Source organism: Sphingomonas sp. GW821-FHT12D09, from assembly GCF_058807215.1.
Genome location: NZ_JBXAQL010000004.1, coordinates 54,320 through 165,755 on the forward strand (window position 1 = coordinate 54,320; position 111,436 = coordinate 165,755).

The following is a 111,436-nucleotide window of genomic DNA, read 5'->3' on the forward strand; positions in this document are numbered from 1 at the left end:
CAACCTCGCAGATTTCGACCCCAAGACCGGCGTCGATGTCTCGCTCAATCGCGACCATCGCGGCCTGCTCTTCATCGCTTTCCGAAAGCCCAAGGCATGAAAATCCTTCGACGCGCCCTCGCCGTCGCGCTGTTCCTCGCCGTCTGGTCGGCCTTCTGGATCGCGACAGGCTTGCTCACCGGCTTCGGCTATCAGCTTGGATTCGGCCGATGACAGTCGTCACCATCGGCACGGCGACGCTCCACCTGGGCAACGCCTACGAGCTGCGCCCGCTGCTTGGCTATCACGACGCCGATTGCATGGACCCGCCCTATCGGTTCCGGGCAAGCGGCGGCGGGCACTATCGCAAGGCGCGCGGCCAGATGCAGCGCATCGAGCGGGAAGGCCTCCACCGCGGCTTCGACGCCTCGATCATCAACCCGCTGCTCTGCGGAGCGGCCGTTGTGTTCGCGCACAACGACCAGCTCGCCGAGCTGCTCGCCTATGCGAAGGGGAATTTCCACCGGCACGCTCTTTGCGTCTGGCAGAAGACGAACCCGCAGCCGATCGCAAACAAGCACTATCGCGCCGACTGCGAATTCTACCTGCACGCATGGCATCGCGGCTTCCATCCCGAAGGCGACCTGGTCGAGAAGCACCGTGTCCGCCGGATCTCGACCCCTCGAGGCGCCGCGCGGTTCGATCATCCGACGACAAAGCCGGACGCGCTGATGTCGAGCATCATGGCGAACCTCGCCGGCGATTCGGTGTGCGATCCTTTCATGGGCACCGGCTCGACCGGCGTCGCGGCGGTCCGCGCCGGCAAGCGCTTCACCGGGATCGAGCTAGACCCGCGGTACTTCGAAACCGCCGTCGCTCGCATTCGCGCCGCAGTGGCGGAAACAGACAGGGAGGCCGCATGAAGGACCGGCCACACCCTCCCGATCTGATCGCTTTTGTCGAGGCACTTGCACGCGCCGCGGCGAATCGAGACTATGACGCCCAGCTCGGCCGCCAAGCCGCGGCCAATGACGGTCCCCATGAAGACGGTAATTTACGCTCGCTACAGCTCGGACAGGCAGAATGCGCGGTCGATCGACGCGCAGATCGCCGACTGCCGCGCGCGCGCCGAGCGTGAAGGCTGGCCGATCGTCGAAGTCTTCACCGACTACGAGACCAGCGGCGCCGCCGGCATCAGCGAAGAGCAGCGCCCCGGCATGGCGGCGCTGCTCTCTCGCGTTTCCGCCGGAGGCATCGACCAGGTGCTTTCCGATTCCACGAGCCGCATTGCACGCGACGAAGTGGACGGGCTCAATATTCGGCGCCTGCTCAACCATCACGGCGCCCGACTATTCACTCTGTCGATCGGCGAGATCGACGATATCCGCGGGCTGATCACCAGCTTCGTCGACCAGCAGCAGCGCAAGGATCTCGCGCACAATGTCCGCCGAGGGCAGCGCGAGATCGTTCGCGAACAGCGCGCGCCGGCGGGCATCGCCTACGGCTATCGACAGGACAATCGGCTCGACGAGCGCGGGCAGGCGGTGCGTGGCCTGCGCAGGATCGATGACGATCAGGCCGCCATCGTCCGCCGCATTTTCGAGGAAAGCGCAGCCGGCAAGAGCGCCCTCGCTATCGCCAGCGCCCTGAATGCTGAGAAGATTCCCGGGCCTCGAGGCGGCACTTGGCGCGCCGGCGTGATCCACGGCGACCCCAAGCGTCATAACGGTGTCCTCCGCAATCGCCTCTACAACGGCGAGCTGGTGGTCGGCCGCACCACGAAGATCGTCCATCCGACGACGCGAAAGCACATCATCCGACCGAACGCTCCCGACACATGGACGGTTGAGCCGGTCGAGCATCTGCGCATTGTCGATGCCGAACTATTCGCCAGCGTCCAGGCAATGCTTTCGACCAAGGCCGAAGAGACGGCACGCACCCGGCCCGAAACCTATCGCCGGTCGAAATACCTTCTTTCCGGCCTAGGCGTCTGCTCGGTCTGCGGCGGTGGCTGGGTGAAGTCGCGGCCGAACGCATGGGGCTGCGGGCAGGAGCGTCAAGGCGTCTGCAGCAACGGCGCCACGATCTCGCATCGTCAGTACGAGAAGCGGGTGCTGGCACAGCTCAAGCACAAGCTCCTCAATCCGGACCTGATCGCGGCCTATCTGCGCGCCTATCAGGAGGAGCGCGCGCGCCGCGTGGCCAATGCCGGTCGCGATCGCGCCGAACTCGAACGGAAGCTCGCCCAGCTGAACCGCAAGATCGACCGCTTCGTCGAGGCTATAGCCGAGGAGGGTTCCTTCCCCGAGATCCGCACCGCGTTGTCGGCCGCGCGCGCCGATCGCGACGATGCGCAGCGGCGATTGAGCGAGATAGAGGGACCGCCCGTCGTGGCGCTCTTGCCGAACCTGGCCGAGCAATATCGCGCCGAGATCGAAGGACTCGAGCAGCTGCTCGCGGATCCGCACGCCCAGGCCGACGCCGTGCCCCGGTTCCGCAGTTTGATCGGCAAGATTATCGTTTCGCCTGCGCGCCGCGGCGTGACCATCACCGTCGAGGGACGTATCGACCAGCTGCTTGGGCTGGCCTCTCCCGTTGCCGCGCCAACTGGCGCCCGCCCGAGTCGAAAAAAGGCGGGCTAACCCCCCACACCTCTGCTACGGGCACCGCCGCGAATACATGTGATAACGCCTGATTCGTGTTACCCGCTCCACCTTTCAAATGAATCGGGGGAAGCCCATCGGCCGGCGTAGGCAAGTCGGCGCCCGCAGCTCGAGCTGGCCATTTGAGTTAGTCGTCGATCCCGAACATCGACAGGCAATCCTCGAACATCGGCATCTCCAGCCGGCTCGAGCCAATATATCTGAAAGAAAAGTCGATCACGAACGGGATACCAAAGCCTTCGGATACGAGCGCCATTCGCGCATCACCAAAATACTTAAGTCGCACGACCTCGAAGCGCTTTGCGCCACATTCAGCGACATACCGCTGCACCAAATTGGTGCGCGGATCATCAATTCCATAGGCGATATGGAACAGGGACCAGGCGAACTCTCGCTCCAAGCCATCCAGGCGTCCAAAATCATCGTAAACGGGCACAAATTGAAACTGCCCGCCGATGATCGCATCGGCGTCCTTCTGTTGCAAAGCTCCCCGCTCCCCTTTGTCGAGGGTACAGTGCGTAACACTTCGGGCTTCGTCTCGATAAGCTTCGATTGCACCATTTCGAGGCATTAGCACAACGGGTGAATTCCTGGGCACCGGGCGGTCCGACAGCGGTGTCTTCACGGCGCCTGACAAGAGGCTCGCCTCGGCGACATCCTGAGAGCCTGTGACCCAATCGCACAGAAACCCGCCAATATCGGCGCCCCCGTGCATCTCACACCGATCACACATACAGCGCCCTCTCTTCGAAGCCGAACTGACAGACAGTGAATCTCGTACCAACCCTAGCTGTTAACGGTACATACACCAGCGATAGCGCATAGGCAACACCAGATTGGTGTATTTGATGTTGCACTCTGGTGTATTAATGATATGTTAACCGTCGAACGCTCGCACCCTAAGAGGGAGATTACCGATGTTTGAAAAAGCTGGTGTGTACCGGAGATTTAAAATCTCGCTGATCGGGCCTCGCTGTGAAATCTCGCGCGCCTCGCTCTCCAATCCCGCACTCGATGCGGCTGCGACGAAATCTGGACAGTGCCATCGCGAGCTTATCGCCCACGCGGCAACAATAAAGGAAATGGCGGTGATGTCGAAGGACGCATCAGTCATCAAGATCCTACCTCTCATGGGCTCCGGGCCGGCAAGTGGTGGTGTCGGGATACCGGGACCGGACATGACGACGCACATCGCCAACTAGACGGGAAAATCCATCATGTCGGATATTGCGGATCCCGTAGAGGCCAAGCCCGAGGCCGCCGAAGCGAGTACGCTTCAGCGCTTTTCTCTAACGCTGCCGCCAATGCAGAATGACGCACTGAATGCGATGTCAAAGACAACGGGTCTTTCGAAGACCGAACTCATTCGACACGCCGTCGCTCTGCTCAACGTGGCCATCAGTGCCAGGAAAAAGGGGCTAAGCTTAGCCCTGACCAACGAAGATGAAGAAGTGGTTGGACACATCGTTTCTACTATTTGAGGAAAAGCCATGGACGACGACGCTAGCGAAGATCGGATTGCCCGTTCCGAACCTGCCGTCGTCGTCTCAAGGTGGCGAAAGGGCAAGCGCTCGCCTGGCATCGAAGAGATTAATTACTTGGATCAGAACTTCGAGGTTAAGCTGGAGCGCGCTCGCAGAGCTCGCAATGTAAACCGCAATGAGCGCTGGGAAGACGTACGTCAGACCTTGACCATCCTCATGTTTGCCGTGGGATTTCTGCTTATACTTTTCGCGCTGGGAATGAGCATATTCATCCTCTTCACGCGATCGACAGAGCCTGTTGAGCTAGCAAGATGGACTCTTGAAACGTTACTCGGCGCCTTCATCGCGGGCCTAATCGGCTTCTTTGCGGTGAAGTCCTTCGAAAAATAGTGCCTGCCTAGAATAATCGGCTTTGATCATCGTCCATAGCCGCGCAATTACCAGCCGGGCTATTCTGCTTGCGCGCAGCCATGACCATATGTGTTGCAGATGATCCGTGTTACCCGCTCCACCTGCACCAGGCATATGACAACCGACACCGCCCCCTTGGCACTCTATGTGCACTGGCCGTTCTGCGTGTCGAAATGCCCCTATTGCGACTTCAACAGCCATGTCCGCGAGAGCGTGGACCAGGTCGCATGGCGCACCGCGATGCTTGCCGATCTGGCACATGAGGCCGAGGCGCTGCCCGGGCGCCGGCTCGGCTCGATCTTCTTCGGCGGCGGCACGCCTTCGCTGATGCCGCCCGAGACGGTCGCCGCGGTGATCGAGGCGGCGGAACGGCATTGGGGCTTCGAGCCCGGCATCGAGATCACGCTGGAGGCCAATCCTTCCTCGGTCGAGGCCGCGCGCTTCGCCGATATCGCCGCGGCGGGCGTCAACCGGGTGTCGCTGGGCCTGCAGGCACTCGACGACGACGCGCTGCGCTTCCTGGGCCGGGCGCACGGCGTGGACGAGGGGCTGGCGGCGCTCGACACTGCCCAGCGGGCATTCCAGCGCGTCAGCTTCGACCTGATCTATGCCCGGCCGGAGCAGAGCCTGGCCGATTGGGAAGCCGAGCTGCGCCGCGCGCTCTCCTTCGGCACCGAGCACCTCTCGCTCTACCAGCTCACCATCGAGCCCGGCACGCGCTTCGCCACCTTGTTCGAGAAGGGTGAACTCGCCGCCTTCGATCCCGACGCGGCGGCCGACCTGTTCGAGGCGACCCGCGCGATCACCGCCGCAGCCGGGCTGCCGGCCTATGAGATATCCAACCATGCCCGCCCCGGCGCCGAGAGCCGGCACAACCTGACCTATTGGCGCTATGGCGACTATGCCGGCGTCGGGCCCGGTGCGCATGGGCGGCGGGGTGGCGTGGCCACCCTGCGTCGCAAAAAGCCCGAGAACTGGCTCACGGCGATCGAGCGCAACGGGCACGGCATCGAGCGCGAGGACCCGCTCCTGGCCCATGACCGCGGCGTCGAGGCGCTGCTGATGGGCCTGCGCCTGGCCGAGGGCGTCGACCTGGCGCGCATCCCCGACGCTCCCCTCAACGCCCAGACGCTGGCGGTGATGGAGGCCCAGGGACTGGTGAAGCGGGAGGGAACCCGCCTCACCGTCACCGATGTCGGCATGCCCGTGCTGGAGGCGATCCTGCGCGAGCTGGTGATCGCCTAACTCAATTCCCGAAGCCGTTGGGCGCCGGCGACACCGTCACCGTCGTCCCCCCCTTCACTTCCTGCACCTCCAGCGCACGCTCGGCGATGCCGTCGCGGCGGAACCGGAACGAGCCGTCGAGGCCGCCAAAGCCGTCCGGCGCGGTCAGCCGGCTCTCGGGGAAGGCGTCGCCCGGGCGCCAGTCGCGGGCGATGCGCACGGTGAGCAGCACCGCGTCATAGCCGAGCGTCGACATCCGGTACGGCGCCGCGCCGAAGCGGGTGCGGTACTTGGTGGCATAGGTGCGGTAGTAATTGTCGGGCACGCTGGCGAACCAGGCGCCGCTGAGCACCGCGTTCGAGCCGATCGCCGAATCGGTGTTCCACAGCTCGGTGCCGAGGATGCGCGCGGTCTTGCCGCCCGCCGACTTGCGGATGATCGGCGCCGCGATCACGCCGCTCGAGCCCGAGCCGGCGATGAGGATCGCCTGATAGGGCGTGCGCGACAGCTTGGTGACCGCATTGGTCATCGAGCCGGGGCGGCCGTCATAGGTCTCCATCGCCAGCACCTTGCCGCCCTGATCCTCGACGGCGCGCAGGAAAGTGGTGGAGGCACGCTCGCCATAGACGCCCGAGACCATCAGCCCGACGAAGTTGGTGACGCCCTGGGTGCGGGCATAATCGACGACGCGCTCGATCGACTGGGCCGGCGAATAGCCGAGCAGATAGGTGCCGTTGCCGGCCACGCTGGTGTCGTTCGAGAAGCTCAGCACCGGCACGCGCGCGGAGCGGGCGATCGGCGCGACTTCGCGGGCTTCTTCCGAAAGCAGCGGGCCGAGGATCAGCTTGTTGCCCTCGGCGATCGCCTGGCGCGCGGCTGCGGCCGCGCCGCCGGCACCGCCGGTATCATAGGTGGTGATGCGCAGCACGTCCGACCTCGTGTCGAGGATCGCCAGCTGAGTCGCGTTGGACAGCGATTTGCCGACGCCGGCGTTCGGGCCCGTCAGCGGCACGAGCAGGGCGACGCGGTGGCGCTCCAGATCCTGGGGCAGGCCCGGCGCGATCGGACGAGTCGACGGGCGCTCGCGCGGCGCCTCCACGGTGGGGGCGGGGCGCGTTTCGGGGATCACCCGGGGCCCGCTGGCGCAGGCGGCGAGGAGTGCGGCGAGGCCCAAAGCGGCCCAGCGCAGTATGCCCCGTTGCGGATTCACGGTCGCGTCTGCCATTTACTCTCCCCGATGGAACCTGTTCTTACGCCCGGCCTCTATATCGTCGCCACCCCGATCGGCAATCTCGGTGACCTGTCGCCGCGCGCCAGCGAAATACTCCTGGGCGCCGATCTGGTTGCGGTTGAAGACAGCCGTGTGACAGCGAACCTGTTTCGCCACCTCGGCGCCAAGGGCAGGATGATGCCCTATCACGACCATAATGCCGATGCGGTGCGCCCCGGTCTGGTGGCACGGATGGGCACCGAGGCGATTGCGCTGGTCTCAGATGCGGGCACGCCGCTGATCTCCGATCCCGGCTTCAAGCTGGTGCGCGACGCGCGTGCGGCGGGGCATACGGTGACGACGATCCCCGGCCCCTGCGCGGCGATCGCGGCGCTGACGCTGGCCGGGCTGCCGACCGACCGCTTCCTGTTCCTGGGCTTCCTGCCCTCCAAGCTCCACGCCCGCGCCGAATCGATCGCCGAGATCGCCGGCGTGCGCGCGACTTTGGTGCTCTACGAATCGGGGCCGCGGCTTTCGGCCTGCCTCAGCGCGCTGGCCGAGGGACTGGGCGACCGCGATGCCGCGGTGGCGCGCGAGATCAGCAAGAAGTTCGAGGAATGCGTGACCGGGTCGCTGACCCAGCTCGCCGAACGCTATGCCGAGGCGCCGCCGCGGGGCGAGATCGTGGTGGTGGTTGCCCCGCCCGGCGCGCCGGAGCCGGCCAGCGCCGACGACGCCGATGCCGCACTGGCCGAAGCGCTGACCCGGCTGCCGGCGAGCAAGGCAGCGGGCGAAGTCGCCAAGAAGCTCGGGCTCGACCGCAAGGCGCTCTATGCGCGGGCGATGGAGATGAAGAGCTGATCCTACAGGGCTGTCCGAGTCGCGGCGTGGAAGTTCACTGAAGTCACACCAATGGCGAGAATCGCGGCGCGCTATTTTCCCTGTTTTCCCGGAAATGCGCCGCATCGCGCAACATGGTTGCGCGCGCGGGATCCTATTTTTCCTGAAGGGGGAAGCGCTGTGCATGGCCCGAAGAGGCCAGCAGGCGAAATCCTATTTTGCTAGAATGAAAGGAGTGATGCCTCTTCCCGTCATCCCCGCGCAGGCGGGGATCCAGGGTAACTTCACGCATCGCTCTGGACTCTGGATCCCCGCCTGCGCGGGGATGACGAAATAGAGCGGAGGGCGGAGCCCTCAGGCGTATCGCTGCTCGAGCAGGCGCATTTCGTCGGCGCCGGTCAGCTCCGCAAGCCGCCGGAGATAGGACTCGGCCAGCTGGCGGCGGCGCAGGGCGGCGGCCTCGGTCAACGCGTGCCTTGCGGCTGCGAGTTCCTGTGCGGCGCGACGCCGATAATAGCGTTCGTTCGATTCCATTGGCGCAGACCCCCCGGAAGCACCGATTAAACCCGGTCCGGTGCGACTCGGTCTGGCCATGGTAACCAAAGTTATCCACAGGTGCGAGTCGTGAGAGCCCAAAGACCAACGGATCGCCGCGCTGCGGAAACGCGTGGCCGCGAAGGCGAGCGCCGGGCGGCCTGGTGGCTATGGCTCAAGGGCTGGAAAATCCTCGATTCCCGCGTCCGCACCCCCGCCGGCGAAGTCGATCTGGTTGTGCGGCGCGGCAACCTCGTCGCCTTCGTCGAGGTCAAGACCCGCGCCACTGCGGCCGCGCTCGACTTCGCCATCGACGAACCCCGGCTCGCCCGCGTCGCCGCCGCGGCGGAATATCTGATGCCGCGCTATGCCGGGCCAGGCGACGATATCCGCGTCGACGTAATCCTCATTGCTCCGCGCACCCTCCCTCGCCATATCGAAAACGCCTGGATGGGGTGACTTAGTAGAATAAGTCACCTAAAGCGTTTTCCGAAGGAGTTTTCATGCCGCTCACCGTCGCCGTGCAGATGGACCCGTTGGACGCGATCAACATCGCCGGCGATTCGACCTTTGCACTGATGCTCTCGGCCCAGGCGCGCGGGCACAGGCTGTTCCACTATGCCGCCGAGGACCTGAACTACCGCGACGGGCGGGTGTGGACCAAGGCGCATCCGGTGACGGTGCAGCGCGTGGTCGGCGATCATTTCAAGTTCGGCGATCCGGTGGCGCTCGACCTGGGCGAAGAGGCCGATGTCGTGCTGATGCGCCAGGATCCGCCGTTCGACCTGGGCTATATCACCGCAACGCACCTGCTCGAGCGCATCGCCGACAGGACCCTGGTGGTCAACGACCCGGCCAGCGTGCGCAACGCGCCGGAGAAGGTGTTCGTCCTCGATTATCCGCAGTTCATGCCGCCGACCCTGGTGACGCGCAGCCTGGACGAGGCGCGTGCCTTCCTGGCCGAGCATGGCGAAGTCGTGATCAAGCCGCTCCACGGAAACGGCGGCAAGGCGATCTTCAAGGTGGGCAGCGACGGCGCCAACCTGTCGGCGCTGATCGAAGTGTTCAACACCGCCTGGCGCGAGCCGCACATGGTGCAGGCCTTCCTCCCCTCGGTCGCGGCGGGCGACAAGCGCATCGTGCTGGTCGACGGCGAGGTGGCCGGCGCGATCAACCGCATCCCCGGCGAAGGCGAGATAAGATCGAACCTGGCGGTGGGCGGAAGTGCTGCCAAGACCGAGCTGACTGCACGCGAGCAGGAGATCTGCGAATTGCTCGGACCGGAGCTGAAGAAGCGCGGGCTGCTGTTCGTCGGCATCGACGTGATCGGCGGCGAATGGCTGACCGAGATCAACGTCACCTCCCCCACCGGCATCGTCGCGATCGACCGGTTCAACGGCACCGATACCGGCGCCCTCATCTGGCAGGCGATCGAACGCCGCGTCGCCGAGCGGGGTTGATGGATCCAGGCTATGTGGGACGCCGTTACCTGGGGATATTGGGGCATCTTCTGGCTGATGGTGCTGGAGAATGTGGTCCCGCCGATCCCGTCCGAAGCGATCATGAGCGTGGCCGGCATCTCCGTGGCGCGCGGGCACATGGATTTCACCCTGCTCGTGCTCGTCGGCACCGCGGGCACGGTGGTGGGCAATCTCTTCTGGTGGGAGATCGGCCGGCGGCTGGGCTATCAGCGGCTAAAGCCGATGGTCGATCGCTGGGGCCGCTGGCTGACGGTCGACTGGCACGAGATCGAGCGGCTCAAGGCCTATTTCGACAAATGGGGCGGGCCGACAGTGCTGATCTTCCGCTTCATGCCCGTCGGCCGCACGATCATCTCGGTGCCGGCCGGGCTGATGCACATGCCGTTCTGGCGCTTCGTCGGCTATACCGCGGCGGGCAGCGCGGTGTGGAACACCTTGCTCGTCGGCCTGGGCTATGCGGCCGGCACGACGATCGCCGATATCGAGCATTGGGTGGCGCCGATGGTGATCGCGCTCTTCGCATCGATCGTGGTGGTGTGGCTGTGGCGGGTGTTTACCTGGAAGCCGCGAGGCTGAGCCGTTCCAGCTCGGTGGCGATCAGCTGGGCATATTCCTCGATCTGCGGGACGAGGCTCGCCAGCTGCACCTGGCGCGGCGACGGATCGATCGCGCAGAGCGTGCCGAAAAAGCCGTCGGCGCGCTGGATCGGCCAGGAGATATAGCTTTCGAACCCGTAGAGCACCGGCGTGTGATGCGTGCGCCAGGCCGGATCGGCGGTGACGTGATCGATATAGACGCCCTGCCCGCTCGCGCGGATCTCGTCGCAGATCGTCGTCTTGATCTCGAGCTCGTCGCCGGGCGTGAGGCCGAACTCGATCTTGTCGAGCACCTGGCAGGCGATCCAGCGATCGGCGGTCACGCGCGCCACCGCGGAAAAGCCCATGCCGGTCAGGTGGCAGACATCGGCGAGGATCGCCTCGACCTCGGGGATGCGCTGGACGGCGGCGATATCGGCGGCGAAGTCGTAGGGCATGGCGCGATCCTAGCGGATAGTTGCGCCGCTGTAACTGATGGAGATCAGGCGCGGGGGTGGGCGTTCCGGTACACGTCGAGCAGATGCGCGGCATCGACGGCGGTGTAGATCTGGGTGGAGCTGAGGCTGGCATGGCCGAGCAGCTCCTGCAGCGCGCGCAGGTCCGCGCCGCGGCCGAGCAGATGCGTGGCGAAGCTGTGGCGCAGCGCATGCGGGGTAGTGCGATCCGACAGGCCGAGCGCGGTGCGGGCGCGCTGGACGGACTTGCGGATCACGCCGGGCGGCATGGGGCCGCCCTTGGCGCCGCGGAACAGCGGCAAGTCGCGGGCGGTGCCAAAGGGGCATAGCCTCGCATAGGCCTCGATCGCGTCGCGGACCTGGGGGAGCAGGGGCACGATGCGCGTCTTGGCGCGCTTGCCGGTGACGCGCATCGTCTCGCCGAGGGGCAGGACGTCCCCGGTGAGCGCGACCGCTTCGCCGATGCGGAGACCCGCGCCGTAGAGCAGCAGCAGCACCGCCCAGTCGCGCGCGGCGAGCCAGGGTTCGCTGGCCTCTTCGGACACGGTTTCGGCGAGTGCGACGGCTTCGTGCGGGGCGATCGGGCGGGGCACGCCCTTCTTGACGCGCGGGCCCTTGAGGCGGGGCAATTCGGCTTCGTCGCCGACGGCGAACTTGAGGAAGCCGCGGACGGCGGAGAGCTCGCGCGCAGCGGAGGCGTTGGACAGGCCGTCCTCGCGGCGATGGGCGAGATAGGCGCGCAGGTCGGCGGCGATGATACTGGCGAGGGTCTCGCTTGTCACCGGGCCGCCCCAATGGCCCTGGAGGAAGGCGACCAGCCGCTCGGCGGTGGCGCCGTACGCCCGCACCGTGTGCGCCGAGCGCCGCCGGTCGCGGGCGAGATGCTGCGCGTAGAGGAGCGGGAGCGCGGGTTCGTTCACGCTCCCACCTTACCTCTCTTCGTCCTCCCGGCGAAAGCCGGGATCCAGAGTCGCAACCGACGTCGCCCGTGAGCCTGGGCCCCGGCTTCCGCCGGGGTGACGGTAATTACCCGATCTTCTGGCCGGTCTTGGCCCAGTCGGCCATGAACGAGGCGATGCCCGCGTCGGTCAGCGGGTGCTTGACTAGCTGGCGGATAACACTCGGCGGGGCGGTCATCACATCGGCGCCGATCTTGGCCGCCTCGAGCACGTGGATCGGGTTGCGCACCGATGCGACCAGGATCTCGGTGTCGAAGTCGTAATTGTCGTAGATCGTGCGGATGTCGGCGATCAGGTCCATGCCCGGATAGCCGATATCGTCGTGGCGGCCGACGAACGGCGAGATGAAGGTCGCGCCGGCCTTGGCGGCGAGCAGCGCCTGGTTGGCCGAGAAGCACAGGGTGACGTTGACCATCGTGCCGTCGCTGGCGAGCGCCTTGCACGCCTTGAGGCCGTCGATCGTCAGCGGCACCTTGACCGCGACATTGTCGGCGACCTTCCGGACGATCTCAGCCTCACGCATCATGCCCTCGAAATCGAGCGCGACGACTTCGGCCGAGACCGGCATGCCCGGCACGATCTCGCAGATCTCCTTGACCACTTCGAGGAAGTCGCGGCCGGCCTTGTGGATCAGTGAAGGGTTGGTGGTGACGCCGTCGAGCAGGCCGGTGTCGGCCAGGTCGCGGATATCGGCGGTGTCGGCGGTGTCGGCGAAGAACTTCATGGAATCGAAGACCTGTATTAGAAGGAGCTGGGGCCGCACCTAGCGCAGCGGGGATCGGGGAGGAAGCGCCGAGTCCGCCGCGCATCGACATCTCATTGCGAAAAGGCGTGCGGCATGGACACGATGGTTCCTCCGAATTCCGGGAAGATCGACCTGACCGCAGGGGTCCGGACGCTGTTCGCCGAACATGCGCATGACCGTGCGCCGGGGTTGAGCCAGGCGATCACCGAGGCGCGCTTCTTCCTCACCATAGATCCCAAGGCGCGTGAACTGGTGCTCGACAAGCATGCGATGCTGCTGGCGATCACCTCGGCCGGGGATGCCCGCAAGCCGAGCGGCAGCGGCTCGGCGCTGTGGCTGACGCGGTGGCTCGACCGGCAGAACCGGATTTCCGCCCCGCGCCTCCATGCCGGGAGTACCGGGAGCGAGGCATTGCGGGCCGCGGAGCAGGGCTATGCGCTGCTCTTCTCGCTTTCGATGCGCGAGCGGATCCTCCCGCGCGCGCACGAACTGGCGCTCGGTTCGGTGCGACGGAAGAAGTTCGACCTGCGCCACCTGCTGTTCGCGCTGATCGAGCTGGGCGAGGAGGCATGGACCGCGGTGCTGCCCGACGGCCTGTCGGCGGCGCAGGCGGACGAGCTCAAGGCGCTGCTGATCACCAATATCTGCCAGTCGCCCGAGCCGAAGGAGGACACCGATTTCTGGCGCTCGCTGTTGCCGCCCGGCGCCCCGGAGATACCCCCCGAATCGCTGCGCACGCTTTCCGACCAGCCGGCCGCGGTCGATCGGCTCGGCCGCGCGACCTTTGCCGAGGCGCTGAGCCACCGGCTGCGCGACGCCTATGCAGAGAGTGTCGGCTCGCGCGATCGCGGCGCGTTCATGGCGCACATCCATGGCCCCTGGGGCTATGGCAAATCCTCGGTGCTGAATTTCCTGCGCACCGAACTCGAGGCGCCGCTTGCACGCGCGCCGGACGAGAAGCCCGCCGCCGGCGACGAGCCCTGGCTGGTGGTCGATTTCAACGCGTGGAAGCACCAGCGCATCCGGCCGCCCTGGTGGTCGCTGATCAGCGCGGTGTACGACGCGGCGCGAAAGGCGCCCGAGGTGCGCGCCAACAGCAAATTGTGGCGAATCTGGTGGGGATGGCGGCTGCGCGCGGACTGGGGGCCGGTGGCGCTGGTCGTGCTGCTGGTCGCGATCGGTGCGGTGAGCGCGATCGGCAGCGACGATTCGTCCGTGAAGCTGGTCAGCGGCCTGATCACCGCAGGCGCCGCAGTCTTCGCCGCCACCCGAGTGCTCTCCTTCGGATCGGCCAAGGCGGCGCAGGCCTATGCCGAGCTCAAGACCGATCCCTATGCCCCGGTCGCCCGCCTCTATTGCCGGCTGGTCGAGGCGATCGGCCGCCCGGTCGCGATCTTCGTCGACGATCTCGATCGGTGCGACGGCGCCTATGTCGTCGAGTTGATCGAAGGCATACAGACGCTGCTGCGCAACGAGCCCGTCACCTATGTCATCGCCGCCGAGCGCAAATGGATCTGCGCGGCCTTCGCCCGGAAATATGCCGATTTCGCCGGCGAGATCGGCGAGCCGGCGCGCCCGCTCGGCTATCTGTTCCTCGACAAGCTGTTCCAGATCTCCGCCGCGCTCCCGGCGCTTTCGGGCGAGGTCCGCAAAAATTATTGGGCCAATCTGCTCGACGGCAGCAACGCCATGCCCGAATCGGGGCTGACCCCCGAGGCGGCCGCACGGCGCGTCGCAGGAACCGGCAGCGTCGAGGGGCTCAACCAGATCATTGCCGATGCCCCCGAAGCCGAGCGCCCGCAGTTGCGCGCCGCCGCGGCGATCGAGATCACGCGCGCCCGCAATGCCGAGAAGCTCGAGCACCGCCTGCAATCCTTCACATCGCTGCTCGAACCCAATCCGCGCGCGATGAAGCGGCTGGTGAACGCCGTCGGCATGGCCCAGGCGCGTGCGTTCCTGGAAGGGCGCACCGTCGCGCTCGACACGCTCGCGCGCTGGACCCTGGTCGAGCTGCGCTGGCCGCTGCTCGCCGATCACCTTGCCGGCAATATCGAGGCAATCGCGCTTGCGCATGGCACGCCGGCCGACGGTGTGCCCGACGCGATGGCGAAACTGCTCGGCGATGGCCATGTCCGCGCCGTCATCGCGCCGACGGGCGAGCCCGGGCTGGATGCCGAGCTGCTTCGGCAGCTGCTCGCCTGATCCGCCGCCGCGGCCGATCAATCGTGCGTGAGCATCAGCTTTGCCCGGTCGGCCTTGAGCCTGCTGACCGTGACGCGATAGGTGCCGGGGCGCATCCGGTACTGGATGATCTTGTGGATGGTTGAGCAGCGCGGCCCCTTGCTCTGGGATGCCATTCGCAGCGGACGCGTGCCGGTGGCGGGGAAGGCGTCGATCCAGCCGTCCCGGTCGATCGCGATGCCGACAAGGCCCGCCTTGCGGATGGTGATACGCGTCTCGATCCCCTTGCCGCGCACCGGCAGCGTCACTGCATGGCCGGTATCGAGCCCCTTGCCGTCGCGCATCCAGCCGGCGAGCGGGCGCGGCAGCCGGGTGTCGAGCGTGGTGCAGCGGTCCTGGACTGCCGCCGCCAGAGCGAGCGCCGTGAGTATCATCGTCATCCCCCTTGTTGGTCGCAGCGATGTTCCGCCAATGTTCTCATCTCCGCAACTAAAGCTTGCACCGAAATGAAGAGGATGCGCTTAGGCGCGCGATGCGCCTGATCCTCGCCCTGCCCCTGCTTCTGACCGCCACGCCGGCGCTGGCGCAGCGGACCGACGACCAGCTCTGGCTGCAGGCGAGCGGGATCGTACCGGTCGGCAAGCATGAAGAGGCGACGGTGGAGAGCATCGTCCGCTTCGGCGACCGCGCCAAGGGCCTGGCGCATACCGAGATCGGCGGACTGTTCGCCTGGAAGATCGGCAAGCTCGAGGTCGGTGTCGGCTACCGCCATGTCGAGGATTTCAACGATGGCCGCGCGCTTCCGAACGAGGAGCGCACCCGCCAGCACATCATCGTGCCGCTCGGCGCCGGCTTCGCCACGCGGATCCGGCTCGAGCAGCGCTTCAACAGTTCCGGCCGCGGCATCGGCCACCGCGTGCGCGGGCAGTTGCGATTCAACGCGCCGCTGACCCGTGGCGGGCTGGGCCTGTTCGCGACACAGGAGACCTACCTCAACATCAACGATACCAGCTGGGGCCAGCGCAGCGGCATCGAGCGCGTGCGCCACACCATCGGCATCGGCGTACCGATCGGCCGCCAGCTGCGCGTGGAGACGGGCTATCTCAACCAGTATCGCTTCGGCCGGAACGGCGCGCGCGACCAGATGGACCACGCGCTCACCTTGGGGATGACGCTGCGGCCCTAGGTTTGGGACTCATATCCTACTTCTGTCACCCGAGCTCGACCCAGGGTCCCGCTGCTCCGACGTCCAGGAAGAAGCGGGATCCCGGCTCAATGCCGGGATGACGTAAGAAAACCAATAACTTCTCTGGCTTCTCAGCCTATTCGCCCGCGACAAGCATCGCCTTCACCTTGGGCGTCGATAGCCCCGAGACATAGAGGCGATAGGCGCCGGGCTGCAGCGCGAAGCGGACGATCTTGCGGATCGACGAGCATTCGGGGCCATGGCCATGCTTGACCGAGGTGAGCGCCGCGCCACCCTCGGTACCCGGCAGCACGTCGATCCAGCCGCCCTGATCGAGCGCGACGCCATAGGTGCCGGGCGTCGCGATCCTGAATCCGATCATCGCCGCCCTGCCGGGCTTGGTGCCGGCCGGCAGCCCCTTGAGCGTCGCGCCGTCGATCGTGTCGAGCTCGACGGCCTTGCCCGGCACGAACTCGTCGCCGGGCTTTACCCAGCCGAGCAGCGACGTCGGCAGGCTGGCATCGGTCGCCTTGCACGCAGTGGTCTGGGTGGCGGGGGCAGTCTGGAGCAGCAGCAGGGCAGCAGCGAACAGCATCGAGGGATCCTTTCGAGACTCGAACTCTATTCGTCATCCCCGCGCAGGCGGGGATCCAGAGCCAGGAGCGACGCCATTTGTGACCTGGATCCCCACCTGCGCGGGGATGACGATGAGGTGGTGCGATACGGGGATTCCGTTTCGCGCGCAAAACCCCATATGAGGGCGTCTCATGTCCCGCGCCCGCATTCTCGTCCTGCATCCTGCGCTCGGCCCCCTCGACTATCGCGTGCCTGCCGGCATGCACGTCGCGCCGGGGTCGATCGTCGTCGTGCCGATCGGGCCGCGCCAATACGCCGGCGTGGCCTGGGAAGCCGAGCGGCTGCCGACCGAGGAGATCGGCGACAACCGGCTGCGCAACATCCTGGCCGCGCCCGACGTGCCGCCGATCCCGGCATCGGTGCGCCGGCTCGTCGAGTGGACGGCGGACTATTACCTCAGCCCGCCCTCGGCGGTGCTGGCGATGGCGCTGCGCACCTCGGCAGCGTTCGAGAGCGCGCCGACGATCACCGAATATCGCGCGACCGGCGTGGTGCCCGAGCGGCTGACGCCGCAGCGCGCGCAGGCTCTTGAAAGAATCGGCGAGCGTCAGGGGCTGGTACGCGAACTGGCGCTGGTCGCCGATGTCTCGGACGCAGTGATCCGGGGCCTTGTGAAGGTCGGCGCGATCGAAGCGGTGGTGGTCGATACCGACACGCCCTATCCGATGCCCGATCCCAATTTCGGGCCACCGCACCTCAACCCGCTCCAGGCCGACGCCGCATCGATCCTGCGCCAGGCGGTGGGCGCCGAGGCGTTCCAGCCCTTCCTGCTCGACGGGGTGACGGGTTCGGGCAAGACCGAAGTCTATTTCGAGGCGGTCGCGGCAGCGATCGCTTCGGGCAAGCAGACGCTAGTGCTGCTCCCTGAGATCGCGCTGACCGAGCCGTTCCTCACCCGTTTCGAGAAGCGCTTCGGCTGCGAGCCGATCGCCTGGCATTCGGGGCTGCGCGCCTCGCAGCGCCGCCGCGCCTGGCGGGCGATCGCCAGCGGCGAGGCGATGGTGACGGTAGGCGCGCGCTCGGCGCTGTTCCTGCCCTATCCGAATCTGGGCCTGATCGTGGTCGACGAGGCACACGAGACCAGCTTCAAGCAGGAAGACGGCGTCCATTACCATGCGCGCGACGTGGCGGTGATGCGCGGGCGGTTCGAAGAATGTCCTGTGATCCTCGCCTCCGCGACGCCGGCGATCGAGACGCGCCACCAGGTCGAGCTTGGCCGCTATGAGGAGCTCAAGCTTCCGGGCCGCTACGGGGCGGCGGAGATGCCCGCGATCCTCCCGATCGACCTGATCCAGGAACCGCCCGAGCGCGGCCGCTGGCTGGCGCCCCCTCTGGTCAAGGCGATCGACGAGACGCTGGCCAAGGGCGAGCAGTCGCTGCTGTTCCTAAACCGGCGCGGCTATGCCCCGCTGACGCTCTGCCGGCATTGCGGCCACCGTTTCCAATGCCCGAACTGCACGGCGTGGATGGTCGAGCACAGGTTGCTCAAGCGCCTGTCCTGCCACCATTGCGGGCATACCGTGCCGGCGCCGAGCATGTGCCCCGAGTGCAAGAGCGAGGACACCCTGGTCGCCTGCGGGCCCGGTGTGGAGCGCATTGCCGATGAAGTAGCGGCGCTATGGCCCGATGCCCGCACCGCCATCGTCACCTCGGACACACTCTGGTCGCCCGCCAAGGCCGCCGAGTTCGTGAGCCGGATGGAGCATGGCGCGATCGACATCGTTGTCGGCACCCAGCTCGTCACCAAGGGCTATCACTTCCCCAATCTCACCCTGGTCGGCGTGATCGATGCGGATCTGGGGCTCGACGGCGGCGACCTGCGCGCATCCGAGCGCACCTTCCAGCAGATCATGCAGGTGTCGGGGCGCGCCGGGCGCGGCGAAAAGCCGGGCACGGTCTATATCCAGACGCACGCGCCCGATGCGCCGGTGATGAAGGCGCTGGTCTCGGGCGATGCCGAGAGCTTCTACGCCGCCGAGACCGAGGCGCGGCGCGAAGCCGATGCACCGCCCTATGGCCGCTATGCCGCGATCATCGTCTCGAGCGAGGACCGCGCCGCCGCCGAGGAAGCCGCGCGGATGATCGGCCGCACCAAGCCCGAGATCGGCGAGGACATGCATGTCTACGGCCCCGCCCCCGCCCCGCTGGCGATGCTGCGCGGGCGGCATCGCTACCGGCTGCTCGTCCATGCCAAGCGCAGCTTCGACGTGCAGCAGGTGCTGCGCGACTGGCTGGGAAGCCTGACCTGGAGCGCCAAGGTGCGCGTGGCGGTGGACGTGGATCCTTACAGCTTCGTTTGAACGGAAGCGGTGGAATCGGGGCCTGTACCGGCTCCGCCGTGCGCGATAGCATCGCCGGGAAAGAGGGGGGATCTCATCATGTTGCGCAAGCTGCTGGCCTTGACGCTGCTCGCCTTGCCGGCGACGGCGCATGCCGATTGGTACGAAGCCAGCACCGGCCATTTCATCGTCTATTCCGAGCAGCGGCCCGAGAAGCTCAAGGAGTTCGCGACCAAGCTTGAGCGGTTCGACAAGATGGTCCGCGCCCTGCGCGGCGCGAAGGACGAGCCGATCGACCGGGCGAACCGGCTCAACGTCTATGTCGTCTACAGCACCAGCGTCGTCGCCAAGCTGGCCGGGGACAGCGGCGTCGCCGGCTTCTATCACCCGCGCGCCGGGGGCTCGCTCGCGATCGTGCCGAGCAGCTCGAGCGACGGCGGGGAGATAAGCGACCTCAGCGCCCAGCAGATCCTACTCCACGAATATGCGCATCACATGATGTGGAGCCTGAGCCCAAGCGCAGTCTATCCGTCCTGGTATATCGAGGGCTTTGCCGAGACCTATGCGACCACGCGCTACGAAAAGGACGGGTCGATGGTGGTGGGCGACCCGCCGCAATATCGCGGCTACAGCCTGCTCAGCGGCAACTGGCTCCCCGCCGACAAGCTGCTGACCGCCGATACGCTCAAGCTCTCCGACGAGCAGCGCGAGGGCCTTTATGGGCGCGGCTGGCTGCTCAACCATTATCTCCAGTTCGGCGGCAAGCGCAAAGGCCAGCTGCTCGACTATCTGATGGCGATCAACAACGGAAAATCGGTGAAGGAGGCGGCGGCGGCGTTCGGCGACCTGAAAGCGCTGGACCGCGAGCTGGAACGCTACAAGCTGGGCCGCTTCTCGGGCGTTCGCATCGGTGCGGCGACCACGGCGGCGGGCGACGTGACGATCCGCAAGCTGACCGCCGGCGAAGCGGCGACGATGGACGTGCGCATCCGCTCGAAGAACGGCGTCGATCAGAAGGCCGCCCCGTCCGTCTATGCCGCTGCCAGGAAGGCCGCCGCGCCCTATCCCGACGATGCCGGCGCGCAGCTGGTGCTTGCCGAGGCCGCCTATGACGCGCGCGACTATGCCGTGTCCGAAGCCGCGGCGGACCGCGCGATCGCGGCCGATCCCAAGGCAGTGGACGGCTATGTCTACAAGGCAATGTGCCGCATGGCGCTGGCAACCAGGGCCAAGGATTTCAGCAAGGAGACCTGGAGCGGCATCCGCAAGATCATCGTCACCGGCAACCGCATCGATTCGCAGGACCCCGAGCCGCTGATCCTCTATTACCGCAGCTTCGGCGAGCAAGGCGTGGCGGTGCCTGAAGTCGCCAAGGACGGGCTGTATGACGCGTTCATGTATGCCCCGCAGGACAGCGGACTTCGGCTGAACGTCGCGGCGATGTTCCTCAAGGACCGCAAGGCCGATACTGCCCGGGCGCTGCTGGCCCCGCTCGCCTATCAGCCGCATGGCAAGGGATTGGCCGAGCTCGCCGCGCTGCTGCTCGGCAAGATCGACGCCGGGGACATCGACGGCGCGATCGCAGTGCTCGACAAGCCCGATGCAGACGATTGACGCGGCACCGGCACTTTCTAGACTTCGTCCAGATACCGGGGGAAAGAACATGTTCAAACGCCTGTTGCTCGCCGCTGCCGCCCTGGCCGCGCCGTCGCTCGCCCATGCCGACGACTGGTACGAAGCCAGCTCGGAGCATTTCATCGTCTATTCCGAAGGTGCGCCGCAGCAGGTGACCGCGGACACCGAGCGGCTGGAACGGTTCGATCGGGCGCTGCGCATGATCACCGGCACGCCGGACAAGCCGCTGAGCCCGAATTTGCGCGTCACCGTGTTCATGGCAGACGATGTCGATGCGATCCGCAAGCTTTCCGGCTCGCGCTCCATCGCCGGCTATTATCAGGGCCGCGCGTCGGGCCCTATGGCGTTTGCGCCGCGCCACAGCAGCGGCCCGCTCAATGCGCAGATCATCCTGCAGCATGAATATGCGCACAGCTTCATGTTCTCGTCCTGGCCGAGCGCGGCCTTCGCCAAATGGTTCGTCGAGGGCTTCGCCGAGTTCGTCGGCACCGCCTTTTTCCGGCCGGACGGCACGCTGACGCTCGGCGCCCCGCCCGAATATCGTAAATACGGAATGCTCGAGGCCAGCCAGATCCCGGCGAGCAGGATGCTGATGCTCAACCCCGGCAAGCTCGACGACGTGCAGACGCATGTGCTCTACGGCCGTGGCTGGCTGCTCACCCATTATGCGCTGCTCGGCGGGCACGCCAAGGAGATGGGCGACTACATCACGCTCAGCAACGATGGGAAGGCGGCCGAGGCCGCGCGCGTGTTCGGCGAGCCCGATGCGCTCGACAACAAGCTCAATCGCTATGCCGTGCAAAAGGCGCTGCCGGTGATCCGCCTGACCAAGGACCAGATACCGGTCGGCAAGATCAATGTGCGCAAGCTGACGCCGGGCGAAGCGGCGACGATGCCGGCGCGGATGTGGTCGAGCAGCGGCGTCAATCCCGAGACCTGGGACCAGTGCGCCGCACTCGCCCGCCGGTTGGCAGCCCCTTATCCAAACGATGCGGCGGCGCAGAACGAGCTGGCCGAGGCCGAGTTCGATGCCAGGAACTATGCCGCGGCTGAGGCGGCGGCGGATCGCGCGATGGCGGCGGATCCGAAATCGATCCACGCCTTGCTGTACAAGGGCATGGCGCAGTTGGAGATCGCCAAGGCGGCCGGCGACACCAATCCCGAGCGCTGGAAGGCGATCCGCGGCTATTTCCTCAAGGCCAACAAGCTCGACACCGAATATCCCTGGCCGCTGGTGTTGTTCTACCAGAGCTTCGAGGCCGCCAAGCAGAAGCCGACCGCCAATGCGCAGAACGCGCTGCTCGGCGCCTATGTGCTCGCGCCCTTCGATCTCGAGCTGCGCGGCATGGCGGGCAAGGAACTGCTCGAGATGGGCGATGTGAAGTCCGCCCGCGTCGCCTTCGAGGCGATCGCCTACAGCCCGCATGCGATGCCCGACAGCATCGCGATGAACGTGCTCACCGCGCTGGACAAGGACGGCAAGGACGGCGCGCTCAAGGTGATCGCCGATGCCGAGGCCAAGGCGAAAAAGCGCGAAGAGGACGCCAAGAACAAGAAGAAGGCGAGCTGAGGCGCATCCGCGCCGTCAGCCGCTTGAACCCGCGGGCCTTTTGCCCGAAAGCTGCCGGCCAGATATAAAGGGTCCGGGTTCGATGATGCGTCGGTTGCTGTTGGTGGTGGCGCTGCTCCTTGCATGGGCGGGCCCGGCGCATGCCGACGACATCTCCGCCTCGGCACGCGGGGTGGTGCGCATCGTCGCGATCGTGGTGGTCGACGACGAAGTGATCGACTTCAGCCATGGCAGCGGCTTCGCGGTGGGCCCGAACCGCGTCGTCACCAACGCGCATGTCGTCGAGCTCGCCTCGCGCTACCCGGGCAATGTCACGATCGGCGTGGTGCCCTCGGAGGGCGACAAGTCGTACCAGGGCAAGGTCATCAAGATCGACACGACGCGCGACCTCGCGCTGATCGAGTTCAGCGGCGTGCGGCTGCCCCCGCTAACCCTGTTCGGCGGCAAGATCGCCGATGGCGATTCGCTGATCGCGCTCGGCTACCCCGGCAATGTCGACATCGCCACCGCGCGATCGGCGGCCGATTTCATCCGGCCGCAATCGCCGGTGCGCTCGCAGGGCGGGCTTTCGGGGTTCCGCAAGCTGAGCGGCGTGAGCGTGCTGGTGCACAATGCCAGCATCGCGCGCGGCAATTCGGGCGGGCCGCTGCTCGATCGCTGCGGCCGCGTGCTCGGCGTCAATTCGGCGATCACGCACAATGACGAGGGCGATTCGACCTTCGCCTTCGCCATCGCCGGCTCGGAGCTCACGACCTTCCTCCAGGAAGCCAAGCAGAGCTTCTCGAGCGTCAGCGTGCCGTGCATCAGCGTCGAGGAGCAGATGTCGCGCGAGCGTAACGCCGATGAGCAGGCCAAGGCCAAGGCCGACGAGCAATCCCGCGCCGGCGCCGCAAAGGCCGCGGCCGAACGCGAGGACGCGGTCGCCCAGGCGCGCAGCCGGGCGGCATCGTCACGCGAGAACTACATGGCTGGCGCGGCGCTGCTGCTCGTGCTCGGCGCGCTCACCGTGGGCGGCGGCGGGCTGCTGCTGTCGCGCGAACGCCAGCGCGAGGGCGTGTGGGTCGCGGCCGGCGGCGGCGTGGTGATGCTGGGCGCGATCGTGATGTTCGTCAGCCGGCCGAGCTTCAACGAGGCTTCGGTGCTGGCGGTGCCCAAGGCCGCGGCTGAAGGCGCGGCGCCTGCCTCCGCGCAAGGCAAGCTGGTCTGCACGCTGGTCCCCGAGCGCAGCCGCGTGATCGTATCCGCCACCGACACGGTCGATCTCGACGTGGGCAAGGACGGCTGCATCAACAGCCGCACCCAATATGCCGAGACCGAGGGCGCCACCCATTGGCAGCGCATCCTGGTCCCCGATCAGGAAGCCAGTGTCTCGGTGCTCGACTATGAGCCGGCGACCGGCACCTATACCAACACCCGCTACCTGCTTTCCTCCGAGCAGATGAAGCAGGCACGCGCGCTGCGGAAGGGCGTGCCGCTCAAGGAATGCTCGACGGACCAGGCCAAGCGCGCCGAACTGGCGACGCAGCAGCAATCGATCCGCGCCGCGCTGCCGCCCGAGTATAACGAGAAGCTGGTATATCGCTGCGCGGCTTCGGAGGGGGCGGCGAAGTAGCTCCCTCTACCACTTTGCGGGAGAGGGACGCCTACCCCGGCGAAGGCCGGGGGAAGCAGGATGAGGGTGTGTGCTGGCCGCGAGCATCTCGCTTGCCTCCCTTACTGACGCTCACCCGGCTCGGCTTCGCCTCGCCACCCTCTCCCGCAATAGCGGTAGAGGGTCAGTAGCGATCCACCCGCGCCGCGAAGCAGCCGCGCCGCGCATTGTGGACATGGAGATAGTCCACCGCCGTGTCTTCGAAGAAGCGCGCGATCAGCGGCTCGAGGTCGCGGCCTTCGACAACGTCCGCGTCGGTCATCATGCCCATGCCATCGAACGCGCGCACCGAGAGCAGGCGGATCGCCAGCGGCTCGGGCACCTGGGTCTCGAACCGCGCCGCCACCTCGGCGCCTTCGCGCACGAAGATGGCATGGGCGCTGCGATAGGGAGAGGCGACCGGCAGGTGCTCGTGGTTGAGCAGCAGCACCGTCTCGCCGGGTTCGACATCGACCAGCTCGACCCGGCATGGCGCATCGGGCTTCGCCGTCACTACCATGCGCACAACCTGCTGCGCCGCCAGCGCCGCGTCCGACAGGCCATAGAGGTGGCGGAACGGCGCGGGATCGAGCCCCTGGATCGCATAGGCCATCACTCCGCGCCCTCGCGCTTGAGCAGTATCTTCTTCCGGTCAACGCCGTACGCATAGCCGCCCATGCTGCCGTCGCTCCTGAGCGCGCGGTGGCAGGGGATGATCACCGGCACATGGTTGGCGCCGCAGGCGGTGCCCGCCGCGCGCACCGCGCCGGGGCTGCCCGCCGCCGCCGCCAGCTGGGCATAGCTGCGCGTTTCGCCCGGCGGGATTTCGCGCAGCGCCTGCCACACCGCTTCCTGGAAGGCGGTGCCCTGCACGTCGAGCGGCAGATCGGTGTCGCGCCCGGGGCTCTCGACTTCGGCGACCACTCGCGCTGCCAGCACAGACAGCGCCGTGCCGCCCTGGACGATCTCCGCCGCCGGGAAGCGCGTGGCCAGGCCCAGCGCAGTCTCGTCGAACGCGACCCGGCACAGCCCCTTGTCGGTTGCCGCGATCAGCAGCGGGCCGAGGCTGGTCTCGGCCAGCGTCCAGCGGATCGGCACCCCCGCCCCGCCGCGCTTCCACACGCTGGGGCTCATGCCCAGCCGGGCATTGGCAGTCTCGTAGAATCGGCTCGGTGCCGAATAGCCGGCCTCGTAGATCGCTTCGGTAACGCTGCCTTCGCCGAGCGCCGCGGCGGCGCGCTTCGCCTTGAGGCTGCGGGCATAGGCGGCCGGAGTCACGCCGGTGGCGCGCTTGAACAGCCGATGGAAATGATGCGGGGCATAGCCGACCGCGGCGGCGACCGCGTCGAGCGAGACATTCTCCTCCGCCGCCTCGATCAGGGCCACCGCCTTCGCCACCGCGATCCGGTCGCGGCCGACTTCGTCGGGCTTGCAGCGGAGACACGCCCGGTAGCCGGCGGCGCGCGCGGCTTCGGCGTCGTTATAGAATTCGACATGCTCGCGCTTGGGCCGCCGCGCCGGGCAGGTCGGCTTGCAATAGATGCGCGTGGTGGTGACCGCGACGATCAGCCGCCCGTCAAAGGCGCGGTCGCGCGCCTCGAAGGCAGCCCAGGCCGCGTCTTCGGGAAGGGAGAGGATGTGCGTCATGAGAATGGATATAGACCTCTCTTCCTTGCCTCACATCCCGTCGATTGCGGTCAAACATTACCGTCACCCCTGCGAAAGCCGGGGCCCAGGGTTTCTCATCCGTGCCGCTCGTGACTCTGGGTCCCGGCTTTCGTCGTGATGACGATTAAGCTGGGCTTGCTCCCTCCCGACAAACTCGCCAATGTTACCGCTAACGGGCGCCTCCGACGCCCACGGAGAGGTCATGTCCTTCTGGCGACGCACACGCGCCCTGCGCTGGTGGATCATCGCGATCGTGATGCTCGGCACGATCGTGAACTATCTCACGCGCTCCACCCTGGCGGTCGCCGCGCCGACCTTCATGGCCGACCTGCGCATCGACGAGCATCAATATTCCTACATCACCGCGGCCTTTCAGGCCGGCGTGATGCTCCAGCCGATCGTGGGGTATATCCTCGATACGATCGGGCTGCGCACCGGCCTTGCGATCTTCGCCACCGGCTGGGGTGTGCTGACCATGGCGCATGGGCTGGCGATCAACTGGCAATGGCTGTTCGCCTTGCGCGGGCTCCTGGGTTTTGCCGAGGGCACGTCGCACACCGGCGGTCTCAAGGTCGTCTCCGAATGGTTTCCGGCGCGGGAGCGCGGGATGGCCGGCGGCGTCTATAATCTCGGCGCCTCGGCCGGATCGGCGCTGGCGGCACCGCTCGTCGCCTGGTCGATCTGGATGTGGAATTGGCGCGCGGCGTTCTTCGTCGCCGGCGCGCTCGCGCTGCTCTGGGTGCTGCTATGGCTGCGCTTCTACCACCCGCCCGCCGAGCATCCGGACATCAGCGAGGAAGAGCGCGCGCATATCCTCGCCGGGCAGGAAGGCCATATCCAGGCGGCCGGCACGCGGCCTGCGGTGCTGTCGATCCTCAGGCAGCGCAATTTCTGGGGCATCGCGATCCCGCGCTTCCTGGCCGATCCGACCTGGGGGACGCTGACCTTCTGGCTACCGCTCTATCTGGTGAAGGTGCGCCATTTCGACCTGGGCGAGATCGCGCTTTCCGCCTTCCTGCCCTTCGTCGCAGCCGACCTTGGCTGCCTGTTCGGGCCGACGGTGGTGCTCTGGCTCCAGCGCCTCGGGGTGGACCTGATCGACGCCCGGCGCTGGACCTTCACGTTCGGCGCGCTGCTGATGACGAGCATGTTGTTCGTGGGCTTCGTCGAGAATGCCTGGGTGGCGGTCGCTTTGCTCTCGCTCGGCGGCTTCGCGCACCAGACGCTGTCGGTGACGGTGATCACCATGGCGAGCGACCTGTTTCGCCGCGACGAACTCGGCACCGTCGCGGGGCTGGCGGGCACCTGCGCCAATGCTTCGATCCTGATCTTCTCGCTGCTGATCGGGAGCCTGGTTGCCTCGATCGGCTACACGCCGTTCTTCGTCGCCCTCGGCCTGCTCGACCTGATCGCGGCGGCGGTGCTCTGGACCTTGGTGCGCAAGCCCGCATGACTCGCAATCCCATCCTGCCCGGCTTCAATCCCGACCCGTCGATCGTCCGGGTGGGGGAGGATTATTACATCGCCACCTCCACCTTCGAGTGGTTCCCCGGCGTGCAGATCCACCATAGCTGCGACCTGGCGAACTGGACGCTGGTCGGCCGGCCGCTCAACCGCGCAAGCCAGCTCGACATGCGCGGCGATCCGGACAGCTGCGGGGTGTGGGCGCCGTGCCTGAGCCATGACGGCGAACGCTTCCACCTGATCTATACCGATGTGAAGCGCTATGGCCGCACCACCACCGGCGGCGCCTCGGGCGCGTCCTTGCGCGACTTCCACAACTACCTGGTGACCTGCGATACGATCGACGGCGACTGGTCCGATCCGATCCACCTCAATTCGAGCGGCTTCGATCCTTCGCTGTTCCATGACGACGACGGGCGCAAGTGGCTGCTCAACATGCTGTGGGACCACCGCCCCGGCCGCAACCGCTTCGCCGGGATTGTGTTGGAGGAATATTCGCCCGAACAGCACCGCCTGACCGGGGAGCGCGTGAACATCTTCCCCGGCACCCCGCTCGGCCTGACGGAGGCGCCGCACCTCTACAAGCGCGACGGCTGGTATTACCTGCTCACCGCAGAGGGCGGCACCGGCTGGAACCATGCGGTGACGATGGCGCGCTCCCGCAGCCTGACCGGCCCGTACGAACTCCACCCCGACACGCACATCCTCTCCAGCCGCACCCGTCCCGACGCGCCGCTCCAGCGCGCCGGCCATGCGGATCTGGTCGAGACGCCGGCGGGCGAGCCGTGGCTCGTCTATCTCTGCGGCCGCCCGCTGCCCAATCGCGGGCGCTGCGTGCTGGGCCGCGAGACCGCGATCCAGCCGATGCGCTGGGGCGAGGATGGCTGGCTGTATACGACCGGCGAGCCCGGCACGCCGATGCTCGAGGTGCCGGGGCCGGAAGGCCGCGCGCCGGTCCATGCCCGCGACGACTTCGACGCGCCCGAGCTGCCGATCGACTTCCAATGGTTGCGCATGCCCGAACCGGGCACGATCTTCAGCCTCACCGCCCGCCCCGGACACCTTCGCCTATACGGCCGCGAGACGATCGGCAGCCTTTTCACCCAGGCGCTGGTCGCGCGGCGGCAACAGGCCTTCTGCTACTCGGCAAGCTGCACGCTCGACTTCGAACCCCGCCACTTCCAGCAGGCCGCCGGGCTGGTCGCCTATTACAACGCCGCCAAATTCCATTACCTGCACATCAGCCGGGACGAGGAAGTGGGCCGCCACCTCCGCGTGATGTCCGCGCTCCCGGATTCACCCCAGGCCGATGCGTTCACTGCGCCCGTCCCGATCCCGGCAGGCCGGATCGAACTGCGCGCCGAAATGGATTACGAGCGCCTCCGCTTCGGCTGGCGGGTGCCCGGCGGCGAATGGCACTGGCTGGCGGAGCAGTTCGACGCCTCGATCCTTTCGGACGAAGCCAGCGCGCCCGGCCAGCCCAACTTCACCGGCGCGTTCATCGGCATGGCGTGCCAGGACCTGTCCGGCGCGGGGCTCCACGCGGACTTCGACTGGTTCGAGTATCGGGAAAGAGACTTCAGTCCTCGCGGACCGGACGCCTGATCAGCCGGCGCAGCGGCGGGATGCTCGGCTTCGCATGCGGCTTGCCCGCGCCGAAGCGCGCGGCGAGTGCGGCGGAGAGATCGGCCAGGATATGCTCCTGCCCCTTGAAGGCATGGGCGATCTCTTCCTCGGTCAGTGCCTTCATGAAGGCACAGCCATAGGTTTCGCCCGAACGGCGTACGACCTTGGCGGCACGCGATCCCGCGCCGGACAAGCCGAGCGAGACGAGCGTGCCCACCGGCAGATCGAGTTCGGAGGCGAAGCGGAAGCCCGTGCGCGAGAAATCCTCGACCTGGACATCGATGGGCGCACCGTCCGGCGCGCGCACCGTCGAGGGCGAATCCGCATCGAATCGGATCGCGCCGCGACGGTCGATATCTCCGAGAATCTCAAGTTTGGCGACGAGCAATGAGGGGCTCCTTGGAAGGCGCCCCGAGCCTAGCGAGCCACTCGTTAACGAGTGCTTTGCGCGGGAGTCTGCTGGCATTAATTTCACGCACGAAACGGAATTGGCCGCTGGACCGGGCGGCGGACGTTCTCGCACGTTGTCCTGGGCTGGCCCATCGGGGAAAACCCTGTGCGGCGCTGGCCGACCGCCCCTTTCCTTGACTTACGGCAGCCTGGCTGCCATATGGCCCAACATCGAGGCGTAATGCAGCGTGATCGGGCAGGCGGTTCATTCCGAAGGCCCAGGCTCCGCCTCGGTTGTTTTTCCGGCTTCCCAAGTCACGCGGGTCGTCATTTTTGACCCCGCCTTGCGCCTGGATTCCGTCCGGTGCGCGCGGCCGCATGTACAGGACACATAATGCAATTCAAGGAACTCGGTCTCTCGGAGACCGTTCTCGCCGCGCTTGCCGTCAAGGGCTATACCGAGGCGACGCCGATCCAGGAAAAGTCGATCCCGGCGCTGCTCGAAGGCCGCGACCTGCTCGGCATCGCCCAGACCGGCACCGGCAAGACCGCCGCTTTCATGCTCCCCTCGATCGATCGCCTGGTCGCATCCGGCAAGCGCGCCCAGCCGCGTGGCTGCCGCATGCTGGTGCTCGCGCCGACGCGTGAGCTCGCCAGCCAGATCGCCGACAATGCCCGCCATTATGCCAAGGGCACCAAGCTGAGCGTCGCCACCGTGTTCGGCGGCACTTCGATCCACAAGAACAAGACCGATCTCGCCAAGGGCGTCGACATCGTCGTCGCCACGCCGGGCCGCCTCGTCGACCTGATCGACCAATGCTACGCGATCCTGCTCGGCATCGAGATCCTGGTGCTCGACGAAGCCGACCAGATGATGGACCTGGGCTTCATCCACGCCCTCAAGCGCATCGTCCGCGAGCTGCCCTCGAAGCGCCAGACGCTGTTCTTCTCGGCGACCATGCCGAAGACGATCCGCGAGCTCGCCGGCCAGTTCATCAAGGACCCCGTCGAAGTGAAGGTCACGCCCGAGGCGACCACTGCGGAGCGCGTCGACCAGAGCGTCACCTTCGTCCGCCAGGACGAGAAGCAGGCGCTGCTGACGATCATGCTCCAGAACACCGAGATCGATCGCGCGCTGGTCTTCAGCCGCACCAAGCACGGTGCCGACCGGATCGTCCGCCTGCTCGCGGGCAATGGCGTCGCATCCAACGCGATCCATGGCAACAAGAGCCAGCCGCAGCGCGAGCGCGCGCTGGGCGAGTTCCGCGCGGGCAAGGTGAAGATCCTGGTCGCGACCGACATCGCGGCGCGCGGCATCGACGTGTCGGGCGTCAGCCACGTCTTCAACTTCGAGCTGCCCAACGTGGCGGACCAGTATGTCCACCGCATCGGCCGCACCGCGCGCGCCGGCGCCACCGGCATCGCGATCAGCTTCTGCGCCGACGACGAGCGTCCGTACCTGCGCGACATCGAGCGGCTGATCCGCCAGAAGCTCACCGTGGTGCCGCTGCCCGAGGATTTCCTGGCCGCGGCTTCGAAGATCAAGACGACCCGCGTCAACGTGCCGGAAAGCCGCGATCAGCAGGCCGGCAATCGCGGCCGCGAGATGCAGCGCGACGGCCGCCGTCCCGGCCAGCCGCAGCGCGGCCGACCTGGCCAGCGTGAGGATCGTCCGCGTGGCGACCAGCCGCGCCGCGACGGCGGGCACGCCCCGCGTCCGGAAGCTGCCGGTGCAGCCGCAGGCGAGCCGCGTCCGCGCCGCTTCGATGCGCCCGCAGGCGAGCAGCCCCGCAACTATGCGCGCCCGAAGCGCAAGTGGCAGCCCCGTCCCACCAATGGCGGTCAGCGCCAGGGTGGCCAGGGCCAGGGCGGCGGCCGCAGCCGGTGACTTCCAGGTCCCTCCTCCCAAGGGGACCAAGCGTGGATCAGAGAAGGTCGGGCTCGATGCCCGGCCTTTTCTTTTTGCGGAGAGGTTGCAAGCTCGCCAGCGCTCAACCCACCCCCCGACCCCTCCCTTGCAGGGAGGGGAGAAGTATACCTTACCGCCGCCGCGCGCGGATCGCGGCATCCTCACGGCCGGCGATCAGCCGGATCGCGCGGTCCGCGCCTTCGCCGCCCTCGCGCGCGCCCGCGCGCTGCGCGGCATGATAGAGGTCCAGCGCCCTGGCATAGTCTCCGGCCTGCTCGGCGCAGAGGCCCAGGTTGAAGATGAGCGAAGGATTGTGGGGTACTTCCGCCGCCATGGTCGCCCAGCCGGCACAGGCCCCGCGCACGTCGCGCTTGGTGAGCTTCACCAGGTCCTTGAATCGCTGCGCCTGCTCCTTGCTCAGCCCCTTGTCGCTTTCGCGCACGCGGATCGCATAGGTCGAGCGAGTCGGCGCGATGTCGGCGCGCACCGAATAGCCCAGGCTGCGCACGGCGTCGGCGATCACCTCCCCGACCGGGCCGGGTGCGCTCTGCCCTTCGCACCAACTGTAATCTTGGGTGAAGGGCTTGGTCGCCGAATAGACGATCCGCCCGTCGCGGTTGCGCACCAGGCGCAGGTCCGCCTGCACGTTGACCGTGCGGCGGCGGCAGCGCAGCTCGACATATTCCTCGCGGATGCACTTCTTCTGGTTGGCGCTGTCCTTCTCGACGCAGCGCTTCTCGTTCTTCTTGAACGGACGCTCGTCGACGCCGGTGGCAATGCCCCCGCTGAGCGAGCCCTGCGCCCGCGTCTGACCGGCCTGGCCGCCCAGCAGGTCGAAATGCGTACCCTGCAGACCCTGCTCGATCGCCCGCTCGAGCGCCGCACCGTCCTGCCCGTCGATCCGGTCGATCGAGATCGAGCGCAGCAGGCTCGCCTCGCGGTTCGGAGCAGCGAATTCGCCGGTGATCTCAAGAACCTCGGCGCGCGCGATGCCCGCCGCCAGCGCGGCGATTCCGATCGCCGCGACAATGCGCTTCTTCATGTCCCCATTCCCCCAACAAGAACGACGGCCGTTCGTTTACCATATGAAACGATTCGGTACATGTCCGCGCAACACGGCCGCAACACCCTTGCAACGCGTGCGCGCGTGTTACGCGCGCGTGAGGGGGAATGGGACTCGGGTTGCATCCCCGTGACACCGATGCTAGTCGCGCGCCAACCCATAGGGGGCCGCAAGGGCACCCATCAAAGTTATACTTTGATGGGACCGAAGCTGGCCCCCAATTCATATGGGGCGAAACCCGAACCTCCGAGAGGAACCGAAACGCGTGGAGAATTCCGCCGGTATCCAGGCAAGCCTAAGCGGACGCTACGCTACCGCCCTGTTCCAGCTCGCCCGTGATTCGAAGACCCTGGCCCAGGTCGAGCAAAGCCTCGCCACGGTTGCCCAGGCGCTTGCCGAATCGGCCGACTTCAAGGCGCTGACGACCAGCCCGCTCGTGGCCCGCGGCGCTGCCGCCAACGCCGTCGCCGGTGTCGCCAAGAGCCTCGAGCTCGACGCGACTACCGCGAACTTCCTCGGCGTGCTCGCGCAGAACCGTCGGCTGAGCCAGCTGCCGGCCGTGATCCGCGCCTTCCGCCAGCTCGCCGCCGCGCACCGCGGCGAGACGACGGCGGAAGTCACCTCGGCCCATCCGCTTTCCGACGCCCAGGTCGATGCGCTCAAGCAGCAGCTGCGCACGCGTATCGGCCGCGACGTTTCCATCGACCTTTCGGTCGATCCCTCGCTCCTTGGCGGGCTGGTCGTGAAGATCGGCAGCCAGATGATCGACAGCTCGATCAAGACCCGACTCAATTCCCTCGCGCACGCGATGAAAGGCTGAAGGCTAAGACATGGATATCCGCGCCGCAGAAATCTCGAAGGTCATCAAGGACCAGATCGCCAATTTCGGCTCCGAGGCCCAGGTCTCCGAGACCGGCCAGGTGCTCAGCGTCGGTGACGGCATCGCGCGCATTCACGGCCTCGACAATGTCCAGGCCGGCGAGATGGTCGAGTTCGCCAACGGCATCCAGGGCATGGCGCTCAACCTCGAGGCCGACAATGTCGGCGTCGTGATCTTCGGCTCGGATGCCGAGATCAAGGAAGGCGATGTCGTCAAGCGCACCGGCACCATCGTGGACGTTCCGGTCGGCAAGGGCCTGCTCGGCCGCGTCGTGGACGGCCTCGGCAACCCGATCGACGGCAAGGGCCCGATCGTCGCCGAGAAGCGCTCGCGCGTGGAAGTCAAGGCACCGGGCATCATCCCGCGCCAGTCGGTAAGCGAGCCAATGCAGTCGGGCCTAAAGGCGATCGACGCGCTCGTTCCCGTCGGCCGTGGCCAGCGCGAGCTGATCATCGGCGATCGCCAGACCGGCAAGTCGGCCGTCGCGATCGACACCTTCATCAACCAAAAGGCGGTCAACGCCGGCTCGGACGAGAGCAAGAAGCTCTACTGCGTCTATGTCGCCGTCGGCCAGAAGCGCTCGACCGTCGCCCAGCTGGTGCGCACGCTCGAAGAGAATGGCGCGATGGAATATTCCATCGTCGTCGCGGCCACCGCTTCGGAGCCGGCTCCGCTGCAGTTCCTCGCGCCCTACACCGGCACCGCGATGGGCGAGTATTTCCGTGACAACGGCATGCACGCGCTGATCGTGTTCGACGATCTGTCGAAGCAGGCCGTCGCCTATCGCCAGATGTCGCTGCTGCTGCGCCGCCCACCGGGCCGCGAAGCCTATCCGGGCGACGTGTTCTATCTCCACAGCCGCCTGCTCGAGCGCGCCGCCAAGATGTCGGATGCGAACGGCGGTGGTTCGCTGACGGCATTGCCGATCATCGAGACGCAGGCGGGCGACGTGTCGGCCTACATCCCGACGAACGTGATCTCGATCACCGACGGGCAGATCTTCCTCGAGACGGACCTGTTCTTCGCGGGCATCCGCCCGGCGATCAACGTCGGCCTGTCGGTGAGCCGCGTCGGCTCGGCCGCGCAGACCAAGGCGATGAAGAAGGTGTCGGGCTCGATCAAGCTCGAGCTCGCCCAGTATCGCGAAATGGCTGCCTTCGCGCAGTTCGGCTCGGACCTCGACGCCTCGACCCAGAAGCTGCTGAACCGCGGCGCGCGCCTGACCGAGCTGCTCAAGCAGCCGCAGTTCTCGCCGCTGCCGTTCGAGGAGCAGACCGTGTCGATCTTCGCGGGCACCCAGGGCTTCTTGGACACCGTGCCGGTGCAGGACGTCGTGCGCTACGAAGCGGCGATGCTCGCCGACATGCGTTCGAACCACGCTGCGATCCTGACCGCGATCCGCGATTCGAAGGATCTGAAGGACGACGTGCGCGACCAGCTCAAGGCTGCGCTCACCGAGTTCGCCAAGACGTTCGCGTAAATTCAACCGTCACCCCGGCGAAAGCCGGGGCCCAGAGTCGCAAGCGACTCGCTGCGTAACCCTGGGTCCCGGCTTTCGCCGGGATGACGAAAAAGGAAGAAAGCGTTGGCCTCTCTCAAGGCACTCAAGATCCGGATCAACTCGGTCAAGTCGACCCAGAAGATCACCAAGGCGATGAAGATGGTCGCCGCCGCCAAGCTGCGCCGTGCGCAGGAGGCAGCCGAGGCCGGGCGCCCCTATGCCCAGCGCCTCGAGGCCGTCGTCGCCAGCCTCGCCTCGAAGGTGACGCTGAGCGAGAGCTCGCCCAAGCTGCTCGCCGGCACCGGTAAGGATGACGTGCACCTGCTCGTCGTCGCCACGTCGGACAAGGGCCTGGCCGGTGCGTTCAACACCAACATCGCCCGCCTCGCCCGCCGCCATGCGGAGAGCCTGATCGCGCAGGGCAAGACGGTGAAGATTTACACGATCGGCCGCAAGGGCCGCGCGCCGCTCAACCGCCTGTTTCCCAAGAACCTAGTCCACGGCATCGAGCCGGGCGATCTAGGCAAGCTGACCTTCGCCGATGCCCGCGGCTATGCCGACGACCTGATCGCCCGCTACGAAGCCGGCGAATATGACGTGGCGACCCTGTTCTACGCGCACTTCAAGTCGGTGCTGACCCAGGAGCCGACCGCGCAGCAGATCGTGCCGATCGCGCCGACGTCGGTTCCCGCCGAGACGCAGGCGAGCCAGGCTGCCCCGGCCGCCGTCACGTATGAGCCGGACGAGGAATCGATCCTCGCCGACCTGCTGCCGCGCAACGTCGCGATCCAGCTGTTCCGTGCGATGCGCGAGAACGCGGCGTCGGAGCAGGGTTCGAAGATGACTGCGATGGACAACGCCACGCGCAACGCTGGCGACCTGATCAAGAAGCTCAACACGATCTACAATCGTCAGCGCCAGGCCGCGATCACGACCGAGCTGGTCGAGATCATCTCGGGCGCCGAGGCACTCTGATGCGGTTTGCCGCGCCCCTCCTGCTGACCGTGGCCGCGGCCCCGCTCGCGGGCTGCGGGCGTGCGCATGATCCGAACCTGAACGAGGAACAGGCCGCCGCTGCCGACCAGCGCGCGCCGGACCCTGAAAAGGTCATGTCCGAGCGCTGGGCGCAGATGTTCGGTCATCCCAAGGCGGTCGTCGCTGCGGCGAACGACTTTCCGCCCTTCAAGATCGATGGCTTCAAGCCCGAGAAGAACGGCTTCGCTGCCCGCGGCGAGGCCTTCTACCCGGAAAAGCCTGGCGCAATCTCGATCCGGTCGGGCTTCGAAGCGACCGCCGCCGGTCCCGACAAGGTCGATTCGATCCGCTATACCTTCGACGTGACCCACAAGGGCAAGGTCGATCGCAGCGCCGCCGAGGTCTATCGCTATCCGATCCGGCTTGTGAACGGCTTCCTCGCCCGCTTCCAGGTCGGCCCTGGGGACGCGATCAACAACGCGCTGAGGCGCCGCGAATCGGCCAAGGCCGAGCTTCACGGCACTTCGATCGTCGTCGATGCCCAGCCGATTGCCGGCGGCGACGCCAAGGACCGCCACATCACCGTGACTTTCACCCGCACCGGGGCTAGTGCCCCCGCCAATCAGACCCAAGGAAAGTAAGATGGCCACCGCAGCCCCGACCGCAGAGAAGCCCGCGCGCAAGCCGCGCGCACCGAAGGCCGCCGCTGGTACGCCGGCGACCGGGCCGACGACGACCAACAATGTCGGTCGCATCAGCCAGGTGATCGGCGCCGTCGTCGACGTCGCCTTTGACGGCGGCACGCTGCCGGCGATCCTTTCGGCGCTCGAGACCGACAATAACGGCAACAAGCTCGTCCTCGAGGTCGCCCAGCACCTCGGCGAGAACACCGTCCGCACGATCGCCATGGACGCGACCGAGGGCCTGACCCGCGGCCAGACCGTGACCGACACCGGCGCGCAGATCTCGGTGCCGGTCGGCCCGGCGACGCTCGGCCGCATCCTCAACGTCATCGGCGAGCCGATCGACGAGCGCGGCCCGGTCGCCACCGACCTGCGCGCGCCGATCCACGCCGAGGCCCCGCTGTTCATCGACCAGTCGACCGAAAGCGCGATCCTGGTCACCGGGATCAAGGTCATCGATCTGCTCGCGCCCTATGCCAAGGGCGGCAAGATCGGCCTGTTCGGCGGCGCCGGCGTTGGCAAGACCGTGCTCATCCAGGAGCTGATCAACAACATCGCCAAGGGCCATGGCGGCACCTCGGTGTTCGCCGGCGTCGGCGAGCGTACGCGTGAGGGCAACGACCTCTATCACGAGTTCCTCGACGCAGGTGTCATCGCCAAGGATGCGGACGGCAATGCCCAGTCCGAGGGTTCGAAGGTCGCGCTGGTGTATGGCCAGATGAACGAGCCGCCGGGCGCCCGCGCCCGCGTCGCGCTGTCGGGCCTGACGATTGCCGAATATTTCCGCGACGTCGAAGGCCAGGACGTGCTGTTCTTCGTCGATAATATCTTCCGCTTCACCCAGGCGGGCGCGGAAGTGTCGGCACTGCTCGGCCGTATTCCTTCGGCCGTGGGCTATCAGCCGACCCTGTCGACCGACATGGGCGCGCTGCAGGAGCGCATCACCTCGACCAACAAGGGCTCGATCACTTCGGTGCAGGCCGTGTACGTTCCCGCCGACGATCTTACCGATCCGGCACCGGCGACTTCGTTCGCCCACTTGGACGCGACGACCGTGCTCAACCGCGCGATCTCCGAGCTCGGCATCTATCCGGCGGTGGATCCGCTCGATTCGACCAGCCGCGTTCTCGAGCCGCGCGTCGTCGGCCAGGAGCATTACGACACGGCCCGCGCCGTTCAGTCGACGCTCCAGAAGTACAAGTCGCTGCAGGACATCATCGCCATCCTCGGCATGGACGAGCTGAGCGAAGAAGATAAGCTGACCGTCTCGCGCGCGCGCAAGATCCAGCGCTTCCTCTCGCAGCCCTTCCACGTCGCCGAAGTGTTCACCGGCATCCCCGGTGCGTTCGTGCAGATCGAGGACACCATCAAGTCGTTCAAGGCGGTGGTGAACGGCGAATATGATCACCTGCCGGAAGCCGCCTTCTACATGGTCGGCGGCATCGACCAGGCGGTCGAGAAGGCCAAGAAGCTCGCCGGCGAGGCGTAAGACTGAACTACTCCCTCTCTCCGCTCGCGGGGAGAGGGCCGGGGAGAGGGGCCTGTAGTCAGGCGAACCGCTCTCCCCCTCTCCCCAGCCCTCTCCCCTGAAGGGGAGAGGGAGTAAGGTAAGAAAATGAGCCTGCACTTCGAACTCGTGACCCCCGAAAAGCTCCTCCGCTCGGAGGAAGTCCACATGGTCGTCGTCCCCGGCACCGAGGGCGATTTCGGCGTGCTCGAAGGCCATGCCCCGCTGATGTCGACGATCCGCGACGGCAATCTCGAAATCTACAAGGCCGGCGCCACCACGCCCGAGACGATCCGCATCGAAGGCGGTTTCGCCGAAGTGAACGAGAAGGGCCTGACGGTCCTCGCCGAAAAGGCCGGCTAGAAAGCCGGACATATGCCCTTCATCCCGGCGAAGGCCGGGACCCAGGGTTTCTCTGCCGTATAGCTTGCGGCCCTTGGCCCCGGCCTTCGCCCGGGGGCGACCATTAGTTCGCCACCCGCCGATAGGTCCACCGGATCGGCTTGCCGCCATCGGCCAGCGCAATCTCCGCCATCAGCATTTCGCCTTCGCGCCAGTAGCGGACGCGCTGCGGGTAATCATGCGCGGCGTTGACGAAGGTCAGGCTGCGCGGCGCGGGATCGGGGGCGGCCTGGAATTCAGCCGCCGCCTGGCCTGTGGGTTCGGCATGAAAGACGAAACCGGCGGTGCCCTGGACGATCCGCATCGTCTCGCGCTGCTCGCCCTTGGCGCTTGTGGTGACCGATATGCCCCGCATCGCATGATCCTCGGCCATCGGCTGCCAGGTCTCGCAGACCGTCCTGCCCTTCACGGCATCGGTGCACCAGGTGCCGACGAGCCAGCCGAGCGGCGCCTCCTGAGGCATTGCGATAAGCAACAGCATGGTTGCAATCATGGCCGATCCTACCTTCCCCGGCGCCGCTAAGGCCGTTGCTACCGGGCCTTAACCCTGTACGCATAATCTGGCCGTCCGACGACTGGGGGATTTGGAAAGCATGGGGAGGCTGGCCGGCGCAGGATCGTCGCTAGAGCGCACGCGCCTGGCCCAGTTCGCGCTGTTCCTGCTCGTCGCGCTTGTCGTCCGCTGTCCCGCATTCGGCGAGTGGAACTACGCCGTGGACGACCAGTATTTCGCGCTGGTCGGGCGCAGGCTGCTCGCCGGCGACCTGCTCTATGTCGATATCTGGGACCGCAAGCCGCCGCTGCTCTATCTGACCTATGCGGCGATCGCCTGGGTGAACGCGTCCACCCTCGTCTGGCAGCTCGTCGCCACGGTCTTCGCCGCGCTCGGCGCCTGGGGCACGGCGAGGATCGCCCGGCTGATCGCGCCCCTCCCGGCATCATTGATGGCTGGCATCGCCTATCTCGCGCTGCTCACCCGTTTCGGCGGTGGCAATGGCGAGGCGGCAGTGTTCTACAACCCGCTGATGCTGTTCGCCGCCTGGTCGATAGCCACCAGCGTGGATCGACTGCGCCGAGGCGAGCTGCCGCGCCGGGTGCTGCTCGGCATGTTCAGCGCCGGCTTGGCCATCGGCTTCAAGCAATCGGCGGCGTTCGAGGCGGTGTTCTTCGGGATCGCCGTGCTCGTCCTCCTCGGACGCGCCGGCCTCGGCAGGCGGGCCCCGGCGCTGGCTGCGATCGGCGCACTGCCGATGATCGCGATCGGCCTGACCTATTGCGCGATGGGGCACTTCCCCCAATTGTGGCAAGCGCTCGTCCTCTCCAACTTCGCCCGCGCCTATGATGCCGGCCGCCTCGCCCGCGGGCTTGCGCTGGCCGGGCTGCTCTGCCTGCCGCTCGCGCTGGCCGCAGCCGGTTATTGGTACGGCCGCGCCCGGCGGGATACACCGCTGCGCTTCCTGGCGTGCTGGGCGCTGGCGGCGATCGCCGGCGTGGCGATCTTCCCCGGCCTCTATCTCCATTACGCGCTGCCCTTGCTCGCCCCGCTGGCGATCCTCGCCGCGCCGTTCTTCGCCCGGCCCCGCATCGGCGCGATCGGCTTCGTGGCACTCGTCGCGCTCAATCTCGTCACGTCGGACATGTTCGCCCTCCAGGTCCGCGCAAAGGCCCGTCCGGCTGCTGCCGAACTTGTGCGCTATGTGCGCACGGCCACGCCCAGCCACAGGCTGCTGGTCTTCGGCATGCCCAGCTATCTCTACGCCGAGATCGGCGCCAGGCCGCCCAGCGTCCTGGCCTTTCCGGCGCATTTCTACGAAGGCGCCGAATCCGGCGCGAGCGGCATCGACGAAGTCACCGAATTGCGCCGCGTGCTGGGCACCGCGCCGGAAGCGATCGTCGTCCAGCAACCCCTTCCCGCCGCGCCGCTGAACGAAGCGAATGTCGCCCAGCTCGCCGACTATCTCCGCCGATGCGGCCAGGTCCGGTACTTCGGCGTTTACGATCACGAAGGTGAGAAGCGCTTGGGCGTCTACAGCCGCTGCATCCAGCCGGCGCCTGTCCCGATCGCCTCTCCGGTTAGGTAAATATCAAGCCTTCGTCGTTAAGGCTCTGGGTTCGAGGGGACATTGAGTTCTGATGAGCGCTTTCGGACGACGCAGTGGGATGAGTGGGGGCCAGGCCGGCAGGCCGGCGTTCGGCGTTGCGCGCCCGATGCAGGGCGGCGGACCGCTGCCCCGCCCGACCGATCCCGCACCGCTGGGCGGCGACCAGTTCCCGCCGATCAATTCCGTGCCGCTGCCCGGGCAGGGCGCCGGTCCCGATCCGATGGCCGAGCGCGACCCCAATGGGCCGAGTGCCGCGACCGGTGAAGCGCTCCAGCGCCTCGCCGATCGCCAGGCGACGTCGGGCGATGCCGGCAATTCGCGCGTCGAAGGCTTCGAGGCCTCGATCCACCGCATCAAGGAACAGGTGCTTCCGCGCCTGCTCGAGCGTGTCGACCCCGAGGCCGCGGCGACGCTGTCCAAGGATGAGCTCGCCGAGGAATTCCGCCCGATCATCGGCGAAGTGCTCGCCGAGTTGAAGCTCACGCTCAATCGCCGCGAACAGTTCGCGCTCGAAAAGGTGCTCGTCGACGAGTTGCTCGGCCTCGGGCCGCTCGAGGAGCTGCTCAGCGATCCGGCCATCTCGGACATCATGGTCAATGGCCCCGAGCAGACCTATATCGAGCGCAAGGGCAAGCTGGAACTCGCCAACATCCAGTTCCGCGACGAGGAGCACCTGTTCCAGATCGCACAGCGCATCTGTAATTCGGTCGGCCGCCGCGTCGACCAGACCACCCCGCTCGCCGACGCTCGCCTCAAGGACGGCAGCCGCGTCAATGTGATCGTGCCGCCGCTGTCGTTGCGTGGCACCGCGATCTCGATTCGTAAATTCTCGGCCAAGCCGATCACGCTCGACATGATGGCCCAAGGCGGGTCGATGTCGCAGAAGATGGCGACGATGCTGAAGATCGCCGGCGCCAGCCGCTTCAACGTCGTCATCTCGGGCGGTACCGGCTCGGGCAAGACGACGATGCTCAACGCCCTGTCGAAGATGATCGACCCGGGCGAGCGCGTGCTGACGATCGAGGACGCGGCCGAACTCCGCCTGCAGCAGCCGCACTGGCTGCCGCTCGAAACCCGCCCGCCGAACCTCGAAGGCCAGGGCGAGATCACCATCCGCGACCTGGTCAAGAACGCGCTGCGTATGCGCCCGGACCGGATCATCCTGGGCGAAATTCGTGGATCCGAGTGCTTCGACATGCTCTCGGCGATGAACACCGGCCATGACGGCTCGATGTGTACGCTCCACTCCAACTCTCCGCGCGAGGCGCTCGCTCGTATGGAGAACATGGTGATGATGTCGGACATCAAGGTGCCGAAGGAAGCGATCTCGCGCCAGATCGCCGATTCGGTCGACCTGATCATCCAGGTGAAGCGCCTGCGCGACGGTTCGCGCCGCGTGACCAACGTCACCGAGGTGATCGGCATGGAAGGCCCGGTGATCGTCACCCAGGAGCTGTTCAAGTTCGAGTATCTCGACGAGAGCGCCGACGGCAAGATCATCGGCGAGTATCGCTCGATGGGCCTGCGCCCGTATACGCTCGACAAGGCCAAGCAGTACGGCTTCGACCAGGCGCTTCTCGAGGCGTGCCTCTGATCGCCTGACCGGCTAGGATCAGCCAGTGCTGTCCTTTCTCCTGTCCCTGATTCTGGCTGCCGGCCCCGTGGGCGATCCGCCCGCAGACGGCATCCTGCTCGCGCCCGACAGCGAGGCGCGCTGGATCGCCTTCGACCTCACCCCGTCCAACCAGATCCGCTTCGAGGCGGTGCTCAACGGCCGCCCGGTCCGCGCCGTGCTCGACACCGGGCTGACCAACACGCTCGCCACCACCGAATTCGCCACGCGCGCGCGCCTTGCCACCGGCCGCCGGCAGCAGGCGCTGGCGATCGGCGGCGGCGTCGAGGTCGCCTGGGCGCCCGGCGGTACGCTGGTCATCGGCGGGCTCACAAGGCGCGGCGGGCGGATCGCCATTCCCGACGCGCCGGGCCAGGAGCGTTTCGGCGCCGACCTGCTGATCGGCAGCGACGTGCTGAGCTGCTGCGCACTCGACATCGACTATGCCGTGCGCCGATTCCGCATCCTGCCGAGCGGCCGCATGCCCTTCACCGGCCACACCGCACCGCTCGCGCTCCAGCGGGGCAGCGAGGTGCCGGTCACCGAGATCCGCCTGGGCGGCGCGCGCCTGCGCCCGATGATCGTCGATACCGGTGACGGCGCATCGGTGACGCTCAGCCGCCCTGCCTGGGACTCGGCCAGGTTTCGCGGCGCCACGCTCACCACCACGCTAGGCTGGGGCATCGGCGGCGCGCTGGTAAGCGAGGCAGCCGTGATCAGCGGCTTCAGCTTCGCCGGCACCGCGCTGCCCGAGACCGAGCTGCGCATCGAAGGCGAAGGCGGCTATTCCGCCGCCGCGGGCGCGGCCGGCCGGATCGGCACCGGGCTCCTGCGCAGCTACCGGGTGCTGCTCGATCCCAAGGCCGGGCGGATGGTGCTCCAGCCCGGGCCGGCGGTGCCGGTGCTCCGCTCGACCAGCGGGCTGCTGCTCGGCGCCGAGGGCACGCATCTGCGCGTCCTCCACGTCATGCGCGGCTCGCCCGCCGCCGAGGGGGGATGGCACGAAGGCGAGACGATCTGCGGCGCCGACGGCGCAGCGGTCGCGGGTCGCCCGATCGAATGGAGCGCGGGCGCGCCGGGGCGTGTTGTGAAGCTCGCCCTGTGCGACGGCACGGAACGCAGCCTGACGCTGAGGAAATTCTACTAGGCCTGGCCGCACCGGCTTTCCCATCAGCGCCTATCGACTCTGACTAGGCCTTTGCCGCCAGCGCTTCGGCCCAGGCCTTGGTCGCCGGGCAGCCATCCATCGCCCGCTTGTAGCCGTCGCGCCCGGTGGTCCGCGCCAGATACGCCAGCTCGGCCTCGTGCAGCACCGCGCCGTTGGTACGCTGCGCGAACTGGAGCGCATAGGTAATCGAGATATCGGCCGCAGTGAAATTCTCGCCCGCCATGTAGGGCGCCCGCGCCAGCTGCCGGGCCACGATCCCGCGCCGGCTCTCGAACCAGTCCAAGCTGGCGCGCGCGCTCCAATTGTCCTTCTCATCCTCGGGCGCGAGGATGTCGGTGGCCACGAAGACGAACATGAACACCGCCATCCCGGCCTCGCCCAGATGCAGGAACTGCTGGTAGAGCGGAAATGCGGGGTCATGCGGCGGCGGCGCGAGCGGCGTCGGCCCGTAGCGGGCGAGCAGATACTCCAGGATCGCAATCGATTCGACCATGACGACATCGCCATCCTGGATCGCCGGGATGAACCCCGCCGGATTTACGCCCAGGAATTCGGGATCGTTCTCCACCCCGGCGAGCATATCGACCGGCCGCAGCCGATAGGGCAGCCCCATTTCCTCGAGCAGCCAGACAACCCGGAAGCCCCTGCCCTCGCCCCAGACGGTGATCATTTGCGCCCTCCCTGCTGGATAGGGCTGCAGCCTAATATCTTCCTTCGTCATGCTGAACTTGTTTCAGCATCCGACCCTCCACCGGCGATACCGCTTGAGGCACGTCGACCCTGAAACAAATCCAGGGTGATGGCCTGGTCGTGGCAAGTGCCGGCCATACATACAGACCTCAGCGCATATTCAACGCCAGGCTCGCCAGCACCACCGCGCCCAGCATCGCCATCACCTGGATCAGCTGCCAGGGCACGAAGCCGACATCGTCCATCCGCTTGCGTTTGCGCCGGCGATGCTCGCCCAGGCCGCTGACCACCGCGATCACTGCCGCGCCCGCCGCGCCCAGCCATAATATCTGTTGCATCGCCTCGAATTACCCCCAAATGCGCGGACACCATCTAGGGAGGGAATTCCCGTGCGCCAGACCCTGACCGTGCTTGCCGTGCTCACCACCGCGATCGCCGTGGCCAGCGTCGCCACCGGCGCCCCGCGCACGCAGCGCTCCGCCATCGCCGAAGCCGTCGCCGCGCCCGGCCGCACGCCCGCCAATGTCGCGCGCGACCAATATCGCCACCCGGTGGACACGCTCAACTTCTTCGGGGTGAAGCCCGACAACACCGTGGTCGAGATCTGGCCCGGCGGCGGCTGGTATACCGAGATCCTGGCGCCACTCACCCGTGCGCACGGCACCTACTATGCCGCGGTCGGCCCCGATTTCCCGAATGGCAGCAAGGCGGTCGAGACGCTGAAGGCAAAGGACGCCGCCCTGTACGGCCACGCCAAGCTCGTCGCCTTCCCCGCCGAGGCCGGCCAGCCCAAGGTGCCGGACGGCACCGCCGATATCGTCCTCACCTTCCGCAACGTCCATAACTGGCGGATGGGGTATAAGCGGAACGACCAGGACTATTCGCCCCTCGCCTTCCAGCAGATGTTCGCGATGCTGAAGAAGGGCGGCACGCTGGGCATCGAGGATCACCGCCTGCCCGAGAGCGCCAGCGCCGAGCGCGAGAAGACCAGCGGCTATATGAAGGTCTCGACCATCCGCCGCCTCGCCGAGCAGGCCGGGTTCAAGTTCGCCGGCGCTTCGGAAGTGAACGCGAATCCGCGCGACACCGCCGATTGGCCGAACGGCGTGTGGACGCTGCCGCCCAGCTACCGGCTCAAGGATGTGGACCGCGCCAAGTACGCCGCGATCGGCGAAAGCGACCGGATGACGCTCAAATTTCGCAAGCCCTGAAATTATCGTGCTAAACTAGGCATTAACCGTCTCGCCTTATGACGGTCCCGTGCCACGCCGTATTCGAACCCTATTGTCGGTCCTCCGCGAGGAAGTAGACAGCTACGCCGCGACCAGCGAGGAGATCGCTGCGCGCACCAATTTGCTCGCGCTGAATGCTGCGATCGAGGCCGCCCGATCAGGCGAGGCCGGGCGCGGCTTCTCGGTGGTGGCGCAGGAAGTGAAGGCGCTGGCGCAGCAGGCCCGCGGCGCCTCGATCGAATTCCGTTCCGAAGTGCGCGAACGCCTCTCGATGGGTGCGAGCATAGCGGACGAGATGGTGGGCGAGATCGAAGGCACCCGCCTGGTCGAACTGGCCCAGGCACTGATCCAGAACGTCACCCGCCATCTCTATGGCCGCAGCATCGACCTGCGCGTGATGGCATCGGATGCAGAGATCATCGCCGCGCTCGCCAATCCCTCGCCCGAGTCGATCGCCGCCGCCGATGCGCGGCTGGCGCTGCTCACCGCGACTTCGCCCTATTATGTCAACGCCTTCCTGGCCAATGACCAGGCCAGGGTGATCGCCGCTTCGGATCCGCACGCGCGCGTGCGCGGCGTCGATCTGTCGGCGGCACCGCAATATCTCAGCGCGATGCGCAGCCACCGCCGTGACGAATGGTTCACCGACGAAGTGTGGCTGAATCCCTATTCCGACCACCGCGCGGTGCTCGTCTTCGTCACCGGCGTGCGCCCGCGCGGCCAGGACGGCCGGCCGCTCGGCGCGCTCTATCTCGAATTCGACTGGGAGGGGCATATCCCCGCGATCATCTCCGACGCCTCGCTGTTCGGCGAGCGCGACTGGTCGCGTACCAGCATCTCGATCGTCGATCAGGCCGACCGGATCATCGCAAGTTCGGCGGGCAAGCGCCACGGCGAGCATATCGCGCTACCGCCCAACGCCGTTCGCGGTGCCGAAGTGCGCGGCGACAACACGATCGCCTTTGCCAGCGCCACCGATTATCACGGCTTTGGCGGGCTGGGCCTGCGCTGCGTGATCGAGCAGAAGATGCCGACGCTAGAGGAAATCCGCGCGGCACTGGGCGTGCTGCGAGGACGGCAATAATCCCAAGGACGCCCCTCCCTGCAAGGGAGGGGAAGAAGTTACTTCGCCAGCTTCTCGATCTTGTCCTGCAGCCGGGCAAGCTCGGCCTTCAACGCGGCGACGTGGTCGCCACTCTCCGCCGCCGGGGCCGGCGCTGGCGCGCCAGGTGCACCCGGAGCCCCGGGGGCGCCGGGCTTGAACGCGTGAGTCGCGGCTTCGAAGATTTCCATGTTGCGCTTGGCCATCTCGGCGAAGGGCGAATTGGCGAACGCACCCTCGACCGCCGACTTGAACTGCTGCTGGTTGCGGCGGAAGCTTTCCATCGACGCTTCCAGATAGCCCGGCACCATCGCCTGCATCGAGTCGCCGTACAGCGCGATCAACTGGCGCAGGAAGTTGACCGGCAGCATGGTCTGGCCGCGCTGCTCCTCCTCCATGATGATCTGGGTGAGGACATTATGGGTGATATCCTCCTCGGTCTTGGCATCGATGACCTTGAAGTCACGGCCCTCTCGCGTCATCGCAGCCAGATGGTCCAGCGTGATGTAGGACGAGGTTTCGGTGTTGTAGAGCCGCCGGTTAGCATATTTCTTGATGATGACCGGACCGGTGCCTGCAGCGCTCTTTTTCATCTAGGGCCCCCGAGTGATTGAAACATATCTATCATCGTTTCATTCCGCGGCGCAACACGGCCCGCGCCCTCTTCCGCTATTCCTTTCGCTGTTGCGCAGCGAAACCGCAGCATCGCCCGAACGAAGGGCCTCCGCGCTCGCCGGTTTGAAGGCCTATCAGGAGGCGGAACGGCCGCCCGAGCGCATCCTGAAGCCCGTCGTCGCCGCTGCCGGCCGCGCCAGCTTGCGCGACTATGGTGGCAGCGGACCGCCGGTGGTCTTCGTACCCTCGCTGATCAATCCGCCCTTCATCCTCGACCTCGCCCCGCGCAATTCTCTGCTGGAATGGCTGGCGACTCAAGGGCTTCGGCCCCTGCTCGTCGATTGGGGCACGCCGGGCCCCGCGGATCGCGACCAGGGCATCGACCGCCACATCGCCGAGCTTCTGCTACCCCTGCTCGACGCGTTGGACGAACCGCCGTTGCTCGCCGGCTATTGCCTTGGCGGCACGCTCGCCATGGCCGCAGCGACACTGCGACCGGTTCGCGGACTCGTCACGATCGCCGCGCCGTGGCGCTTCCGCCGCTATGGCGATTTCGCGCGCGCAGCCATTGCGGCGCAATGGGAATCCGCCCAGCCGGCCAGCAAGGCGCTCGGCGTGGTGCCGATGGAAGTGCTCCAGTCCGGCTTCTGGCAGCTCGACCCCGCCCGCACGGTCGCCAAGTTCCAGCGATTCGCGAAGCTCGAGCCGGGCAGCGACCAGGCACGCGCCTTCATCGCGCTCGAGGACTGGGCCAATGCCGGCGCCCCGCTCACCTATGCGGCCGGCGAAGAGATGTTCGAGCGCTTCTTCCGCGCCGACCGCCCGGGAGCAGGCCGCTGGTGGATCGACGGCACGCGCATCCTCGCGTCGCGCCTCGCCCGCCCCGCGCTGGAGCTGCTCTCGACCACCGATCGCATCGTCCCGGCCGCTACCGCCGCCGGCCTGCCCGAACGGCGCAGCCTCGCGCTCGGCCATGTCGGGATGATCGTCGGCGGCCGGGCACGGGCCATGGTCTGGGAGCCACTGCGCGACTGGTTTCTTGCCGCAGCGCACACTAGATAGCTGCCAAATAACAAAGACCACCGCAGGAGTCCGATCCCATGGCCAACCCGACCGACGTCGTCATCACCGCCGCCAAGCGCACTCCCGTGGGCAGCTTCCTCGGCGCCTTTGCCGCGGTGCCGGCGCATGAGCTGGGCCGCGTCGCGATCGAGGCCGCGCTCGCGCAGGCCGGGGTGAAGGGCGAGGAGGTCAGTGAAGTCATCCTGGGCCAGGTGCTCACCGCCGCGCAGGGCCAGAACCCCGCGCGCCAGGCATCGATGGCCGCCGGCGTGCCCAAGGAAGTGCCCGCCTGGAGCGTCCAGCAGGTCTGCGGCTCGGGCCTGCGCGCCGTGGCGCTCGCCGCCCAGGCGATCCAGACCGGCGACTCCGCGATCGTCGTCGCCGGCGGCCAGGAGAGCATGTCGCTCGCCAACCACGCCCAGGCGCTGCGTGCCGGTGCCAAGATGGGCGACGTCACCCTGGTCGATACGATGATCAAGGACGGCCTGACCGACGTCTTCAACAACTATCACATGGGCATCACTGCCGAGAATCTGGCCGAGCAGTATCAGGTCACCCGCGCCGAGCAGGACGCGTTCGCCGTCGCCAGCCAGAACAAGGCCGAGGCCGCCCGCACCGCCGGCCGCTTCAAGGACGAGATCGCCCCGGTCACGATCAAGGGCCGCAAGGGCGACACCGTCGTCTCCGACGACGAGTATATCCGTGCCGGCGCGACGGTGGAGAGCGTTGCCGGCCTGCGCCCGGCGTTCAAGAAGGACGGCACCGTCACTGCCGCCAATGCCTCGGGCCTCAACGACGGCGCCGCCGCTTTGGTGGTTATGAGCCGTGCCGAGGCCGAGAAGCGCGGGTCGCCCATCCTCGCCACGATCAAGAGCTGGGCAACCGCCGGCGTCGATCCGTCGGTCATGGGCATCGGCCCGGTCCCGGCCTCGAGGAAGGCACTCGAGAAGGCCGGCTGGACGATCGCCGACCTCGACCTGATCGAAGCCAATGAAGCCTTTGCGGCGCAGGCGCTGTCGGTCGGCAAGGAACTTGGCTGGGACGCGTCGAAGGTGAACGTCAACGGCGGCGCGATCGCCATCGGCCACCCGATCGGCGCCTCGGGCGCGCGCGTCCTCACCACCTTGCTCTACGAGATGGAAAAGCGCGATGCCAAGAAGGGCCTGGCAACGCTGTGCATCGGGGGCGGCATGGGAATCGCCATGTGTGTGGAGCGCTGAGAGTTCTTTCTCATTGTTGCGAAATATTGCTGGCGCATGTGCCTTGGCGTGTTAGCTGGCTAAGGCACATGCTGAATGTTACATTAACCGCCGCCGAATTGTAATTTCTCGGCGACCAGCGTCGCTTTTGTGCAACAGTCGCGATCAAATTGCGCGCTGCAATGTGTCACAATCTTGCAGTGCGGAAACATGTCCGGCTCTCTGTCCGCTTCGGGCATCCCGCCCGAGGGGCAAACAACATGAAAATCTCAGCATTGCTGAGCGCAACCGCGCTTGTCGGTTCGCTCGTGATAGCGCCCGGCGTCGCGTTCGCGCAGTCGGACAGCCAGGTACCGGTTGCGGACCAGGAAGCACCCACGACGACGCAGACCGACGAAGTCATCGTCGTCACCGGCTCGCGCATCCGTCGTCCGAACCTCGATTCGGCCACGCCGGTCACCAGCGTTACGGCCGATCAGCTGCTCGACACCGGCGAACTCTCGCTGGGCGACGAACTCAACCGCCTGCCCGCGCTCCGCTCGACGGTGAGCCAGGCGAACTCGACCAACGCGATCGGCACCGCCGGCATCAACAATCTCGATCTTCGCGGCCTCGGCACCAGCCGCACGCTCGTGCTGGTCAACGGCCGCCGCCATGTGTCGTCGAGCCCGGGCGCCTATCTGGTCGACACCAACACGATCCCGAGCATGCTGCTCGAGCGCGTCGACGTCATCACCGGCGGCACCTCGGCCGTGTACGGTTCGGATGCGATCGCGGGCGTGGTGAACTTCGTCACCAAGCGCGACTATGACGGCTTCGACGCACGCGTGCAGGGCGGGATCTCGACCCATGGCGACCGCGACTCGCAGTCGGTCAGCGCGATCTACGGCAAGAACTTCTCCGAAGGCCGCGGCAACATCGCGTTCGCCGGCGAATATGCCCGCCAGCAGCAGCTGCTATTTACCGACCGTCCCGACCAGACCGGCGCCTATGCCGGCGTTCCGGGCTTCTACGCGGCCGAGTTCACCGGCAACGAAGGCACGCTTCCGAACGGCAGCGACGGCATCTACGACCAGCGCTATTATTCCAATCCCGGCAGCGTGTTCGGCAACATCTCGCTCGGCGGCGCCGTGGCGACGACCTGCCCGGCCGCGATTCCCGGCAATGCCGTCAACGCGGCGCGCCGCGCAGCGGTCTGCACCGGCATCTTCTCGCCGCTGGCGAACGGAGCGCCTTCGACGACCGAAGTCTCCGACGTCTATGTGTTCAATAACGACGGCACGCTCGTTCGCGATCGTCCGCTGATCGACAACCGCGGCTTTGGCGGCGGTCGCTTCGGTGGCCGCACTGCCTCGGGCGTCGAAGGCGCGATGCTGCTGCCGGGCCTGGAGCGCTACAGCGGCAACCTCTTCGCACACTATCAGGTGTCGCCGGCGTTCGAGCCGTTCATCGAGGCCAAGTACGTCCACATCACGGCGAACCAGACCTCGACTCAGCCGACCTTCGTCAACGGCACGCTGAGCCCGACCTTCTTCCTGGACAACCCGTACCTGAGTGCGCAGGCGCGCAGCCAGATCCAGACGATCCTGGGGACCACCTCGACCACCGCCGCGTTCACCATGAACCGGTTCAACAACGACATCGGCACCCGCGCCGAGAACCATAAGCGCGATACCTATCGGATCGTCGGCGGCTTCCGCGGCGATCTGTCGACGACCGGCAACATCAACTACGAAGTCTCGTTCAACTGGGGCCGTACCAGCACCTATTACGAGACGGGCGGCAACGTCGACGTCGCCAAGTTCAACGCCGCGGCCAATGCCGCGCGCGCTACGGACGGCTCGATCCAGTGCCGCGTCAACACCGACGCGATCACGACGAACGACATGCCGGGCTGCGTGCCGCTCAACCTGTTCGGCGAGTATAACTCGTCGAAGGCGGCGCTGGACTATGTCCTCTACACCTCGAACCGCAAGCAGTGGGCCGAAGAGCTCAATGCCGTCGCCTATGTCGCCGGCGACAGCAGCGGCCTGTTCCGCCTGCCGGGCGGCCCGGTCGGCTTCTCGATCGGTGGCGAATATCGCCGTGAGGACGCGTTCTCCGACTATGACGACTATACCCAGTCGGGCGCGACCTTCCTGAACTCGATCGCACAGTTCGATCCGCCGTCGATCAGCATCTGGGAAGGCTTTGGCGAGCTGCGCTTGCCGCTGCTCAAGAACATCCCGTTCATCCACGAACTCACGGTCGAGGGCGCTGCGCGCTACTCGAAGTACAGCTCGATGGACAAGGGCGTGTGGGCCTGGAATGCCGGTGCGATCTGGGCACCGATTCCCGACCTGCGCTTCCGCGTCGGCTATGCCCGCGCGGTGCGTGCGCCGAACCTGAGCGATCTGTATGCGACCCGTTCGCAGACCTTTGCCAACGGCTTCATCGATCCTTGCAGCATGAGCGTCCGCACGACCCCGGACCGCATCCGCAACTGCGCGGCGGCGGGCATCCCGACGACGATGACCTACACGCGCGACGACAATGTCGTCGTGACGCTTCCGTGGGAAAACACGCTGGGCTCCGGCCTGTCGGGCTTCAACCAGGGCAATCTCGGCCTGGCGCCCGAGACCAGCAAGAGCCTCACGGTCGGCGCGGTGTTCGAGCCGACCTTCCTCAAGGGCTTTGCCCTGTCGGTCGACTATTACCGGATCACCGTGAACAATGTGATCAACGGGCTTTCGGGTCAGGGGATCGTGGATCGCTGCTATGACGATCCGGTCGGCCTCAACAATCCGTTCTGCTCGGCGGTCTTCCGCCGTACCTCGGCGGATCCGCTGCTCAACTACACGTTCGACGGTCAGCAGACCCGCCGCTTCACCGGCCGCGCCACCGACCTGCCGGTCGGCATCATCGGTCCGGGCTTCCTCAACCAGCCGTTCAACTACGCTGCGCTGAAGACGTCGGGCATCGATGCGGACATGTCGTATCGGTTCAGCGAGGGCGACTTCAAGTACACCGCCCGCGTGCTGCTGAGCTGGCTGCAGACGCGTGACCAGTATCTGTTCATCACCGATCCGAACCGCTCGACCCGCGTGAAGAGCGTGCTTGGCGATCCGGAATGGCAGGCAACGGCGAGCATCGACGTCAGCTGGAAGAACATCGATTTCGGCTGGGATGCCCGCTATGTCGGCAAGCAGCTGGCGTACACCTGGGAGACGCTCTACTCGCACCAGGGCCGTCAGCCGACCAACATCGACGTCAACGCGACGCCCTGGTATCCGGCGCTGGTCTATCACTCGCTGCAGCTCGGCATCCGGGCGAACAAGAACTTCCGCTTCTATATCGGCGCGGACAACGTGTTCGACCAGCTTCCGCCCTGGGGTGCCACCGGCACCGGCTCGGGCAGCGCAATCTGGCCAGTCACCGGTCGCTACGTCTATTCGGGCGCGCGCATCACCTTCTGATCCGCACGTACGAAACTATCGGGGGTCGCTCTTCGGAGCGGCCCCTTTTTCTTGCCCGGCGAACCGGCTCAGCGCGTAGCGGGCTTGGTATAGGGTATGAAGTCGCCCAGCAGGACGAAGCCGCGCCAGCTGCGCGTGTCGCGATCGACCAGATCGATCTTGTCGGTGCTGCACAGCTGGGTGCTGCGCAGCTTGGCGACGCTAAAGCTATCCGCGTTCAGATCCTCCGCGCCCGAGCGCGGCCGGTTGACGTACAGCGTCGATCCGCGGCGATAGACGATCGCGGTCCCGTCGATCACCGTGCTGTCGCGGATCGTGGGAAGCGACAGGCAGGAGACCGGCGCGCCGGCAGTCCGTCCGTCGAGCATCTTGGCGAGCCTTGCTTCCCCTTTGGGATCGGCTCCGGAAGCCATCGCGGCGACCGGCACCGCCAGAAGCGCCAGCGAGATCAGGATCGGCGACGCGCGCATCGGCATGCTCCTCGGTTCGCGGAATTGCTGCCAGAAGATGGTGCGTCCGCGCTGCCTGCACAACGCAGCATGCGGCGTGCTAGGTCCAGATGCGGTCGTAGCGGGACCCAAGGCCCGTCAGCAGCTCGTACTGGGAAAGCCCGCTCAGCGCCGCCGTCTCGGGCAGCGCGTACGACATCGTCACCCAGTCGCCCTCGCCGAGCGAAGGCAGTGCAGTCACGTCGATCGCAGTCAGGTCCATCGACACGCGCCCGATCAGCGGCAGCGTCACCCCCTGTGCCTCCGCCAGCCCCTTGCCCGAGAAGCAGCGCAGATAGCCATCGGCATAGCCGAGGTTGAGGATCGCCACTTCGGTATCGGCCGGGGCGATCCAGGTCGCGTTATAGCCCACGCTCTCGCCGGCGCGCACGAAGCGGCGCTGGAGGATCTGCGCCTGCGGCGTCGCGACCTGGCGGATCGCGCCATGCGCCGGCCGCTGCCAGCCGCCATAGAGCGCGATGCCCGGCCGGGTCAGGTCGAAGGCATAGTCGGCGCCGAGCGCGATGCCCGCCGAATTGGCCAGGCTCATCCGCTTCGCCTGGGTGTGCCCCCTGAGCGCGCCGAATGCCGCAAGCTGCCGGCCATTGAGCGGCACATCCTCGTCGGCGGAGACGAGGTGGCTCATCAACGTCTCGATGACGAGCCCGTCGAGCAACCCCGCATCGATCTCCTGCGCCGAGACGCCCAGCCGGTTCATGCCCGTATCGACCATCACGTCGCAGGGCCGCCCTGTCTGCTTCCAGCGCCGCACCTGCTCCGCGGTGCTCAGCACCGGCCGGGCATAGGGCGCGTCCAGCGGATCCTCGGCGCGCAGCCCGTGCAGCACCGATACGGTCAGCCCGAGGTCGGCCAGCGCTTCCGCTTCGGCCCAGGTCGCCACGAAGAAGTCGCGGCACCCCGCCTCGGCCAGCCGCCGCGCCACGTCGCGCGAACCCAGCCCATAGCCATTGGCCTTGATCGCCGCGCCGCATGCAGCGGTGCCGCCGAGCTTCGCCAGGTGCCGCCAGTTCGAGACGAGCGCGGCGCTATCCAGCCGCAGGCGGAGAGGTGCAGTCATGCCCTGCGGGTTAGGGCGTGCGCCCGTGCCTCGCAATGCCCGTTGCTGGGCAGGGGTATGCCCTCAGTGCTTCCGCTTCCGCGGGGCCACCGTCTCCTGCAGCCCGAAGGCAGTAACCAGCAGCGCCATCGCCACCACCGCCATCGTGTACCAAAGCCCCGCATAGGGATTGCCGGTGCGCGCGACGATGTACTGGCTGATAAAGGGCAGGAAGCCGCCGAAATAGCCAGTGCCCAGGTGATAGGGGATCGACATCGAGCTATAGCGGATTCGGCTCGGGAACATCTCGCTGAGCAAGGCCGCGACCGGGCCATAGGTCGCGCCCGCAAGCGCCATCAGCCCCAGCATCGCCAGCACGATCACGGCGATGTTGCGCGGGCTCGGCACCACCGGATCGAGCGCATATCCCGCCGCCGCCAGCGCGCTGTTAAGGCCCGCGGGGCTGATGTCCGCCACCGGCGACCCGCCGATCGTCACTGCCACCGATTGCGCCCTGCCGGTCCGGAAGGCGACACCCTTCTTGGATAGCTGGTCGAGGATCTGGCCGCAGCCATCGGGCTGCTTCGCGGCGAAGGGATCATATTTGCAGTTGGGGCCGAACACCGCCACCGGCACGTGCTTCGCCGATTCTGCCAGCCCGGGATTGGCCGCACCACCGATCGTCCAGAACAGCGGGAAGAGCAGCACCAGCGTCAGCGCATAGCCGATCACGATCGGCTTCTTGCGCCCGAACCGGTCGGACAAATGCCCGAACAGCACGAAGAAACCGCAGCCGACCAGCGCCGATCCGCCGCAGATCAGCTGCGCCGTGGTCGGGTCCACCCGCATCGGCCCGGTGAGAAACGAGAGCACCGAGAACATCGAGGTGTACCAGATCACCGTCAGCCCGGCCGCGATGCCGAACAAAGCGACGAACAGGCGGGGCAGGTTGCCCGGATAGGTGAAGCTCTCGAGGAAGGGGTTGCGCGCGGTCTCGCCGGCTTCCTTGATCGCCAGGAACACCGGGCTCTCGGACAGCTTCAGCCGCATGTAGAGCGACACGGCGAGCAGCAGGATCGAGAAGAGGAAGGGCAGCCGCCAGCCCCATGCCGCCCAGGTCTCGGCCGGCATCGGTGCCTTGAATGCCAACACCACCGCCAGGCTCAGGATGAAGCCGCCGACCACGCTCGCCTGGATGAAGCTGGTATGGAAGCCGGCACGCCCGCCCGGCGAATGCTCGGCGACATAGATGGCCGCACCGCCATATTCGCCGCCCAGCGCCAGGCCCTGCGCCACCCGCATCAGCAGGATCAGCACCGGCGCCGCCACGCCGATCGCGGCATAGCTCGGCACCAGGCCGATGCCGGCGGTGGCCAGGCCCATCACGGTGATCGTGACCAGGAACGTGTATTTCCGCCCCATCCGGTCGCCCAGATAGCCGAACAGCACAGCACCGAGCGGGCGGAAGCCGAAGCCCACCGCGAACGCCGCCCAGGCGAGCAGGCTGGCGAGCACGTCGTTGCCCGCGGGGAAGAAGGTGTGCTGCAGGATGCCAGTGGCGGTCAGCGTGCCCCAGATGAAGAAGTCATACCATTCGAAGATCGTGCCCAGCGACGATGCTCCGATCACCAGCCGGATGTCCTTGCCCGTCGGCTCTGCCACTCCGTCCGCCATACGGTCCCCCTCCCATAATTGCCCGCGAGCTTAGCGGCTCGGGAAGCCCCGGCAAGCGGAAGCCGTCACTGCCAGACCAGCATCGCTACTGCCGCCGCGCCCATCACCGCGGTCGCCGCCCAGCCGAGCACCAGCAGCACGCCCGAGACGCGGAACTCGCCCATGATCTTCTTGCGCGTGGCGATGATCATCATCACCGCCATGATCGGCACCGCAGCGAAGCCGTTGACCACCGCGCTCCAGAACAGCGCCTGGATCGGCGGGATGTTCGACCAGTCGAGCGCGATGCCGAGCAAGGTCGCCAGGGCGATCACCGCATAGAAGCCGGGCGCGTCCTTCAGCTTGTGCTCCAGCCCGCAGCGCCAGCCGCGCGCATTGCTCACCGCATAGGCAGCCGACCCCGCCAGCACCGGCACCGCGAGCAGCCCGGTGCCGATGATCCCGATCGCGAACAGCGCGAAGGCGAAATTGCCCGCCACCGGCTGCAGCGCCTTGGCCGCGTCCGCGGCGGTATCGATCTGGGTTACGCCCTGGCTGTGCAGCGTCGCGGCGGCGGCGATCATGATCGCCAGCGCAATCACGTTGGAGAATGCCATGCCGACCAACGTGTCGATCCGCATCCGCTTCATCTCGACCGGAGCCTGCTCGGGCGCTTCGTTCAGCGGCTTGGCGGCGTCGTCATCGTCGATCTCCTCCACTTCCTGCGCGGTCTGCCAGAAGAAGAGATAGGGGCTGATCGTCGTGCCGAAGATCGCGACGACGGTGGCGATCGCCTGTGGCCCCTCAAGCCTGGGGACGAAGAAGCCGGTGCCCGCCGCCGCCCAGTCGACCTTCACCACGAAGATCACCGCGGCATAGGCGAGCAGCGACAGCGTCAGCCATTTGAGCACGCGCGCGTACCGGTGATAGGACACGAACACCTGCAGGAGCAGGCTGAACAGCGCGAAGAAGATCGTGAACCAATGGTCGCCCCAGCCCGCGACCATCTGCGCCGCATCGCCCATCGCGGCGATGTCCGCACCGATGTTGATCGTGTTGGCGATGAACAGGATCGCGACGAGCAGCGTCAACAGCCAGCCCGGCATCACTTCGCGCATGTTCTGCGCCAGGCCCCGCCCGGTCACCCGCCCGATATGCGCGCTCACCAGCTGCACCGCCGACATCAGCGGATAGGTGAGCAGCATCGTCCACATCAGCCCATAGCCGAACTGCGCGCCGGCCTGGGAATAGGTCGCGATGCCGCTGGGGTCGTCGTCGGCCGCGCCGGTGATCAGCCCGGGGCCAAGCTGCTTTGCGACCGAGGTTTTTTCTTTGCTGCTATCGGTCATGCGGGTTCCCGGGATCGTGACGAACGCACGACCCTAGCGGATGCCGGGCGATCCGTGACCTACCCAGATCAGTGTACCCGGCATGCAGCGCCGATTTGGTCCCAATCGCAATTGAAACCCGCCCGCCAAAACCGGAGCTTCCCCGCGATTCGCGTCAGGGGACGCGAGTCGAACAGGGGGGAATGCAGATGCCCGATAATCCGAGTTTTCCGATCGCGACGGCCGCGATCAACTGGTTCGACAGTTCGCACCAGCTCCATATCCGCGTCTATTCGAGCGACGGCTACACGATCACCGAGCAATGCGACGACGGCCAGGGCTGGACGACGGGCGCGACCTTTCCCGGCACCCAGGCATCGGTGACGACTTGGGCCGATTCCGCCGGCCAGCACATCCGCCTCTATGCCACCGAGTCGGACGTCACCACGGAATGGTGCTTCGATCCGGGTGTCAGCGGCTGGACCAAGGGGAGCTACACGCAACCCTGAGCGATCCTCTCCCTCTCCCCTCCGGGGGAGAGGGCTAGCTAGTCGAGGTCTAGTCGAGGTCTAGTCGAGGTTCGGCCGCAGGTACCGGGTCGCAAGCTCCAGATCGATGCCGCGGCGCTGCGCATAGTCCGCCAGCTGGTCCTGCCCGATCCGTGCCACGCCGAAATACTCGGCCTGGGGATGCCCGAAATAGAAGCCCGACACCGCCGCGGTCGGCAGCATCGCGAAGCTCTCGGTCAGCGAGATGCCGGTGCGCTTGTGCGCGTCGAGCATCTTGAACAGGATCGGCTTGAGGCTGTGCTCGGGGCAGGCCGGATAGCCCGGCGCCGGGCGGATGCCGCGATATTCTTCCTTGATCAGCGCCTCGTTGGTCAGCTGCTCGCCCTCCGAATAGCCCCATAGCGAGGTGCGCACGAACAGATGCAGCCGCTCGGCAAAGGCTTCGGCGAGACGATCGGCCAACGCCTTGAGCAGGATGTCGCTGTAATCGTCGATCGCGTTCTTGAAGCGCGCCAGGTGCGGCTCGATGCCGTGGATGCCCACCGCAAAGCCGCCCAGCCAGTCACCCTGAGTGTCGATGAAGTCGGCCAGGCACATGTTCGCCCGGCCCTCGCGCTTGGCGATCTGCTGGCGCAGCATCGGCAGCGTGTAGTGCACCTCATCCTCGACATGGACGATGATGTCGTCGCCCCGGCGGCGGCACGGCCACAGCCCGGCGACACCGCGCGCGGTCAGCCACTTCTCCGCGATGATCTTGTCGAGCATCGCCTGCGCGTCGGCGAACAGGCTGGTCGCGCTCTCGCCGACCACCTTGTCCTCCAGGATCGCCGGGTAATTGCCCGCCAGTTCCCAGGCGCGGAAGAACGGCGTCCAGTCGATATACTGGCGCAAGTCCTTCAGGTCCCAGTCGAGGAACTCGTGCACGCCCGGCATGCGCGGCTTGCCCGGCTTGAGCGCCATGTCCGCCTCGAACGCATTGTCGCGCGCCTTCTCCAGCGGCAGCAATTCGCTCTGTCCACGCCCGGCACGCGCGACGCGCACCTGCTCATATTCGGCGGCGATCTTGGTCACATAGTCATCGCGCTGCGTGTCGGAGACGAGCGCCGTCGCCACGCCCACCGCGCGGCTGGCGTCGAGCACATGCACCACCGGCCCCTTGTACGCCGGTTCGATGCGCAGCGCGGTATGCACGCGGCTGGTGGTCGCGCCGCCGATCAGCAGCGGCATCGTCATCTGCGCGCGCTGCATCTCCTCGGCAACGGTTACCATCTCGTCGAGGCTCGGCGTGATCAGCCCTGACAGGCCGATCATGTCGGCATCATTCTCGTTCGCCGCCTCGAGGATCTTCGACCAGGACACCATCACCCCCAGGTCGACCACGTCGAAGCCGTTGCACTGCAGGACCACGCCGACGATGTTCTTGCCGATATCGTGCACGTCACCCTTGACCGTGGCCATGATGATCTTGCCCTTGCCCTTGGCACCAGGCTCCTTGGCCGCCTCGATGAAGGGCAGCAGATGCGCCACGGCCTTCTTCATCACGCGCGCCGACTTGACCACCTGCGGCAGGAACATCTTGCCCGATCCGAACAGGTCGCCGACCACGTTCATCCCGTCCATCAGCGGCCCCTCGATCACTTCGATCGGGCGGGCAAAGGCCTGGCGGCACTCCTCGGTATCCTCGACGACGAACGCATCGATGCCCTTGACCAGCGCATGCTCCAGCCGCTTGGCGACGTCCCAGCTGCGCCACTCGGCCGCTTGCTTCTCGGCCACCGCATCGGTGCCGCGATACTTCTCGGCGAGCGCGACCAGCCGGTCGCCGGCCTCGGGATCCTTGTTGAGGATGACATCCTCTACCGCGGTGCGCAGCTCGGAATCGATCTGGTCATAGACGTCGAGCTGGCCGGCATTGACGATCGCCATGTCCATGCCGGCGGGGATGGCATAGTACAGGAACACCGAGTGCATCGCCTTGCGCACCGGCTCGTTGCCGCGGAACGAGAAGCTCAGGTTCGACAGGCCGCCCGAGATATGGACATGCGGGCAGCGCGCCTTGATCTCCTTGCACGCCTCGATGAAGTCGACGCCGTAGTTGTTGTGCTCCTCGATCCCCGTCGCCACCGCGAACACGTTGGGATCGAAGATGATATCCTCGGGCGGGAAGCCGATGCCGATGAGCAGGTCATAGGCGCGCGCGCAGATCTCGACCTTGCGCGCCTGGGTGTCGGCCTGGCCGGTCTCGTCGAACGCCATCACCACCACGGCGGCGCCGTACGCCATGCACTTGCGGGCATGCTCGAGGAACTGGCCGACGCCTTCCTTCATGCTGATCGAATTGACGATCGGCTTGCCCGAGACGCACTTCAGCCCCGCCTCGATCACGTCCCATTTGGACGAATCGACCATCACTGGGATCCGCGCGATGTCGGGCTCGGCCTGGATCAGCTTGAGGAAGGTCGTCATCGCCTCGTGCGCGTCGAGCAGGCCCTCGTCCATGTTGACGTCGAGCACCTGCGCGCCGGCCTCGACCTGCTGCAGCGCGACTTCCACCGCCGCGGCATAGTCGCCGTTCATGATCAGCTTCTTGAAGCGCGCCGATCCGGTGACGTTGGTGCGCTCGCCGATATTGACGAAGCCTGTGGAGAGGTTGGTCATCGTTCTTCTTCTAGCTCCCTTCCGCTTGCGGGAGGGGTCGGGGGAGGGGCAGTAAACAGGCTCGGGCGGCGTCGAGGAGGACAGCCCCTCCCCCTAACCCCTCCCGGAAGCGGAAGGGGGACTAGGCAGCCGCCATCGTAAACGGCTCGAGCCCCGCAAGCCGCGTGCGCACTTCGGGCACCGGAATCGGCCGCGCCGGCAGCCCTTCCACCGCCTTCGCGATCGCGCCGATATGCGCCGGGGTCGAGCCGCAGCAGCCGCCGAGCACGTTGACCTGCCCCGCATCGGCCCATTCCTTGACTAGCCCGGCGGTCGTCACCGGCGCTTCGTCATAGGCGCCCAGCTCGTTGGGCAGGCCGGCATTGGGATAGACCATGATCAGCGTGTCGCAGAGCGCGCTCAGCGTCTTCACATGCGGGCGCAGCTGCTCGGCGCCGAACGAGCAGTTCAGCCCGATCGTCACCGGCTTGGCATGGCGCACCGCATGCCAGAATGCCTCGACCGTGTGGCCGGACAGGTTGCGCCCCGAAAGATCGGTCAGCGTCATCGACATCATGATCGGCAAGTCGCGGCCAAGATCGTTCGCCGCCTCGATCGCGGCCATGATGCCGGCCTTGGCGTTGAGCGTGTCGAACACCGTCTCGATCAGGATGAAGTCGACCCCGCCCTCGACCAGCGCGTCGATTTGCTCGCGGTAGACGTCCTTGAGGTGATCGAAGTCGATCTCGCGATAGCCTGGATCGTTGACGTCCGGGCTCAGCGACAGCGTCTTGTTGGTCGGCCCCAGCGCGCCCGCGACGAAGCGCGGGCGGCCATCCTTCGCCTCGAACTCGTCGGCGATCGAGCGCGCGAGCTTCGCCGATTCCACATTGATCTCACGCACCAGATGCTCGGCGCCGTAATCGGCCTGGCTGATCCGGTTGGCGGAGAAGGTATTGGTCTCGGCGATATCCGCCCCGGCCTCGAAATAGGCGCGGTGGATCGATGCCGGCACTTCGGGCATCGTCAGCGCCAAGATATCGTTATTGCCCTTCTGGTCATGGCTCAGGCCAAGGTCGCCGGCATAGGCGGCTTCGTCGAGCTTCCAGTTCTGGATCTCGGTGCCGAACGCCCCGTCGGTGATCAGGATGCGCTTGGCGGCTTCGGCCAGCAGTTTCTCGCGTGCGCTCACTTCAACTTCCTTCTTCGTCATCCCGGCGAAAGCCGGGACCCAGGGTCACAGGCGACGCCGCTCTTGGCTCTGGGCCCCGGCTTTCGCCGGGGTGACGTTACAATCAAGCCGCCACCAGCTACGCGCCGACCTTCGGCCGAACGCCCAGCAGATGGCAGATCGCATAGCTCAGCTCGGCGCGGTTGAGCGTGTAGAAGTGGAACTGCCGCACGCCGCCCGCATAGAGTTTCCGCGAAAGCTCCGCCGCCAGCGTCGCCGCCACCAGCTGGCGCGCGGCGGGGCGGTCGTCGAGCCCTTCGAACAGGCGCTCCATCCAGCCGGGCACCTGGGTGCCGCACATCGCCGACATCCGCACCACGCTGGCGAAGCTCATCACCGGCATGATCCCCGGCACGATCTCCGCAGTGATCCCCGCCTTGGCGGCATCGTCGCGGAAGCGCAGGAAGGTTTCGGCCTCGAAGAAGAACTGGGTGATCGCCCGGGTCGCGCCCGCATCGATCTTGCGCTTCAGGTTATCGAGGTCCGCCATCTGATCGGCCGAGTCCGGATGGCATTCGGGATAGGCAGCGACCGAGATCTCGAACGGATGGAGCCTGCGCAGCCCCGCCACCAGGTCGGCGGCATTCTCGTATCCGCCCGGATGCGTCGCATATTTCTCGCCCGCACGCGGCGGATCGCCGCGCAACGCGACGATATGCCGCACGCCCGCTTCCCAATATTCCTCGGCGACCTGGTCGATCTCCGCCTTGGTCGCCTCGACACAGGTGAGGTGCGCCGCCGCCGGGATGCCGGTCTCGCGCGCGATCCGCGCTACCGTGTTGTGCGTCCGCTCGCGGGTGGTGCCGCCGGCGCCATAGGTAACGCTGACGAAGCGCGGATCGAGCGGCTTGAGCGTCTCGATCGAATCCCACAGCGTCTCTTCCATCTTCTCCGTCTTGGGCGGGAAGAATTCGAAGCTCACATCGATATCGCCCGCCACGTCCGCGAAGAGCGGCGCCGCCAGCGGGTCCAGACTAGTCATGCGGCCTTCACCTTCTGTTTCTCCTGGCCGGTCTTGCGCGCCAGCCATAATTTCACCGTCAGCTCGCCGCCCTCCAGCGTCTCCACCTGGACGGGTGCGAGCCCATGCGCCTCGAACCAGCCGAGCACCTGCTCGTCCGAGAAGCCGAGGCGCGTATGCGCGTCCTTCTGCCGCAATTCCTCGCGCTCGTGCGGCGCGAAATCGGCGATCAGCAGCCGGCCGCCGGGCGCCAGCACGCGCGCCGCCTCGCCGATCGCAGCCCCGGGCTGCTGCGCGAAGTGCAGCACATGGTGCAATATAGCGAGATCCGCCCCGCCATCCTGCAACGGCAGCGCATAGAGATCCGCCTGGCGCAGCTCGGCATTGCCCAGCCCCTGCTCGGAAAGCTTGGCACGGGCAAGCCGCAGCATCTCGGACGACCGATCGATGCCGAGCGCCCGCTCGGCCCGCGGCGCGAACAGCTCGAGCATCCGCCCGGTGCCGGTGCCGATATCGACCAGATGACCGATCTCGCCATCCCCCAGCGCCTTGGCCATCGCCGCCTCGACTTCGCTGTCGGCGACATGGAGCGAGCGGATCGCATCCCATTCGACGGCATTGCTCTCGAACCAGTCGGCGGCCGCGCTCGCGCGGTCCGCGCGCACCGCCGCCAGCCTTGCCTCGTCCGCGACCATCCAGTGATCTGCCTCGTCCCAGCTATCGAGCGCGCCGAACACCGGATCGACCTTGCCCGCAGCGCCCAGCGCGACGAACACCCAGCTGCCTTCCTTGCGCCGCTCGAGCAGGCCCGCGTCGCACAGGATCTTCACATGGCGCGAGACGCGCGGCTGGCTCTGCCCGAGCACTTGCGCCAGCTCGCCGACGGACAGCTCCATCGAACGGACGAGCGCAAGGATGCGCAGCCGCGTCGAATCGGCAAGGGCACGGAAGATGGCAAGGGCTTGATGCATGACGGATATAGATATAAAGATATCTTTATATGCGGTCAACGCATCGCATGCACCTTGCACGCGAGTCAGCGCCCCGTTAGCCCTGCGCCTGAGCAATTTACGGCAAAAGGCATCCATCCATGCGCAAGATCTTCATGCCCATCGCAGCGGTCGCGCTGCTCGGCCTTTCGGGCTGCGGCAACAAGGCGAAGAACGAGGCGGCCGAGGCGAATGAATCGGTCGCCGGCGACAGCAACACGATGGGCGAAGCGGTGAGCGATGTGAACGCCGCCGAGAACGCCGCGTTCGGCGCCGCCGAGAGCAATTACGACCAGGCCGTGCCGATCGGCAATGCCGCCGCCGACCAGGGCTCGGGCGACGGCGATACCGACTAGGATGCGCGCCGCGCCGCTCCTCCTGCTACTCGCGCTCGCCGCCTGCGGGCGCGGCGCGTCCGATGACAACAAGGGCGGCCTGAGCGCCAGCGAGTCCCGCCAGCTCGATGCGGCGGCGGCTTCGATCGACGTCAATGCCAGCAACGGGACAGAGCAATGAGCGACAAGGTGAACCTTCGTGACCTCGGCGCCAGCGGCATCCGTACGCCTTCGCTGATCCTCGGCGGCAACGTCTTCGGCTGGACCGCGGACAAGGCGACCAGCTTCGCGGTGCTCGACCGGTTCGCCGAGGCCGGCGGCACGCTGATCGACACCGCCGATGTCTATTCCGCCTGGGTCCCCGGCCATCAGGGCGGCGAGTCCGAAGCGATCATCGGCGAATGGCTCCAGCAGTCCGGCAAGCGCGGCAAGGTCAAGGTCGCGACCAAGGTCGGCATGCTCGATGGCGAAGGCGGTACCAAGCTCGCCCCCGCCCGCATCGCCGCCGCCTGCGACGCCAGCCTCAAGCGCCTGGGCGTCGAGACGATCGACTTGTATTTCGCCCACCAGGACGATGAGGACGTTCCGCAGGAAGAGGTGCTTGCGGCCTTCGACAAGCTGATCAAGGCCGGCAAGGTCCAGGCGATCGGCGCCTCCAACTTCCACGCCATGCGCCTCAAGTCCGCGCTCGACATCGCCAATCGCGAGGGCCTGCCGCACTACCGCGCGCTGCAGAACGAATATCACCTGCTCAGCCGCCACAAGTTCGAGGGCGAGCTGCAGGATCTGTGCGTGCAGTATAATGTCGGCTGCGTGCCGTTCTACGGGCTCGCCTCGGGCTATCTTACCGGCAAGTATCGCAGCGAAGCCGACCTCGGGAAGAGCATCCGCGGCGGCCGGATGCCGGTGTTCATGCAGGGCAAGGGCCCGGCGATGCTCGCCGCGATGGACGAAGTGGCGGCCGAGAGCGGCGCCACCCTCGCCCAGATCGCCCTGGCCTGGCTCGCCGCCCAGCCGGGCGTGACGGCGCCGATCGCGAGTGCGACGTCGCTGGCGCAGGTGGAGGAGTTGATCGGGTCGTGGGATGTGTCGCTCAGCCCCGCCCAGCTCGACAGGCTGACGGTGACGGGAGCGTAACCCCTATTTCGTCATCCCCGCAAAGGCGGGGATCCAGAGTCAAGCAGGACTGGCCGGACACAATAACCCTGGATACCCGCCTTCGCGGGGATGACGATGCATCACAGAATCCCCTTCTCCGCCGCCTCCTGCCACCAGGCGTCGTGGAGCCCGTCGCCATAATTCACCGGCGCCGCCTCCAGTTCGGGCAAGGTCACATCGTCCAGGCACATCACCTGCACCGAGACGAAGTCGCCGCCGATCGCCTCGACATGCCCGTCGCCGAACGGCGCGATCCCGCAATAGACGCAGAAGCGGTGATGCCCCTGCTTGGTGCCGAACTGATATTCCCCCAGCGCGTCGCGGCCCGAGAGCAGGCGGAACTGGTCGGGCTTGAGCAGCGCGCCCCAGTTGCGGCGCTTGCGGCAGTATGTGCAGTTGCACTTGCCCGTGCCCGCCGCCAGGTCGATGTCGGCTTCGAACTTCACCGCGCCGCAGTGGCAGCTGCCCTGGTAGGTCTTCATCATCGTGTTTCTCCCTTTTTCGTGAACCGGGACTCGACCTACTGCCAGGCTGCTGCCAGCATGGTGTCAGCAGCCTGGCAGTAGGGTTCTCGAATGCGCAAGGCAGACCGCCTCTTCCAGATCGTCCAGATCCTTCGCCGGAGCCCCCGCCCGGTGACCGCCGATGCGATCGCCGAGGAGCTCGAGACTTCGAAGCGCTCGGTCTATCGGGACATGGCCGCCTTGATCGGCCAGCGCGTGCCGATCCGCGGCGAGGCGGGCATGGGCTATGTCCTCGAAAGCGGGTTCGACCTGCCGCCGCTGATGCTCACCGCCGACGAAATCGACGCGGTCGCGCTCGGCGCCACCTGGGTGGCGGGGCACGCCGATGACGGCCTCGCCCGTGCCGCCAGCGACTTGCTCGCCAAGATCGCCGCGGTGCTGCCCGAAGAGATGCGCCCCTTTCTCGGCAACCCCGCGATGCGCGCCGCGCCCGCCTGGGATCGCCCGAAGGACGGCGTCGATGCCGCCGAGTTGCGCGCCTGGATCCGATCGGCGCGCAAGCTCCACCTCGACTATGCCGATGAGCAGGGCCGCCCCAGCCAGCGCACCGTCTGGCCGCTGATGATCGGCTATGCCGACGCCACCCGCATACTGGTCGCCTGGTGCGAGTTGCGCAGCGATTTCCGTACCTTCCGGCTCGACCGCATCGCCGCCGCGACCTTCCTCGACGAAGCCATTCCCGGCAGCCCGGCCCAACTGCGCGCCCGCTGGCTCAAGGCCGTGCGCGAGCAGGGGAGGAGTTCAGCCTCTTAGGGTTGCCGAGGCTCGAGCCCGAAGCGGATCACCTCCTCGAGCACTTCCCCGTCGACGTCCTTCAGCGATCTGACCTTGATGCAATAGCCGGTCACGCGCGCCTTGCCGAGCCTGTTGCCAAAGACCCGGGACAGATACGTCTTGTCGTCCAGCCCGATCACATAGACGGAAATCCCGCTGGTGTTCGCGCTCAGGCCGATCCGATAGAAATCCCGGCGCTTCCCGCTGGCATAGTCGATCACTTGTTCGCCATAGCCGATATTGGGGTTGGAAACGGTCCTCCCCGCATCGTCCTTGCCGTCGAGAAACCACAATCTGCATCCCGGCGCGATCTCGCCTATGCGGCGATGCAGGTCCCGCATCTCCTCGCGCTTCGGCTCGGGTTGCGCGGCGATATACTCCTCGATCTGTTCCTGCACGTCCATGGAAACCTCCGCCCGGCATCCTGACACGCAGGATTCGCCGTTGCTATTCGGCAACGGCTGTCAGCAGATATGTGACAGATAAATGGAGTCACCAAACCGTCACTGACTCGTAACGGTATCGACCCGAACCAAGCCTAGCGGCCCCCTTGGGAGCGGCCAACCGGCCGTTGGGAAGGGAAATACCAATGACCGATTTTTCGCGCCGGCTGCGCCGCGGTTCCTCTTTTGCCGTGCTGCTGGCATCCGCCGCGCTGGCGCCGGCCGTCGCGCACGCTCAGGCCGCCGCCGACAGCACGACCGTCGCCGCCGACGACGAGACCGACCGCTCCAGCGAGATCGTCGTCATCGGCAGCGGCCAGACCCGCTCGGTCTCGACCCTGGTGCCGGCCAACCTCGACACGCTGCCGCCGGGCACCAGCATCCAGAAGTCGCTCAACTTCCTGCCGGGCGTGATGGCGCAGTCGATCGACGCACTCGGCCTTAACGAGCAGTCGCTCTCGCTCCAGGTCCGCGGCTTCAACACCACCCATCTCGGCTACACGCTGGACGGCATGCCGCTCGGCGACGGCGCCTATAACAACTACAACGGCCTCACGATCAGCCGCGCGCTGATCTCGGAGAATCTCGGCCGCGCCGATCTCGCCACCGGCATCGCCGGCCTCGGTATCGCCTCGACGAGCAACCTCGGCGGCGCGCTTACCTATGTCTCCAGCGATCCGCGCAAGGGCGTCGGCTTCCAGGGCAGCCAGACCATCGGGAGCGAGAACAGCGCGCGCACCTTCGTCCGCTTCGACACCGGCGAGCATGGCGGCTTCTCGGCCTATGTCTCGGGCCAGGTCAGCCGCCAGGACCTGTTCGTGAACCAGGGCGCCGGCATCAAGTCCATCGGCAAGCAGTTCAACGCCAAGGCGCAGTATGTCTTCGAAGGCGGCAAGATCACCGCATTCGCCGATGTCTCGCGCACCAACCAGGCCGACGACGCCTATCTGTCGAAGGACATGCTGAACCGTCTCGGCTGGGACTGGGGCGGCTACGCGCCGAACTGGCAGGCCTATCTCGGCGTCGCCGCCTGCACGGTGACCACCACCCCGTTCAAATGCGCCGCCGCCCCCGCGCCGCAGAAGAATGCCGACGTGACCTTCACCAACGGCCAGATCCTGCGCAACGACAATTTGTTCTACCTGTCGGGCGACTTCGACCTCAGCAGCAACCTGAGCGTCCACACCCAGGTCTACCACCACAATGACAAGGGCGCCGGCAACAACTGGATCGTCGGCCTGTCCAACCAGGGCACCTCGACCACGGCCGACGACGTGCCGGTCCAGATCCGCGACACGCGCTACACTATCGACCGCACCGGCGTGCGCGGCAACATCGCCTGGGAGCTCGGCTTCAATCGGCTCGAGGCCGGCCTGTGGGTCGAGGACAATACCAGCAGCGCCGCGCGCTACATCTGGACCAATGTCGCCGTGCCCTTCGACCTCGCCCAGTTCCTCCAGGGCCAGCCGGACACCGCCCAGTGGGTCCAGGAGACCAAGTGGAAGACGCAGCAATTCTACGTGCAGGACACGGTCAAGCTGTTCGACGACGCGCTGAGCGTGGATTTCGGCTTCAAGAGCACCTATTCCAAGTCGGACGCCACTGCGATCCGCGGCATCGCCAAGGCGGCACCGCCGGCCTCCACCCAGTTCGCCACCGGCTCGCTTACCGCCAAGGACAATTTCCTGCCGCAGGTCGGCGTGCACTGGAACGTCGCACCCGGCCATGAGCTGTTCGCCAGCTATGCCGAGAACATGGCGATGTTCCAGGGCGGCTTCAAACTCGGGCCCCAGTCGGTGTCGCAGACCGTATGGAACCAGCAGGGCCGCTATCTGAAGCCCGAGACCTCGAAGAGCTTCGACGGCGGCTATCGCTATGTCAGCGGCCCGCTCCAGGTCGCGCTGAGCGGCTATTACGTCAAGTTCGAAAACCGGCTGCTGCAGTACAACCCGTGCCCGACCAACCAGCAGCAGAATCCGGGCTGCGGCAACAGCTTCCACAATGCCGGCGGCGTCACCAGCAAGGGCGCCGAGATCGGCGTGCTGTGGAAGGCCACGCCCTGGCTGACCTGGTACAATTCGGCATCGTACAACAAGTCGACCTATGACGAGTATCTCAACTGGTGCACCACCACCTGCGTGGTGAAGCTCACGGCCGGCAAGCAGCAGGTCGATACGCCCAAGGAGATGGTGTCGAGCGTGCTGACGCTGCGCCAGGGCGGCTTCTCGGCCTCGGTCCAGGGCAAGTATACGGGCCGACGCTATTACACCTACACCAACGACCAGAGCTTCGGCGGCGTCACCACGGTCGACCTGGGCATGGGCTATGACTTCGGCCGGATCGGCTGGGTGCAGGGCGCCAAGCTCTCGCTCAACGTCACCAACCTGACCGACAAGCGCTACGCGTCGAACTTCGACTCGAGCGTCTTCGCGCCGGACGATGCAGCGGGCACCCTCCTGGTGTTCCACTCCTCCGCCCCGCGCCAGGTGTTCGGCACGCTCAGCGTCGGGTTCTGACTTCTATCTCCCTCTCCCCTTGTGGGTGCATTGGGTCGGTCATGCCCCCGGGCATGACCTAACAGCGCGGGGCGCTGTTTACCCGATGCAGGAGGGAGCTGAAGCAGTCAGCGGAAGGGTGAGGGGGATGCGCTCTCGTCGGAATGTCCCCCTCATCCTTCCCACTCGCTTCGCGGGCGGGCCCTTCCTTCTCCCACAAGGGGAGAAGGAGTTTAGCTACTTCACCCCATATTCCCAGCCATAGGGCACGCCCGTCTCGCCCAGCGCCGCGCGGACCAGCGCCGGAAACGCCTTTTCGATCCGCACGTCATTGCCCAGGATCAGCACGCAGCGCTGCCCGCGCTCGAGGCATACCAAGGTGTTCGCGGTGGTGTCGTTATGCCCGCCCTTCAGCCAGCCCGCGCCCTGCGGCCCGTTGAAGGCGACCACGCCCAGCGCGCCCCTGGCGCGCGTCCCCTCGCCCGGCCCGGCCGGGTTGTTGAGCGTCGGGAACTGCGTCTTGCTGGCGATCTTCTGCGTGCCCCGGGCATATTCCACTCGCCACTTCCTGGGCAGGCCATAGCCGCGTACCATCGCCGCGCTCATCTGCGCCAGGTCATGGATCGTCGTGTCCATCGATCCCGCCGCGCGCACCCGGCTGCGGTCGTCATGCGGCTCGGTCTTGCCGGTCTCGTCCCAGCCGTCCGCCAGGTTGGTGCCGAAGCTGTCCTGCCAGACCAGGCTGGTCCGCGTCATGCCGAGCGGCTTGAAGAAGCGGCGCTGCAGCTCGGCCTCCACGCTCAGCCCCAGCCCCTTTTCCACCCCGAACTGGAGGAGCGAGATGCCCTCGCCCGAATAGGCGTAATTGGTGCCCGGATCGAAGTGGAACTTGAGCTTCCTGTCCGGCTCGAGGAACGCGAAATTGGCGAAGCCGGTCGCGTGGTTGAGCGCGTTGCGCGGCGTCACCTTCCGCCAGCGCAGGTCTCCGGCAAGATCGCCCCACTGGCCATAGCCCTCGACATTGCCATAGTCCGGGATCGGCCTGGCCAGCATCGCCGCGATCGGCTTGTCGACATCGAGCTTCCCCTCGGAGGCAAGCTGGGTGACCAGATAGCCGAACACCGCCTTGGTCAGCGACGCGCCGTACATGATGGTGTCAGCGTCGAGCGGATCGCCCTTCGCGTTGCGCACACCGTACGCCTTGACCGAGACGACCTGGCCCTTGTCGATCAGCGCGACCGCGACGCCCCTGGCCCCGGTCTGCGCCATCGCCGCCTGCACCGCCGCGTCCATGTCCGCCGGCCCGCTTGCCGACACCAGCGCCGTGCATCCCAGTGCCAGCAACCCGAATCCTATCCCTCGACGCATACGCACCTCCCTCTTCGCCGCGCATCCTCCACAACCTGCGCAACAGCGCAATTAAAACCGCTTCGGATTCGAAACGATCGAATTGCAAAACAAGGGGATCTGCGGGACTGTTCAGCCTCACGCCGCTTGAGGGGGACGGCCTGTATGTCGATCAAGAAGCTGCTCGCGCTTGCCGCAATGACGCTCGCGCCCGCCGCCCATGCCGCGCCGCCGCTGCCTCCCGAGACGATCGACACGATCGGGCGGGCACTTTCGCTGTGCACCGGCGGCTGGACCCGCGGCCCGCAGTGGGTCGGCCCCGCCGAGCTCGCGCCGCGCCTCGCGCTGCTGGCCCAGCCTTCGGACGGGCTGAGCGAGCGGGAAGGCGAGGATCTCTATGAGATCGGCAAGGCGCTCCTGCAGCCCGCCACCGGCGCTCCCGACTGGCTGCTCGACGGAGGATCCTGGCTCAGCTGTCCCGCCAGGCCCAGGGAAGCGGTCGCGCTGCTCGAATATCTCGCGGGCGAAGGGCCGACGGACTGGCGCGGTTATACCAACGTCTTCGACCTTCTCGGCCTCGCCTATGAGACCGGGGCGGCCGGCGCGGCCGATCCGGCAAAGGCGCGGCGCTATTATCTGCGCAGGCGCATCCATTCGGGCTTCGGGACAGGAACGCGCTGGTCCGACGGCAAGGACCAGGACCTGCTCGCCAATGTCGAGCGCGCCGGCCTGCGACCCTATCTCGACGCGCTGGCGCTGAACGAGCGGTATGGCGGCGGCGCGCGCACCATCCTGGCCGAAGCGGCGCTGCCCGGCGATCCGGCCCGCGCGCGCAGCCTGTTGCTGCATGCCGACAACCTGTCGCTCGCCCAGCTGATCGATTGGGAGGAAAAGGGCCGCATTCCGCTGCTCGCCGATGGCAGCGACGTGGCGATCTGGGCGAAGGCCGCGCGCACGCAGATGGGCTATCGGAGCTGGATCCCGCGCATGATCAAGGCCGCCGAGCTGGCCAATGGCGGCGCCATCCCCACCGCCGCGGCGCGCCCCGCGATCGCCGGGCTCCGCCCCCTGCTCGACACCAGCCACCTCGACCATGTCAGCGCCACCGGCACGCCCATCCCCGCCCGCGCGCTGGTCGATCGCACTGGCCATGCGATCCATACCGAAGCCTGCCGCCCTGCCTCGGGCGAGTCCGCCCTCACGGTCGCCAACCGCCTGGGCGTCACCCGGCTCTACGATCCGGCGAAGCTTCCCGCCTTGGCGGTCGCGCGGATCGCCGGCCGCGCCGCCTTTGGCTGGGTGCTGCTGCCCGCGGTGCAGTTCCAGCCCGGTGAAGATGGCAAGGTCGCGGTGACCCTCACCGACACGCCCGCGGCGCGCTGCGTCCTCGCCGACAGTCCATCTGCGCTGGTCATCCCCACCGTCCCGCGCAGCAACTGACCGCCGGCCAAAGGCTTGCGCTGGCCATGAATTTGTAACAAGCCGCGCGCGCCATTCCCGGCAGTTTCGGAGTCCCGCACCATTCGTCAGATTGCCGCCTTGCCCTATCGTACGGAAGGCAGCGCAATCGACTCCCCGGTGCGCGTGCTGCTCGTCACCTCGCGGGAGAGCGGCCGCTGGGTCATCCCCAAGGGCAATCCGGAGCCCGGCATGCCGCAGCACACCGCCGCGGCGATCGAGGCGGAGGAAGAGGCTGGTGTCCGCGGCCTGGTCTGCCCGATGCCGCTCGGCTCCTTCCGCTATCGCAAGAAGCGCCGCAACGGCGCCGCCTTGATGATCGACGTCGACGTCTTCCCGCTCGCCGTGAACCAGGAGCTCGCTTCCTGGAAGGAACAGGGCGAACGCGAGCGCCGCTGGTTCAGCCTCGCCGAGGCGGCCGCAGCCGTCGATGAATCCGATCTCGCCGATCTCATCCGCTCGTTCGGCCCTGCCGAATTCCGGGCGGCAACCCAACGCAACGGGCTGCTCACCGCTGTCGCCCGCAAATCAAAGGTCCATACGATGTTCGCCTGGTTCCAGCGCCTGCTGCCCCGTACCGGCAATTTCTTCGAGATGTTCGAGGCGCATGCCCGCACCGTCGTCGCCGGCGCCGATGCGCTGGCGCGGCTGCTGCAGGACGGCAGCCCGGACCATATCCGCGAAGTGATCGAGCGCGAGCATGATGCCGACGAGATCATCCGCGAAGTGCTGCGCACGGTGCGCGAGACGTTCCTGACGCCGTTCGACCGCGGCGCGATCACGTCGCTGATCGGCGCGATGGACGATTCGATCGACGAGATGCAGGCCGCCGTCCAGGCGATCGACCTCTACGAGGTCACCGAGTTCGAGCAGGAGATGAAGGACATGGCGGCGATCATCGTCGATGCCGCCCGCCTCACCGCCGAAGCGATGCCGCTGCTGCGCGACGTCGGCCGCAACGGCCCGCGCCTCCACGAGCTGACCGAGCGCATCGTCCGCATGGAGAGCCGCGCCGATGAGATCCACGCCGAGGGCCTCAAGAAAGCCTTCAAGCGCATCGGCCCCAGCGATCCGCTCCAGTTCGCAGTGCACCGCGAGCTGTACAAGCATCTCGAGCGGATCGTCGACGCGTTCGAGGATGTCGCCAACGAGATCGACGGCATCGTGATCGACCACGCCTGAACGGCCCGGTAGATGCACGAACTCGCCTTTCCCCTGCTCGTCGGCCTGATCCTGGTCGCGCTGGCATTCGATTTCCTCAACGGCCTGCACGATGCGGCCAATTCGATCGCCACCGTGGTGGCGACGCGGCTGCTCAAGCCCGTCCATGCGGTGGCATTTGCAGCCGCGTTCAACTTCGCCGCCTATTTCCTCACCATCGCCTTCCCGGCGCTGCACAAGGTGGCGGACACGATCGGCCAGGGCCTGATCGACAAGAACCTGATCACCCCCGGCGTCGTCTTCGGCGCGCTGGTCGGCGCGATGTTCTGGAACGTCGTCACCTGGCTCAAGGGCATCCCCTCCTCTTCCAGCCATGCGCTGGTCGGCGGGATGATCGGCTCGGGCGTGGCGCATGCCGGGGTCACCGGCGTCAAATGGGCCGGGCTCAACAAGACGCTGATCGCCATCGTGCTCTCGCCGACGATCGGCATGATCCTGGCGATGCTGATCATGCTGCTCACCTCCTGGCTGTTCATGCGCGCCAATTCGCGCACCGCCGAGCGCAGCTTCCGTGCGCTGCACCTCGTCTCCTCGGGCGCCTATTCGCTCAGCCACGGCCTCAACGACGCGCAGAAGACGATGGGGATCATCGCCGTGCTGCTCTATTCGACCGGCTACCTGCACGGCGAATTCCATGTGCCGCACTGGGTGGCGATCTCCTGCTATGTCGCGATCGCGCTCGGCACGCTGAGCGGGGGCTGGAAGATCATCGAGACGATGGGCTCGCGCATCACCAAGCTGTCGCAGCACCAGGGGTTCAGCGCCTCCCTGGCCGGCTCGATCGTGCTGTTCGGCGCCTCGGTGCTCGGCATCCCGGTGTCGACTACGCACACGATCACCGGCGCGGTGATCGGCGCGGGCACCGCGCGGCGTGCATCTGCGGTGCGCTGGGGCGTGGCCGGCAACGTGATCACCGCCTGGATCATTACCATCCCCGCCTCGGCCGCGGTCGGCGCGCTGTTCTACTTCCTGACGACGCTCTTTTGACCCAGCACCCCGGCCTTGCGCCGGGGCCCGCTACCTCACCCGCGCAAGAAGAAGCGGGATCCCGGCTCGAGGCCGGGATGACGATGGCAGGCTCAAGCCTGGAACGTGACCACCACGCTGTCCGCCGACTTCTCCGCGGCTCCGTGGAACACCGCTTCGATATTGTTGCCGTCGGGATCGATCAGGAAGGCGCCGTAATAGCCGGGATGATAGTCCCGCTCGCCCGGCGGACCATTGTCGGTGCCGCCTGCTGCCAGCCCAGCCTTGTGGAACTGATCCACCACCGCCCGGTCCCTGGCCTGGAAGGCGATGTGATGCCGCCCGGTCAGCTTGCCCGCCGCGGCCTTGCTGTCCGCGGTCGAGACGAACAGCTCGTCCGCCCAGAAGAAGTCCGGCCCCTCGCCCGCGACCGGAACTCCGATCACGTCGAACACCGCGCCGTAGAAGCGCCGGCTGGCGTCCAGGTCGCGCACGACGAGGTGGATATGGTCGATCAACCGTCCGCGATGCAGCTGCTGGGTTTCCATGGGGCCTCCTCGAGTCTCGCCTGCGGCAACCCACGTCCTCGTCGGTCGGTTCCCTGCACAGGCTTGCATATCGCCGACCCACGCGCTAAACACTGAACCACATGGTTCAGTATACCGCACCCCGCCTCGACGCATCCTTCGCCGCGCTCTCGGACGCGACGCGGCGCGGTGTGCTCGAGCAGCTCTGGCGCGCCGAGGCCTCGATCACCGAACTCGCCGAGCGCTTCCACATGACCCTTACCGGCATGAAGAAGCATGTCGGCGTGCTCGAACGGGCGGGCTTGGTGGTGACCGAGAAGGTCGGCCGCGTGCGGACCTGCAGGCTCGGCGCCCAGGGCCTCACCGAAGAAGCAGGCTGGATCGCCAATTATCACCAGCGCTGGGAAGCCCGCTTCGACGCGCTGGACCACGTGATCGCGGAACTCAAAGCCAGGGAGAATATGGATGGGCCTGAACGCCAGTGACTTCGGCGCCACCTCGGTGGTGCGAACGTCGGACACCGAAGTGACCGTGACCCGTGTCTTCGACGCGCCACCCCGCCTCGTCTACCAGGCCTGGACCACGCCCGCGCTGTTCCAGCGCTGGTGGGCACCCAAGTCGATGGGCGTGCCGATGCATGTCCGCGAGCTCGATGTCCGCGTCGGCGGCGGCTACCGCATCGAATTCACCCCGGAAGGCGGGCAGGTGTGGGCGTTCTTCGGCAAATACACCGAGGTCGTTCCGAACCAGCGCATCGTCTGGACCAACGACGAAAGCGGCGACGCCGGCGCGATCTCCTCGGTCACGCTCGAGGAACAGGACGGCAAGACGCTGCTGACCTTCCGCGAAGTCTATCCCACCAAGGAAGCCCTCGACGAAGGCATTGGCGGCGCCGAAGGCATGCCGGAGCAGCTCGACCAGCTGGCGGAGCTGCTGGTGGGGATGGGCTGAGCCCCGCCAACTGTTCCGCGGCGAAAGCCGGGATCCAGGGCGACAAGCAACACGGCAGAGAAACCCTGGGCCCCGGCCTTCGCCGGGGAACAACAACACGGAGCCAACAAGATCGCCCTGCAACTAGAACCTGCCGGATTATGGGACTGCGATTGAGTCCACAATTTCAGGTTCAAGTATCGCGGCGACGCCTGACTCCCGCTCTTTCGAACGCTCCAATCTCCTGATAGCCCTTTATCTTCAAAAGGAGACATCGAGTGATCAGACAACTTCTGGCGGCGCCGCTTCTCCTGGTCGCACTGCCGGCCACGGCGCAGACCGCATTTGCAATCGACTCGAAGGCAGCGCTTCCCCAGCCGGAAATCACGGCGCAGCCCAGGAAGCCCATTCTGGTGCTCGAGGGGCGCTCCCCGCAGGCCGTGACGCTGCAGGGCGATGTCGATCCGAACCTAGCCAAGCGCGCTGCGGTCAATCCAGTGCTGCCGCTCACCCGCGGCGCTGTGCTGATCGCCTCGGGCACGCCCGGGACCTATTGCACGCCCGCCAGCCCGCGCGGGCTCGGCACCGCGGGCCCCTGCCTTGCCGATACGGATGGCGACGGCGCCTTCGACGCGATCCTGAAGGTGGGCTTCAATGCCTATTCCATCAGCATGATGCTGATCACCAGCAAGGCCAAGATCGAAGGACTCAAGGCCGGCGCGCCCATGCCGCTGCCCGCCCCGATCCGCTATGCGCCCACCGATTATCGCGCGGGCCAGTCCGCCGTGATCCGGCTCGAATGGCAGTCGAGCTACAAGGCGGACGCGCCGCCGAATACCCCCATCCGCGCGCAGTTCTGGCTCGATGGCAGCGCCAAGTTCACCGGCCAGGGGGTCCGTTCCTTCTCGACAGCGGTGACCTTCACCGGCCAGCCGATGCCTGTCGTCGTCGGCAATCTCAAGCTGACGCTGCTCGGTTTCGACCCCTCCGGCGCAATCCGCGTCCATATCGACTCGATCACCCCGGAGCAGCCGGTCCCGCTCGCCTTCATCCCGGCACCGAAGATCGTCTTCCTTGCCTATTGATGGCGCGAGAACCGCCTTCGCCTCCCTGCTGCCCCCTAATCCCCCGCAAACCCGAACGGCGTGACCCCGCTCTCCCGCTCGCTCGCCAGTGCCGCGCGCCCCGCCGGCGGCGCGCTGCGCTGCGGGCAGTCCGGCCGCGTGCAGGCCCGGCAGCCCAGCCCCACCGGCACCGCCTCGCCGGCCAGGTCCACGCCCCTTGCCGCCGACAGCGCCCGCGCCTCGCCTGCCGCCAGCCCAACACCAAGCGCGAACCGCGCCTTCACCCCCTGCGCGCCCTGCGGCGTCCGCGCCCGGGAAAGCGTGAACCAGCGCGCGCCGTCCTCGGTCTCGATCAGCTGCGCCAGCGTCTCGTCCGCCCGGCCGAACGCCTCGGTCAAATTCCATAGCGGGCAAAGCCCCGGCCCCTCGACCAAAGGCGATCCGCTCGCCCCGGCAAAGCGCTTGGAGACCTGCCCCGCCCGGTCGGTGCGGATCAGGAAGAAGGGCAGCCCGCGCGCGCCCACCCGCTGCAAGGTCGCCAGCCGGTGCGCCACCTGCTCGAAGCTCGCGCCGAAGCGGCGCTGCAGCACTTCCATGTCATAGCCGGTCTGCTCGCAGGCGCGCAGGAATCGGCCATAGGGCATCACCAAGGCCGCGGCGAAATAGCCGACGAGGTGGCGCATATAGAGCCGCTCGCCCGCGCGATCGAGCCCGGCGCCGCGCACCAGCGCGTCGATCTCGCCGCGCGCCTCCTGCGACAGCCGCTCGGCCAGCGCGAAGGTCCGCCCCGGCACGTCGAGCAGTTCGGACAGCTGCACCTGCCGGGCGTGGAGGTCGAGCCGCTTCAATAGCCCCGGCATCACGTCCGCCGGCAGGATGCGCACCGAAAGCTGGTGCTTGACGCGCAGCCGCTCGGCCATCGCGCCATAGGGATCGCCCGCCGCCTGGCGGAGCTCATCGGCCAGCGCCTCGGCCACCGCGTCGAGATCGGCGAAATGCCCGCGCCAGCGCTCGACTTCGCGGCGCACCTGCCGCCCGGGATCGCTCGCCCCCTCGCCTGCCACCGGCCCGGCGGCGCCGATCCGGTCATAGGCGCGCGCAAACGCCTCGGCCCCGCCCGGCGCGCCCGCCAGCCATTCCTCCATCTGCTGCCGATCGATCTCGAGATCGGCGAAGAGCGGATCGGCCAGCCGCCGCCGCAGCGCCTCCATCCCGCCGCCCGGCTCGGCGGCGGCGAGCTTGCGCGGGTCGAAGTCATAGACCTCCGACAGCCGCAGCATCAGCATTGCCGACACCGGCCGCTGGTTGCGCTCGACCAGGTTGAGATAGGAGGCCGACACCCCCAGCCCCTCGGCCATCGCCGCCTGGGTCAGCAGCAATTGCCGCCGCAGCCGGCGGACGGCGTGACCTGCGAAGAGCTTCTGTTCGGCCAAGGCCAACTTCCCTTTCAAGACCCGCGCCCCTTCACCGTCATCCCCGCGAAGGCGGGGATCCAGAGACACCAAGGACGGCGCTCTGCCACCCTGGATCCCCGCCTTCGCGGGGATAACGATATAGGCTCTGTCCTACATTACATGTTCTTATTATGTTCACATCGAACGAGTCGGGCCGATTTGTAAATTATTTACACCCTTTCAACCGAGAGAAAACCCCCATGCACACCATGACCCTGCCAGACAACCATAGGCCCTCGTCAACATCGTCAACAAATATCCATACAAGCCGGGCAATCTAGTCAAGGAACACACAATGCCGACGCGCTTCGAAGATCTGATCCCCGCCCCCACCGGCCGGTTCGACGGCATCGTGCGCCCCTATACCCCCGAGGATGTCGAGCGCCTGCGCGGCTCGCTGCCCATCGAGCACACGCTGGCCCGCCGCGGCGCGCTGAAGCTGTGGGAGCTGCTCCACGAAGAGGATTACATCAACGCCCTGGGCGCCCTCTCCGGCAACCAGGCGATGCAGATGGTCCGCGCCGGGCTGAAGGCGATCTACCTCTCGGGCTGGCAGGTCGCGGCCGATGCCAACACGGCCGGCCAGATGTACCCCGACCAGTCGCTCTACCCCGCCAATGCCGGCCCGGAGCTCGCCAAGCGGATCAACGCCACGCTCCAGCGCGCCGACCAGATCGAGCATATGGAAGGCGGCGCCAAGCGTGACTGGTTCATGCCGATCGTCGCCGACGCGGAGGCCGGTTTTGGCGGCCCGCTCAACTGCTTCGAGATCATGAAGGCCTATATCGCCGCCGGCGCAGCTGGCGTGCATTATGAGGACCAGCTCGCTTCGGAGAAGAAGTGCGGGCACCTCGGCGGCAAGGTGCTGATCCCCACCCAGGCGCATATCCGCAACCTCGATGCTGCACGACTGGCCGCGGACGTCGCTGGCGTGCCGACGGTGATCTGCGCCCGCACCGATGCCGAGAGCGCGAAGCTGATCACTTCCGACGTCGATGAGCGCGACCGCGAGTTCCTCACCGGCGAGCGCACCCCCGAGGGGTTCTTCCGCCTGAAGGAAGGCACCGGCGTCGATCACTGCATCAAGCGCGGCCTCGCCTTTGCCGAGCATGCCGACCTGCTGTGGTGGGAGACGAGCAAGCCCAACATGGACGATGCCCGCCGCTTCGCCGAGGCGATCAAGAAGCAATTCCCCAACAAGATGCTGGCGTACAACTGCTCGCCCAGCTTCAACTGGGAGAAGAACCTCGACAAGGACGACATCGCCAAGTTCCAGCGCGAGATCGGCGCGATGGGCTACAAGTTCCAGTTCGTCACGCTCGCCGGCTTCCACCAGCTGAACTACGGCATGTTCGAACTGGCGCGGGGCTACAAGGATCGCGGCATGGCCGCCTATTCCGAGTTGCAGCAGGCCGAGTTCGCCGCCGAGGCCAATGGCTATACCGCGACGCGCCACCAGCGCGAAGTCGGCACCGGCTATTTCGATGCGATCGCCACCACCTTGGCCGGCGGCGCGAGCAGCACCACCGCGCTCGCCGAAAGCACCGAAGCCGCCCAGTTCGTCACCCAAGCCGCGTAGAAAGGAGCCACGCCATGACCGAACCCCAGCGCAGCCGCGCCGTCTTCTCGACCGAGGATTTCCGCCTGATCCGCGATGCGGTCGCCACCCATCTCGAGAAGGTGAAGGACGCACCGGAGAGCGTGAAATACGCCAACCTCTATCACCGCCTGGGCCGCGTGGCCTGAGGATGAAGACTTTCCCTCTTCCTCCGCCATTCCCGCGAAGGCGGGAATCCAGGTCACAAGCGATGAGGCCCTGGGCTCTGGATCCCCGCCTCCGCGGGGATGACGGAAAAGGATGAGGAACGAATTTCCTGGGGAGGAAAGGATGTCCGCCGGAGCTCAGGCCCCGGCGGACATTTCCGCCTTTCCGGCGAGCGCAGCGACCCGCGCCTCGTGCTCCACCTTGCCGAACGGAAAGGCCCGATAAAAGCCCGCCGCGGCAAAGGCGAGCACGGCATAGAGAACGGAGAAGAGAATGGTCAGCCGATCCACTGCTTCCACCGGCACCTGGCCGGGCTTCGCCGCTGCCGGGAAGTCGACCAGGTCGAGGAGGAGACCCGTCGCCCAGATGCCCAGCCCGCTGCAGCATTTCTGCACAAAAAAGGCACCGGCGAAGAACACGCCTTCGTTCCGCCGCCCGGTCTCGATCTCCGATTGCTCGACGACATCGGCCATCATCGAGCCGCCCAGGATCGTTGCCGAGATGCTGCACCCGACATTGAGCGCGTAGATGATGAGGAGCGAAGGCAGCATCCACGGGTTCCCGGGCTCGGGGAACAGCCCGGCGAGGCGCAGCACATAGGGGAGCGCCACCCAGAAGGCCGCGCCGGCCATCAGCCACATCGCCGCCCTGGGCTTGCCCAGCCGGCGCGAGGCCCGCGGCGCGACGAAGAAGGCGATGAAGGCGCCGGCGAGGAGAGAGAAGGCGATGAGGGTGAATTGCTGGTTCTGGAAGCGCCAGACATGGGCGTAGACATAGCTCGACAGCGCAAAGCTGACGCCCTGCGCCGAATAATAGCAGAGCCCCGCCGCCATCAAGATCAGGAAGGCGCGGTTCTTCACCGTCTGGCCGAGCTCGGCGAAGTGCTTGCCGAGCGGCTGGCGGGCCAGTTCCGGCTGCGGCAGCCGCTTGATCTCGCGATGCGTGCCCAGCGCCGAGACGAGGATGGCAAAGGCCATCAGCCCGGCGCTGACCAGTGCGAAGCCGGGGTAATTCTCGCGGACCAGCTGGCCGTTGGGGTGGCCCGGCGACGGGCCGAGCAGCCAGGCATAAGCGAGGATCATCATCCCCAGCCCGCCGGCCCAGCCGAACAGGAAGCGATAGGACATGATCCGCGTCCGCTCTTCGTAATCGGCGGACAGCTCCGGAGTCAGCGCCTGGCTCGGCACTTCATAGGCGCTGACCGCGGTGCGGACGAGCACCGACATGCCGAACACCCAGAGCAGCAGATGCGCATTGGACAGCGCCGGCGGGTTCCACAGCAGCAGCCAGCCGACCGCGATGGGAATCGCCGAGGCATACATCCAGGGATGCCGCCGGCCCCAGCGGCTGCGGGTGCGGTCGGAGAGGAAACCGATCGCCGGGTCCGCCACCGCGTCGAGCAGCAACGCGCACATGATCGCAAAGCCCACTTCCGTCGCCGACAGGCCGAGCACCTGGTTGAAGTAGAAGAGCAGGAAGGTCGAGAAGCAGAAGTCCTTCACACCATAGGCCACGGTGCCGAAGCCATAAGCGAGCATGATCGGGCCGCGAATCCGCCGGGTCGGCGGCACTGCCGCCTGGTTGGTCTCCATGCTCGCCACCCTCTCAAAACGCTTGTCGCCGCGCAGCATAGGTGCCGCCGACCGGGGGTCAACCGAAAGCAATTGGAACATCGGGTATGGCTTGCCCGATGCAGTATCGCCGGTATAGCGTCCCGCTTCGAACTTGAGGAACGTGAAGCAATGGCGCTCGACCCCGAAGTCTTCGACACGCTGATCGACACCATCCGCCGCTTCGTCAGCGAGCGTCTCCGCCCGCTCGAAGCCGATGTCGAGGCTGCCGACGCCATCCCCGCGGACGTCACCGCGGAGATGAAGCAGCTCGGCCTGTTCGGCCTGTCGATCGCCGAAGACTATGGCGGCCTGGGGCTGACCATGCTCGAGGAGTGCAAGGTCGCCATCGAGCTCGGCCGCACCACCCCGGCATTCCGATCGAGCTTCGGCACCAATGTCGGCATCGGCAGCCAGGGCCTGGTCATGGCCGGCACCGCCGAGCAGAAGGCGCACTGGCTGCCGCGCATAGCCAGCGGCGAGATCGTCACCAGCTTTGCCCTGACCGAGCCCGATGTCGGATCGGACAGCGGCGCGGTGAAGACCCGGGCGGTCAAGGACGGCGATGTCTATCGCCTCACCGGCACCAAGCGCTTCATCACCAATGCCGACAAGGCCGAGCTGTTCACCGTCATGGCCCGCACCGGCGACGAACCGGGCGGCCGCGGCGTCTCCGCCTTCCTGGTGCCACGCGACCTGCCCGGCATCAGCATCGGCGAGCCCGAGAAGAAGATGGGCCAGAAGGGCGCCCGCGTCGCCGATGTCGTGTTCGACGACACCCCCGTCCCCGCCGCCAACCGGCTCGGTGCCGAGGGCGAAGGCTTCAAGATCGCCATGCAGGTGCTCGACCGCGGTCGCCTGCACATCTCGGCGGTCTGCGTCGGCGTCGCCGAGCGGCTGATCGCCGACTGCGTCGCCTATGCGTCGACACGCACGCAATTCGGCAAGCCGATCGCCGAGCACCAGCTGATCCAGGCGATGCTGGCCGATTCCAAGACCGAGGCCCTCGCCGCCCGCGCGCTGGTGCTGGAGACGGCCGCGGCCAAGGATTCCGGTGAGAACACCACGATGGAAGCCGCCGCCGCCAAGTATTTCGCCAGCGAGATGGTCGGCCGCGTCGCCGATCGCGCCGTGCAGATCTTCGGCGGCGCCGGCTATATCGCCGACTACGGCATCGAGCGGCTCTACCGCGATGTCCGCTTGTTCCGGATCTACGAAGGCACCAGCCAGATCCAGCAGCTGATCATCGCCCGCGAGACGCTGAAGCGGGGAGGCTGACGACTTCTTTCTCCCCTTCCGCTTGCGGGAGGGGTCGGGGGAGCGCCTGATCTCACGGATGAGGTTCGCGGCACTCCCCTCCCTCAGCCCCTCCCGCAAGCGGAGGGGGAGCAGATATGGAGAGGATAACCATAATGGATACGAACAGCCTATTCCGCCTCGACGGCCGCATCGCCCTGATCACCGGCGGATCCCGCGGCATCGGCCGGATGATCGCCAAGGGCTATGTGGCCCAGGGCGCCAAGGTCTATGTCTCCTCCCGCAAGGCCGAAGCCTGTGAGGAGACAGCCGCCGCGCTCGGCCCGAATTGCATCGCCCTGCCGATGGACGTCGGCACGGTCGAAGGCTGCAAGGCCCTCGCCGCTGCCCTGGCCGAGCGCGAGGAGCGGCTCGACATCCTGGTCAACAATGCCGGCGCCGCCTGGGGCGAGCCCTTCGACACCTTCCCCGAAAAGGGGTGGGACAAGGTGATGGACCTCAACCTCAAGTCGCCCTTTTTCCTCACCCAGGCGCTGTTCGACCTGCTCAAGGCCGCCGGCGCGGGCGAACGCCCGGCCAAGGTGATCAACATCACTTCCATCGACGGCCAGCGGCTCAACCCCTGGGAAACCTACAGCTATCACGCTTCGAAATCGGCGCTGATCTATTTGACCAAGCGCATGGCCGCCCGGCTGATCCGCGACCGGATCAACGTCACTTCGATCGCTCCCGGCGCCTTTGCCAGCGATATGAACAAGGCGGCGCGCGACCATGGCGGCGATGTTGCCAGGGCGATCCCGGCCAGGCGCATCGGCGTGGACGAGGACATGGCCGGCGCCGCCATCTACCTGGCCAGCCGCGCGGGGGACTATGTCGTGGGCGACACGATCACGGTCGATGGCGGGCTGGTCAACGCCTCGCTCGGCATCAGCATCGACGGCTAGCGCCGGAAATAGGCCCGCCGCAGCGGGGCAGGCATCTCGGCGACCAGCGACTGGCGCAGCGTGTCGAGGCAATAGCCTGCCTCGTTGCGGATCAGCTGGGGCGTGACCTGGTCGGCATGCACCCGGCAAAAAGCACGTGCCGCCGTCTCGACGCGGTCGCGCAGCATGTCGCGGCCGGCCTCGGTGTCCAGGGCGAGGTCGCTATAGGCGAACCCCGCCACGGGCTCCGGCGCCGGTGAACGCGCCGCGCAGGCGCCGACCAGGACGAGGGACAGGAACAGGATCGAACGCATCGTCATTCTCCCTTTATTCGCCGGGCAAGCCGGCCCCGTGGCGCGAAAGCCGCGCTTTGGTTCGGTGGTGGAGGGTCAAGCCGGGGCTAGAGGTTGCCCATCATCTGCTCGGCCTGCTTCTTGAGCTTCTCGGCTTCGTCGCGCAGCGATGCCGCCGCGTTGTAATAGCCCTGGCGGATATCGGGCGGCAGGCTCACATCCTTGGCCTTTTCGCGATACTCCATCGCGGCCAGGCGCAGCTTGTTCGCCGCCTCGAAACGCTGCGCCACCTGCGCGCGCAGATCGGGACCCGCACCCCAGACGGTCTTGACCGGCAGCGGCTGCGCTTCCTGCTTGGCGGCGACCGTGGCCTTGGCCATGCGGAGCCCCGTCGCCTCGGCCTGGCGCGTCGCCTCCGTCCCCGGAACTTCCTTTCCGTTGAGCACCCGCTTGGACACCCGCCAGCGCTCCGCCTTGACCTCGAACTTGGCCGCGAAGGAGGGCGCGGCCTCGGGCGCACGCATCATCGCCAGCGGCGGCTCGAGCCCGGCAGCGGCCGGCGCGGGCGCAGGGGGACGCTTCGGCGTGGCGCGCCTGGCCGGCACCGCCTCGGGCACGTCCTGCGCCGCCTGCCGCGGAACCGCGATGACCGCGCCCGGCCGCGCCGCATAGGCCGCCAGCATCTTCCGGAACTGCGCGGCATTGGCGGGCGCCGGCGCGGGAACACTGGCCTGCTCGACGAACTGCATCGCAGCGAGCGGGGCGATCCCCAGCGGGATGCTGCCGATCAGCGCGGCGCACAGCAGCCCGCTCGCCGGCTTGCGCGGCCCGGCATCGAGCACCCGGCGGATGCGCCGGCCAAGCGCGCTGCGCGACACCGCCATGCCGCAGGCCGAATGCACGCCGCACGCGCCGGCGACCGCGAGCAGCGCCTGCGCATAATCGGCGGGTGCGACATGCCGCACCGCCTCCTCATCGGCGGCCAGCTCGGTCTGGCGGGCAAGCTCGACAGCGAGCAGCCAGACGACCGGGTTGAACCAGAACAGCGCCACTGCCAGCCGCGTCGCCAGCATCACCGGCCAGTCGAAGCGGCGGACATGCGCCATCTCGTGCGCGACCACTGCCGCGGCGCGATCGGGGCAGCGCTCGGTATCGGGGCCGATCAGGATAGTGGCCGGCGTGATCCCCAGGCTCAGCGGCGAGGCGATGCGCGGCGAAACGAGTAACCGCACGGGCCGCCTCAAGGTTTCGGCAGCCCGTGCGATCGCCTCCACCCAGACGGGCTGGGAGGCCGGCACCGCCAGGCGGGACCAGCGGTGCAGCGTGACGAGCCCGATGGCGAGGCGCAGCAGCACGAATGCCGCACCCGCCGCATAGGCCAGGGCGATCCAGTCGATATCCGGCGCGGCTGGGCGCGCGCTGGGAGCGGCGGGTGCCGCGACGGCGGACAGCGCCCGCATCATCTCCGGCACCGGGGCCAAAGCCGGCCCCGCCGCACGCGACGGCAGCACGGCGATCTCGAGCGCCGGCACGGTGAGGATCAGCAGCGGCAACAGCAACAGCGCAACCAGGCCGGCGCGCAGCATCGCCACGCGCTGCGCCGCGGGCCGGGCCCGGAGCGCGTGGCTGGCGAGCAGCGCCACCGCGCAGGCGAGCGAGGATTTCCAGCCCAGCTCGATCAGCAGGTCCGCGATCATTTCGCCTCTCCCCGCGCCTTGTCGATCATGCGCTGGAGCTCGTCGATCTCCTCGGGAGCCAACCCCTGCTCCATGCCGAGCAGGGCGGTAGCGGCGCGCGCCGCTGATCCCTGGAAGAAAGTCTGCACCAGACGCTGCAGCGCCGTCTCGGCCACGGCATCGGCTTGCGGCACCGGCACATAGACATAGGCCTGGTTGACCGTGCGGTGGTCGATCAGCCCCTTGGTCTTGAGCCGCCCGAGCAGCGTGCGCACCGCCGAATCGCTCGGCGGCTCGGCCAGTGCACCGCGCACCGCCGCGGCGGTGCCTTCGCCCAGGCTGCACAATGCTTCGAATACTTCGCGCTCGCGGCGCGGCAGTGATTCGATCACGACTCGACCTCCTCCAACCTGCTACATACGTAACATGCTACAAATGTAGCAGGCAAGAGGTGTTTTGCTGAACTAGATCAGCGCGCAATCCCGCCTGCCGCCAGCACCGCCAGCGTCACCAGCTCGCTCGCCGTCGCGGTCATGGGCGCGATCTGCACCGGCTTCTCCATGCCGATCAGCATCGGGCCGATCGTCGAATCGCCGCCCAGTTCGCGCAGCAGCTTGGCCGAGATGTTCGCGGACTGGAGCCCCGGCATGATCAGCACATTGGCCGGGCCGGAAATCCGCGCGAACGGGTAGTTGGCGAGTTGGCGCGCATTGAGTGCCACGTCGGGCGACATTTCACCTTCATATTCGAACTCGACCGCACGCCCGTCGAGCACCTTGATCGCGCCGCGGACATTGTCGAGCCACTGCCCTTCGGGATTGCCGAAGTTGGAGTAGCTCAGGAACGCCACACGCGGCTCATGGCCCATGCGCCGCGCGACGGTGGCCGCACCCTCGGCGATGTCGGCCAGCTCTTCCGCATTCGGGCGCTCGTTCACCGTCGTGTCGGCGATGAAGACTGTATGCGACTGGCCTACCAGCACGTGCATGCCGAACGGCGTTTGCCCCGGACGGCGATCGATCACGCGCTTCACCTGGCGCATCGATTCGGCCCAGGTCCGCGTCACGCCGGTGATCATCGCGTCGGCATGGCCGAGCTGGAGCAGCAGCGCGCCGAAGATGTTGCGGTCGCGGTTGACCATCCGCTCGCAATCGCGGCGCAGATAGCCGCGCCGCTGGAGCCGGCAATAGAGGAACTCGACCATCTTCTCGACCAGCGGCGAGTTGACGCTGTTGTGCAGCTCGAACTCGTCCGGATTGGTGCCGAGCGCGCGCAGCCGCTCATGCACGCTCTCGCGGCCGACGAGCACCGGCGTACCATAGCCGCCATCCTTGAAGGCGATCGCCGCGCGCAGCACGACTTCTTCCTCGGCTTCCGCGAAGATCACGCGCTTTGGATTGGCGCGCGCCCCTTCATAGGCGAGGCTGAGCACCGAAGTCGTCGGATTGAGACGCGCCTTCAGCGACTGGCGATAGGCCACCATGTCGGTGATCGGCTTGGTCGCCACGCCCGAATCCATCGCTGCCTGCGCAACGGCCGCGGGGACGATCTCCATCAGGCGCGGATCGAACGGCGCCGGGATGATGTAATCCGGGCCGAAGCTGTGCTGCACGCCGTAGGCGACCGCGACTTCCTCGGGCACCTGCTGGCGCGCCAGCTCGGCGAGCGCCGTCGCCGCGGCGATCTTCATCTCGTCGTTGATCGTCGTCGCGCGCACGTCGAGCGCGCCGCGGAAGATGAAGGGGAAGCCCAGCACGTTGTTGACCTGGTTCGGATAGTCCGAGCGCCCGGTGGCGATGATCGCGTCCGGACGCGCGGCGCGCGCCTCGGGCGGGGTGATCTCGGGATCGGGATTGGCCATCGCGAAGATGATCGGCTTGAGCGCCATCTTCTTGAGCAGCTCGGCCGGCAGCGCACCCGCCGCCGACAGGCCCATGAACACGTCGGCGCCTTCCAGCGCGTCGGCCAGGCTGCGGCGATCGGTGGCGACGGCATGCGCCGACTGCCACTGGTTCACGCCTTCGCGGCCCTGGTAGATCACGCCGGTGCGATCGAGCATCAGCAAATTGCCCGAGGGCAGGCCCATCGCCTTGATCAGCTCGGCGCAGGCGATCGCCGCCGCGCCGGCGCCGTTCATCACGACGCGGGTGTCCTTGATGTCGCGCCCGGTCAGATGGAGCGCGTTGATCAGCCCGGCGGCGGCGATGATCGCGGTGCCGTGCTGGTCGTCATGGAACACCGGGATGTTCATCCGCTCGCGCAGCGTCTGCTCGATCACGAAGCATTCGGGGGACTTGATGTCCTCCAGGTTGATGCCGCCGAAGCTCGGCTCCATCAGTTCGACGGCGTCGATGAAGCGGTCGACGTCCTCGGTCTTCAGCTCGATATCGATCGAATCGACATCGGCGAAGCGCTTGAACAGCACGGCCTTGCCTTCCATCACCGGCTTGGAGGCCAGCGCGCCGAGATTGCCCAGGCCCAGGATCGCGGTACCGTTCGAGATCACGGCGACCAGATTGCCCTTGGCGGTATAGTCGTACGCAAGCGCCGGATCCTGCGCGATCGCCAGCACCGGCACGGCGACGCCTGGCGAATAGGCCAGCGCCAGATCACGCTGCGTCGCCATCGGCTTGGACGCGACGATCTCGATCTTACCCGGCCGGCCCTCGGAGTGGTACAGCAGCGCCTCGCGCTCCGAGAACTGGACGTTCGATTCCTCAGACATTTTTCTCTCCAGATTGCCTTCCCTTTAGGGGGGGCGCTGCGCGGTCGCAATGTGCCGATTGCGACAGATTCCCGTACGGTCGAAACAGATCGCCACGGATTGCCCGCCGGAATGTGCGAAAATCCGCACATCGGGCTTTTTCCCCAGGAAAAGCCGCGCCGGGGTGTTGATCCCGAAGGGCGTTCCGCTACGCCCCAATCAATGTCCTCCGCAGCCCCTACTCCGATGATGGCGCAATATCTCGCCCTGAAGGCGGAGGCCGAGGACTGCCTGCTCTTCTACCGGATGGGCGACTTCTTCGAGCTGTTCTTCGACGATGCGAAGATCGCCAGCGCCGTGCTCGACATCGCGCTCACGGCGCGCGGCGAGCATGAGGGCGAGCGGATTCCGATGTGCGGCGTGCCCGTCCACGCGATGGAGGGCTATCTCGCCCGGCTGATCAAGGCCGGCCACCGCGTCGCCATCGCCAACCAGACCGAGACGCCGGAGGAAGCGCGCAAGCGCATGGGCTCCAAGGCGCTGGTCAACCGCGCGATCGTCCGCGTCGTCACCGCCGGCACGCTGACCGAGGAGGCGCTGCTCGACAGCCGCACCGCCAATTGGTGCGTGGCAGTCGGCGAAGCGGGCGGCAGCGTCGCCATTGCCTGTGCCGACATCTCGACCGGCCTATTCGAGATCATCGAGACCACCGCCGACCGCGCCGGTGCCGAGGTCGCGCGCCTCAATCCGGCAGAGACGGTGGTCGCTGACGGCTCCGCATTCGACGAGCTTGCCACGGTTACCCGCCCGAAGATCGACTTCGACAGTGCGAGCGGCGAGGTGCGGCTCAAGCGGCTGTTCGGCGTCGCCACGCTGGACGGCTTCGGCCACTTCTCGCGCGCCGCGCTCGCGGCGGCGGGCGGCCTCGCCGCCTATCTCGAGCACACCGCCAAGGGCTCGCTGCCCTTCCTCCGCCCACCCCGGGTCTCACGCACCGAAGCGGCGATGGCGATCGATGCGGCGACGCGCGAGAGCCTGGAGCTCACCGTCAGCTCGGCTGGCACCCGCAAGGGCAGCCTGCTCGACAGCGTCGACCGCACCGTCACCGGCGCCGGCGCCCGCCTGCTCGGCAGCGATGTCGCCGCCCCGCTGATGGACCGCCCAAGCATCGAGGCCCGACTCGATCTCGTCACCCATTTCCACGACGATTCAGGACTCCGCGACATGGTCCGCGGCGCGCTACGGGCGATGCCGGACATCGGCCGCGCGCTCGGCCGCATCGCCGCCGGCCGCGGCTCCCCGCGCGACATGGGCCAACTGCGCGACGGCCTGGACGGCGCCTGGCGCCTTGCCGAGCGGCTGGAGGCCATCGGCATCCCGCCACTCCTTGCCGAGCTGATCCCCCAGATGCGCGGGCACGGCGCGCTGATCGACCTGCTCAGCCGCGCGCTCGTTCCCGAGCCGCCAGTCGATGCCGCACATGGCGGCTACATCGCCGAGGGCTATGACGCAGCGCTCGACGACCTGCGCGATGCCGGCGCCGGCGGCAGGCGGGCGATCGCCGCGCTCGAGGCCGAGTACAAGACGCGCACCGGCATCAACGCGCTCAAGATCCGCCACAACGGCGTGCTCGGCTATCATATCGAAGTACCGGCCAGGAATGCCGACCCGCTGATGGCGCAGGACTCGGGCTTCACCCACCGTCAGACGCTGGCGGGCGTAGTCCGCTTCAACGCCCCCGAGCTGCACGAAGTCGCGCTCAAGGTGACCCAGGCCGGCGCGCACGGGCTCGCTGCCGAAGCCGCGCATCTCGAAGACCTCACCGTTCGCGCGCTCGACGCCTGCGAACCCATCGCGCGTACCGCCGACGCCCTCGCCCGGATCGACGTCTCCGCAGGCCTCGCCGAGCGTGCCGCCGAGGGCGGCTGGGCGCGTCCGCACCTGGTCGAGCATGCCTGTTTCGAGATCACCGGCGGCCGCCACCCGGTGGTCGAGGAAGCCGTGGCGAAGAGCGGCGGGCGCTTCGTCGCCAATGACTGCAACCTCTCCGAAGCCAGCCGCCTATGGCTGGTCACCGGCCCGAACATGGGCGGCAAGTCGACCTTCCTGCGCCAGAACGCGCTCATCGCCGTCCTCGCCCAGGCCGGCAGCTATGTCCCAGCCACCCGCGCCACGCTCGGGCTCGTCGACCGCCTGTTCAGCCGCGTCGGCGCCTCGGACAATCTCGCGCGCGGCCGCTCGACCTTCATGGTCGAGATGGTCGAGACCGCCGCGATCCTGGCGCAGGCCACCCCGCGCAGCTTCGTCATTCTCGACGAGGTCGGCCGCGGCACCTCCACTTACGACGGCCTCGCCATCGCCTGGGCCGTGGTCGAGGCGATCCACGAGGATAACCGCTGCCGCTGCCTGTTCGCCACCCACTATCACGAGCTGACCCGGCTGGCCGAGCGCTGCGACGCGCTCACCCTCCACCATGTCCGCGCGCGCGAATGGAAGGGCGATCTCGTCCTGCTCCACGAAGTCGCCGAGGGGCCCGCCGACCGCAGCTACGGCCTTGCCGTAGCCCGCCTTGCCGGCCTGCCCCCGGTGACGATCAAGCGCGCCAAGTCGGTGCTCGACAAGCTCGAGGCCGGTCGCGCGCAGACGGGAGGCCTCGCCGCGGGGCTCGACGACCTGCCGCTCTTCGCCGCCATGGCAGTGGAGGAGGAAGAAGCGGTCGACACCCTGCGCACCGAGCTCGGCGCGATCGACATCGACAGCCTCTCGCCGCGCGAGGCACTGGAGATGCTCTACCGGCTCAAGGGCCTGGCGGCGGAAGGCGCATGACTGCGCTCGACCTCACCGACCAGTTCCTCGCCATCCTGCTGCGCGAAGTGGGCGGCACCCGCCGGCGCTGGCGCAACGTGATCGGCGACGTGAAGGTCTACAGCGCCGCGACCCACCCGCATTGCAACTGGTCGATCACGCCGGGCGGCGCGGCCGGGGAGAACAGCGCCGTCGAGCGCATCGCCGACCGGCTGCGCGAGAAATATCCGATCATCGGCTAACCCTCGTCAGCCGGCGCGCACTTGGTCCGTTCCGGCGCCATCCTTTCGCACCACCGCAGGGTTTCACGGCATATTCCCGTCCGAGCGCGACCTTGCGCCGGGAGGGGATCGGCATGAGCAATTTTCCCACGCGCAGCGGCGCGGCAGTGGCCACAAGCGATCGGCAGGGGTTCGATCGGCGCTGGTATTCGCCCAATCTGGACGCCGTCTATGTACCGACGTCGATCGACGAGGTCGCCTCCTGCGTCCAGGCAGCGCTCGGCACCTATGGTTCGAACGTGAAGATCGTCTCCGGCCGGCATTGCTACGAGAATTTCGCCTATAACGAGACCGCCCAGGCAGTGATCGACATGTCGGCGCTGAACCAGGTCGGCCACGATCCCGTGCTCGGCTATTTCGTCGATGCCGGGTGCGAAAACTGGACCGTCTACCGCACCCTGCTCAACGGCTTCGGCAAGACGCTGCCGGCCGGCTCCTGCTATTCGGTGGGCGCGGGCGGGCATATCACGGGCGGCGGCTATGGCCTGCTCTCGCGCCTGCACGGGCTGACCATCGACCATCTCACCGCGGTCGATATCGTCACCTGGGATGCCGACAGCGGCACCGCGACACTGCGCCAGGTCTCCGCCGCCAGCAGCGACCCGGCCGAGCAGGACCTGTTCTGGGCATTGTGCGGCGCGGGCTGCGGCAATTTCGGCGTGATCGTCCGCTATTATTTCGCCGACCTGCCCGATGCGCCGGACCATGCCACGCTCTGGGTGCTCGCCTGGAACTGGAGCGACGTGCCCGAAGCCGCCTTCACCGCGCTGCTCGCCGACTATGCGCAGATGGTCACCGAGATGCCCGATACCGATTTCAGCCTGCTCAAGCTCAACCATGTCGCAAATGGTCAGATCGGGCTGGTCTATCACGCGGTGTCGGCACCGGGCACGAGCGCCGACGCGCACCGTGCCCGCGCGACCGCACAGGTCGATCGGCTGAAGCGCCGCTTCGAAGCGATCTCGCCGTCAAGCCCGCTGGTGCGTCCGCTGGGCGGCCATCCCGGCCTGATGACCGCGCTGCCGGCCAGCGCGGATGCGCAGCACCTCACCTATCTCGAAGCCCTGCAGACGCTGAACGGCTCGGGCCCGAACCAGTTCGGCAAGTACAAGTCGGCCTATATGAAGGCGGCATTCCCCGTCGCGCAGGCTAGCACGATCTACCAATGGCTGAACACCGTGCCGCCAGGCCTGGACGCGAGCGACATGGCGCAGAGCCTGCTCCAGGTGGACAGCTATGGCGGTGCGATCAACAGCGTCGATCCGGCGGCAACCGCGGTGCCGCAGCGCAGCTCGATCATGAAGCTGCAATACCAGACCTATTGGAACAACGCCTCGCCGCCGGGCGGCCCGCTCTCTGCGCAGGACGAAGCGCAGGCGCAGGCGCACCTCGCCTGGATCGATGAATTCTACGCATTCGTCTACGCGGCGACCGGCGGCGTGCCCGATCCGGCCCTGGACCCCGACGGCATCGTCGATGGCTGCTATTACAACTATCCCGATCTCTCGCTGGGCTCCACCGCCACCGGCAATGTCGACCAGGCGCTGCGGCTCTACTTCCTCGACAATTTCCGCGCCAACCCGCGCAACCTGGTCGCGATCAAGCAGCAATGGGACCCGCAAAACGTCTTCAACCACCAGCAATCGGTGCCGGTGAGCTGATGGCGCAATCCGATTTGGCATGAGAGACCCCGCCGTTGCGGGGACTAGGCGGCACATCCGCGCGCGCCTGAAATGAAATGGCCCCAAAATGAAAGAGGTCGCCGGGGCGTCTCCCGACGACCCGGCGACCTCCGACATGGTCAGCGGCCGGAAGCTCCAGCCCGGGAGACCATGCGGACCGCTTTGCTGCGAACTGACGCCGTTGATTGGAGGAGAATACCTCCCGTGCGCCTTACGATCGGAGGGCTTCCGATCGCGTCCTCAACTCAGCGGTGCGTCTCCCGAACGAACTGAACCGACCCCATTGCTGAACCATGAGACATCGGATCACCTCCTTTCGCCAGTTGAAGAGCACGTACCCTGTCAGGCACGCCAACACATTGAATCACCGCGAGTCGCAGAACAAGTCTTGTATTAAATTTTATTCTGAGCGATTCTGGAATTCTGGGCCTGGAACCCGCGCCGCGTCGCAGCGACTCAGCCTCTCCCCCTACATTCCAAGGGCCGCTCGACGCGCCTAGTGGCGCTTGAAATACTGCACTTCGCGCTCATGCTTCTCGGCCGCAGCGCGCGTGTCGAACGTGCCCAGGTTGCGGCGCTTGTGCGTGTCGGGATCGACCTTGCGCGAATAGAGCCTGTATTCTCCGGACTTGAGCTTGCGGATCATCGCTTCCCTCCTCGCGCCATCAATGCGCGAAGCGCCGTAATTATCCCCGGCAGTCCTCGGCGACCCGCAGGATCTCGGGATAGGCGGGCACCACCAGCGTCGGCAGCCCGGCACCTTGGACCAGGAAACGCCCGCGGCTGAAGCCCATAGCGTCCAAGGCCGGATCGCGCGGCGCCAGATCGGCGGCGAGCCAGGGCGACGCGCCCGCCGCGACCGGCTGCACGGCAAGCTGGCGCAGCGTACTGGTGGTTCGCAACGTCAGCGTCGAAACGCCCTCGCCCTTGCGTGACAGCACCACGCGCCCGCGGCCGCTGTCGCAGCGCAGGGTCAGATCGGCCTCGCCCCCGGCGACACCGTATAGCGCGATCGATCCGCGCCCATCCTGGCGATAGGCCCAGTTACCGGGGGTCAGCGGCCAGTCGCGCCAATCGGAACTCAGCGTCGGTGCGGACCCGGGTGACGGGGTCGGCGCAGGCGTCGGTACGGGCATTGGCCTCGGCGCGGGTGCCGGCACAACGGGCGGCGTTTCCGAACAGCCCGCAATGGCGAGCGCGGAGGCGAGGACGAGCAGGGTACGGCGCATGCCCGGCCTTATGCGGGAAGTGCCCGGACGGCTCAACCGCCGCAACGACCGGTCAGGCCGCGCGCGGGACGATCCGATCGAGTTCAGCGCCTTCGCGGCGTTCGACTTCCTCAAGATCATAGGCGTTCTGCAATCGCAGAAAAAAGCCGTCGGACATCCCGAAATAGCGCGTCAGCCGGGCATCGATGCCGGCGTCGATATCAAGCTTGCTCGCGACCAGTTCGGTCAGACGCTGGGCATCGATACCTGCTCCCTGCGCAACTTCCGCGAGGGGGATTTCACTACCGACCAGGAAATCCTCGCGCAGGATGTCACCGGGATGGACATTGTCCAAGCGGTCCTCATCCGCGATGGTAATCCTCGATCCGGACATCGTCCGCGCCTCCGTCGGACCAGCGGAAGGTGATCCGCCACTGGTCATTGATCCGGAGACTATATCGTGGAGGCGTAAAGCCTTTCAACTGCTCAAGTCGGTTGCCCGGCGGGTCGCGCAAATCGCTGAGCCGATCAGCGGCATCAAGCTAACGGAGCTTGCGGCGAGCGACTGGTTGATTTTCCGACGGCAATCTGCGGCTGCGTTCACCGATCCAGATCAGCTCGGTTTCTCGTTCGGAGAAGCTGCGGATCACAGCTGCCTCCAAGACTTTAATCTGAATCAAACTGGCAAGCGTTTCTGAGCGACGATGGAATGAGCTGAAAGGCAATCATGCCGTTCCTCCCAAAGAGTAAGTTGCCGATGTCTCACGATCCATGTGGCTCGGCGTCATACTCACCCTTCACAGGAGGCGGTCCCTGGCGACGCAAGTAAAATCTAACTTAGCGCGGAGAACAAAGCAAGTCCCTGTCAGCGCCGGCTCGCCCCGCCCCATTTCTTCTGCACCTTGCCGTACCGAGTCTTGCGCGTGCCCGGTTTGCCTTCGTTCGACCGCCCCATGATCGGCGCCTTGTGATCGCCCGGCGGCAAGCCGAGCTCTTCCTGCTCCAGCCCGCGGATCTCGTCGCGCAACCGCCCGGCTTCCTCGAACTCCAGGTTCGCCGCGGCGTCGCGCATCTTCTTCTCGAGCTCCTCGATATACGCCCGCAAATTGTGGCCGACCATGTGCGGCCGGTCCTCGTCGATCTCGACGGTGACCTGATCCTTCGATGCGACATGCGCGATGATATCGCCGATGCTGCGCTTGATCGTCTCGGGCGTGATGCCGTGCTCGACATTATAGGCATGCTGCTTCTCGCGGCGGCGCCCGGTCTCGGCGAGCGCGCGCTCCATGCTGCCGGTCATCCGGTCGGCATAGAGGATCACCCGCCCCTCGACGTTGCGCGCCGCGCGGCCAATCGTCTGGATCAGCGAGGTCTCGCTGCGCAGGAAGCCTTCCTTGTCCGCATCGAGGATCGCGACCAGCCCGCACTCCGGGATGTCGAGGCCCTCGCGTAGCAGGTTGATGCCGACCAACACGTCGTACACGCCCATGCGTAGATCGCGGATCAGCTCGATGCGCTCCAGCGTCTCGGTGTCCGAGTGCATGTAGCGGACCTTCACGCCCGCCTCGTGCATATATTCGGTCAGGTCCTCGGCCATGCGCTTGGTGAGCGTGGTCACCAAGGTGCGATAGCCCATCGCCGTGGTCTTCTTGCACTCGACGATCAGGTCCTGGACTTGCTCCTCGACCGGCTTGATCTCCACCGGCGGGTCGATCAGCCCGGTCGGGCGGATCACCTGCTCGACGAACACGCCGCCGGTCTGCTCCATCTCCCAGCCGCCCGGCGTCGCCGAGACATAGACGGTCTGCGGGCGCATCGCCTCCCACTCGTTGAAGCGCAGCGGCCGGTTGTCGATCGCGCTCGGCAGGCGGAAGCCATATTCGGCCAGCGTCACCTTGCGGCGGTGATCGCCGCGCGACATGCCGTTGATCTGGCCGATCGTCTGATGGCTCTCATCAACGAAGAGCAGCGCGTTTTCCGGCAGATATTCGAACAAGGTGGGGGGCGGCTCGCCGGGCATGCGCCCGGTGAGGAAGCGCGAGTAATTCTCGATGCCCGCGCAGCTGCCGGTCGCCGCGATCATCTCCAGGTCGAAGTTCGTCCGCTGCTCCAGCCGCTGATGCTCGAGCAGCTTGCCCTCGGCCTCCAGCTCCTTCAGCCGCTCGGCGAGCTCGTGCTTGATGCCCTCCATCGCCTGCTTCATCGTCGGCCCCGGCGTCACATAGTGCGAGTTGGCGAAGACGCGGACATAGTTGAGGTTTGCCACCTTCGCGCCGGTCAGCGGATCGAACTCGGTGATCTCCTCGATATCGTCGCCGAAGAAGCTCACCCGCCAGGCAGTGTCCTCATAATGCGACGGGAAGATCTCCAGGCTGTCGCCGCGCACCCGGAAATTGCCGCGCGCAAAGGCGGCGTCGTTGCGCTTGTACTGCAACGCGACCAGCTTGCGGATGATCTCGCGCTGATCGACGCTCTGGCCCTTCTTCAGGTCGAAGATCATCGCCGAATAGGTCTCGACCGATCCGATGCCGTACAGGCACGAGACCGATGCCACGATGATCACATCGTCGCGCTCGAGCAGCGACCGCGTGGCGGAATGCCGCATCCGGTCGATCGCCTCGTTCACCGAGCTTTCCTTCTCGATGTACGTGTCCGACCGGGCAACATAGGCCTCGGGCTGGTAATAGTCGTAATAGCTGACGAAATATTCGACCGCGTTCTCGGGGAAGAAACTCTTGAACTCACCATAGAGCTGCGCGGCGAGGATCTTGTTCGGCGCGAGGATCAGCGCCGGGCGCTGCACCTCCTCGATCACCTTGGCCATCGTATAGGTCTTGCCCGAACCGGTGACGCCAAGCAGCACCTGGTCGCGCTCGCCGGCCCGCGCCTGCTCGACCAGCTCGGGGATCGCGAAGCGCTGGTCGCCCGAGGGCTGGTACTCGCTGACGAGCTTGAACGGCTTGCCACCCTCGAGCTTGTCGGGGCGCTGCGGGCGATGCGGAACGAAGGCCTGCCCGGTCTCGGGCTCTTCGAGGCTGGTGCGAATCTGGATTGCCATCGCGGGGAATATGGGGTGTGGCTGCGCCATACGCCAACCCCAGGGGGAACACATGCGCCTGACCATTCTTGCCGCCGGAGCGCTGCTGCTCCCGCTCGCCGCCTGCAACAAGGGTCCCTCGACCGAGGAAAGCGCGCGTCAGACCGGCGAGATCCGGCTCGAGAATGCCAGCATCGACGAAGTCGCCAAGCAGAGCGCGGCCGCCGAGGGCAAGGCGCCCACCCAGCAGCCGGGCCAGTGGGAGAACAGCTTCCAGCTGGTCGCGCTCGAGACCGGCGGCGTGCCCGAGCCCTATGCCTCGAAGATGAAGGCCGAACTGGGCAAGCCGCCCAAGACCGAAACCGGCTGCCGCACGGCCGAGGACGTCAAGCCGCTCGACGTCACCAAGCTCTCGCCGATGCAGCGCGGCTGCACCTTCCCGAAATATGTCGTGGTCGGCGGCAAGGTCGATGCATCGATGGAATGCGACACGCCGGCCGGCAAGTCGCACATGACGATCTCGGGCACGCAGGGGAAGACCAGCTTCGACCTGACGATGACCCAGCGCCAGGCCGTGCCGGGCCAGGCCAAGGAATCGTCGATGACGGTGCGGATGACCGGCAAGCGCCTGGGCGAATGCAAGGCCTGATCCGCAGCGTGGCGGCGCCCGGCGCCGCCGCCCTCCTAATATTGCTCACCGCGGCAGGCCGGATGCAGGATGCCCCGGCCCGCTCGACCGTGGAAAGCGCGCGGCTGACCGGCGAGATTCGCCTGGAGAACGCGCCGCTCGAGGAAGTGGCGCGGCAGAGCGATGCTGCCGGAACCAAGAACGACTTGCCGCCGGGCGAATGGGAGAACCGCGTCGAGCTCGTCGCGCTGGCGCTTGTCGACGCTCCTCCGGAAACCGCCACGCGGATGAAGGCGGAGCTGGGCAAGCCCAAGATCGGAACCATCTGCCGCACCGGCGAGGACACCAAGCTCGTCGACCTTTCCAGGCTCCCGGAAAGCGCGGACGGCTGCGTCTTCCCCCGATATCATATCGCCGGCGGCGAGATCGACGCAGTGATGGAGTGCAACGGCACGATGGGCAAGTCGCACATGACGATCACCGGCAACCAGTCCGCCACGGCCTATGACCTGGTGATGATCCGGCGCCAGACCGCGCCCGGCCAGACCGGGCAATCGTCGATAACCATGAAATTGTCCGGCAGGCGCCTGGGCGCGTGCAGGAAATGATGCGCCGCCACGCGCCCCTCGTCGCAGCCGCTGCGCTGGTGCTGCTCACCGGCGCCGGCCAGGCGAGCGACGGCTTCACGCTGACCGACGCGACGTCGCAGCAGGTGGCCGACGCCTATGCAAGGGCCAGGCCCGGCGGGCCGATGCACATGGGGCAATGGGATCGCACGCTCGCGATCCCGGCATTCGATTTGCCCGGCATGCCCGCGGGTGCCGACCGCGACACGAAGATCACCGCCGCCAAGGCCATGAAGAAGGTCGAGAGCATCTGCCATTCGGGCACCGATCTCGCCGCGCCCGAACCGGCACAGATCTTCGAGACGCTCGGCAGCGGATGCCGCTACCAGCGCCTCGCCATGGGCGGCGGCAAGTTCGACGGCACGCTTAGCTGCAACGGCGAGGCGCCGGGCGAGAAGGTCGACCTCGCCGTGTCGGGCACCTACAGCGCGGACGATTTCGCGATACGCCTCGACATCGATCGGCAGCCGGCCGATCCTGCGCTGCGCATCAGGATGACGATGCAGCTGACGGGGCGCCGCACCGGCGCATGCACAAACGGCTAGGGACCGGCGCTACGGCGCCCGGCGATAGGCGATCCGCCACATCAGCACGGCGGTCGCCCCGGCGAACAGCGCCAGGATCCCGCTCGAGGCGATGGCGCTGATCCAGCGGAACAGCAGCGCGCGATTGTCCATCGGCGGCATCTCGAACAGCCCGAAGCCATAGGTCTGGGCGCCGATGAAGATGGCGAGTGCGGTGACCGCGCCGACCAGCGCGGCATGGCGTGCACGGCGCAGGCCGGCCGCGTGCATCACCAGCCAGAGCGGGCCGCCCACCGCGGTGATCGCGATGCCCGCGATCAGGCTGCCGATCGCCCAGCCCCCCGCCAGGCTCAAGGGATCGCGCTTGCCGCCAAGCAGCAGCAGCCCGATCACGATCAGCCCGGCAAAGCCGCTGCCCACGCCAAGCGCGAGCCCGACGCGATCGATACTCGTCTCATAGCCTCGCACGGCGCCCATCGCGCGGTCGTTCACTTGGAAGCCCTCCCCGGCTTTGGCGCGAGGATAAACCCAGCCGCCGGGTCGCTTCAAGCGTTTGAAAGGCGGGCCCGTGCCCAATCTGGCGCATCAGCGCAGCGCATCGTATCCCCCGGCTGCGGTACAGGAATCGAGCGTAGCATAATCAGGATGCGGCGGGGCCGCGCCGAGCGGCGGCACCGCGAAACCCTCGCCGATCCGGTGCGCGGCGAAGCGCGTCGGGTCCGCGCCCGCGCAGGCCAGCATGCCGCGCAGCATCCGCGGCGGCGTCGCATAGCCTTCGCGCGACAGGCGGAACGTGCCCCAGTGCACCGCCAGCGCCGGCGGGCGGCCCAGTCCGTCCCACACCCGGACCGCGCCTTGCGGCCCGATATGGCTGGCACCGGCCAGCTGCCCCTCGTCGAAGCGGAAGGCGCCGATCGGGATCGCCGCGAAGCGCACCGGTCCGAGCGCAGCCGCTTCGGCCGGCCATTTGCCATCCCCCAGCCCGGTATCCCCGGCAAAGAAGAAATTGCCGTGCGGCAGCGTCACCACGAAGCTCGACCAGAGCGCGCGGCTGCGATCGGAGAACCAACGGCTGCCCCAATGATGGCTGCGCGTCACGGTGACCGACACGCCGGGGCGCAGCGCGATCCGCCCGCCCCAGTCCAGCGCCCGGGCAGTCACGCCGGCGCCCGCGATCACCGTGTCATTGCCGAGCGAGGTGACGATCAGCGGATGGTCGCGGTCCCGGAGCCGCCTGAGCGTCGGCAGGTCCATATGGTCGTAGTGGTTGTGGCTGGCGAGTACGACGTCGATCTTCGGCAGGTCCTCGAAGCGCACCCCTGGCTCGGCGACGCGCCGCGGCCCGAAGCCGAACGGCCCAACCGTGTCGCTCCACACCGGATCGGTCAGGATGTTCACCCCGTCCGCCTGCACCAGCACCGTGGCATGGCCGATCCAGGTCACCCGCATCGCGCCGCTCGCCACGCGCGCCGGCGGCTTGCCCAGCGTCACCGCCACCTTGTCCGGCCATGCCGGCCGGGTCGGATCGCCGAACACCTGCTGCCAGAGCAGCCTGTTGCGGCGCCCCGCCGAGATATCGAGCGCATCGCCATCGGGATTGAAGAAGCGCTGCCCGTCGAAATGCCCGCTCACCGGACCGCGATAATAGACGCGGTCGAGGAAGAAGGGCGCAACCGTAACGGTGACGCACACAGCGACCACGGCCCAGAGCAAGACGGCGAGAACGATCCGGGCCAAACGCATTGCAGCCTATGTCGTCGTCCCGCCGCACGTCTTCAAGCTTGATCGCGAAGCCGCCCCCAGCCTAACCCGGCAGGATGGACGCCCTGCCCCAGACTCCGGAAGAAGCCGCCCTCGAGCTCGAGAAGCTCGCGGCCAAGATCGCGCACCACAACCGCCTCTACCATGCCGAGGACGCGCCCGAGATCAGCGACGCCGAGTATGACGCGCTGATGCGGCGTAATACCGCGATCGAAGCCGCCTTCCCCGATCTCGTCCGCGCCGATTCGCCGTCGAAGCTGGTCGGCTCCGCGCCCTCGGGCCGGCTCGCCAAGGTCGCGCATGCCCGGCAGATGTTCAGCCTCGACAATGGCTTTGGCGACGAGGATGTCGCCGACTTCCTCGGCCGCGTCCGCCGCTTCCTCGCGCTTGGCGACCAGGAGCCGATCGCGCTGACCGCCGAGCCCAAGATCGACGGCCTGTCCTGCTCGCTGCGCTACGAGAAGGGCCGGCTCGTCCAGGCGCTTACCCGCGGCGACGGCCAGATCGGCGAGGACGTGACCGCCAATGCCCGCACCATCAAGGACATCCCCCGGGAGATCGCCGGCGCGCCCGACATCTTCGAAGTCCGCGGCGAAGTGTACATGGCGAAGGACGACTTCGCCGCCTTGAACGCCCGCCTGCTCGCCGAGGCCGAGGAGAGCGGCAAGGAAGCTCGCCAGTTCGCCAATCCGCGCAACGCCGCCGCCGGATCGCTGCGCCAGAAAGACGCTTCCGTCACCGAATCGCGTCCCTTGCGCTTCCTCGCCTGGGGCTGGGGCGAAGCCAGCACGCTGCCTGGCGAGACCCAGGTGGACGTGATCCGCGCCATCGAAGCAATGGGCTTCCCGGTCTCCGACCTGTTCACCGGACCCGTGGATTTCGACGCGGCGCTCGCCCAGTACAGGAAGATCGAAGCCGTCCGCGCCGACCTGCCCTTCGACATCGACGGCGTCGTCTACAAGATCGACCGGCTCGACTGGCAGGCCCGCCTCGGTTTCGTCGGCCGCGCCCCGCGCTGGGGCCTGGCGCACAAATTCCCCGCCGAGCGCGCCCAGACCACGCTCAACGACATCGAGATCCAGGTCGGCCGCACCGGCAAGCTCACGCCCGTCGCCAAGCTCGAGCCGGTGACGGTGGGTGGCGTCGTCGTGCGCAACGCGACGCTGCACAATGCCGACGAGATCGCCCGGCTCGGCGTGCGCCCCGGCGACCGCGTCGTCCTCCAGCGCGCCGGCGACGTGATCCCGCAGATCGTCGAGAACCTCACCCGCGACGCGGATCGCCCCGCCTGGAGCTTCCCCACCCACTGCCCGATCTGCGATTCGGAAGCCGTCGCGGAGGAAGGCGAAGTCGATATCCGCTGCACCGGCGGGCTGATCTGCCCAGCCCAGCGGCTCGAGCGCCTCAAGCATTTCGTCAGCCGCGGCGCGCTCGATATCGAAGGGCTGGGCGAGAAGACGCTGGCCGAATTCCTCGATCTCGGCTGGATCAAGGAACCGGCGGACATCTTTCGCCTGAGCGCTCATCAGGACGAACTGGTCGGCCGGGAAGGCTGGCAGGAGAAGTCGGTCAAGGCGCTGCTCGCCGCGATCGAGGCCAAGCGTGCGCCCGATGCCGCGCGGCTGCTGTTCGGGCTCGGCATCCGCCACATCGGCGCGATCACCGCCCGAGACCTGCTGAAACGCTATGCAACATTGCCGGCGCTCCAGGCGCTCGCCGACGAGGTCATCGCCCTGCGCGATGCCAATCCGGCGGTGCTCGGAGAAACCGAAACAAAGCATCGCGCCCGCCTCGACAAGGCAGTCACCGAGCATATCGGCGTGGAGAATGTCGGCGGCGCCGTCGGCCAGGCGCTGGCCGATTTCTTCCACGAGCCGCACAACCGCGCGGTGTGGGAAGACCTGCTCGCACAAGTCTCGCCGCCGCCCTTCATCGTCGAGACGCGCGAATCCGAAGTCTCGGGAAAAACGCTGGTTTTCACCGGTTCGCTGGAGGCGGTGAGTCGCGACGAAGCCAAGGCGCAGGCCGAGTCGCTGGGCGCCCGAGTCGCTGGATCGGTGTCCGCGAAGACCGATCTGGTGATTGCCGGGCCCGGCGCCGGCTCGAAGCTCAAAAAGGCCGCGGAGCTTGGAATTCGCGTCATTTCCGAGGGGGAATGGCTTGAAATCGTCGGCAACGCGCAGTGACTTTTTTGCAACGCAACAAAGCTGAATCGTACATTAACAAGCCCGCTCCACCGGTCACGGATTGACTGTCACAGGACCGACATAAATTAATCGCATGGGCGGCGACGACGGTGAAGCACACCGCGTTCAGTGCACACCATAAAGCACACACGAAAAGGGAAACACTCCTAATGCGCACCAAGCTTTTTGCGGGCGTGGCTTTTGCCGCGCTGATGGTCCCGGGGGTCGCCTTCGCGCAGTCCTCCGGTACGCAGGACTTCGAGGGCGAAACCGAGATCGTCGTGACCGGCGGACGCGCCGACAACGGCGTCAACGGCATCATCGTTCCGGACACTTCGAAGGCCAAGGGTGTCCTCACCCAGGAATTCATTGAGCGTCAGGCGCCGGGCGCCAGCGTCAATGACCTGATCAACCAGCTTCCGGGCGTCAGCTTCCAGAACAACGATCCGTACGGTTCGTCGGGCGGCTCGATGAGCATCCGCGGCTTCGACGCCTCGCGCATCAGCCAGACCTTCGACGGCGTGCCGCTGAACGATTCGGGCAACTACGCCATCTATTCGAACCAGCAGCTCGATCCCGAGCTGATCGAGCAGGTCAACGTCAACCTCGGCTCGACCGACGTCGACTCGCCGACCGCCGCCGCGACCGGTTCGACCGTCAACTACCGCACCCGCGTTCCGTCGCGCGACTTCGGCGTGAAGCTGGTCGGCTCGGTGGGCGAGAACGGCTTCTTCCGTACCTTCGGCATGGTCGACACCGGTGAGCTGACCTCGTCGGGCACCCGTGCGTGGTTCGCCGCCAGCCAGGCGCGCAACTACCAGAGCTGGAACCCCAACTCGCAGGTCGACAAGCAGCAGTACAACGCCAAGATCTATCAGCCCCTGGGCGATAGCGGCGACTTCATCTCGATCGCGGGTCACTACAACCAGAACCGCAACAACTTCCAGGGCTCGGTTCCACTGCGCTGGGATACCACGGTGCGCAACGCCACGACCGGCGCGGTCACCGGCACCCGCGGCGTCGGCGTGAACAACGCGACCGACCGCTATCCGCTGAACAACGACGAAGCATTCTACAGCATCCCGTCGTGCACCATCAACACGGTGGCCCGTCCGGGCGTGGCCGATGCGGCCAACACCTGCGGCTCGACCTTCGACGAGCGCTTCAACCCGTCGAACACCGGCAACATCCGCGGCCAGTCGCGCTTCACCCTGTCGGACGGCCTCGTCCTCACGGTCGATCCGAGCTTCCAGTACACCAAGGCCAATGGCGGCGGCGGTATCGTCGCGAACGAAGGCCTTCGCGACCTCAACGCGACCGGCGGCGTCGCCACGGTCGCCCAGTGCGCGGTCACGCCGACCTCGGCCACCAACAACTGCCAGGCCGGCTATTGGGGCGGCACGCCCTATGCGGGCCGCGACCTGAACGGTGACGGCGACCTGCTCGACACGGTTCGCGTCGTGTCGCCGAGCCAGACCCAGACGCATCGCATCGGCGTCATCGCGTCGCTGCGCTACGAGCTGGCACCCGACCAGAGCGTCCGCCTCGCCTATACCTATGACCGTGCCCGTCACCGTCAGACCGGCGAAATCGGCTACCTGCAGCTGAACGGCAAGCCCTATGACGTCTTCCCGGTCAACGACCCGATCCTGGACGTCAACGGCAACCCCCTCGAGAAGCGCAACCGTCTCTCCTACGCGATCCTCCAGCAGGTCGCTGCCGAGTATCGCGGCGAGTTCTTCGACGGCGGCATCAAGGTCAATGCGGGCGTCCGCGCACCGTTCTTCCGCCGCAACCTGACCAATTATTGCGCCACGTCGAGCGCATCGGGCTTCGTCGAGTGCGGCACCCCGGCGCAGGTCGCCGCCTATGTCACGGGCAACCCGACCCAGACCGTGATCGCCAGCGCAGCCTCGGCTGCCGGTGCCACCTGCGTGGGCACCGTCTGCACCTTCCCGACCCAGGGTGCACAGCAGCGCGTCCTCAACTACAACCGCGTGCTGCCGAACGTCGGCTACACCTGGTCGCTGACCAACCAGGTCGACGTGTTCGGCAACTATTCGAAGGGTCTGCAGGTCCCGGGTACGGACAACCTGTACAACTCCTTCTACTTCCCGGCCGGTTCGGATCGCGCTTCGCCGAAGCCCGAGACGTCGGACAATTTCGACCTGGGCCTGCGCTACCGTTCGTCGACGCTGCAGGCGCAGCTCGGCGGCTGGTACACCAACTACAGCAACCGTCTGGCTTCGTCCTATGACCCCGAGCTGGACAAGTCGGTGTACCGCAACCTCGGCAAGGTGAAGCGCTACGGCTTCGACGGCACGGTCGCCTATCAGCCGGTCAAGGAGCTGAGCCTCTACGCCTTCGGTTCGTATCTCCACTCGGAGATCCAGAACGACGTCGAAGTGGCCCGCACCAGCGTGGCCGGCCCGCTCGGCCCGATCGGTTCGATCGTCTACGCTCCCACCAAGGGCAAGCGTGAGTCGAACGCTCCGGTCTACACCTTCGGTGGCGGCGCGACCTTCGACTATGAGCCGGTCTCGATCGGCATCGACGTGAAGCGCACCGGCCCGCGTTACATCTACGACACCAACGAGCCGATCCGTGCGATCGCCGGTGGCACCACCTACGACATCTTCCCGAACAAGGCGCCAGCCTACACGCTGGTCAACCTCAATGCGCGGGTCGATCTCAGCTGGGCGGGTCTCAACAAGAAGACCTATTTCCAGGCCAACGTCGTCAACCTGTTCAACGAGTTCTGGGTGGGCTCGATCAACAGCGGCAACGGCGCTCTGAACCAGGGCCCGACCTACAACACCACCGGCACGGCGATCACGGCGTACGGCTCCCCGCCGTTCACCCAGATCGGCTATGGCCGCACCGTGATGGGCACGCTGGTCGTCGGCTTCTAAGCCACGATCCGCTTCCCGAACGGGAAACACGAAGCCGCCGCTCCGGAAACGGGGCGGCGGTTTTCGTTTGGGATCTCCCCTTCCGCTTGCGGGAGGGGTCGGGAGAGGGGCGTCCCGGAAAAGCGGCACGTTGCGTCCGCACCTCTTGGCCCGTTGCAAGCTTTGCCCCCGCCCGCCACCGGTGTTAGAGGGCAGGAGTGGCTACCCTGGACCCTAGCTCCCCGTTCCTCGCGCAGCAGCCAAAGCCGCCGGCGGCGCTGTCGCGTCCATTCTTCGAGGACAAGAACCGCGCCTTCTGGATGCTCCAGGCCGGTGGCTGGACGGGCTATCTCCTGCTCCGCACGGTTTCCTCGGTATCCAATTCGCAGCCGATCGAAGGCGCGATCGCCGGCATCGTCGAGGCGATCATCGGCTATTGCCTCACCTTGCTGCTCTCGGCGCTCTACGGCACCTACCGCAAGCTGCCCCGCGTCACCGGCATCCTGCTGACGCTGGCGACGCTCGGCCTCGCCACCGCCATCTATGCGGTGCTCGACGCGTTCATCTATTCCTTCGTGCGCATGCCCACCCCCGGCATCACTCTCTCGCTGGTGACCGGCACGGTGTTCATCAACTTCACCGTGCTGGCGGGCTGGTCCGCGCTCTATTTCGCAATCAACTTCTACCTGATCGTCGAGCAGCAGATCGACCAGATGCAGACGCTGGAGATCCAGGCCAGCCAGGCCCAGCTCGCGATGCTGCGCTACCAGCTCAACCCGCATTTCCTGTTCAACACGCTCAATTCGATCTCGACCCTGGTCCTCCTGAAGCAGACCGAGCGGGCGAACATCATGCTTTCGCGCCTCTCCTCCTTCCTGCGCTACACGCTCGCCAACGAGCCCACCGCGCATGTCACGCTCAGCCAGGAGGCCGAGACGCTGAAGCTCTATCTCGAGATCGAGAAGATGCGCTTCGAGGACCGGCTGCGCACCCATTTCGACATCGACGAGCGCGTCGCCAAGGCGCGGCTGCCGTCGCTGCTGCTCCAGCCGCTCGTCGAGAATGCGATCAAATATGCCGTCACGCCCCAGGAAGAGGGCGCCGATATCACCGTTTCCGCTCGGCTCGCCGGAGAACGAGTGCAGATCGCCGTATCCGACACGGGTCCGGGATTGATCGAGGCCAAGCAGCGGCCGACCCTTTCAACTGGCGTGGGGCTCGCCAATATCAAGGAGCGGTTGGCCCAAGCCTTTGGGCCTGACCATCGTTTTGAGACGCGTTCGGACCTTGGGAAAGGGTTCAGCGTTGAGATCGAGATACCGTTCCAGATCGAGGAACCGAACCGAGAGGCCGCATGACAATCCGCACCATCCTGGTAGACGACGAACCCTTGGCCATCCAGGGGCTCGAATTGAGGCTCCAGGAATATGACGACGTCGAGATCATCGACAAATGCTCGAACGGCCGAGAGGCGATCCGTTCGATCAAGACCCACAAGCCCGACCTTGTATTCCTCGACATCCAGATGCCCGGTTTCGACGGCTTTTCCGTCGTCCAGGGCCTGATGGAGATCGAGCCGCCGCTGTTCGTCTTCGTGACCGCCTATAGCGACCACGCCATCCGCGCCTTCGAAGCGCAGGCGATGGATTACCTGATGAAGCCGGTCGAGCCCTCGCGCCTGGCCGACACGCTCGACCGCGTCCGCCAGCGGCTGACCGAGAAGCGCGGCGTGGAGGAAGTCGAGAAGCTCAAGGAAGTGCTCGCTGAAGTGGCGCCCGACGCCGCCGACGAGCACGCCGCCGCCTCTGCCGCGGACGGCGAAGTCGCGTCGAACCGCTTCGAGAAGCTCATCAACATCAAGGACCGCGGCCAGATCTTCCGCGTCGACGTCGACACGATCGAGCGGATCGATGCCGCCGGCGATTACATGTGCATCTACACCGGCGACAACACGCTGATCCTGCGTGAGACGATGAAGGACCTGGAGAAGCGCCTCGACCCGCGCCGCTTCCAGCGCGTCCACCGCTCGACCATCGTCAATCTCGACCTGGTCAAGCAGGTCAAGCCGCACACCAATGGCGAATGCTTCCTGGTGCTCGATTCGGGCGCATCGGTGAAGGTCAGCCGCAGCTACCGCGACGTAGTGGCGCGGTTCGTGCACTAGGCCGATCGGGCGGCGGCCGGTTTAGCTGACCGCCGCCCGTCCACTTCCACCGTCATCCCCGCACAGGCGGGAATCCAGGGTCAGTCGTCCCGGACGGTCCTGCTTGGCTCTGGATCCCCGCCTTCGGGGACGAAGAGCCCCCAAACCGCCTCCAACCCTCTATAATAACGGGTGGACCACAGCCCCGCCCTTCCCCGCGCCGGACTGCCGCTTGCCCTTGTCTGGCAAGCGGGGCTGCTGCTCGCCCCCGGCCTGCTCGCCTTCGTGCCGCCGCCGCGCGGCACGATGCTGCTCGTTCCCCTCGTCCCCACCAATGCCGCGGCGGTCGAGGCTGTCGGCCTGGGCGCCGGCGCGACGATGGGTGCCGTCGGCCCGTTGCCGGCCTCGCGCTTCGTCGCGGGCGAACGCGCCCGCCTCCTTCCCGCCGCGCTCGCGCACGGCATGATCCTCGTCAGCATCGAGCCGCGCATCTGCGGCGAATTCACGGAATCCCCGCAATGACCGAACTTTCCCTAGATGCGATGCGCCGCACGGGTATGAAGCTGCTCGCGGCGCTGATGGCCGCGATGGCACTCGTCACTGTTGCCGGCACCTTCTTCACCGACGTGCGCAACGAGAGCGTGGCATTTGTCCTCGCCCTTGCCCTGCCCGCCTGGCCGATCTGGCTTGCCCTCAACGGGCGTACCGATGCGGCGGCGCGGATGACCGTCACCATGACGATGGTTGCGCAGCCGGCGGTGATGCTGTTCATCTTCCAGGGCCAGCCCTGGCAGGTCGATCTCCACATGCTGTTCTTCGCCGCGCTCGCCACCACCGCGATGCTGTGCGACTGGCGCGCGCTCGTCGCCGGCGCCGGCGTGGTCGCGCTCCACCATCTCGGCATGGGCATGTTGGTCCCCGACTGGGTGTTCCTCGGCGGCGGCGGTATAGGCCGCATCCTGCTCCACGCCGTGATCCTGATCGCCGAGACCGGCGCGCTCGTCTTCCTGGCGGCGCGCATGGCCGGGCTGATCGACGCGCTCAACACCAGCGCCCGCCAGCGCGCCGAGATCGAAGCGCAGACCGCCCGCGAACGTGCCCGCCACGAGGCCGAGCTCACCTCGGTCATCGAGACGGTGAGTGCCAGCCTCTCCGCGCTCGCCAAGGGCGACCTGCGCGGCGGCATGGCCCGGCGCCTGCCCGCCGCCTATGCCACGCTCGAAGCCGACTTCGCCGAAGCGGTGGAGAGCCTCAGCAAGCTGATCGGTTCGGTCGGCATCGGCACCGAGGCGATCCGCCTCGCCTCGAGCGAGATCGCCTCGGCGTCGGAGGATCTCGCTCGCCGCACCGAGAGCACTGCCTCGAGCCTCGAGCAGACCAGCGAGGCGATCGGCCAGATGGATTATCGTCTCAAGGCGATCGCGCTCAGCGCGGATGGTGTCGTCGCCCGCGCCGACGAAGCGATCCTCACCGTGCGCGAGAGCCGCACCGTCGCCGACGAGGTGGTCGGCGCGATGGGCCGCGTCTCCGACAGCGCCCGCGGCATCGACGACGTGATCGAAGGTCTCGACAAGATCGCCTTCCAGACCCGCGTGCTCGCGATGAACGCCGCGGTCGAGGCCGGCCGGGCCGGCGAGGCGGGCCGCGGCTTCGCGGTCGTCGCCGATCTCGTCTCGGCCCTGGCGATGCGCGCCGAGGAGGAGGCCAAGCGCGCCCGCGAGCAGCTCACCGTGACCCAGGGCGACATCGCCAATGCGGTGGAAGCGGTCGAGAAGGTCGATGGCGCGCTCGGCAGCATCTCCGAACAGGTCGCCCAGGTCCACCAGCTGCTCGGCGCGATGGCCGAGGACAACCAGACCCAGGCCCAGGCGATCGGCCGGATCAGCAGCGCGATCGGCACGATGGAAGCCACCACCACCCAGAACGCCGCGATGGTCGAGGAAACCTCCGCCACCGCGCGCAAGCTCAGCGACGAAGTGGAGTCGCTTGCCGACAGCGCCGCGCGGTTCCAGATCGCCGACGCGGCGGCACATCCCGTGCGCCACGCCCCGGCGGGGGCCCGGCTGCACTGAGGCTTTCGACGGCCGCGACACACACCGCGTCACCCTGAACTTGTTTCGGCGTCCAAGGTCGCACTGCGCTACAGCCTTTCGAATCGAGAGGATATCGCCTGCCGCAGCCTGGATGCCGAACGCGCCCAGCATGACGATATTCGGATGGTTCGGCCGCCCGGCCCCCTTGCCGTAACGTCGTTATCCCTCTAGAACAATCCAGGAACAAGAGGGGTTCTTATGTCCAAGTATCAGAGCTTCGCCGCGCTGCACGTGCCCGGCGATCCCGTGATCCTGTTCAACGTCTGGGATGCCGGCAGCGCCCGCATCGCCGAGCGTGCCGGGGCCAAGGCGATCGCCACGGGCAGTGCCTCGGTCTCCACTGCGCATGGCTATGACGACGCGGAAAGCTTGCCGCTCGACCTCGCCCTGGCGAATGCGCGGCGCACCGTCGGCGCGGTCGGCCTGCCGGTCAGCGTGGATTTCGAAGGCGGCTATGCCGTCGATCCCGACGCGGTCGCCGCCAATGTCGAGAAGCTCGCCGCCGCCGGCGCGATCGGCTGCAATTTCGAGGACCAGATCGTCGCCAGCCACGGCACCGCGGCGCGGGTCATGCACAGCGTCGAGGAACAGTCCGCCCGCATCGCGGCGATCCGCTGGACGGTGGGCCCGGACTTCTTCCTCAACGCCCGCACCGACATCTTCCTGATCGCCCCGGGCGACACGCACGACGCCGCGATGGCCGACGAAGCGATCACCCGCGGCAAGGCCTATGCCGATGCCGGCGCCAGCGGCTTCTTCGTCCCCGGCCTGGCCGACCTTGCCTTGCTCGAGCGCGTGGCGAAGGCCGTGCCCCTGCCGGTGAACTTCATGGCCTTCCCCGGCGCACCGGAAGCCGGGGCGGTGGCGGAAACCGGCGTGGCCCGCATCAGCCACGGCCCCTTCCCCCACATGGCCGCACTCAAGGCCTTCGAGGACGCGGCGCGGGCGGTGTTCGGAGGGTAATGTCATGCTGAACTCGTTTCAGCATCCAATGTGCGGCAAGGGCTGACAATGGCGAGGGATCGCACCCCGTGCGCCTACATCCTCGCCAGTGGCGCGAGGGGCACGATCTATATCGGCGTGACTTCAGACCTGCCAGGCCGCCTCTACCAACATCGCAACGCAATCACGCGCGGCTTCGCAAGCAAGTACAGGACCTATCGTCTCGTCTGGTACGAAGTCGCCGAATGCATGGACGCGGCCATTGCTCGCGAGAAGCAACTCAAACGCTGGCATCGAGACTGGAAGTGCAACCTGATCGAACGCCAGAATCCCGAATGGAACGACCTGGCACCGCTTCTGGGGATCGCGGAACCTCTGCCCCCACCGTCATGCTGAACTCGTTTCAGCATCCAATACGCGGCAGGCCACACCGCCTGATCCGCCAAGCCGCCGCCCAGCCCAACCTTGGACCCTGAAACAAGTTCAGGGTGACGGCGAGTGGCTAAGAAAAGCCCTTCCAAAATAGGATTTCGCCTGTCATCCCCGACAGGCTCTTTCTCAGCGTCGAACCTACTCAGCACACGCGAAGCCGCGTCCCCACGTGCACGTGGGACTATCAATAGAGTCAACGAATCGTTCAACCAATCGGTTGAAGATCAGCCTTCGGAAGTCTCTTCCGCGGCGCCGGCAGCCGGACGCTCGAACCAAGCCTCGACCGGGCCGGTCAGCTTGATGGTCAGCGGGTTGCCCTTGCGGTCGACCTTGTTGCCCAGCGCGGCGCGGATCCAGCCTTCGGAGATGCAATATTCCTCGACGTCGCGGCGCTCGACGCCCTTGAAGCGGATGCCG

At 66.8% G+C, this 111,436-nt stretch carries 105 protein-coding genes and 1 pseudogene (2 of these 106 cut by a window edge); 64 read left to right on the plus strand and 42 right to left on the minus strand.

The features are described 5' to 3' along the window. The 3 genes from AC1RPL_RS17440 to AC1RPL_RS17450 form a co-directional block, all read left to right on the plus strand. Positions 1-100, plus strand: partial view of a hypothetical protein gene (locus AC1RPL_RS17440; protein ID WP_493071084.1) — the 3' end only. It extends 137 nt beyond the left edge of the window; the window shows 100 of its 237 coding nt (coding positions 138-237); the start codon falls outside the window, past its left edge; its stop codon occupies positions 98-100. Between the two features lie 109 nt (positions 101-209). Then, a complete protein-coding gene (locus AC1RPL_RS17445) occupies positions 210-902 on the plus strand; it encodes a DNA methyltransferase (protein ID WP_493071086.1) in 693 nt (230 codons plus the stop codon). Positions 903-1,019: 117 nt separating this feature from the next. Then, complete coding sequence (locus tag AC1RPL_RS17450; RefSeq protein ID WP_493071088.1) at positions 1,020-2,621, plus strand: recombinase family protein; 1,602 nt, start codon at positions 1,020-1,022, stop codon at positions 2,619-2,621. 148 nt (positions 2,622-2,769) lie between these two features. Here the strand turns inward: AC1RPL_RS17450 and AC1RPL_RS17455 are convergent, their stop codons facing one another. Beyond that, a complete protein-coding gene (locus tag AC1RPL_RS17455; RefSeq protein WP_493071090.1) occupies positions 2,770-3,267 on the minus strand; it encodes a hypothetical protein in 498 nt (165 codons plus the stop codon). Between the two features lie 292 nt (positions 3,268-3,559). Here AC1RPL_RS17455 and AC1RPL_RS17460 point away from each other — a divergent pair, with 292 nt between their 5' ends. From AC1RPL_RS17460 to hemW, 4 genes are all read left to right on the plus strand, one after another. Next, positions 3,560-3,844 carry a hypothetical protein gene (locus AC1RPL_RS17460; protein WP_493071092.1) on the plus strand — a complete coding sequence of 95 codons (285 nt, stop codon included), beginning with the start codon at positions 3,560-3,562 and terminating at the stop codon, positions 3,842-3,844. A 15-nt stretch (positions 3,845-3,859) separates the two neighbouring features. Then, positions 3,860-4,123, plus strand: a complete 264-nt coding sequence (locus AC1RPL_RS17465) for a ribbon-helix-helix domain-containing protein (RefSeq protein ID WP_493071094.1) — start codon at positions 3,860-3,862, stop codon at positions 4,121-4,123. A gap of 9 nt (positions 4,124-4,132) precedes the next feature. Next, on the plus strand, positions 4,133-4,516 hold the full coding sequence (locus AC1RPL_RS17470) for a hypothetical protein (protein ID WP_493071096.1): 384 nt from the start codon (positions 4,133-4,135) through the stop codon (positions 4,514-4,516). 135 nt (positions 4,517-4,651) lie between these two features. Then, positions 4,652-5,782, plus strand: a complete 1,131-nt coding sequence (gene hemW / locus AC1RPL_RS17475) for a radical SAM family heme chaperone HemW (protein WP_493071098.1) — start codon at positions 4,652-4,654, stop codon at positions 5,780-5,782. A gap of 1 nt (position 5,783) precedes the next feature. Here the strand turns inward: hemW and AC1RPL_RS17480 are convergent, their stop codons facing one another. Continuing rightward, on the minus strand, positions 5,784-6,986 hold the full coding sequence (locus AC1RPL_RS17480; protein ID WP_493071099.1) for a penicillin-binding protein activator: 1,203 nt from the start codon (positions 6,984-6,986) through the stop codon (positions 5,784-5,786). Positions 6,987-6,998: 12 nt separating this feature from the next. On the opposite strand from AC1RPL_RS17480, the gene rsmI reads away from it, so the two are divergent. Continuing rightward, the gene (gene rsmI, locus AC1RPL_RS17485; protein ID WP_493071101.1) at positions 6,999-7,832 is read left to right on the plus strand and encodes a 16S rRNA (cytidine(1402)-2'-O)-methyltransferase; all 834 of its coding nucleotides are present in this window, start codon (positions 6,999-7,001) and stop codon (positions 7,830-7,832) included. Between the two features lie 333 nt (positions 7,833-8,165). Here the strand turns inward: rsmI and AC1RPL_RS17490 are convergent, their stop codons facing one another. Further along, positions 8,166-8,345 carry a hypothetical protein gene (locus AC1RPL_RS17490; protein WP_493071103.1) on the minus strand — a complete coding sequence of 60 codons (180 nt, stop codon included), beginning with the start codon at positions 8,343-8,345 and terminating at the stop codon, positions 8,166-8,168. A 90-nt stretch (positions 8,346-8,435) separates the two neighbouring features. Here AC1RPL_RS17490 and AC1RPL_RS17495 point away from each other — a divergent pair, with 90 nt between their 5' ends. The 3 genes from AC1RPL_RS17495 to AC1RPL_RS17505 are packed head-to-tail and all read left to right on the plus strand — an operon-like array spanning position 8,436 to position 10,402. Next, entirely contained in the window at positions 8,436-8,804 is a 369-nt protein-coding gene (locus AC1RPL_RS17495) for a YraN family protein (RefSeq protein ID WP_493071104.1), read from the plus strand. 44 nt (positions 8,805-8,848) lie between these two features. Further along, positions 8,849-9,805, plus strand: coding sequence for a glutathione synthase (gshB, locus tag AC1RPL_RS17500; protein ID WP_493071105.1), 957 nt, complete (start codon positions 8,849-8,851; stop codon positions 9,803-9,805). A 12-nt stretch (positions 9,806-9,817) separates the two neighbouring features. Next, positions 9,818-10,402: a DedA family protein gene (locus AC1RPL_RS17505; RefSeq protein WP_493071107.1), complete on the plus strand. Its 585-nt coding sequence runs from the start codon at positions 9,818-9,820 to the stop codon at positions 10,400-10,402. On the opposite strand, the gene AC1RPL_RS17510 is transcribed toward AC1RPL_RS17505, so the two are convergent. The 3 genes from AC1RPL_RS17510 to fsa all read right to left on the minus strand — a co-directional run bounded on the left by AC1RPL_RS17510 (position 10,380) and on the right by fsa (position 12,560). Then, entirely contained in the window at positions 10,380-10,859 is a 480-nt protein-coding gene (locus AC1RPL_RS17510) for a GAF domain-containing protein (RefSeq protein WP_493071109.1), read from the minus strand. The two genes, AC1RPL_RS17505 and AC1RPL_RS17510, sit on opposite strands and share 23 nt — an antisense overlap. A 44-nt stretch (positions 10,860-10,903) precedes the next feature. After that, a complete protein-coding gene (locus AC1RPL_RS17515; RefSeq protein WP_493071111.1) occupies positions 10,904-11,797 on the minus strand; it encodes a tyrosine recombinase XerC in 894 nt (297 codons plus the stop codon). Positions 11,798-11,903: 106 nt separating this feature from the next. Further along, a complete protein-coding gene (fsa, locus tag AC1RPL_RS17520; protein ID WP_493071113.1) occupies positions 11,904-12,560 on the minus strand; it encodes a fructose-6-phosphate aldolase in 657 nt (218 codons plus the stop codon). A 114-nt stretch (positions 12,561-12,674) separates the two neighbouring features. Between fsa and AC1RPL_RS17525 the strand changes: the two genes are divergently transcribed. Continuing rightward, the gene (locus AC1RPL_RS17525; protein WP_493071114.1) at positions 12,675-14,783 is read left to right on the plus strand and encodes a KAP family P-loop NTPase fold protein; all 2,109 of its coding nucleotides are present in this window, start codon (positions 12,675-12,677) and stop codon (positions 14,781-14,783) included. Positions 14,784-14,800: 17 nt separating this feature from the next. Here the strand turns inward: AC1RPL_RS17525 and AC1RPL_RS17530 are convergent, their stop codons facing one another. Continuing rightward, a complete protein-coding gene (locus tag AC1RPL_RS17530) occupies positions 14,801-15,196 on the minus strand; it encodes a hypothetical protein (protein ID WP_493071116.1) in 396 nt (131 codons plus the stop codon). 98 nt (positions 15,197-15,294) lie between these two features. Here AC1RPL_RS17530 and AC1RPL_RS17535 point away from each other — a divergent pair, with 98 nt between their 5' ends. Next, positions 15,295-15,948: a DUF2490 domain-containing protein gene (locus tag AC1RPL_RS17535; RefSeq protein ID WP_493071117.1), complete on the plus strand. Its 654-nt coding sequence runs from the start codon at positions 15,295-15,297 to the stop codon at positions 15,946-15,948. 136 nt (positions 15,949-16,084) lie between these two features. On the opposite strand, the gene AC1RPL_RS17540 is transcribed toward AC1RPL_RS17535, so the two are convergent. Then, entirely contained in the window at positions 16,085-16,543 is a 459-nt protein-coding gene (locus AC1RPL_RS17540; protein WP_493071119.1) for a hypothetical protein, read from the minus strand. A gap of 172 nt (positions 16,544-16,715) precedes the next feature. Between AC1RPL_RS17540 and AC1RPL_RS17545 the strand changes: the two genes are divergently transcribed. From AC1RPL_RS17545 to AC1RPL_RS17560, 4 genes are all read left to right on the plus strand, one after another. Next, positions 16,716-18,884: a primosomal protein N' gene (locus AC1RPL_RS17545; protein WP_493071121.1), complete on the plus strand. Its 2,169-nt coding sequence runs from the start codon at positions 16,716-16,718 to the stop codon at positions 18,882-18,884. Between the two features lie 78 nt (positions 18,885-18,962). Further along, on the plus strand, positions 18,963-20,477 hold the full coding sequence (locus AC1RPL_RS17550; RefSeq protein WP_493071123.1) for a hypothetical protein: 1,515 nt from the start codon (positions 18,963-18,965) through the stop codon (positions 20,475-20,477). 49 nt (positions 20,478-20,526) lie between these two features. Further along, entirely contained in the window at positions 20,527-22,068 is a 1,542-nt protein-coding gene (locus AC1RPL_RS17555) for a hypothetical protein (RefSeq protein ID WP_493071125.1), read from the plus strand. An 82-nt stretch (positions 22,069-22,150) separates the two neighbouring features. Beyond that, on the plus strand, positions 22,151-23,680 hold the full coding sequence (locus tag AC1RPL_RS17560) for a S1C family serine protease (protein WP_493071127.1): 1,530 nt from the start codon (positions 22,151-22,153) through the stop codon (positions 23,678-23,680). Positions 23,681-23,843: 163 nt separating this feature from the next. On the opposite strand, the gene AC1RPL_RS17565 is transcribed toward AC1RPL_RS17560, so the two are convergent. Further along, positions 23,844-24,311: a DUF1203 domain-containing protein gene (locus AC1RPL_RS17565; protein WP_493071129.1), complete on the minus strand. Its 468-nt coding sequence runs from the start codon at positions 24,309-24,311 to the stop codon at positions 23,844-23,846. Beyond that, complete coding sequence (gene ada, locus AC1RPL_RS17570; protein WP_493071130.1) at positions 24,311-25,345, minus strand: bifunctional DNA-binding transcriptional regulator/O6-methylguanine-DNA methyltransferase Ada; 1,035 nt, start codon at positions 25,343-25,345, stop codon at positions 24,311-24,313. Before ada ends, AC1RPL_RS17565 begins: the two co-directional genes overlap by 1 nt. Before the next feature lie 223 nt (positions 25,346-25,568). Between ada and AC1RPL_RS17575 the strand changes: the two genes are divergently transcribed. Both AC1RPL_RS17575 and AC1RPL_RS17580 read left to right on the plus strand, forming a co-directional pair. Then, positions 25,569-26,819, plus strand: coding sequence for an MFS transporter (locus AC1RPL_RS17575; protein ID WP_493071132.1), 1,251 nt, complete (start codon positions 25,569-25,571; stop codon positions 26,817-26,819). Then, complete coding sequence (locus AC1RPL_RS17580; protein WP_493071134.1) at positions 26,816-28,435, plus strand: glycoside hydrolase family 43 protein; 1,620 nt, start codon at positions 26,816-26,818, stop codon at positions 28,433-28,435. Before AC1RPL_RS17575 ends, AC1RPL_RS17580 begins: the two co-directional genes overlap by 4 nt. Here the strand turns inward: AC1RPL_RS17580 and AC1RPL_RS17585 are convergent. After that, a complete protein-coding gene (locus AC1RPL_RS17585; protein ID WP_493071136.1) occupies positions 28,410-28,844 on the minus strand; it encodes a PilZ domain-containing protein in 435 nt (144 codons plus the stop codon). The genes AC1RPL_RS17580 and AC1RPL_RS17585 overlap by 26 nt on opposite strands. A gap of 396 nt (positions 28,845-29,240) precedes the next feature. Between AC1RPL_RS17585 and AC1RPL_RS17590 the strand changes: the two genes are divergently transcribed. Then, entirely contained in the window at positions 29,241-30,734 is a 1,494-nt protein-coding gene (locus AC1RPL_RS17590) for a DEAD/DEAH box helicase (RefSeq protein WP_493071137.1), read from the plus strand. A gap of 151 nt (positions 30,735-30,885) precedes the next feature. Here AC1RPL_RS17590 and AC1RPL_RS17595 read toward each other — a convergent pair whose 3' ends face one another. Beyond that, positions 30,886-31,797 (minus strand): hypothetical protein, encoded by a 912-nt coding sequence (locus AC1RPL_RS17595; protein WP_493071138.1) that lies wholly within the window; start codon positions 31,795-31,797, stop codon positions 30,886-30,888. Positions 31,798-32,083: 286 nt separating this feature from the next. Here AC1RPL_RS17595 and AC1RPL_RS17600 point away from each other — a divergent pair, with 286 nt between their 5' ends. The 6 genes from AC1RPL_RS17600 (at position 32,084) to AC1RPL_RS17625 (ending at position 37,727) form a co-directional block, all read left to right on the plus strand. Further along, positions 32,084-32,638: a F0F1 ATP synthase subunit delta gene (locus AC1RPL_RS17600; RefSeq protein WP_493071140.1), complete on the plus strand. Its 555-nt coding sequence runs from the start codon at positions 32,084-32,086 to the stop codon at positions 32,636-32,638. A 10-nt stretch (positions 32,639-32,648) separates the two neighbouring features. Then, on the plus strand, positions 32,649-34,178 hold the full coding sequence (gene atpA / locus AC1RPL_RS17605) for a F0F1 ATP synthase subunit alpha (RefSeq protein ID WP_493071142.1): 1,530 nt from the start codon (positions 32,649-32,651) through the stop codon (positions 34,176-34,178). A gap of 105 nt (positions 34,179-34,283) precedes the next feature. Beyond that, positions 34,284-35,174 (plus strand): F0F1 ATP synthase subunit gamma, encoded by an 891-nt coding sequence (locus AC1RPL_RS17610; RefSeq protein WP_493071144.1) that lies wholly within the window; start codon positions 34,284-34,286, stop codon positions 35,172-35,174. Continuing rightward, the gene (locus tag AC1RPL_RS17615) at positions 35,174-35,815 is read left to right on the plus strand and encodes a hypothetical protein (protein WP_493071146.1); all 642 of its coding nucleotides are present in this window, start codon (positions 35,174-35,176) and stop codon (positions 35,813-35,815) included. The genes AC1RPL_RS17610 and AC1RPL_RS17615 overlap by 1 nt, the downstream gene beginning before the upstream one ends. Position 35,816: 1 nt before the next feature. Beyond that, positions 35,817-37,346 carry a F0F1 ATP synthase subunit beta gene (atpD, locus tag AC1RPL_RS17620; protein ID WP_493071148.1) on the plus strand — a complete coding sequence of 510 codons (1,530 nt, stop codon included), beginning with the start codon at positions 35,817-35,819 and terminating at the stop codon, positions 37,344-37,346. Between the two features lie 126 nt (positions 37,347-37,472). Next, on the plus strand, positions 37,473-37,727 hold the full coding sequence (locus AC1RPL_RS17625) for an ATP synthase F1 subunit epsilon (RefSeq protein ID WP_116840035.1): 255 nt from the start codon (positions 37,473-37,475) through the stop codon (positions 37,725-37,727). A 103-nt stretch (positions 37,728-37,830) separates the two neighbouring features. Here AC1RPL_RS17625 and AC1RPL_RS17630 read toward each other — a convergent pair whose 3' ends face one another. Beyond that, entirely contained in the window at positions 37,831-38,247 is a 417-nt protein-coding gene (locus AC1RPL_RS17630) for a DUF6265 family protein (RefSeq protein WP_493071150.1), read from the minus strand. A gap of 112 nt (positions 38,248-38,359) precedes the next feature. On the opposite strand from AC1RPL_RS17630, the gene AC1RPL_RS17635 reads away from it, so the two are divergent. From AC1RPL_RS17635 to AC1RPL_RS17645, 3 genes are read left to right on the plus strand one after another with little or no spacing between them, the layout of a single operon-like run. Continuing rightward, entirely contained in the window at positions 38,360-39,847 is a 1,488-nt protein-coding gene (locus AC1RPL_RS17635) for a hypothetical protein (RefSeq protein ID WP_493071152.1), read from the plus strand. Between the two features lie 52 nt (positions 39,848-39,899). Then, positions 39,900-41,462, plus strand: a complete 1,563-nt coding sequence (locus AC1RPL_RS17640; protein ID WP_493071154.1) for a TadA family conjugal transfer-associated ATPase — start codon at positions 39,900-39,902, stop codon at positions 41,460-41,462. Positions 41,463-41,487: 25 nt separating this feature from the next. Then, positions 41,488-42,627, plus strand: a complete 1,140-nt coding sequence (locus AC1RPL_RS17645; protein ID WP_493071156.1) for an aspartyl protease family protein — start codon at positions 41,488-41,490, stop codon at positions 42,625-42,627. A 43-nt stretch (positions 42,628-42,670) separates the two neighbouring features. Here AC1RPL_RS17645 and AC1RPL_RS17650 read toward each other — a convergent pair whose 3' ends face one another. Both AC1RPL_RS17650 and AC1RPL_RS17655 read right to left on the minus strand, forming a co-directional pair. Beyond that, positions 42,671-43,318, minus strand: a complete 648-nt coding sequence (locus tag AC1RPL_RS17650; protein ID WP_493071158.1) for a glutathione S-transferase family protein — start codon at positions 43,316-43,318, stop codon at positions 42,671-42,673. A 169-nt stretch (positions 43,319-43,487) separates the two neighbouring features. Next, a complete protein-coding gene (locus AC1RPL_RS17655; RefSeq protein WP_493071160.1) occupies positions 43,488-43,676 on the minus strand; it encodes a hypothetical protein in 189 nt (62 codons plus the stop codon). A gap of 51 nt (positions 43,677-43,727) precedes the next feature. On the opposite strand from AC1RPL_RS17655, the gene AC1RPL_RS17660 reads away from it, so the two are divergent. Further along, positions 43,728-44,549 (plus strand): class I SAM-dependent methyltransferase, encoded by an 822-nt coding sequence (locus AC1RPL_RS17660; RefSeq protein ID WP_493071162.1) that lies wholly within the window; start codon positions 43,728-43,730, stop codon positions 44,547-44,549. 124 nt (positions 44,550-44,673) lie between these two features. Then, positions 44,674-45,654: pseudogene (locus AC1RPL_RS17665) on the plus strand (methyl-accepting chemotaxis protein); the annotation flags it as partial. A gap of 38 nt (positions 45,655-45,692) precedes the next feature. Here the strand turns inward: AC1RPL_RS17665 and phaR are convergent. Further along, positions 45,693-46,265 carry a polyhydroxyalkanoate synthesis repressor PhaR gene (gene phaR, locus AC1RPL_RS17670; RefSeq protein ID WP_493071164.1) on the minus strand — a complete coding sequence of 191 codons (573 nt, stop codon included), beginning with the start codon at positions 46,263-46,265 and terminating at the stop codon, positions 45,693-45,695. 88 nt (positions 46,266-46,353) lie between these two features. Between phaR and AC1RPL_RS17675 the strand changes: the two genes are divergently transcribed. The 3 genes from AC1RPL_RS17675 to AC1RPL_RS17685 all read left to right on the plus strand — a co-directional run bounded on the left by AC1RPL_RS17675 (position 46,354) and on the right by AC1RPL_RS17685 (position 52,003). Then, complete coding sequence (locus tag AC1RPL_RS17675) at positions 46,354-47,349, plus strand: alpha/beta fold hydrolase (protein ID WP_493071788.1); 996 nt, start codon at positions 46,354-46,356, stop codon at positions 47,347-47,349. 38 nt (positions 47,350-47,387) lie between these two features. Beyond that, the gene (locus tag AC1RPL_RS17680) at positions 47,388-48,569 is read left to right on the plus strand and encodes an acetyl-CoA C-acetyltransferase (RefSeq protein WP_493071166.1); all 1,182 of its coding nucleotides are present in this window, start codon (positions 47,388-47,390) and stop codon (positions 48,567-48,569) included. Between the two features lie 239 nt (positions 48,570-48,808). Further along, positions 48,809-52,003, plus strand: coding sequence for a TonB-dependent receptor domain-containing protein (locus AC1RPL_RS17685; RefSeq protein WP_493071168.1), 3,195 nt, complete (start codon positions 48,809-48,811; stop codon positions 52,001-52,003). Between the two features lie 68 nt (positions 52,004-52,071). Here the strand turns inward: AC1RPL_RS17685 and AC1RPL_RS17690 are convergent, their stop codons facing one another. The 4 genes from AC1RPL_RS17690 to AC1RPL_RS17705 form a co-directional block, all read right to left on the minus strand. After that, positions 52,072-52,473: a hypothetical protein gene (locus AC1RPL_RS17690; protein WP_493071169.1), complete on the minus strand. Its 402-nt coding sequence runs from the start codon at positions 52,471-52,473 to the stop codon at positions 52,072-52,074. Positions 52,474-52,552: 79 nt separating this feature from the next. Next, a complete protein-coding gene (locus AC1RPL_RS17695; protein ID WP_493071171.1) occupies positions 52,553-53,569 on the minus strand; it encodes an alanine racemase in 1,017 nt (338 codons plus the stop codon). Between the two features lie 63 nt (positions 53,570-53,632). Continuing rightward, positions 53,633-55,222: an MFS transporter gene (locus AC1RPL_RS17700; protein WP_493071172.1), complete on the minus strand. Its 1,590-nt coding sequence runs from the start codon at positions 55,220-55,222 to the stop codon at positions 53,633-53,635. Between the two features lie 65 nt (positions 55,223-55,287). Continuing rightward, positions 55,288-56,550, minus strand: a complete 1,263-nt coding sequence (locus AC1RPL_RS17705; RefSeq protein WP_493071173.1) for an NRAMP family divalent metal transporter — start codon at positions 56,548-56,550, stop codon at positions 55,288-55,290. Positions 56,551-56,738: 188 nt separating this feature from the next. Here AC1RPL_RS17705 and AC1RPL_RS17710 point away from each other — a divergent pair, with 188 nt between their 5' ends. After that, entirely contained in the window at positions 56,739-57,038 is a 300-nt protein-coding gene (locus AC1RPL_RS17710; RefSeq protein ID WP_493071174.1) for a fucose-binding lectin, read from the plus strand. A 60-nt stretch (positions 57,039-57,098) separates the two neighbouring features. Here the strand turns inward: AC1RPL_RS17710 and metH are convergent, their stop codons facing one another. The 4 genes from metH to AC1RPL_RS17730 all read right to left on the minus strand — a co-directional run bounded on the left by metH (position 57,099) and on the right by AC1RPL_RS17730 (position 62,838). Further along, positions 57,099-59,696, minus strand: coding sequence for a methionine synthase (gene metH, locus AC1RPL_RS17715; RefSeq protein WP_493071175.1), 2,598 nt, complete (start codon positions 59,694-59,696; stop codon positions 57,099-57,101). A gap of 121 nt (positions 59,697-59,817) precedes the next feature. Then, positions 59,818-60,888, minus strand: a complete 1,071-nt coding sequence (locus tag AC1RPL_RS17720; RefSeq protein WP_493071176.1) for a homocysteine S-methyltransferase family protein — start codon at positions 60,886-60,888, stop codon at positions 59,818-59,820. Between the two features lie 97 nt (positions 60,889-60,985). Further along, positions 60,986-61,888, minus strand: a complete 903-nt coding sequence (metF, locus tag AC1RPL_RS17725) for a methylenetetrahydrofolate reductase (RefSeq protein ID WP_493071177.1) — start codon at positions 61,886-61,888, stop codon at positions 60,986-60,988. Continuing rightward, positions 61,885-62,838, minus strand: a complete 954-nt coding sequence (locus AC1RPL_RS17730) for an ArsR/SmtB family transcription factor (protein ID WP_493071178.1) — start codon at positions 62,836-62,838, stop codon at positions 61,885-61,887. The genes metF and AC1RPL_RS17730 overlap by 4 nt, the downstream gene beginning before the upstream one ends. A 119-nt stretch (positions 62,839-62,957) precedes the next feature. On the opposite strand from AC1RPL_RS17730, the gene AC1RPL_RS17735 reads away from it, so the two are divergent. From AC1RPL_RS17735 to AC1RPL_RS17745, 3 genes are read left to right on the plus strand one after another with little or no spacing between them, the layout of a single operon-like run. Then, positions 62,958-63,212: a hypothetical protein gene (locus tag AC1RPL_RS17735; RefSeq protein ID WP_493071179.1), complete on the plus strand. Its 255-nt coding sequence runs from the start codon at positions 62,958-62,960 to the stop codon at positions 63,210-63,212. Position 63,213: 1 nt separating this feature from the next. Further along, positions 63,214-63,372, plus strand: a complete 159-nt coding sequence (locus tag AC1RPL_RS17740; RefSeq protein ID WP_493071180.1) for a hypothetical protein — start codon at positions 63,214-63,216, stop codon at positions 63,370-63,372. Next, entirely contained in the window at positions 63,369-64,328 is a 960-nt protein-coding gene (locus AC1RPL_RS17745; RefSeq protein WP_493071181.1) for an aldo/keto reductase, read from the plus strand. Before AC1RPL_RS17740 ends, AC1RPL_RS17745 begins: the two co-directional genes overlap by 4 nt. A 101-nt stretch (positions 64,329-64,429) precedes the next feature. Here the strand turns inward: AC1RPL_RS17745 and AC1RPL_RS17750 are convergent, their stop codons facing one another. After that, complete coding sequence (locus tag AC1RPL_RS17750; protein WP_493071182.1) at positions 64,430-64,834, minus strand: GFA family protein; 405 nt, start codon at positions 64,832-64,834, stop codon at positions 64,430-64,432. 90 nt (positions 64,835-64,924) lie between these two features. Here AC1RPL_RS17750 and AC1RPL_RS17755 point away from each other — a divergent pair, with 90 nt between their 5' ends. Continuing rightward, on the plus strand, positions 64,925-65,626 hold the full coding sequence (locus AC1RPL_RS17755; protein ID WP_493071184.1) for a helix-turn-helix transcriptional regulator: 702 nt from the start codon (positions 64,925-64,927) through the stop codon (positions 65,624-65,626). On the opposite strand, the gene AC1RPL_RS17760 is transcribed toward AC1RPL_RS17755, so the two are convergent. Beyond that, on the minus strand, positions 65,623-66,051 hold the full coding sequence (locus AC1RPL_RS17760) for a hypothetical protein (protein ID WP_493071185.1): 429 nt from the start codon (positions 66,049-66,051) through the stop codon (positions 65,623-65,625). The genes AC1RPL_RS17755 and AC1RPL_RS17760 overlap by 4 nt on opposite strands. Positions 66,052-66,236: 185 nt before the next feature. On the opposite strand from AC1RPL_RS17760, the gene AC1RPL_RS17765 reads away from it, so the two are divergent. Further along, positions 66,237-68,606, plus strand: a complete 2,370-nt coding sequence (locus AC1RPL_RS17765) for a TonB-dependent receptor (RefSeq protein ID WP_493071186.1) — start codon at positions 66,237-66,239, stop codon at positions 68,604-68,606. Between the two features lie 216 nt (positions 68,607-68,822). Here AC1RPL_RS17765 and AC1RPL_RS17770 read toward each other — a convergent pair whose 3' ends face one another. Further along, complete coding sequence (locus AC1RPL_RS17770; protein ID WP_493071188.1) at positions 68,823-69,929, minus strand: serine hydrolase domain-containing protein; 1,107 nt, start codon at positions 69,927-69,929, stop codon at positions 68,823-68,825. 168 nt (positions 69,930-70,097) lie between these two features. On the opposite strand from AC1RPL_RS17770, the gene AC1RPL_RS17775 reads away from it, so the two are divergent. The 3 genes from AC1RPL_RS17775 to AC1RPL_RS17785 all read left to right on the plus strand — a co-directional run bounded on the left by AC1RPL_RS17775 (position 70,098) and on the right by AC1RPL_RS17785 (position 73,598). Next, positions 70,098-71,372 carry a hypothetical protein gene (locus AC1RPL_RS17775; protein WP_493071190.1) on the plus strand — a complete coding sequence of 425 codons (1,275 nt, stop codon included), beginning with the start codon at positions 70,098-70,100 and terminating at the stop codon, positions 71,370-71,372. Positions 71,373-71,471: 99 nt separating this feature from the next. Continuing rightward, positions 71,472-72,572, plus strand: a complete 1,101-nt coding sequence (locus AC1RPL_RS17780) for a DUF47 family protein (RefSeq protein WP_493071192.1) — start codon at positions 71,472-71,474, stop codon at positions 72,570-72,572. A gap of 12 nt (positions 72,573-72,584) precedes the next feature. Continuing rightward, positions 72,585-73,598, plus strand: coding sequence for an inorganic phosphate transporter (locus tag AC1RPL_RS17785; RefSeq protein WP_493071194.1), 1,014 nt, complete (start codon positions 72,585-72,587; stop codon positions 73,596-73,598). Between the two features lie 92 nt (positions 73,599-73,690). Here AC1RPL_RS17785 and AC1RPL_RS17790 read toward each other — a convergent pair whose 3' ends face one another. Next, the gene (locus AC1RPL_RS17790; protein ID WP_493071195.1) at positions 73,691-74,125 is read right to left on the minus strand and encodes a VOC family protein; all 435 of its coding nucleotides are present in this window, start codon (positions 74,123-74,125) and stop codon (positions 73,691-73,693) included. A gap of 101 nt (positions 74,126-74,226) precedes the next feature. On the opposite strand from AC1RPL_RS17790, the gene AC1RPL_RS17795 reads away from it, so the two are divergent. The 3 genes from AC1RPL_RS17795 (at position 74,227) to AC1RPL_RS17805 (ending at position 76,119) form a co-directional block, all read left to right on the plus strand. Continuing rightward, the gene (locus AC1RPL_RS17795) at positions 74,227-74,589 is read left to right on the plus strand and encodes an ArsR/SmtB family transcription factor (RefSeq protein WP_493071197.1); all 363 of its coding nucleotides are present in this window, start codon (positions 74,227-74,229) and stop codon (positions 74,587-74,589) included. Continuing rightward, entirely contained in the window at positions 74,570-75,055 is a 486-nt protein-coding gene (locus tag AC1RPL_RS17800) for an SRPBCC domain-containing protein (RefSeq protein WP_493071199.1), read from the plus strand. The genes AC1RPL_RS17795 and AC1RPL_RS17800 overlap by 20 nt, the downstream gene beginning before the upstream one ends. Before the next feature lie 257 nt (positions 75,056-75,312). Next, positions 75,313-76,119 carry a hypothetical protein gene (locus AC1RPL_RS17805; RefSeq protein ID WP_493071201.1) on the plus strand — a complete coding sequence of 269 codons (807 nt, stop codon included), beginning with the start codon at positions 75,313-75,315 and terminating at the stop codon, positions 76,117-76,119. A gap of 35 nt (positions 76,120-76,154) precedes the next feature. Here AC1RPL_RS17805 and AC1RPL_RS17810 read toward each other — a convergent pair whose 3' ends face one another. Next, complete coding sequence (locus tag AC1RPL_RS17810; RefSeq protein WP_493071203.1) at positions 76,155-77,531, minus strand: helix-turn-helix domain-containing protein; 1,377 nt, start codon at positions 77,529-77,531, stop codon at positions 76,155-76,157. 316 nt (positions 77,532-77,847) lie between these two features. Between AC1RPL_RS17810 and aceA the strand changes: the two genes are divergently transcribed. Both aceA and AC1RPL_RS17820 read left to right on the plus strand, forming a co-directional pair. Beyond that, a complete protein-coding gene (gene aceA / locus AC1RPL_RS17815) occupies positions 77,848-79,131 on the plus strand; it encodes an isocitrate lyase (protein WP_493071205.1) in 1,284 nt (427 codons plus the stop codon). A 14-nt stretch (positions 79,132-79,145) separates the two neighbouring features. Further along, complete coding sequence (locus AC1RPL_RS17820; protein ID WP_180147184.1) at positions 79,146-79,298, plus strand: hypothetical protein; 153 nt, start codon at positions 79,146-79,148, stop codon at positions 79,296-79,298. A gap of 156 nt (positions 79,299-79,454) precedes the next feature. Here the strand turns inward: AC1RPL_RS17820 and AC1RPL_RS17825 are convergent, their stop codons facing one another. Further along, positions 79,455-80,909, minus strand: a complete 1,455-nt coding sequence (locus AC1RPL_RS17825) for an MFS transporter (protein ID WP_493071207.1) — start codon at positions 80,907-80,909, stop codon at positions 79,455-79,457. A gap of 150 nt (positions 80,910-81,059) precedes the next feature. Between AC1RPL_RS17825 and AC1RPL_RS17830 the strand changes: the two genes are divergently transcribed. Further along, positions 81,060-82,205: an acyl-CoA dehydrogenase family protein gene (locus tag AC1RPL_RS17830; protein ID WP_493071209.1), complete on the plus strand. Its 1,146-nt coding sequence runs from the start codon at positions 81,060-81,062 to the stop codon at positions 82,203-82,205. A gap of 134 nt (positions 82,206-82,339) precedes the next feature. Beyond that, positions 82,340-83,128 carry an SDR family NAD(P)-dependent oxidoreductase gene (locus tag AC1RPL_RS17835; RefSeq protein WP_493071210.1) on the plus strand — a complete coding sequence of 263 codons (789 nt, stop codon included), beginning with the start codon at positions 82,340-82,342 and terminating at the stop codon, positions 83,126-83,128. Here the strand turns inward: AC1RPL_RS17835 and AC1RPL_RS17840 are convergent. The 4 genes from AC1RPL_RS17840 to AC1RPL_RS17855 all read right to left on the minus strand — a co-directional run bounded on the left by AC1RPL_RS17840 (position 83,125) and on the right by AC1RPL_RS17855 (position 87,801). Then, positions 83,125-83,421: a UrcA family protein gene (locus tag AC1RPL_RS17840; protein ID WP_493071212.1), complete on the minus strand. Its 297-nt coding sequence runs from the start codon at positions 83,419-83,421 to the stop codon at positions 83,125-83,127. The genes AC1RPL_RS17835 and AC1RPL_RS17840 overlap by 4 nt on opposite strands. A gap of 86 nt (positions 83,422-83,507) precedes the next feature. Further along, positions 83,508-85,097 carry a M56 family metallopeptidase gene (locus AC1RPL_RS17845; protein ID WP_493071214.1) on the minus strand — a complete coding sequence of 530 codons (1,590 nt, stop codon included), beginning with the start codon at positions 85,095-85,097 and terminating at the stop codon, positions 83,508-83,510. Next, the gene (locus tag AC1RPL_RS17850; RefSeq protein ID WP_493071215.1) at positions 85,094-85,468 is read right to left on the minus strand and encodes a BlaI/MecI/CopY family transcriptional regulator; all 375 of its coding nucleotides are present in this window, start codon (positions 85,466-85,468) and stop codon (positions 85,094-85,096) included. Before AC1RPL_RS17850 ends, AC1RPL_RS17845 begins: the two co-directional genes overlap by 4 nt. A 77-nt stretch (positions 85,469-85,545) precedes the next feature. Continuing rightward, positions 85,546-87,801: an NADP-dependent malic enzyme gene (locus tag AC1RPL_RS17855; RefSeq protein WP_493071217.1), complete on the minus strand. Its 2,256-nt coding sequence runs from the start codon at positions 87,799-87,801 to the stop codon at positions 85,546-85,548. Between the two features lie 225 nt (positions 87,802-88,026). On the opposite strand from AC1RPL_RS17855, the gene mutS reads away from it, so the two are divergent. The 3 genes from mutS (at position 88,027) to AC1RPL_RS17870 (ending at position 92,527) form a co-directional block, all read left to right on the plus strand. Further along, on the plus strand, positions 88,027-90,606 hold the full coding sequence (mutS, locus tag AC1RPL_RS17860; RefSeq protein ID WP_493071790.1) for a DNA mismatch repair protein MutS: 2,580 nt from the start codon (positions 88,027-88,029) through the stop codon (positions 90,604-90,606). Next, positions 90,603-90,827 carry a hypothetical protein gene (locus AC1RPL_RS17865; protein ID WP_493071219.1) on the plus strand — a complete coding sequence of 75 codons (225 nt, stop codon included), beginning with the start codon at positions 90,603-90,605 and terminating at the stop codon, positions 90,825-90,827. The genes mutS and AC1RPL_RS17865 overlap by 4 nt, the downstream gene beginning before the upstream one ends. Positions 90,828-90,940: 113 nt before the next feature. Further along, positions 90,941-92,527: an FAD-binding oxidoreductase gene (locus AC1RPL_RS17870; protein ID WP_493071221.1), complete on the plus strand. Its 1,587-nt coding sequence runs from the start codon at positions 90,941-90,943 to the stop codon at positions 92,525-92,527. A gap of 517 nt (positions 92,528-93,044) precedes the next feature. Here the strand turns inward: AC1RPL_RS17870 and AC1RPL_RS17875 are convergent. The 5 genes from AC1RPL_RS17875 to uvrB form a co-directional block, all read right to left on the minus strand. Continuing rightward, positions 93,045-93,194, minus strand: coding sequence for a hypothetical protein (locus AC1RPL_RS17875; RefSeq protein WP_180147137.1), 150 nt, complete (start codon positions 93,192-93,194; stop codon positions 93,045-93,047). 40 nt (positions 93,195-93,234) lie between these two features. Beyond that, positions 93,235-93,684: a hypothetical protein gene (locus AC1RPL_RS17880; protein ID WP_493071222.1), complete on the minus strand. Its 450-nt coding sequence runs from the start codon at positions 93,682-93,684 to the stop codon at positions 93,235-93,237. Between the two features lie 145 nt (positions 93,685-93,829). Beyond that, positions 93,830-94,111 (minus strand): HigA family addiction module antitoxin, encoded by a 282-nt coding sequence (locus tag AC1RPL_RS17885; protein ID WP_493071224.1) that lies wholly within the window; start codon positions 94,109-94,111, stop codon positions 93,830-93,832. Positions 94,112-94,118: 7 nt separating this feature from the next. Then, positions 94,119-94,271 (minus strand): type II toxin-antitoxin system RelE/ParE family toxin, encoded by a 153-nt coding sequence (locus AC1RPL_RS17890; protein ID WP_493071226.1) that lies wholly within the window; start codon positions 94,269-94,271, stop codon positions 94,119-94,121. Positions 94,272-94,621: 350 nt separating this feature from the next. Then, positions 94,622-96,814, minus strand: coding sequence for an excinuclease ABC subunit UvrB (gene uvrB / locus AC1RPL_RS17895; RefSeq protein WP_493071228.1), 2,193 nt, complete (start codon positions 96,812-96,814; stop codon positions 94,622-94,624). Positions 96,815-96,866: 52 nt separating this feature from the next. On the opposite strand from uvrB, the gene AC1RPL_RS17900 reads away from it, so the two are divergent. From AC1RPL_RS17900 to AC1RPL_RS17910, 3 genes are read left to right on the plus strand one after another with little or no spacing between them, the layout of a single operon-like run. Further along, the gene (locus AC1RPL_RS17900) at positions 96,867-97,442 is read left to right on the plus strand and encodes a DUF3617 domain-containing protein (RefSeq protein ID WP_493071229.1); all 576 of its coding nucleotides are present in this window, start codon (positions 96,867-96,869) and stop codon (positions 97,440-97,442) included. Continuing rightward, positions 97,430-98,029 (plus strand): DUF3617 domain-containing protein, encoded by a 600-nt coding sequence (locus AC1RPL_RS17905; protein ID WP_493071231.1) that lies wholly within the window; start codon positions 97,430-97,432, stop codon positions 98,027-98,029. Before AC1RPL_RS17900 ends, AC1RPL_RS17905 begins: the two co-directional genes overlap by 13 nt. After that, entirely contained in the window at positions 98,029-98,592 is a 564-nt protein-coding gene (locus AC1RPL_RS17910) for a DUF3617 domain-containing protein (RefSeq protein WP_493071233.1), read from the plus strand. Before AC1RPL_RS17905 ends, AC1RPL_RS17910 begins: the two co-directional genes overlap by 1 nt. 9 nt (positions 98,593-98,601) lie before the next feature. On the opposite strand, the gene AC1RPL_RS17915 is transcribed toward AC1RPL_RS17910, so the two are convergent. Both AC1RPL_RS17915 and AC1RPL_RS17920 read right to left on the minus strand, forming a co-directional pair. Next, positions 98,602-99,063, minus strand: coding sequence for a hypothetical protein (locus tag AC1RPL_RS17915; protein WP_493071235.1), 462 nt, complete (start codon positions 99,061-99,063; stop codon positions 98,602-98,604). A gap of 93 nt (positions 99,064-99,156) precedes the next feature. Beyond that, a complete protein-coding gene (locus AC1RPL_RS17920; protein ID WP_493071237.1) occupies positions 99,157-100,314 on the minus strand; it encodes an MBL fold metallo-hydrolase in 1,158 nt (385 codons plus the stop codon). A gap of 74 nt (positions 100,315-100,388) precedes the next feature. On the opposite strand from AC1RPL_RS17920, the gene ligA reads away from it, so the two are divergent. The 8 genes from ligA (at position 100,389) to AC1RPL_RS17960 (ending at position 110,983) form a co-directional block, all read left to right on the plus strand. Further along, positions 100,389-102,518, plus strand: a complete 2,130-nt coding sequence (gene ligA, locus AC1RPL_RS17925) for an NAD-dependent DNA ligase LigA (protein WP_493071239.1) — start codon at positions 100,389-100,391, stop codon at positions 102,516-102,518. Positions 102,519-102,688: 170 nt separating this feature from the next. Beyond that, a complete protein-coding gene (locus AC1RPL_RS17930; RefSeq protein ID WP_493071240.1) occupies positions 102,689-105,430 on the plus strand; it encodes a TonB-dependent receptor in 2,742 nt (913 codons plus the stop codon). A 299-nt stretch (positions 105,431-105,729) separates the two neighbouring features. Further along, positions 105,730-106,767: a sensor histidine kinase gene (locus AC1RPL_RS17935; protein WP_493071791.1), complete on the plus strand. Its 1,038-nt coding sequence runs from the start codon at positions 105,730-105,732 to the stop codon at positions 106,765-106,767. Then, positions 106,764-107,573 carry a LytR/AlgR family response regulator transcription factor gene (locus tag AC1RPL_RS17940; RefSeq protein ID WP_493071242.1) on the plus strand — a complete coding sequence of 270 codons (810 nt, stop codon included), beginning with the start codon at positions 106,764-106,766 and terminating at the stop codon, positions 107,571-107,573. The genes AC1RPL_RS17935 and AC1RPL_RS17940 overlap by 4 nt, the downstream gene beginning before the upstream one ends. A gap of 171 nt (positions 107,574-107,744) precedes the next feature. Next, positions 107,745-108,074, plus strand: a complete 330-nt coding sequence (locus AC1RPL_RS17945) for a hypothetical protein (protein ID WP_493071244.1) — start codon at positions 107,745-107,747, stop codon at positions 108,072-108,074. Then, entirely contained in the window at positions 108,071-109,624 is a 1,554-nt protein-coding gene (locus AC1RPL_RS17950; protein WP_493071246.1) for a methyl-accepting chemotaxis protein, read from the plus strand. Before AC1RPL_RS17945 ends, AC1RPL_RS17950 begins: the two co-directional genes overlap by 4 nt. A 219-nt stretch (positions 109,625-109,843) precedes the next feature. Beyond that, positions 109,844-110,608 carry an isocitrate lyase/PEP mutase family protein gene (locus tag AC1RPL_RS17955; RefSeq protein WP_493071248.1) on the plus strand — a complete coding sequence of 255 codons (765 nt, stop codon included), beginning with the start codon at positions 109,844-109,846 and terminating at the stop codon, positions 110,606-110,608. A 48-nt stretch (positions 110,609-110,656) separates the two neighbouring features. Then, on the plus strand, positions 110,657-110,983 hold the full coding sequence (locus tag AC1RPL_RS17960) for a GIY-YIG nuclease family protein (RefSeq protein ID WP_493071250.1): 327 nt from the start codon (positions 110,657-110,659) through the stop codon (positions 110,981-110,983). Positions 110,984-111,243: 260 nt separating this feature from the next. Here the strand turns inward: AC1RPL_RS17960 and AC1RPL_RS17965 are convergent, their stop codons facing one another. Next, positions 111,244-111,436, minus strand: partial view of a DUF3297 family protein gene (locus AC1RPL_RS17965; RefSeq protein ID WP_493071252.1) — the 3' portion only. 80 nt of this gene lie beyond the right edge of the window; 193 of the gene's 273 nt are visible here — the last part of the coding sequence; its start codon lies off the right edge, out of view — the gene reads right to left on this strand; it ends in the stop codon at positions 111,244-111,246.

Bases quoted from the DNA above. Each gene is read 5' to 3' on its own strand.
- AC1RPL_RS17760 (WP_493071185.1), bottom strand. From the start codon at position 66,051: ATGGACGTGCAGGAACAGATCGAGGAGTATATCGCCGCGCAACCCGAG.
- uvrB (WP_493071228.1), bottom strand. From the start codon at position 96,814: ATGGCAATCCAGATTCGCACCAGCCTCGAAGAGCCCGAGACCGGGCAG.
- AC1RPL_RS17480 (WP_493071099.1), bottom strand. From the start codon at position 6,986: ATGGCAGACGCGACCGTGAATCCGCAACGGGGCATACTGCGCTGGGCC.
- phaR (WP_493071164.1), bottom strand. From the start codon at position 46,265: ATGAAAAAGAGCGCTGCAGGCACCGGTCCGGTCATCATCAAGAAATAT.
- AC1RPL_RS17705 (WP_493071173.1), bottom strand. From the start codon at position 56,550: ATGACCGATAGCAGCAAAGAAAAAACCTCGGTCGCAAAGCAGCTTGGC.
- gshB (WP_493071105.1), top strand. From the start codon at position 8,849: ATGCCGCTCACCGTCGCCGTGCAGATGGACCCGTTGGACGCGATCAAC.
- AC1RPL_RS17830 (WP_493071209.1), top strand. From the start codon at position 81,060: ATGGCGCTCGACCCCGAAGTCTTCGACACGCTGATCGACACCATCCGC.
- AC1RPL_RS17930 (WP_493071240.1), top strand. From the start codon at position 102,689: ATGCGCACCAAGCTTTTTGCGGGCGTGGCTTTTGCCGCGCTGATGGTC.
- AC1RPL_RS17450 (WP_493071088.1), top strand. From the start codon at position 1,020: ATGAAGACGGTAATTTACGCTCGCTACAGCTCGGACAGGCAGAATGCG.
- AC1RPL_RS17825 (WP_493071207.1), bottom strand. From the start codon at position 80,909: ATGGAGACCAACCAGGCGGCAGTGCCGCCGACCCGGCGGATTCGCGGC.
- AC1RPL_RS17960 (WP_493071250.1), top strand. From the start codon at position 110,657: ATGGCGAGGGATCGCACCCCGTGCGCCTACATCCTCGCCAGTGGCGCG.
- AC1RPL_RS17955 (WP_493071248.1), top strand. From the start codon at position 109,844: ATGTCCAAGTATCAGAGCTTCGCCGCGCTGCACGTGCCCGGCGATCCC.
- AC1RPL_RS17865 (WP_493071219.1), top strand. From the start codon at position 90,603: ATGACTGCGCTCGACCTCACCGACCAGTTCCTCGCCATCCTGCTGCGC.
- AC1RPL_RS17490 (WP_493071103.1), bottom strand. From the start codon at position 8,345: ATGGAATCGAACGAACGCTATTATCGGCGTCGCGCCGCACAGGAACTC.
- AC1RPL_RS17510 (WP_493071109.1), bottom strand. From the start codon at position 10,859: ATGCCCTACGACTTCGCCGCCGATATCGCCGCCGTCCAGCGCATCCCC.
- fsa (WP_493071113.1), bottom strand. From the start codon at position 12,560: ATGAAGTTCTTCGCCGACACCGCCGACACCGCCGATATCCGCGACCTG.
- AC1RPL_RS17940 (WP_493071242.1), top strand. From the start codon at position 106,764: ATGACAATCCGCACCATCCTGGTAGACGACGAACCCTTGGCCATCCAG.
- AC1RPL_RS17530 (WP_493071116.1), bottom strand. From the start codon at position 15,196: ATGATACTCACGGCGCTCGCTCTGGCGGCGGCAGTCCAGGACCGCTGC.
- AC1RPL_RS17695 (WP_493071171.1), bottom strand. From the start codon at position 53,569: ATGACTGCACCTCTCCGCCTGCGGCTGGATAGCGCCGCGCTCGTCTCG.
- AC1RPL_RS17630 (WP_493071150.1), bottom strand. From the start codon at position 38,247: ATGCTGTTGCTTATCGCAATGCCTCAGGAGGCGCCGCTCGGCTGGCTC.
- AC1RPL_RS17535 (WP_493071117.1), top strand. From the start codon at position 15,295: ATGCGCCTGATCCTCGCCCTGCCCCTGCTTCTGACCGCCACGCCGGCG.
- AC1RPL_RS17590 (WP_493071137.1), top strand. From the start codon at position 29,241: ATGCAATTCAAGGAACTCGGTCTCTCGGAGACCGTTCTCGCCGCGCTT.
- AC1RPL_RS17680 (WP_493071166.1), top strand. From the start codon at position 47,388: ATGGCCAACCCGACCGACGTCGTCATCACCGCCGCCAAGCGCACTCCC.
- AC1RPL_RS17580 (WP_493071134.1), top strand. From the start codon at position 26,816: ATGACTCGCAATCCCATCCTGCCCGGCTTCAATCCCGACCCGTCGATC.
- AC1RPL_RS17595 (WP_493071138.1), bottom strand. From the start codon at position 31,797: ATGAAGAAGCGCATTGTCGCGGCGATCGGAATCGCCGCGCTGGCGGCG.
- AC1RPL_RS17635 (WP_493071152.1), top strand. From the start codon at position 38,360: ATGGGGAGGCTGGCCGGCGCAGGATCGTCGCTAGAGCGCACGCGCCTG.
- AC1RPL_RS17880 (WP_493071222.1), bottom strand. From the start codon at position 93,684: ATGCCCGTACCGACGCCTGCGCCGACCCCGTCACCCGGGTCCGCACCG.
- AC1RPL_RS17750 (WP_493071182.1), bottom strand. From the start codon at position 64,834: ATGATGAAGACCTACCAGGGCAGCTGCCACTGCGGCGCGGTGAAGTTC.
- AC1RPL_RS17905 (WP_493071231.1), top strand. From the start codon at position 97,430: ATGCAAGGCCTGATCCGCAGCGTGGCGGCGCCCGGCGCCGCCGCCCTC.
- AC1RPL_RS17555 (WP_493071125.1), top strand. From the start codon at position 20,527: ATGTTCAAACGCCTGTTGCTCGCCGCTGCCGCCCTGGCCGCGCCGTCG.
- AC1RPL_RS17795 (WP_493071197.1), top strand. From the start codon at position 74,227: ATGGTTCAGTATACCGCACCCCGCCTCGACGCATCCTTCGCCGCGCTC.
- AC1RPL_RS17505 (WP_493071107.1), top strand. From the start codon at position 9,818: ATGTGGGACGCCGTTACCTGGGGATATTGGGGCATCTTCTGGCTGATG.
- AC1RPL_RS17900 (WP_493071229.1), top strand. From the start codon at position 96,867: ATGCGCCTGACCATTCTTGCCGCCGGAGCGCTGCTGCTCCCGCTCGCC.
- AC1RPL_RS17685 (WP_493071168.1), top strand. From the start codon at position 48,809: ATGAAAATCTCAGCATTGCTGAGCGCAACCGCGCTTGTCGGTTCGCTC.
- metF (WP_493071177.1), bottom strand. From the start codon at position 61,888: ATGACTAGTCTGGACCCGCTGGCGGCGCCGCTCTTCGCGGACGTGGCG.
- AC1RPL_RS17855 (WP_493071217.1), bottom strand. From the start codon at position 87,801: ATGTCTGAGGAATCGAACGTCCAGTTCTCGGAGCGCGAGGCGCTGCTG.
- AC1RPL_RS17820 (WP_180147184.1), top strand. From the start codon at position 79,146: ATGACCGAACCCCAGCGCAGCCGCGCCGTCTTCTCGACCGAGGATTTC.
- AC1RPL_RS17910 (WP_493071233.1), top strand. From the start codon at position 98,029: ATGCGCCGCCACGCGCCCCTCGTCGCAGCCGCTGCGCTGGTGCTGCTC.
- AC1RPL_RS17735 (WP_493071179.1), top strand. From the start codon at position 62,958: ATGCGCAAGATCTTCATGCCCATCGCAGCGGTCGCGCTGCTCGGCCTT.
- hemW (WP_493071098.1), top strand. From the start codon at position 4,652: ATGACAACCGACACCGCCCCCTTGGCACTCTATGTGCACTGGCCGTTC.
- aceA (WP_493071205.1), top strand. From the start codon at position 77,848: ATGCCGACGCGCTTCGAAGATCTGATCCCCGCCCCCACCGGCCGGTTC.
- AC1RPL_RS17875 (WP_180147137.1), bottom strand. From the start codon at position 93,194: ATGATCCGCAAGCTCAAGTCCGGAGAATACAGGCTCTATTCGCGCAAG.
- AC1RPL_RS17445 (WP_493071086.1), top strand. From the start codon at position 210: ATGACAGTCGTCACCATCGGCACGGCGACGCTCCACCTGGGCAACGCC.
- AC1RPL_RS17650 (WP_493071158.1), bottom strand. From the start codon at position 43,318: ATGATCACCGTCTGGGGCGAGGGCAGGGGCTTCCGGGTTGTCTGGCTG.
- AC1RPL_RS17785 (WP_493071194.1), top strand. From the start codon at position 72,585: ATGCACGAACTCGCCTTTCCCCTGCTCGTCGGCCTGATCCTGGTCGCG.
- AC1RPL_RS17790 (WP_493071195.1), bottom strand. From the start codon at position 74,125: ATGGAAACCCAGCAGCTGCATCGCGGACGGTTGATCGACCATATCCAC.
- AC1RPL_RS17920 (WP_493071237.1), bottom strand. From the start codon at position 100,314: ATGCGTTTGGCCCGGATCGTTCTCGCCGTCTTGCTCTGGGCCGTGGTC.
- AC1RPL_RS17465 (WP_493071094.1), top strand. From the start codon at position 3,860: ATGTCGGATATTGCGGATCCCGTAGAGGCCAAGCCCGAGGCCGCCGAA.
- ada (WP_493071130.1), bottom strand. From the start codon at position 25,345: ATGACGCACATCCTCTCCCTTCCCGAAGACGCGGCCTGGGCTGCCTTC.
- AC1RPL_RS17690 (WP_493071169.1), bottom strand. From the start codon at position 52,473: ATGCGCGCGTCGCCGATCCTGATCTCGCTGGCGCTTCTGGCGGTGCCG.
- AC1RPL_RS17550 (WP_493071123.1), top strand. From the start codon at position 18,963: ATGTTGCGCAAGCTGCTGGCCTTGACGCTGCTCGCCTTGCCGGCGACG.
- AC1RPL_RS17840 (WP_493071212.1), bottom strand. From the start codon at position 83,421: ATGCGTTCGATCCTGTTCCTGTCCCTCGTCCTGGTCGGCGCCTGCGCG.
- AC1RPL_RS17710 (WP_493071174.1), top strand. From the start codon at position 56,739: ATGCCCGATAATCCGAGTTTTCCGATCGCGACGGCCGCGATCAACTGG.
- AC1RPL_RS17575 (WP_493071132.1), top strand. From the start codon at position 25,569: ATGTCCTTCTGGCGACGCACACGCGCCCTGCGCTGGTGGATCATCGCG.
- AC1RPL_RS17720 (WP_493071176.1), bottom strand. From the start codon at position 60,888: ATGACGAAGAAGGAAGTTGAAGTGAGCGCACGCGAGAAACTGCTGGCC.
- AC1RPL_RS17870 (WP_493071221.1), top strand. From the start codon at position 90,941: ATGAGCAATTTTCCCACGCGCAGCGGCGCGGCAGTGGCCACAAGCGAT.
- atpD (WP_493071148.1), top strand. From the start codon at position 35,817: ATGGCCACCGCAGCCCCGACCGCAGAGAAGCCCGCGCGCAAGCCGCGC.
- AC1RPL_RS17460 (WP_493071092.1), top strand. From the start codon at position 3,560: ATGTTTGAAAAAGCTGGTGTGTACCGGAGATTTAAAATCTCGCTGATC.
- AC1RPL_RS17730 (WP_493071178.1), bottom strand. From the start codon at position 62,838: ATGCATCAAGCCCTTGCCATCTTCCGTGCCCTTGCCGATTCGACGCGG.
- AC1RPL_RS17835 (WP_493071210.1), top strand. From the start codon at position 82,340: ATGGATACGAACAGCCTATTCCGCCTCGACGGCCGCATCGCCCTGATC.
- ligA (WP_493071239.1), top strand. From the start codon at position 100,389: ATGGACGCCCTGCCCCAGACTCCGGAAGAAGCCGCCCTCGAGCTCGAG.
- mutS (WP_493071790.1), top strand. From the start codon at position 88,027: ATGATGGCGCAATATCTCGCCCTGAAGGCGGAGGCCGAGGACTGCCTG.
- AC1RPL_RS17565 (WP_493071129.1), bottom strand. From the start codon at position 24,311: ATGGCCTATGCGATCCAGGGGCTCGATCCCGCGCCGTTCCGCCACCTC.
- AC1RPL_RS17560 (WP_493071127.1), top strand. From the start codon at position 22,151: ATGATGCGTCGGTTGCTGTTGGTGGTGGCGCTGCTCCTTGCATGGGCG.
- rsmI (WP_493071101.1), top strand. From the start codon at position 6,999: ATGGAACCTGTTCTTACGCCCGGCCTCTATATCGTCGCCACCCCGATC.
- AC1RPL_RS17935 (WP_493071791.1), top strand. From the start codon at position 105,730: ATGCTCCAGGCCGGTGGCTGGACGGGCTATCTCCTGCTCCGCACGGTT.
- AC1RPL_RS17470 (WP_493071096.1), top strand. From the start codon at position 4,133: ATGGACGACGACGCTAGCGAAGATCGGATTGCCCGTTCCGAACCTGCC.
- metH (WP_493071175.1), bottom strand. From the start codon at position 59,696: ATGACCAACCTCTCCACAGGCTTCGTCAATATCGGCGAGCGCACCAAC.
- AC1RPL_RS17950 (WP_493071246.1), top strand. From the start codon at position 108,071: ATGACCGAACTTTCCCTAGATGCGATGCGCCGCACGGGTATGAAGCTG.
- AC1RPL_RS17740 (WP_493071180.1), top strand. From the start codon at position 63,214: ATGCGCGCCGCGCCGCTCCTCCTGCTACTCGCGCTCGCCGCCTGCGGG.
- AC1RPL_RS17615 (WP_493071146.1), top strand. From the start codon at position 35,174: ATGCGGTTTGCCGCGCCCCTCCTGCTGACCGTGGCCGCGGCCCCGCTC.
- AC1RPL_RS17775 (WP_493071190.1), top strand. From the start codon at position 70,098: ATGTCGATCAAGAAGCTGCTCGCGCTTGCCGCAATGACGCTCGCGCCC.
- AC1RPL_RS17765 (WP_493071186.1), top strand. From the start codon at position 66,237: ATGACCGATTTTTCGCGCCGGCTGCGCCGCGGTTCCTCTTTTGCCGTG.
- AC1RPL_RS17540 (WP_493071119.1), bottom strand. From the start codon at position 16,543: ATGCTGTTCGCTGCTGCCCTGCTGCTGCTCCAGACTGCCCCCGCCACC.
- atpA (WP_493071142.1), top strand. From the start codon at position 32,649: ATGGATATCCGCGCCGCAGAAATCTCGAAGGTCATCAAGGACCAGATC.
- AC1RPL_RS17800 (WP_493071199.1), top strand. From the start codon at position 74,570: ATGGGCCTGAACGCCAGTGACTTCGGCGCCACCTCGGTGGTGCGAACG.
- AC1RPL_RS17625 (WP_116840035.1), top strand. From the start codon at position 37,473: ATGAGCCTGCACTTCGAACTCGTGACCCCCGAAAAGCTCCTCCGCTCG.
- AC1RPL_RS17655 (WP_493071160.1), bottom strand. From the start codon at position 43,676: ATGCAACAGATATTATGGCTGGGCGCGGCGGGCGCGGCAGTGATCGCG.
- AC1RPL_RS17640 (WP_493071154.1), top strand. From the start codon at position 39,900: ATGAGCGCTTTCGGACGACGCAGTGGGATGAGTGGGGGCCAGGCCGGC.
- AC1RPL_RS17745 (WP_493071181.1), top strand. From the start codon at position 63,369: ATGAGCGACAAGGTGAACCTTCGTGACCTCGGCGCCAGCGGCATCCGT.
- AC1RPL_RS17845 (WP_493071214.1), bottom strand. From the start codon at position 85,097: ATGATCGCGGACCTGCTGATCGAGCTGGGCTGGAAATCCTCGCTCGCC.
- AC1RPL_RS17755 (WP_493071184.1), top strand. From the start codon at position 64,925: ATGCGCAAGGCAGACCGCCTCTTCCAGATCGTCCAGATCCTTCGCCGG.
- AC1RPL_RS17545 (WP_493071121.1), top strand. From the start codon at position 16,716: ATGTCCCGCGCCCGCATTCTCGTCCTGCATCCTGCGCTCGGCCCCCTC.
- AC1RPL_RS17525 (WP_493071114.1), top strand. From the start codon at position 12,675: ATGGACACGATGGTTCCTCCGAATTCCGGGAAGATCGACCTGACCGCA.
- AC1RPL_RS17700 (WP_493071172.1), bottom strand. From the start codon at position 55,222: ATGGCGGACGGAGTGGCAGAGCCGACGGGCAAGGACATCCGGCTGGTG.